We start from the raw sequence: 91,223 nt of genomic DNA, 5'->3' as shown, positions 1-91,223 counted from the left end.
ATGTCCATCGAGATGCGCGACACCGACGAGGACGTCTTCCGCGCGGCGGAGGAACTCGGTATCGATCTGTCCCGGCGTGAGCCGAGCAGCGTGGACGAGGTCTGACGGTCCCCTGCTCCACTGCGGCGCGCCGGGCCGGTGCAGGGTCCGGCGCGCCGCGGTGGAGCAGGACCGCAGGGGTCCGGCGGGGGCTCAGCCCGCGGCGCGCTGCACGAGGGCGGCGATGCGCGCCTCGGTGTCGGGGGTCAGCTCCTTCAGCGCGAAGGCGCTCGGCCACATGGCGCCGTCCTCCAGGGTCGCCCCGTCGTTGAAGTCGAGGGTGGCGAAGCGGGACTTGAACTTGGCCGCGGGCTTGAAGAAGCACACGACGCTGCCGTTCTTGGCGTAGGCCGGCATGCCGTACCAGGTCTTCGGCGTCAGGTCGGGCGCGGCGGCCCTGATGATGGCGTGCACCGCCTCGGCCAGCACCCGGTCGTCCTCGGCCATCTCGGCGATCTTCTCCAGCACGTCGCGCTCGCCGTCGGCGGCCGACGCCTTCCCGCCGCGCCGCGCGGCCTTCTTCAGCTCGCTGGCGTGCGCCTTCATCGCCGCGCGCTCGTCCTCGGTGAAGCCCTCGAAACCCTTGTCGGACCCGGCGGTGTTCTTGGTGGTGCTCATGGTGAATCTCCTTCTGTGTGGGGTGAATGCTAGTACTGACCGTTTTCTGGGTGGTGCCGCTCAGCCCCACGCGCCGGCGATCTGCCGGGTGGTGGCGTTGAGCCGGTTGAACAGGTTCGTCACGCCGATCATCAGCACGATCGCGGCGAGCTGCTTCTCGTCGTAGTAGGTGGCGGCCCGGTCCCAGATCTCGTCGCTGACCGCGTCGGGCCGGTCGGCCAGGCGGGTGGCGGCCTCGGCCAGCTCCAGCGCCGCCCGCTCCTCCTCGGTGAAGTACGGGGCCTCCCGCCAGGCGGCGACCGTGGCCAGCCGCTCCTCGCTCACCCCGGCCTTGCGGCCGCCCTTGACGCCGGCGTCCACGCAGGCGCTGCACCCGTTGATCTGACTGATCCGCAGGTGCACCAGCTCCAGCGTGCCGGCGTCCACGCCGCCGGAGTGCACCGCCTTGAACAGCTCCTGGATCGACTGCATCGCGCCGGGCAGAACGAAGGCCGGGTTCTTCATCCGGGACTGCATGGTGGTTTCTCCCTTTTCCCTGGTCGGCGCCCCGTCCCCCGGGGCGTGACCTAATCTCAGCGCAGCCGGCCCGCCGCGACGATGCCCGTGGGACACCGTGGGACAGCCGGAGCGCCGTTGGCCTGCGGCGATTCGTCCCGGTAAGTTTCTTTCGCGACGGGACAGAGAGGCAGGACGCGTGACTCGACAGCAGACGGCGGACCCCCAGGACGAGCTGGCCACCCGGCTACGCCTGCTCCAGGAGCTCTCCGGGCACGGCGTACGGGCGCTCGCCCGCGAGACGGGCCTCAGCTCGTCGTCGTTGTCCCGCTACCTCAGCGGCCAGTCGGTGCCGCCATGGGCCGCGGTGATCGAGCTGTGCCGCCTGGTCAAGCGCGACCCGCGCCCGCTGCGCCCGCTGTGGGACCGGGCGGCCAACCCCCTTCCGGCGCCGCCCAAGGCGAGCCGCCAGGTCCAGCCGCCCTCGGCGCCCGCCGGCGCTCCCCGTCCGCCGCGCAACGACCTGCCGCGCGACGTGCCGGACTTCACCGGGCGCGCGGCCCATCTCGACGCCGTGCTCGCCGCGGTCGCGCAGAGCCGGGTGGTCGCCGTGGACGGCATGGCGGGCGTCGGCAAGACGTGCCTGGCCGTGCACGCCGCGCACCGGCTCGCCGCCGACTACCCCGACGCCCAGCTCTACCTGGACCTGCACGGCTTCACCGACGGGCGGGAACCGCTCGACCCCGACCCCGCGCTGCGGTCGCTGCTGGCCGCGCTCGACGTGCCCTCGGAGAAGATCCCGCAGGAGGGCGGCATCGAGCCGCTGGCCGCCTGCTGGCGGGCCGAGCTGGCCGGACGGCGGGCCGTCGTGGTCCTCGACAACGCCGCCGGCGCCGACCAGGTCCGCATGCTGCTGCCCGGCGCGGGCGAGTCCGTCGCCCTGATCACCAGCCGCAACCGGCTGCTGGGCCTGGAGGAGGTGCCGCCCGTCTCGCTGGACGTGCTCACCCCGCAGGAGAGCGCCGAGCTGCTGGCCCGCGCCAGCGGCGACCCCAGCGGCCCCGACGGGCGGCTGGCCCAGGATCCGGAGGCGGCGGCCGAGGTGCTGCGGCTGTGCGGCCACCTGCCGCTGGCCCTGCGGCTGGCCGGGGCCCGGCTGCGCCACCGGCCCGGCTGGACCGTCGGCATCCTGGTCGAGCGCATGGCCGAGGGGCCGAGCGAGTTCGACACCGCCTTCGCCATGTCCGTACGGCAGCTCGACCGGGCCCAGCGCCGCCTGTTCCGGCTGCTCGGCCTGCTGTCCGGGTCCTCCTTCGACGACTACGTGGCCGCCGCCCTGGCCGGCGTGCCGCTGCGCGACGCGCGCACGATGCTGGAGGACCTGCTCGACGCCCACCTCGTCCAGCAGCCCGCGCCCGGCCGGTACACGCTGCACGACCTCGTCCACCAGCACGCGCGCCGGGCCGCCGAGGAGCAGGACTCGGCGGCCGAGCGGGAGCAGGCGCTGGGCCGGGTGCTCGACTACTACGTGCACGCGGCGGCCGCCGCCGACGCCGCGATGCCGTACGAGTCGGGCAGCCGGGCCGCGTCGGCGGGCAGCCCGCCGGCCGCGCTGCCGGCGTTCGGCGGCAAGCACGCGGCGCTGGGCTGGTTCGTCACGGAGTACACCAACCTCATGGGCGCCTTCGAGGTGGCGGTCGCCACCGGCGCCGACGCGCACGCGTGCGAGCTGCCCCGCTTCATGCGCGCGTTCTTCGCCCGGCGCTGCGGCACCACCCACCTCAACGTGCTCTTCGAACGCTCGCTGGCGGCGGCCGAACGCCTGGGCGACCCGTGGCAGCTCGCCGAGGCGCACAGCGACCTGGGCTTCGCCCGCTACAACGCGGGCCGCATGGCCGAGGCCGGGGCCGCGTACGAGGCGGCGGCCCCGCTGGTGTCCCAGACCGGCGACGCCCGCTCCGCGGCGGACCTGATGATGCGCCGCGGCTACCTGAGCTGGGACGAGGGCCACGTCGAGGAGCCGCTCGACCTCTTCCGGCAGGCGGCCCGGCTGTACGCCGACGCCGGCTGCCCGACGGGCGTGGCCCACGCCGGCGCCGACGAGGCGTGGGCGATGCTGCAACTGGGACGCCGGGAGGAGGCGGCCCGGCTGGCCCGCGACGTGCTGGCGCAGACGCACGGCGAGCCCGGCTGGCCGGCCACGCTGACCGCCCGGATCACCCTCGGCATGGCGATCGTCCACGAGGAGCCCGGCGAGGCCGCGCAGCACCTCAGCCAGGCCCTGGAGCTGGCCCGCGAGGACGGCCACAAGCACAACGAGGCGTGGTGCCTCAACTGCCTGGGCGTCGCGCTGCGCCAGATGGGCCGCCACGAGGAGGCGCTGGAGAGCCACCGGCAGGCGTTCGCCCTCCTGGACGAGCTGTTCGAGGAGCACTGGAAGGTGCATTTCCTCTACGGCTACGCCGAGACCTGCCGCCTGGCCGGCCTGCCGGAGGAGGCGCTGCGCCTGCACCGCCAGGCCCTCGACCTGGCGCCCAGGGTGGGCGCGCGGCACAAGGAGGCCCTGGCCCACGAGGGCATCGCGGCCGTGCTCGACGAGAGAGACCCGGCCGCGGCGGCCGAGCACCGCGCGGCGAGCCAGGCCATCCGCCGCGAACTCAACCCCGACGCCTGACCTCGTCCCCCTCGCCGGCGGGCCGGGCGGCGCTCGCGCGGGCCAGCTCGGTGCGGTTGGCGACCTGGAGCTTGGCGTAGACGTGCGCCAGGTGGGTCTTGACCGTGCCCCGGCTGACGAACAGCCGGGCGGCGATCTCGGGGTTGGACAGCCCTTCGGCGGCCAGCCCGGCCACCGACCGCTCGGCCGGGGTCAGGCTCTCCCAGCCGGACTCGGGCCGGCGGCGCGGCCCCCGCGCGCGGGTGGCGTGCGCGACCGCCGCGTCCAGGTCCATCGCGCGTCCCCGCTCGACGGCCGCGCGCAGTTCGCGGCCCTCCTCGCCGTCGGCGGCCGGGAGGGGGCGGGGCGCGGCCCCGAGTTCGGCGCGGGCCCGCGCGGCGGCCCCGGCCAGCACCCCGGCCGTCTTGACGGCGCCGCGCCGCAGGTCGAGCAGCGCCAGCGACTCCAGGCCGGCCACCAAGCCGAGCACGAGGCCGTGGTCGGCGTGGATGCGCAGCGCCTCGTGATGCAGTCGCAGCGCGCGTTCGGGGTCGCTGTCGTGGGACAGCAGCGCCAGCTCGTCCAGCACCCCGGCGCGCACGCGCGGCATCCGGCCGGTGACCGGTGACCGCGACAGGGCGTCCAGCAGCCGCGCCGCCGCCGCCTCCGCGTCCGACCGGCGCAGCGCCGCCGCCAGCACGAGCTGGGTGTCGGGCGCCAGCCAGGCGGCGTCCGGCTCCTCCTGCCAGCGGCCCTCCCGCCAGCACCACTCCACCGCCTCGCGCGGGCGGTCGTGCCCGAGCGCGAGCATCGCCTTGCAACGCTCCCACCCGGTGATGAACGGCAGCCGCCCGAGCCCGTCGATCAGCCGGTCCACGGGCTCCAGGGCGGCGGCGGCCTCGTCCAGGCGGCCCTGCAGGATGCGGATCTCCGCCAGGACGACCCGGGCCGAGCCGGTCCAGTGCAGGTCACGCAGCGGTTCCGCGGTCGCGACGGCCCGTCCGGCCAGCTCCGCGGCCCGCTTCAGCGCGCCCGATCGGGCGGCGGCCAGCGCCCACCAGCCCAGCGCGAAGGAGGCCACGCCGCGGTCGCCGCGCGCGACCAGCCGCTCCACGGCCCGTTCGAAGCACTCGATCGCCGGCCGGTAGTCGTCGCCGAGCACGTGCACCAGGCCGATGATCGCCTCGGCGCTGTCGGCGACGAACCCGTCCCCGGCCCGGACGGCCTCCTCCCGCACCGCGCGGGCCTCGGCCAGCGCCTCGGGCAGGCCCGTCGCCAGCAGGCCGAGCGCGATCAGCGGCCCGGCCGGCCGGGCGGCCTCCGGGGCGCCGGTCGCCTCGGCCAGCTCCCGCGCCGCCCGCGCCACCTCGAACGCCTCGATCCCCGGCTCGGCGGTGTTGAGCACGAGCGCCAGCGCCGCCAGGACCCGGGCCTGGAGCGGGCTGCGCTCGTCCGCGCCGAGCGCCGCGGCCCGGCGCAGCAGCGCGGCCCCCTCGGCGCCGCGCCCTTCCAGGTGCCACAACCACGCGCAGTCCGCGGCCAGGCGCCGCCCCAGCGCCGGGTCCGGACGGGACAACCCCCACTCGATCGCGGCCCGCACGTTGGGGTAGGCGGCGCACAGCCGCGCGCGCCAGGCGTCCTTGTCGGTCTCCAGCAGCGGCGCCAGCTCCGCCGGCAACGACGCGTGGACGTCCAGGTGCAGATCGCGCGCGGCGGTCTCCTCCCGCGCCGCGGCCAGGCGGTCCAGCGCGTACGCCCGCACCACCCCGAGCATCCGGTAGCGGGCCACCGGGCCGGTGGTGTCGGCCACGACCAGCGACTTGTCGATCAGCCCCCGCAGCGCCCTGAGCAGGCGTCCGTCGCTCGGCCCGCCGAGCTCGGCCAGGCGGGTGACGGCGTCGGCGGTGAAGCCCGGCTCGAACACCCCGGCGCGCCGGAACAGCACCCGCTCGTCGTCGTCCAGCAGGTCGTGGCTCCAGCTCATCGACGCCTGCAGGGTGCGCTGGCGGAAGGGGGTGGTGCGGGCGCCGCCGTCCAGGAGGGTGTAGGGGGCGCTCAGGGAGTCGGCGATCTGGGCCAGCGACAACGCGCCCGCCCAGCCGGCCGCCAGCTCCAGCGCGAGCGGCAGCCGGTCGAGCCGGTCACAGATCCGTCTGGCCTGCGACTCGGCAGCCCTGGCCGCGGCGGGGGCGGCCGCGTCAGGGGCGCCGGCGCGGACGCGTTCGAGGAACAGCTCCAGCGCGTCGGCCAGCCTCATCGGCGGCACCGGCCACACCCGCTCGCCGGGCACGCCGAGCCTGGACCGGCTGGTGGCGACCACCGCCACCCGCGGGCACTCGGCCAGGACGGCCGCGACGACGCCGGCCGCGTCGTCCAGCACGTGCTCGCAGTTGTCGACCACGACGAGTAGCTCGCGCTCGCGCAGCGCGGCGGCCAGCACCGGCACCGGGTCGCGGTCGGCGGGCAGCGGGACGTCCAGCGCGGCGGCCATCCGGCGGCCGACCTGGCCGCCGTCGGTCTCCTGCTCCAGGCCGACCCAGAACACGCCGTCCGGCCACGCCCCGGCGGCCGCCCGGCACAGGCGCATCGCCAGCCGGGTCTTGCCGCACCCGCCGGGCCCGGTCAGGGTCAGGACCCGCCCGGCCGCCACCGCCTCGCCGGCCGCCGCCAGTTCCTCGGCCCGGCCCACGAACGACGACAACTCTGCCGGAACATGACGGACATCAGACATCGCCCGAAGTATGCCAGCAAATAGGCCAGGGGTTCGGCGGCATCTCTGCCAGGTGGCCGATGTTCCCGGCCCGCCAGGACGGAAGACTTGAGCCCATCGGAACAAGCACCTCACCAGGAGACACGGACATGACGCAGAACGGCTTCCAGGGTCGCAGGATCGTCGGCAACATCTCGCTCTCCCTCGACGGCCGGGTCAACGGCCCGGGCGGCGAGTATGACATGAGCTGGATCGTCCCGCACGCGCTCAGCGACGGCGCCCGCGACCACATGATCCGGGTGACCGGCGCCGCCACCACCGTCCTGCTCGGCCGCAGGAACTACGAGGGCTTCGGCTCCTTCTGGCCGGCGGTCGCGAAGGACGAGGGCGCCGACCCCCGCGACCGGGCCTTCGCCCAGTGGCTCGACGACACCGAGAAGATCGTCTTCTCCTCGACCCTGACGGACGCGCCGTGGCAGAACTCCCGCCTGGCCGCGGCCGGCCCCGCCGAGGAGGTCGAGCGGCTCAGGAAGCAGGCCGGCGGGGACGTCGTCGTCCTGGCCAGCGGCAGCGTCATCAAGGCCCTGCTGGAGGCGGACGCGCTGGACCGGCTCAGCATCACGCTCTGCCCGGAGGTGGCCGGCGGCGGCGCCCGGCTGTTCGAGGACGGCCTGCCCGCCACGCACTGGTCGCTGACCGACCTGACGACCACCGGCTCGGGCGCGATCTGCCTGCTCTACGACCGCCTGCGCCAGGACTGAAGGGCCACCTTCCCAGGTCAGGCGGGGAGCGGGGCGGCGGTGGCGCGGTGGCGGGCGAAGGTGAGGGCGACGACCGTCCCGAGCAGCATGCCCGCGGCCGCGACGAGCACCGCCGTGCGCATCCCCGAGGCGAGCGCGGGCCCGGTGGCCTCGCCCACGCCGCCGGCCGCGACCAGCACCGCGAGCCCGAGCGCCGCGCCGACCTGGAGCGCGGTGGAGGCCATGCCGGAGGCGATCCCCTGCTCGCCCGCCGCCACGCCGGTGGCCGAGGCGATCCACATCCCGGTCCAGGTGAGGCCCTGGCTGACGCCCGCCACGACGATGCCGGGCAGCACACCCCAGTACGAGCCGTCGGCGCTGATCCCCATCGCCAGCAGCGCGGTGCCCGCCGCCCCGCCGACGGTTCCGAGGAGCAGCGTCACCCGCATCCCGATCCGCCCGGCCAGCCGCCCGCCGAGCTGGGTGCCCAGCGCGATCAGCAGGGACGGCACCAGGAACGCCAGCCCGGTCGCCACGGCGCCGTACCCGAGCACGGTCTGGAAGTAGACGGTCAGGAAGTACGGCAGCGCGTTGAACGTGGCGCCGAAGACCAGGATGACCGCGACGGCCGAGCTGAGGCTGCGGTTGCCGAACAGCCGCAGCGGCATGAGCGGGTCGGCGCCCGCCTTCTCGACCGCGACGAAGGCGGCCAGCAGCACCGCGGCCAGCACGAACCCGCCGGTGATCAGCGGTGAGCTCCACCCGGACTCGGGGCCCTGGATGAGCGCGTAGGCGAGCAGGCTGACGCCGCCGGTGGCCAGCACCGCGCCCGGGACGTCGAACCGGCGGCCCCGCGCGCCGGCCCCGTCGGCGGGCAGCAGCAGCCAGGCTCCGGCGATCGCGACGACGGTGAGCGGCACGTTGACGTAGAAGACCGCCTCCCAGCCCCAGGCGCCGGTGAGCAGGCCGCCGAGCAGGGACCCGAGCGCCAGCCCGCTGGCTCCGGCGCCGCTCCACACCGCCAGCGCCCTGTTGCGCGCCGTCCCCTCGGCGAAACCGGTGTTGACCAGCGCCAAGGTGGCCGGGAACAGCAGCGCGCCGCCCAGCCCCTGCGCGGCCCGCGCGGCGACCAGTGTCCCGGGGCTCTGCGCCAGGCCGCCGGCCAGGGAGGCGAGCGCGAACAGCGCCAGCGCGCCCACGAACATCCGGCGGTGTCCGAGCAGGTCGGCCGCCCGGCCGCCGAGCAGCAGGAAGCCGCCGTACGCGACGGCGTAGGCGCTGGCCACCCACTGCAGGGTCTGCGGGGAGAAGTCCAGGTCGGCGCCGATCCTGGGCAGCGCGACGAAGACGATGTTGAAGTCGAGGGAGGTGATGAGCTGGGAAAGGGCCAGCAGGGCGAGGATCAGGCCGGGTCGGCGTCTCATGTCCACCTTCATACGATTGTCCGGAAATAACGTACAGTTCGGGATCCTCGTACAGTTGTGGGACGCTCGTCAAATCACCGGCACGCGGCAATGAGAAGGGGCCTCTCGGAGCCGGCGTAGACGCCGCAGTGACCGGTGGGCGATGACAGAAGTCCGGCTCCCGCCGTGCCTTTCCCAAGGCCGGTCCAACCGGTCAGGATTCGAGAAGCGCCCGGCCGGGCGGGCTCCGTAGCGTGGCTCTCATCGTCGGAGAACGTTTGAAGCACCAAGGAGACACGGCATGAAAGCGCACGTCAGCTCTATCCTCCTCGCCGTCCGCGACATGGAGGCGGCCAAGCGGTTCTACACGGAGGGCCTGGGCTGGAAGATCCAGAACGACTACGGCATCTCGGTGTTCTTCGAGTCCGACGGCGCCTCGCCCGTCGGCTTCTACGGTCGCGAGGGCCTGGCCGACCAGGTCGGGCTGAGCCCGGAGGGCAGCGGGTTCAGCGGGGTCGTGCTCACGTACGTCGTCCGCAGCGAGGCTCGGGTGGACGAGATCATGGAGGAGGCCGAGAAGGCCGGCGCCACGATACTCAAGCCCGCCGGCGCCCTGCCGTGGGGCGGGTACGGCGGCACCTTCGCCGACCCCGACGGCTACGTCTGGAGCCTGGGCTACAGCGAGCAGGGCGAGGACCAGCCCTACGCCGAGTAGCCGCGGCGGGCGCCTCCACGGGAGGTGGTGAGGTCCGGCGCCGGCACATGATCGTGCCGACGCCGGACCACCGCGCACCGGCCGCGGAGGAACGTGGACGTCCTGTCGGCTTTGCGAAAAGTATCTTGATGAAGTAGCGTCACGCCCGTGACTGCCGGGTCGGCCTTGGGCCACGCACCAGAGAGCAGCCCGGCCCTGGCGTGACCGCCCGGCGGGCGCGCGGCCCGCCGCTTCCTCTTCTCCTCCTCAGCACGTCAGAGCAGAGACCATCACCCATGGAGAAGAGTGGATTTCAACAAGCAGGTCATCGACGAGTTCCGCGCCAACAACGGCCAGGTCGGCGGCTATTTCGAGGGAGCGAGACTGCTCCTGCTCACCACGACCGGCGCCCGTTCGGGCAAGCCGCACACGACCCCCCTCGGCTACCTGCCGGACGGCGGCGAGCGCATGCTGGTCATCGCCTCCGCCGGCGGGGCGCCGAGAAACCCCGCCTGGTACCACAACCTGCGCGCCGAGCCGCGTGCCACCGTCGAGAGCGGCGTCTTCGTCTTCGACGTCGAGGCGGAGGTCCTGGAGGGGGCCGAACGGGACGCCGCCTTCGCCCGCGCCGTGGAGAGCGACCCCGGCTGGGCCGACTACCAGGCCAAGACGACCCGGATCATCCCCGTCGTCGCGCTGAAGGTGGTGCCGGGGCCGCCCCGGTCGACCGCGCCCTCCGGCGGGGCGTACCTCAAGCTGGTGCACGACGGCTTCCGCCGCGAGCTCGCGCTGATCCGCAAGGAGCTGGCCGGCACCGGACGCCCCGGCCTGGGCGTGCAGCTGCGCGTCAACTGCCTGACCATGTGCCAGGGGCTGCACCACCATCACACCGGCGAGGACACGATGATGTTCCCGGCGCTGGCCGAGCGGCATCCCGCGCTCGCCCCCGTGATCGAGCGGCTGGCCGTGGAGCACGAGCGCGTGAGCGTGCTGGTGGCGGAGTTGAAGGAAGCCCTGTCGGGTGACGACCCGGCACGGGTGCGCGCGGAGATCGAGCGGCTGACCGACGAGCTCGAAGCGCATCTGGCGTACGAGGAGGAGCAGCTCGTGCCGATCCTCGACCTTCCCTGACCGTTCAGGCCGAGGCGGACGCGCGTGCCGCCGGCGCGGCGCCGAGCCGCCGGGTCGAGACGGCGACGACGAGCCCGAGCGCGGCGTAGGCCGCGCCGAGCAGGCAGGCGGCCGGCCATCCCGCGAGGCTGTAGGCCCAGGTGGTGGTGATCGCGCCGAGCGCGGAGCCGAGGGAGTAGCAGGCCATGTACGCGCCGATGACCCCGCTGCTCCGGTCGGGACGCGCGGTGGTGAGCAGGTGCTGGCTGCTGACGTGCACGGCCTGCACGGCGAAGTCGAGCACGACGACGCCGGCGATCAGCAGCCACAACGACCACCCCGCCTGTGCGGTCAGCAGCCACGAGCCGGCCAGCAGCGCCAGCGACCAGCCGGTGACCGAGGACGCCAGGCCCCGGTCGGCCCATCGGCCGGCCCGGGCCGCGCCCAGCGCGCCGGTGAGCCCGGCGAGCCCGAACAGCCCGATCCCGGTGGTGCCGAGGTGCCACGGCGCGGCGCCGAGCGGCAGCGCCAGCCCGCTCCACAACGTGCCGAAGGAGGCGAACAGGAAGAACGCGATCAGCCCCCGGCTGAGCAGGAGCCGGTCGCCGGCCACCAGCCGGCCCAGCGACGACAGCGACCGGCCGTACGAGCCCCGGGGGCGCCGGACGTCGGCGTCGAGGACGAGGCGGGCGGCGAGCGCGAGCAGCACGCACGACGCGGCGATGACCAGGTAGACCGCCCGCCAGTCGGCCAGCTCGCCCAGCAGGCCCGCGACCATCCGGACCCCGAGGATCCCGGCCACCACGCCCGAGGTGACCGTGCCGATGTTGCGGCCGCGCTCGCCGGGCGGCGAGACGGCGGCGACGTAGGCCACCGTGACCTGGACGACCACGGCGAACAGCCCGGCCAGGGCCAGGCCCGCGAGCGCCAGGCCGCCGCCCGGCGCGACGGCGGCCACCCCGGCGCCCACCGCCGTCAGCAGCAGGTGGGCCGTGATGAGCCGGCGCCGGTCGAACAGGTCGCCGAGCGGGACGAGCAGCACCAGCCCGGCCAGGTAGCCGATCTGGCCGGCGGCGACCAGGGAGCCCAGTGATCCGTCCGCCAGCCCGAGGTCCCGGCCCGCGGCCTGGAGGACCGGCTGGATGCCGTAGACGGGCGACACGGCCACCGCGCACACCAGGGCGAGCACGATCCGCTGCCTTCCGGTCAGTCCTGGCGACATGTCACTCCTCAATCAGTTTCAATATGCAACCGATCGGAGGCTAGGGCATAATGGTTTCGAATTGCAACTGATTGGAGGGGCCGGTGGACGTCACACTCGCTGCGGGAAGCGCCTGGACCGACCCGGCCTGCCCGGTCGCGCGCGCCGTCGACCTGGTCGGCGACCGGTGGAGCCTGCTGATCGTCCGGGACGCGATGGACGGCGCCACCACCTTCACCGACTTCCACCAGCGGCTGGGGATCGCCCGCAACATCCTCACCGACCGGCTCCGCAAGCTGGTCGAGCACGGCATCCTCGACAGGAGGGCCGCCGGGGACGGCAGGCGGCACGCCTACCGGCTCACCGGGGCCGGGCAGGACCTCTTCACGGCCGTCGTCGCCCTGCGCCAATGGGGCGAACGCCACGCCTTCGCCCCGGACGAGCCGCACTCGGTGCTGGTCGACGGCCAGGGTCGGGAGCTGCCCCGGCTGCACCCGCTCGGCCAGGACGGCACGCCCCTGTCCGCCGAGACCTCCCGCGTCCGGAAGACCGCCGCGTCCGGCTAGAGGTCGAGGATCAGGGCGCGGTGGTCGGAGACCTCGGGGGCGGCCGCCACCTCGAACTCCTTGACGGCGGCGGGGTCGGAGACGAGCAGGTAGCTCGCGTGCCGCACCGGTTTGCGGTAGCGGGAGGTCCTGGTGTCGGCGTCGCCGACCAGGTCGCGCAGCCCCAGCCCGGCCAGGATCCGGAACGTCTCGCTGCCGGGCAGGAGGTTGAGGTCGCCGCACACCACGGTCAGGTCGCCGTCCTCGCGCGCGCCGGCGACCAGGGCGGCGAGCCGTTCGGCCTGGGCGCGGCGGGCCGGGGTGTCGGCCTTGCCCCCCGCGTCCCGCAGGCCGTGGAGGTTCACGACGGTGACGAACCGCCGTGCCGGGCGGTCGAAGACGCGTACGGCCAGGGCGGCGCGCGGCCGGTCGCCGGCCGGCCACCCGTCGTGGTGCTCGGCGTAGCCGCCGTGCACGAACGCGGACCGTAGGCCGACGACGGGCAGCGTCTCGGCGACGAACGTGGCGACCCCGAAATCCTGCCGGTGCGCGCCGCCCTCCTCGTCCTGGACCGGGCCGGAGTCGCTGACGGCGAACAGCGGCTGGTGGCGGGGGAGGCGCGAGCCGACGTCGGCCAGCAGGTCGGCCCGCTGCGGCAGGGACCGCTCGGCGTCGTCGAACCTGGTCCAGCCGCGCAGACCGGGCGTGCGCGGCACCTCCTGCAGGCACAGCACGTCCGCGCCGCAACTCTCCACCCAGGGCGCCAGCTCGTCGAACATGGCCCCGCCCCAAGCGTTCACCGAAACAATCCGCACCCGCCCAAACCTAGACCAACCCACCCACCTGAACCGTCCAGAGTTTAGGAATGAACGTTCTTGACTGATCGTTCCTTTATTGTCTACCATCGAGGCATGGGACGACCAAGAGGATTCGACGAGGCCACCGTGGTACGGGCGGCGGCGGAGCTGTTCTCGACCCGGTCCTACGACGGCATCTCCATGGACGAGCTGGTGACCCACCTCGGCGTCCACCGCAACAGCCTGTACAAGACCTTCGGCAGCAAGCGCGGTCTCTACCAGGCCGCGCTGAGCTGGTCCCTGGAGCACGACGTCAACCCGCTGATCGACCGGATCGCCGCCGCCGGCGACCTGGCCGAGGCGTTGCGCGTGGCCGCCGCCGAGCCCGCCGCCGAGGTGGGCCTCAACCTGCTGCTGCTGGCCGCGGTCGAGCGCGCCCCGGTCGACCGCGAGGTCGCCGACCGGCTCGCCGCCGTGCTGGCCGCGTTCGACCGGGCCGCCGGGGCGGCGTCCGGGAGCGAGGGCGCCGAGGACGACCTGGCCTTCGCGCTCACCGCGGCCCTCCTGGGCCTGCGGATGCGGGCCAGGGCGGGCACCGCGAACACCGACATCGACCGGGCCGGCGCCGCTCTGGCCCGCCGGCTCGACCACCACCACCAAGGAGCATGACATGGCGAGGATCAGCATTGACGGACAGGCGCTGGTCGTGGAGATCGAGGGCCTGGACAAACTGTGGGCGCTGAAGAGCCGGCTGGTCATCCCGCTGGCCAACGTGCGCGGCGCCACCGCCGACCCGGGGATCGTCGGCGACCCCAAGGGGGTGCGCGCGCCCGGCGCCCACCTGCCCGGCGTCATCACGGCCGGAACGTTCCACCTCAACGGCGAGAAGGTCTTCTGGGACGTGCACGACGCCGCCAAGGCCGTGGTCATCGAGCTGGCCGACGAGCGGTACGCCCGGCTCGTGATCGAGGTCGCCGACCCGCGCGCCGCCGTGGCGCTCGTCGAGGAGGCCATCGCCGTCCGCTGACGCGCGCCCGCACCACAGGCCGGTGTGGGACGAATACAGGACAGGCGCCGTACGCCTCGACGGGCCGACAATGAGCCCGTGCGACGCCGGCCGTCCCGCGTCCACGCGGACGACCCCCGTACCGGCCCTGGAGTCCCCGATGGCGACGAAGTTCCCTCCCCTCACCCCGGACGACCCCACGTCGGTGGCCGGTTACCCGCTGCGCGCCCGGCTGGGGGAGGGCGGGATGGGCCGGGTCTACCTGTCCGTCTCGCCGGGCGGCCGCCTCCTGGCCCTGAAGGTCGTCAAGCCCGAGTACGCCGCCGACCCGGAGTTCCGCCGCCGGTTCCGCCAGGAGGTGCAGGCGGCCCAGCGGGTGCAGGGCGCCTTCACCGCCCCCGTGGTGGACGCCGACCCCGACGCGGCCGTTCCCTGGCTGGCCACGGCCTACATCTGCGGGCCCTCCCTGCACCAGGCCGTGGCCGAGCACGGTCCGCTGCCGCCGGACACCGTCCGGAGGCTGATCGCGGGGGTCGCCGAGGCGCTGATCGGCATCCACGCGGCCGGGCTGGTCCACCGGGACCTCAAGCCGTCGAACGTGCTGCTGGCCGAGGACCGGCCCAAGGTGATCGACTTCGGCATCGCCCGCGCCGTGGACGCCACCTGCCTCACCCACACGGGCATGCGCGTCGGCACCCCCGCGTTCATGACCCCCGAGCAGGTCAGGGGCCTGCCGGTGACCCCGGCCACGGACGTGTTCGCGCTGGGCCAGCTCGCCGTCTTCGCCCTGACCGGACGGCCCGCGTTCGGCGAGGGCCCGGCGGACGTGCTCTTCCACCGCATCGCCAACGAGGAGCCCGACCTGCGCGGCTGCCCGCCCGACCTGGCCGGGCCGCTGGCCCGCTGCCTCAGCCGGGACCCGGCCGACCGGCCCGCCCCGGCGGAGGTCGCCGCGCTCGCCGGGGGATCCGGGGGTGCGGCGGCCGGTCCCTGGCTGCCCGCGGCGGTGGCGTCCACGCTGCACACCTACGCGCCGCCGCGCGGCTCGCCGACGCGTCCCGCCCGCCCGCGCCGGGCCAGGACGGCCCTCGCCCTCTGGACGGGCGCCGCCGTCGCCCTGGCCGCGTCGGCCCTGGCGCTCGCCGGTCCCGGCGACCCGGCCCCCGTCACGACGACCCCGCCACCCGCCGTAACCGTCACGATCCCGGCCACAGCCCCCATCCGGACCGCCGCCGCCGTGCCCTCCCCGACCCTGCCGGAGTACGAGAAGGAGTACGAGAACGTGCGCTTCACCCTCCCCGGCGGCCCGCCCTGCACCGACTTCTCCCACTTCCAGGACGGCATCGACCTGACCCCCACCGGCCCGAAGGTCACCGTCGGCAGCAACGGCGACCTCGTCTACGACTGCTACGACGACCAGGTCGCCAAGCTCACCGTCTGGGACGTCACCGGCCAGGAGGCCCTGCTCGACGGCCCCGCGGACCCGGCCGCCTGCGTGGACGCGGTGAACCTGAACCCGCTCGGCTCCTCGCTCGCCTTCGCCCGCATGCGGACGGGGATGGGCCTGTGCGTCGTCACGGAGGACCACCAGGTCGTCCACCTCAGGCTGCTCCGCAAGTCCGCCGCCACGCACGCGCTCACCTGGTCGGCGACCGCCTGGGCACAGGGCTGACCCAGAAGCGCTACCGGTTTGCCTCCGCCAGCCGCCGCACGGCTCCGGCCAGCTCGGCGTGCCCGGCGGTCGCGGCGAAGCCGAGGCGCAGGCAGGCCGCCGGGAGCTCGGTGGCGAAGTAGCGGTTCCCGGCGCTGACGGCGACGCCCCGGCGACGGGCCGCGTCGGCGACCACGGCGTCGTCGGCGCCGCCGGGCAGGCGCACCCACAGGTGGAGGCCCCCGGCGGGCACGCGGTCGAGGGTCCAGCCGGGCAGCTCGGCCAGGACGGCGGCGGCCAGCGTCGCGCACCGCTCCCGCAGCGCCGCGCCCAGCGACCGGACGTGCCGCTCCCAGGCGGGGGAGGTGAGCAGGTCGAGCGCCGCCTCCTGCAGCGGGCGGCTGACGAAGAAGTCGTCGACCAGCCGCACGGCGCGCAGACGTTCCATGACCGGCCCCCGGGCGGTCAGGGCGCCGATGCGCAGGCTGGGCGCGGCCGGTTTGGTGAGGGAGGTCAGGTGCACGACCGTGCCGTCGCGGTCGTCGGCCAGCAGCGGCGGCGGCACCGGCGCGCCGTGGCCGAGGTGGCGCGCGAAGTCGTCCTCGATCACGAAGGCGCCGGCCGCGCGGGCCGTGTCGAGGACCTGGCGCCGGCGGCCAGGGGCCAGCACCGCCCCGGTCGGGTTGTGGTAGGTCGGCTGGCAGTAGAGCAGGCGGGCGCGGGTCAGGGCGAAGGCGTCGGCCAGCAGGTCGGGCTTGAGGCCGTCGGCGTCCGTCGGCACCGGCACCGGGCGCAGGCCGGCCGCGCGGGCGGCGGCGATCGCCCCGGGATAGGTGGGCGACTCCACCAGGACGGGGTCGCCCGGCCCGGCGATCGCCCGGAAGGCCATGGACAGGGCGCTCTGCCCGCCGGCCGTGACCAGGACGTCCTCGGCGCTCACGCCGCCGCCCGCCATCGTGGCGAACACGCCGCGCAGGGAGGCCAGGCCGGCGGCCGGGGCGCGGTCCCAGGCGTCGGGACGGCGGGCCGCGCGGGCCAGCGCGGCGGTCAGGGCGCGGGTGGGCTGGAGCGAGCGGTGCAGGTAGCCGCCGTCCAGCAGGATCGTGCCCTCGGGGAGCGCGCCGACCGCGCCGGTGAGGCTGCGGGTGTCCACGGCCCGGTCGGCGAGGGTGACGCTCTGCCACGCGGTGTCGGGGACGGCCTCGCGCCGCCGCGCCGGTGCCGCGACGTAGGTGCCGCTGCCGGGACGGGTGACCACCACGCCCTCGGCGGCCAGCGCGGCGATCGCCTGCGACACGGTGGCGGGGCCGACCTTGTAGCGCCGGATCAGCTCCCTGCTGCTCGGCAGCCGGTCGCCCGGGGCGAGCCGGTCGATCATCGTGCGCATCCTGGTCGCCAGCTCGGCCGAACTGCTACTGTCGGACATGAGGATCGATGATAGCGCTTCCAGCGCTTCGGCAGAATCGCTTCTGGACGTCGCGGCCCTGCGCGCCGACACCCCGGGCGCGGCGGAGGTCGTGCACTTCAACAACGCCGGGTGCGGCCTGCTGCCCGCTCCGGTGCTGGCCGCGATGGTCGACCACCTGCGGCTGGAGGCGCAGCTCGGCGGCTACGAGGCCGCCGCCGCCCGCGCGGCGCAGGTCGCCGAGTTCTACGCCGAGACCGCCGCCCTGATCAACTGCGCTCCCCGCAACATCGCCTTCGCCGGCAGCGCCACCCACGCCTTCTCCACCGCGCTGTCGGCGATCCCGTTCGCGGCCGGGGACGTCGTCCTGACCACCCGCAACGACTTCATCTCCAACCAGATCGCCCTCCTCTCCCTGGCCAAGAGGTTCGGCGTACGGGTCGTGCACGCGCCCGACCTGCCCGAGGGCGGCGTGGACGTGCCCGCCATGGCCGCGCTGATGCGCCGGCACCGCCCGCGCCTGGTGGCCGCCACCCACATCCCCACCAACTCCGGCCTGGTCCAGCCGGTCGCCGAGATCGGCCGGCACTGCCGCGAGCTGGACCTGCTCTACCTGGTGGACGCCTGCCAGTCGGTCGGCCAGTACCCGATCGACGTCGAGGAGATCGGCTGCGACCTGCTCACCGCCACGTGCCGCAAGTTCCTGCGCGGCCCGCGCGGCTCCGGCTTCCTGTACGTCGCCGACCGCGTCCTGGACGCCGGCTACGAGCCGCTGTTCATCGACATGCACGGCGCGCGCTGGACCGAGCCGGGCCGCTACGAGCCGGTCACGACGGCGGCCCGGTTCGAGGACTGGGAGTTCCCCTACTCCGTGGTGCTCGGCTGCGCGGCCGCCGCCCGCTACGCCCGCCGGGTGGGCGTGGACGCCGTCGCCCGGCGCACCCCGGCCCTGGCCGCCGGCCTGCGCGACGGGCTCGCCGCGCTGCCCGGGGTGCGCGTGCTCGACCGGGGACGGCGGCTGGGCGCCCTGGTCACCGTCGCCGTCGAGGGCTGGCAGGCGGAGCCGTTCAAGGCGGCGCTGGACGCGCGCGGCGTCAACTCGGCGCTCAGCTTCCGGCACTTCGCCCAGTTCGACTTCGGGGACAAGGACGTCGACTGGTGCCTGCGCCTGTCGCCGCACTACTACAACACCGAGCAGGAGGTGGACCTGGTCGTCGCGGCGGTCGCCGAACTGGCCGCCGCGCCCCGGTGACGGGTTCCGCGAGCGGCTGACGGCGGTTCCTTCCAGCCATGTCCCAACTTATGGCGAATTTCGCCAGAAGATCTAGACGTACGGCATTACGCGGGTGACAATCCGTTCGTCAATCGAAGATCGCCTGGTCCCGCGCGGACCTCTGGTCGACATGCGGAGGACCGATGCGGGTTGGGCGTGGTCTGGTCGCGGCTGTCTTGGCGTTCACGATCCCGGCGGTGCCGCCCGCCGGCGCGGAGCCGCCGGAGGCAGGCGCGCCTCCGGCGGCGAGCGCGCCCCCCGCGCGCTCGGCGCCCCTCGCGCCGGAGACGGCCGCGACCGCCACGGCCAGGCGCACCGGCCGGCCGGTCGAGATCGAGTCGATGCGCAGCGAGACCCGGCAGGTCTTCGCCCGCCCGGACGGCACCTTCACCCTCGAACAACACGCCCGCCCCGTCCGCGTCCGCCAGGCCGCCGGCTGGGTGCCCGTGGACACCACGCTCCGCCGGCGTCCCGACGGCGCGGTCGAGCCGGTGGCGACGGCGGCCGGGCTGACCTTCTCCGGCGGGGGCGGCGGCCCGCTCGCCCGCCTGTACCGCGGCGGCAAGGCCCTGGAACTGACCTGGCCGGGCACGCTGCCCACGCCCTCGCTCGACGGCGACACCGCCACCTACCCCGAGGTGCTGCCCGGCGTGGACCTGCGGGTCACCGCCGACGTGGACGGCTTCTCCCACGTCCTGGTGGTCAAGACGCGGGCCGCCGCGCGAGCCCTGCCCGACCTGGACTTCCCGCTGTCGGTCAGCGGCCTGTCGCTCACCGCCGACAAGGCGGGCAACCTGGAGGCGGTCGACCGCACCGGCGGCACGATCTTCATCGCGCCCACCCCCACGATGTGGGACTCGACCGGCGCCGGCGAGGCCGCGGTCAAGGAGGGCCGCGCGCCCGAGGCCCGCCAGGCCACCATGGGCGTCTCGCTCGAAGGCAGGAAGCTGCGGCTGCGGCCGGACCGCGCGATGATGAGCGACCCGAAGACGCGCTACCCGGTGTTCCTGGACCCGTACTTCTCGGCCGCCCGCGGCGCCTGGACCGCCGTGTGGAGCAACTGGCCCAGCTCCAACTACCTCAACTCCAGCGACGTCGCCCGCGTCGGGCACGTCAACTCGCAGACCAACCGCTCGTTCTTCCAGATGAACACCGGCTCCACGATCCACGGCAAGCAGATCATCAAGGGCACGCTGCGCACGTACGAGACGTGGTCGTACTCGTGCAGCGCCCGCGCGGTCGAGGCGTGGTCCACCAACACGATCAGCAAGAGCACCACCTGGAGCAACCAGCCCAAGTGGGTCAAGAAGCTGTCCACGGTGAACGTGGCCAAGGGCTGGGGCTCGGCGTGCCTGCCCGGCGGCGTCGAGTTCGACGTCACCTCCCAGGTCGCCGACGCCGCCGCCAACAAGTGGGCCAACATCACCGTCGGCCTCCGCGCCACCAGCGAGACCGACCAGTACGCCTGGAAGAAGTTCCGCAACAACCCGAGCCTGGTCATCGAGTACAACTCGCTGCCCGCCGACCCGGTGGCGGCCGACGCCTGGTCCGACCCGGGCGGCCCGTGCGTCTCGGGCGACGACCGGCCGGTCATCAGCACGCCGACGCCCAAGCTGTGGGCCCGGCTCAAGGACGCCGACAACTCCGTCAGGGGCCGCTTCGAGTGGTACCGGGCCGACGGGACCAAGGCCGGGGAGTACCTGACCCCCGTGGGCTCGACCGGCACGGCCTTCTCGGCCCTCGTCCCGCAGAGCCTGTACGCCGACGGCGCGCTGGTCCGCTGGCGGGTCCGCGCCGAGGACGGCAAGGCCAACAGCGCCTGGAGCCCCTGGTGCGAGGCCACCGTGGACGCCACCGCCCCCGGCCGGGAGCCCGAGGTGTCCTCCGACCGGTTCACCGAGAACGGCTGGAGCGACGGCGTCGGCCTGGCCGGCCGGTTCACCTTCGCCCCCAACGGCGTCACCGACGTCGCCGCCTACGTCTACGGCCTGGACACCACCCCCAAGACCGAGGTCCCGCCCGCCCAGGACGGCACGGCCGCGATCACCCTCACCCCGCGCCACGACGGCCCGAACGTCCTGTCGGTGCGCAGCAAGGACCGCGCCGGGCAACTCGGCCCGATCCGCACGTACGTCTTCAACGTCAACGCCGGACGGGCGCCGGCCGGCCACTGGCCCATGGACGAGGGCCAGGGCGGCACCGCCGCCGACGCCGCCGGCGCCCACCCGGCCACCCTGTACGGCGCCACCTGGACCTCGGGCCGGACCGGCGGCGCGCTGAGGCTGGCCAACGCCTACGCGCAGACCGGCGGCCCGGTCGCCGACACCGGCCGCAACTTCGCCGTCGCCGCCTGGGTCCGGCTGACCGGCACCGCCGCCTCCGCCACCGCCGTCACCCAGGAGGGCGGCCGGACCGGCGCGTTCTCCCTGCAGTACAGCAAGGCCGACAACCGCTGGGCGCTGGCCGTCACCGGCGCCGACGCCGACGCCGCCACGGCCGTGCGCGCGCTGTCGGCCGCGGCGCCCCGGCTGAACGAGTGGACCCACCTGACCGGCGTCTACGACTCGGCGGCCGGCCAGATCTCCCTTTATGTCAACGGCCGGCTGGAGTCCGCGGTCGCCGCCCCGGCGCCGTGGAACGCCACCGGCCCGCTGACCATCGGCCGCGGCAGAGCAGCCGGCGCGGCGGCCGACTTCTGGCCCGGCGACGTGGACGACGTGCGGGTCTACGGCCGCGCCATGTTCGCCGACGAGGTCGCCGACCTGGTCAACAGCGCCGCCACGCTGGTCGGCCACTGGAAGCTGGACGAGGACGGCGGCCTGTCGGCCGCCGACTCCTCCGGCCGGGCCACGCCCGCCGCGCTGTCCGGCGCCGCCGGCTGGACCGACGGCTGGCTGGACGGCGCCCTCGCGCTCGACGGCGCGACCGGCTACGCCCAGACCGCCGCGCCCGCCGTCGCCACCGGCTCCGGGTTCACCGTCGCCGTCTGGACCCAGCTCGACTACCTGCCCGCCAAGGACACCGCGGCCGTCGCCCAGCCGGGCGCCAGGGCGGCCGGGTTCCAGCTCGGCTTCGACAAGGAACAGGGGCGGTGGGCCCTCGGCATGGCCGCCGCCGACACCGACACCGCCGCCCTCGTCCGCACCCGTTCGGACGCCGTCCCCGCCCCCCTGGAATGGACGCACGTCGCCGGCGTGTACGACGCCCTGGCCGGCGAGCTGCGCGTCTACGTCAACGGCCGCCTGTCGGCCACCACCGTCACCCCCCACGTGAGCACCTGGACCGCCACCGGCCCCCTGCAACTGGGCCGGAGCAAGACCGCGGGCGTCTTCACCGGCTACTGGCCGGGGACCGTCGACGACGTCCGCACGTACGACGGCGTGCTCAGCGCCGAGCAGATAGCCCAGCTAGCAGCCCAGTAGGCCCCTCCCTGGGAGAATCCGTGGACAGTGAGTTAGACCTGCCAGAGCCCAACTGGAATCGTTTTCAGCAACCCGCCGCCGAACCCGACGCCCCCGACCCCCGCTGGAACCGCTTCGCGGGCGTCAAGCCCGAGACCGCCTGGCCGCGCAGGCTGGCGACCGTGCTCACGGTCGTGCTCCTGGCGCCCATGGCGTACGCGATGCCCGCCTCCGCCGCGCCCCGCAAGGCGCCCACGGTGCAGAAGGAGACGCCGGTCAAGGGCGGGAAGGTGCCCGTGCTGCCGCCGCTCGCCGATCCCGCCTCGAAGCAGGCGTGGAAGGCCCCGCCCAAGGTCACCTGGCCCGCCGCCGGCGCCGCCGAGCTGGGCGGCCCCGCGGAGAGCGCCGCCACGCTCTCCGCCGGGTTCCCGGTGCGGCTCGCCCCCGCCGCCAAGGGCGTGGCCGCGGCCGAGGCCGTCCCGGTCAAGGTCGAGCTGCTCGAGACCGACCTGCTCGGCGTCGCGATGCGCGTCTCGCCCGGCCAGGGCGTCACGGCCGCCAAGGCGTCCGGCAAGACCCGGCTGGAGATCGACTACTCCGGCTTCCGGTACGCCTTCGGCGGCGACTACGGCGCCCGGCTGCGCATGGTCAAGCTCGACGAGTGCGCGCTCGACGCCAAGCCCGCCGCCACCTGCGCCGCGCCGCGGCCGGTCAGGAGCGACAACGACGCCAAGGCGGGCAAGCTGACCGCCGAGGTCGAGACCACCGGCCTGTACGCCGTGACCGCCGCCGCCTCCGGCCCGTCCGGCGACCACGCCGCCACCTCGCTGGCCGCCTCGGCGAGCTGGAGCGTCGGCAACCAGTCCGGCGACTTCTCCTGGAGCTACGACCTGCGCACCCCGCCCGCCCTGGGCGGCGACGAGCCCGACCTGTCGCTCGACTACTCCTCCCAGAGCGTGGACGGCCGCACCGTCTCCACCAACAACCAGCCGTCCTGGGTGGGGGAGGGCTTCGAGCTCAACCCCAGCGGCTACGTCGAACGCCGCTACAAGTCGTGCATGATCGACGGCAAGAAGACCGGCGACCTGTGCTGGGACCAGGACAACGCCACCCTGTCGCTCGGCAACTCCGCCGTCGAGCTGGTCAAGGACGCCACCACCAAGCAGTGGCGGCCCAAGCACGACGACGGCACCCGCATCGAGTACCTCACCGGGGCCGCCAACGGCGACAACAACGGCGAGTACTGGCGGGTCACCACCGCCGACGGCACCCAGTACAGCTTCGGCCTGAACCGCCTGCCCGGCTGGGTCACCGGCAAGCCGGAGACCAAGTCGGTGCAGACCGTGCCGGTGTTCGGCAACAACAGCGGCGAGCCGTGCTACTCCAGCACCCCCGCAAACGCCTGGTGCCAGCAGGCCTACCGGTGGAACCTCGACTACGCGGTCGACACCCACGGCAACGCCACCACGTACTGGTACGAGAACGAGAAGAACTACTACGGCCGCAACATGAAGCCCGAGCTGGGCACCGTGTACGTGCGCGGCGCGTACCTCACCCGCGTCGACTACGGCTACCTGAGCAACGAGCTGTTCACCAAGGCCCCGGCCGCCCGGGTGGTCTTCGACGTGGCCGAGCGCTGCCTGCCCTCCGGCGCCGTCACCTGCGCCGCCGACCAGCTCAAGAAGGAGACCGCGGCGTCCTGGCCGGACGTGCCGTTCGACCAGATCTGCGACGCCGGCGTCAAGTGCACCGACCGGCTGTCGCCGACGTTCTTCTCGCGCAAGCGCCTGGCCAAGGTCACCACGCAGGTGCTCGGCGCCTCCGGCCAGTACAGCCCGGTGGACTCCTGGACGCTGACCCACCAGTTCCCCGCCACGGGCGACGGCCTCAGCCCGTCGTTGTGGCTGGCCTCGGTCCAGCAGAGCGGCCACGTGGGCGGCACCCTCACCATGCCGAAGATCACCTTCAGCGGCGTGCAGCTGCCCAACCGGGTGGACGCCAACGAAGGACGCGCGCCGCTGGTCAAGTGGCGGGTCCAGGCCGTGAACAACGAGACCGGCGGCGAGCTGCGGGTCAACTACGCCCCGGCCGACTGCAAGCCCGGCGACGTGCCCGCCGCGGCCGACAAGAACAACCGGCTGTGCTTCCCCCAGCGCTGGGCGCCGCCCGACGAGGGCGAGGTCACCGACTGGTTCCACAAGTACGTCGTCACTCAGACCGTCGAGGTAGACCGCGTCGCCGGCTCGCCGAACGTGGTCACCGACTACGAGTACCTCGACGGCGCGGCCTGGCACTACGCCGACAACATCCTCGTCAAGCCCGAACAGCGCACCTGGTCGGACTGGCGCGGGTTCGGCCGCGTCCGGGTGCGTGAGGGCGACGGGCAGGACACCCGGCGCACCCTCACCGAGTTCAGGTACTTCCGCGGCATGCACGGCGACAGGCAGGCCGACGGCTCCAAGCGCGTCGCGCAGGTCGTCGACACCGAGGGCGGCAAGCTGGACGACCTCGACCAGCTGTCCGGCTTCGAACGCGAGGAGATCCTCTACGACGGCGACAGCGCGACGGTGCTCACCGCGACCGCCGAGGAGCCGTGGTCGCTGAAGACCGCCGAGTCCACGCAGGGCGGCGTCACCAAGGCCGCCTACGTGGTCGAGCCCAAGTCGATGGTGACCCGCACGGCGCTGGCGGGCGGGGCGTGGCGGCGTACCGGCGAGGAGCGCTCGTACGACGCCAAGGGCCTGCTCACCCAGGTGGAGGAGAAGGGCGACCTGGCCACCGCCGACGACGACCAGTGCACCCGCTACACCTACGCGCGCAACGACACCGCCTGGATGCTCGACTACGCCAGCAGGATCCAGAAGGTCGCCGCGGGCTGCGGCACCGCCGTCTCCACGCTGGCCGCCGGCGAGGTGATCTCCGACGAACGGGTCCAGTACGACAACAAGGCCTACGGCCAGGCGCCCACCAAGGGCGACGTGACCACCGTCCAGCAGCTCGCCGCGGCCGACGGATCGACCGTCACCGACAGCACCCACACCTACGACGTCTACGGCCGCGAGACCAGCGAGACCGGCCCGGTCGGGACGAAGTCCACCATCACCTACAGCCCGGCCACCGGCGCCCCGGCCACCGAGATCGTCGAGACCAACCAGCTCGGCCACGTCGAGCGCACCCTCGTCGAGCCGGCCTGGGGCGAGCCGGTCGCCGAGGTCGACGCCAACGGCCGGCGCACCGACATGGAGCACGACGCGCTCGGCCGCCTGGTCAAGGTCTGGCAGCCGGACCGCAGCAAGGCCGCCGGCCAGTCGCCCAGCACCGAGTACGCCTACACCATGCGCACCGACGGCCCCAGCGTCGTCACCACCAAGACGCTGCGCGCCGACGGCGGCTACACCGTCAGCCACGAGCTGTACGACGGCCTGATGCGCGAGCGCCAGACGCAGGAACCCGCCCCCCGCGACGACCAGACGCAGGACCCGGCGCTGCGCGACGGGCGCACGATCACCGACACCTTCTACAACTCGCTCGGCGAGGTCAGCAAGTCCAACACCGGCTACTTCGCCACCGGCACGCCCGCCACCGAGCTGCTCGCGGTCGCCGACACCGACGTGCCCACGCAGGTCGTGTCGGTCTTCGACGGCGCCGGCGAGGTCAACGCCCAGATCCTCAAGGCCAAGGGCGTGGAGAAGTACCGCGTCTCGGCCACCCAGCAGGGCGACCGCGTCAACATCACGCCGCCGCCGGGCGGCACCGCGACGACCCGCATCGGCGACGCCGACGACCGGCTCATCGAGCTGCGCCAGTACAAGGGCGCCACCCCGACGGGCCCGTACGAGTCCACCAAGTACACCTACGACCCCGCCGGCCGCCTGTCCACGGTGACCGACGCCGCGGGCAACGTGTGGCGCCACCACTACGACGTGCGCGGCCGGGAGATCAAGACGGAGGACCCGGACAAGGGCGTCACCACGATGACGTACAACGACGCCGACGAGCTGGTGAGCACCACCGACGCCCGCGGCAAGACCCTCTGGTACGTCTACGACGAGCTCGGACGCAAGAAGGAGCTGCGCGACGGCTCGGCCACCGGCGCGCTGCTGGCCGAGTGGAAGTACGACGCGCTGGCCAAGGGCCACATGAACGCCAGCATCCGGTACGCGGGCGGGCAGGCGTACAAGGCGGAGATCAACGCCATCGACTCCGACTACCGGACCCTGCGCGAGACGGTGACCGTCCCCGAGCGGGAGGGCAAGCTCGCCGGTTCGTACGTGCTCAACACCCGCTACACCCTCGACGACCAGGTGCAGTCGGTCAGCTTCCCGGCCGGGGGCGGGCTGGAGGCCGAGTCGGTGGTCTACTCCTACGACGAGCTCAGCCAGCCGACCAAGGTCAGCGGGCTGTCGTCGTACGTGACCGCGACCCGCTACTCCAAGCTCGGCGAGACCCTGCAGTACGAGCTGGGCTCCGGCGGCAAGAAGACCTGGCTCACCTACACCCATGACGAGTCCACCCGCAGGCTGACCAGGATGCGGCTGGACCGGGAGGGCGCCGCCGCCACCGACCTCGACCTCAACTACGCCTACGACGCCGCCGGCAACATCACCAAGATCGCCGAACGGGCCGGCGGCCAGGACACGCAGTGCTTCACCTACGACCACCTGCGCCGGATGACCTCGGCGTGGACGGCCAACGACGACTGCGCGAGCGGCACGCCGACCTCGGACAAGATCGGCGGCGTGGCGCCGTACGCGGTCAGCTACGCCTACGACTCCACCGGCAACCGGGTCAAGGAGACCAAGCACGCCTGGGGCGGCGCGCCCGAGACCGTGCGCACCTCGGTCTACCCGGCGGCCGGCGGCAAGCAGCCGCACGCGGTGCAGAGCATCGGGGCCGACCTGTTCGCCTACGACGAGGCCGGCAACACCACCAGGCGCAAGGTCGGCACGTCCGACCAGACCCTCGTCTGGGACGCCGAGGGCAACCTGGAGTCGGTCACCGAGGCCGGCAAGACGACGTCGTTCGTCTACGACGCCGACGGCGACCGGCTGCTGCGCAAGACCGCCACGGACGCCACCCTGTACGTGGACGACATGGAGCTGCGCTTCGACTTCGCCAAGGACGCCGTCGAGCAGACCCGCTACTACACCATCAACGGCGAGCCGATCGCGGTCCGCACCCCCGACAACCAGGTCTACTTCCTGGCCGCCGACCACCAGGGCACCGCGCAGGCCGCGGTGAACGGCGGCACCGGGGAGCTGGCCGTCCGGCGGATGACGCCGTTCGGCGAGGACCGCGGGTCGCCGCCGCCATGGTGGCCCGGGCAGCGGTCCTTCGTCGGCGGCACCAAGGACCCGACGACCGGGCTCGTCCACCTGGGCGCCCGCGAGTACGACCCGAAGAACGGCCGCTTCCTGTCGGTCGACCCCATCATCGACGAGGAGGACCCGCAGCAGCTCAACGCCTACGCCTACGCCAACAACAGCCCCGTCAGCATGAGCGACCCCGACGGCCAGCTGTTCTGGATCGCCGTCGGCATCGCGGCGCGCATCGCGGCGCGGATCATCGCCAGGAAGCTGGCGCAGGCGGCGGCCCGGCGGGCGGCGCTCGCGGCGGCCCGTGCGGCGGCGCGGCGCGCGGCCATCGCGGCGGCCAAGCGGCGGGCGGCGGCGCTGGCCAGGAAGAAGGCGCTGGAGGCGGCCAAGAAGAAGGCCGCGGCGGCGGCCAAGCGCAGGGCGCTGGCCGCGGCCAGGAAGAAGGCGGCGGAGAAGGCCAGGAAGGCGGCCGCGGCGGCGGCCAAGAGACGGGCCGCCGCGGCGGCCAAGAGGGAGGCACGCAGGAAGGCCGCCGAGGCGGCGGCCAAGCGGCGGGCCACGCAGGCGGCGCGGGCGCGCAACCGCTACCGGGCCGCCCAGGCCCGGCGCGCCCAGGCGGCGCGGCGCCCGGCACAGCGTCCGACCAGTCATCGGGCGGTGCAACGGCAGTCGCCGCCGAAGGCCACCAGGCAGCCGGCGCAGCCGAGACCGAGCCAGGTCTACCGGAACGACGGCACCACGCAGCCGACCCAGTCCTACACCGTCTACCGTGACGGCAAGATGTACCCGGACGGGCCGCCGCCACCCAGCCTGACCAGGCCCCAGGGCTCCGGGCAGGCGGAGAAGCAGATCTTCAAGCCGGAGAAGATCGAGCCGGAGAACACCCGGACGGGCACGATCGCCGAGACCGGCGCCCGGGTCACCCGATGGATCGACCAGAGCGGCCTGGACGACTTCCTCGGCGGCTTCTTCTGATCCCCGGCCCCGGGCGCGAGGACCGACCCCGGTCCCCGCGCCCGGGGCTCCACCGGTTCCCGCGCCCGGGGCTGCACGTCCTCCAGCATGGGGGAGTGCCCGGTCCCGGGCAGCAGCTCGACGGTCGCGCCGGGGACCGTCCGGTAGCCGGTAGCCGGTAGCCGGTAGCCGGTAGCCGGCGGCCGAGGACGAACGCCATCCCCGGTCGTCCTGGCCGAAGATCACCAGCAGCGGGTCAGGCCACGTCCCGGCGCAGCGGACGCAGGACGGCGGCCGCGCTCGCCAGCGCCGCGTACGCCAGCAGGACCAGCGCCCCGGCGGCCGGTGACAGCAGCCGGACCGGCTCGCTCGCCAGCTGGGCGGCCAGGGCGTCGGCCACGGCGGTGAAGTCGGTCAGCGCCGAGGTCGCGCCGCCGGGCAGCCACGGGTACAGCTCCCGCACGCCGGGGATCATGATCAGCGCCAGCTCGCCGCCGTACAGGTAGCCGATCACCACGCACAGCGCCGCGACCTGGTTGCGGATCAGCGCCCCCATGCCCACGCCGAGCACCACGTAGACCGCCATCGCCACCCCCAGGCGGGCCAGCAGCGTCACGATCGTCCCGGCGGGCAGGCCCAGTTCGGTGCCGCGGGCCGCGGCCACGCCGAACAGCGCCGCCCCTGCCGCGCCGGCCAGCACCAGCCCGTACGCCAGTCCCGCCACGGCGTAGGCGACGAGCTTGGCCACCAGCACCCGCCACCGGTCCGGCGCGAACAGGAAGGTGAAGTTCACCGTGCGGTGCCGGTACTCCGACGTGACGGCGAGCGTCCCGACGGCGGCCGGCACGAACGCGGTGAACCCGAGGAACCCCAGGACGGCCCGCACCCCCGCCTCGGTGTCCAGCCCCGGCATCGGCGGCTCGAAGTTCTCCGGCCCGACCAGCGCCAGCAGCCCGATCAGACCGCCCCCGAGCAGCACGGCCGCCAGCGGCATGCCCCACCACATCCTGGTGGCCAGCAGCCGCCGGAACTCCGCCCGCACAAACCCCCTCATACCGCCGCCTCCCCACCCGCGCCCGCCCGTCCCCGCGCGCCGGCCGTCTCTTCCCGCGTGCCCGTCGTCTTCTCGTCCGTGCCCCCCAGCTCCCGCGTGCTCGCTGTTTCGTCGGTGAGCCTGAGGAAGAGTCGTTCCAGGGGCGCGCGTTCGGTGGTCAGGCCGTGGACCGGCAGTCCGCGGGCCGCGGCCAGGGCGGCGACCCGCGGCGGATCGAGGCCGCGGACCCGCAGGTCGTGCGGGCCGGTCACGTCCACCCCCGCGGCCTCGGCGGCCAGCGTCGCGCGCAGGGCGGCGGCGTCGGGGGTGCGCACCAGCACGTCCGGCTCAGCGCCGCACAGCTCGCGCAGCGGGCCGGCGGCCAGCAGCCGCCCCCGCCCGATGACCACCACGTCGTCGGCGACCTGCTCCACCTCGGCCAGCACGTGGCTGGAGACCAGCACCGCCCGCCCCTGCGCGGCCATCTCGCGCAGGAACGAGCGCAGCCACGCCGCCCCCTCGGGGTCCAGGCCGTTGCCCGGCTCGTCCAGCAGCAAGACCCGGGGGTCGCCGAGCAGCGCGGTGGCCAGGTTGAGCCGCTGCCGCATCCCGGTGGACAGGGCGCCGGTCGCCCGCCCGGCGGCTCCGGCCAGGCCCACCAGGCCCAGCAGGTCGCCGACCCGGCGATCGGGATGGCCGCCCATCGCGGCGTAGACGCGCAGATGGTCGCGGACCGAGTGCCGGGGGTGGAAGGAGGCGGCGTCGAAGGTCGCGCCCACCACGGTGGTCGGGCGCGGCAGGTCACGGTAGCGGCGGCCGCCGATCGTCACGCCGCCGCTGGTGGGGGTGACGTGGCCGACCATCATGCGCATCGTCGTGGTCTTCCCGGCGCCGTTGAGGCCGAGGAACGCGGTGACCGCCCCGGGCCGGACCGTGAAGCTGAGGTCCTCGACGGCGGTCAGCGCGCCGTACCGCTTGGTCAGGCCGCTGACCTCGACGCCGGTCACGCGACCGCCGCCCGCACCACTGCCCGCACCGCCGCCCGGACCGCGGCCCGGACCTCGACGCTGGTCACGCGGCCGCCGCTCGTACCGCTGCCCGGACTGCGGCGGCGACCCGGCCGGCGTCGGGGACGGAGACGACCGCCTCGTCGAACTCGCCGCCGGACGCGGCGCGGTCGAGCAGCAGGTGCACCGCCGGCGTGTCACCGGTCACGGACACGAGCTGCCGCCGCCCGCCGAACAGGCCCCACACCCCGATCTTGACGTGGCCCGCCACGCTCAGCCCCTTGCGCGCGCCGCGCGGCACGCGCAACGGGTCGTCCGCGACCCGCGCCTCCCGCACGGACGCGAGCGGGAGCGCGTACCGGCCGTGACCGGTGAGGAACCGCTCCCAGCGCCCGAACTCGATCATGACCATGCCCTCGCCGACCCATACCGTTGCCACAGTTCAGCCTTCCTTCAGGGGGAGCAGGACGGTCGCCAGCAGGCGCGGCGTACGTCCCTGTCCCGGCTCGTTCGCCACCAGGGGGCGCACCAGCTCGGCGAACCCCGTGGCGAAGGCGACGAACTCCTCGTCGTCCAGGTGCAGGACCACCTGCTGGTATCCGGCGCCGTCGGCGGCCAGATCGACCCGGTCCCGCTCGAGGTAGCGCGCGAACTCCGACAGCAGGCTGCCGGCGAACGCGGTGAAGTACCGCGCGTGGTCCTCCGCCGACGCGGCGGCCAGCGCCTCGGGGGACGGCGTCAGGCCGCCCTCGGGCACCGCGTAGACCCGTTCGGTCGCCCCGCCGACCTTGTGCTCCTCGACCACCTCCAGCATCCCGGCCCTGGCCAGCGTCGCGATCTGCCGGTAGAGCGTCGCCTGCGGCACGTCGGGCAGCAGGCCGGCCAGGTCGGAGGGCGTCCGGCGGCCCCCGGCGACGGCGCGCAGGATGCGGATGCGCACGGGATGCAGCGCCAGCTCGGCCCAGCGCTCTGTCGAGATCGTCACGTTCATACGTTATCACTATCGAGAATGAGAATGAGAACAACAGGGCATTTCCGCATGTCAGCGGCCTTAGGGGGGTATGTGGGGCCTGAGGGGGACCCGGTGATGGGAGCGACGGTCGGATACCAGGCGGCGTTCGAGGCGCTGCCGTGTCCCTGCATGCTGCTCACCCGGGACCAGGTCGTGCTGGCCGTCAACGACGCCTACCTGCGGATGACCGGCCAGGACCGGGCGGAGGTCGTCGGCCGCGCCCTGCTCGGCGCGCCCCCGGCGCTGACCGGCCTGAGCGGGTCGGGGGCGGCGAAGGTGCGCGCCTCGCTGGAGCGGGTGGCCGCCACCGGCGCCGGCGACGTCGTGCCGCTGCTGCGCGACGACTGGGAGCCGCCCGGCCGGCGCCATTGGCGGCTGGCGAACGCCCCGGTGCCCGGCCCGCCGGGCGAGGTGAAGGAGATCGTCGTCGTCTTCGGGGACGTCGCCGGCTCGCTCGAACCCCGGCTCGCCGCCCGTCCCGGCGAACGCGTCCCCGGCTCCCCGAAGCCCGACGCGCAGCTGCACCAGGCCTACCGCCAGGAGCAGCAGAAGGTCTCCATGCTGCACGAGACGATCGAGCACCAGCAGCGGTTCGTCTTCGACGCCGCCCACGACCTGCGCAACCCCATCACCGGCCTGCTGACCGAGCTGGAGGAGGCCCTGTCCGACCCCGGCGCCGACCTCCGCCGGACCCTGCGCAGCCTGCACCGGGACGCCGAGCGGCTCAACGACATCGTCGGTGACCTGCTCGCCCTGGCCCGCCTCTACACCGCCCCGCCGCCCGGCGCCGACCTCGTCGATCTGGGCCGCCTGGTGGTGGAGGAGCTGGACGCGCATCCGCCGAGCGCGTCCGTCCGCACCCGGCTGGAGGAGGGCGTGGTGGTCCGCGCCTCGCGGGTGCGGCTGGCCCGGCTGCTGTCCAACCTGGTGGCCAACGCCGAACGCCACACCACCGGCCAGATCGAGTTCGTGGTCGCCGCCGCGCCGCCGTACGCCGTCCTGGAGGTCATCGACGACGGGCCCGGCATCCCGCCGGAGGAGCGGGAGCGCATCTTCCACCGGCTGTACCGGCAGGACCAGGCGCGCTCGCTGGACGCGGGCGGCTCCGGCTTCGGCCTGCCGATCGCCCGCGAGATCGCCCACGCCTACGGAGGCGACCTCTTCGTGGCCGACCACCCGGGCGGCGCCCGCTTCGTCCTGAGGCTCCCGCTGGCGACGTGATCGCCCGCGGCATCGACGGGCTTATGTCGATGGTCAGCCATAAGTCGTGCCCCATTCGGCGAAGATAGACTTGGGCTCCTCTGAAGTGGCTGCCGTCATCGGCGGAGAGGCTGGTGTTGACTCTGGACACGCTCAACGGCGCGACGGCGGGGGCCGGCGCGCTGCTCTCCCTGCTGCGGGACGGGCCGCCGCGCACCCGGACCGAGCTGGTCCAGCTCACCGGCCTGGCCCGGTCCACCGTGTCCCTGCGCCTCGACGCGCTGCTCCGCCACCGCTGGGTGCTGCCCGCCGACGAGGCCATCTCCTCGGGCGGGCGGCCCGCGGCCATGTTCGCCTTCAACCGCACCGCCCGGCTCGTCCTGGCCGCCGACCTGGGCGTCACGCACGAGCGGGTGGCGATCACCGACCTCGGCGGCACGGTGCTGGCCGAGCGCACCGCCGACGCGCCGATCGGCGAGGGCCCCGAGGCGACGCTCGGGCGGCTCGCGCGCACGTTCGCCGACCTGCTCGACGAGAGCGGGCGCGACCTGGCCGACGTGTGCGGGGCGGGCATCGGCCTGCCGGGCCCGGTCGAGTACCCGACGGGTCGCCCGGTCAACCCGCCCCTCATGCCGGGCTGGGACCGGTTCCCGGTGCCCGAGTGGCTGGGGGAGCGGCTGGGCGTGCCGGTCTTCGTGGACAACGACGTCAACATCATGGCGCTCGGCGAGCAGCGCGCCGGGCGGCAGGCGACCGGCCAGCTCGTCTTCGTCAAGATCGGCACCGGCATCGGCTGCGGCGTGATCTCCGACGGCCGCCTCCACCGCGGTGCGCAGGGCGCGGCCGGCGACATCGGCCACATCCGGGTGGCCACCGCCGACGACGACGTGCTGTGCCACTGCGGCAACGTGGGCTGCCTGGAGGCCCTGGCCGGCGGGGCCGCGCTGGCCGCCCGCATCTCGGCCACCGGCGTGCCCGCCGCGGGCGGCCGGGACGTCGTCGCGCTGCTGCGCGCCGGCAACCGCGACGCCGCCCAGCTCGTCCGCCAGGCCGGGCGCGAGATCGGCGACGTGCTGGCCACGATCGTCAACTTCTTCAACCCGGCCGCGATCGTGATCGGCGGCGACCTGGCCGACGCCGGTGAACACCTGCTCGCGGGCGTGCGGGAGGCCATCTACAAGCGCTCGCTGCCGCTGGCCACCCAGCACCTGCGCATCCAGGTCAGCGAGCTGGGCGACCGGGCGGGCGTCATCGGGGCGGCCGTCATGGTGCTGGAGCACGTCCTGGCCCCGGAGGCGGTCGACAGCGCCCTGGCCGGCTGACCTCGTCCGCGAAGCGCCCCGCCTGCCCAGCGCAGGCGGGGCGCTTCGTCTTTCCGGCCACGGACCGAAACCGTTTCGTCTAGGACTTAACGGACTTTCGTTGACAATCATCAAAAGTCAGATCTACTGTCGCGATCTACGAAGGTTCTTCGATCGTCCGCCAATGGAACCCTCCTTCCCGGTCCACCCCCCACGGAAAGGGAACCTCCGCGATGCCTCCCAGCAGGCCCACCCGTGCCTTCCGATGGACGGCGCGGGTCAGCGCCGTCCTCCTGGCCATGTCGAGCGCGGTCGTGCTCACCGTGGCCGCCCCGCCCGCCCGCGCCCACGCCGCCATCGACCCCGCCGACTACCAGCGCGTCGAGCTGGCCAAGGGCGTCGCCGAGATGGGCGAGCCGATGACCATGGCCGTGCTGCCCGACCTGTCGGTGCTGCACACCGCGCGCGACGGGACGCTGCGCCGCACCGACGCCCAGGGACTGACCACCGTGGTCGGGGCGCTGCCCGTCTACACCCACGACGAGGAGGGCCTCCAGGGCGTCGCCGTGGACCCCGGCTTCGCCGCCAACCGGACCATCTACCTCTATTACGCCCCCCGCCTGAGCACGCCGGCCGGCGACGCGCCCGCGACCGGCGCCGACTGGTCGGCCTGGCAGGGCGTCAACCGCCTGGCCCGGTTCACCCTCAAGCCCGACTGGACGCTCGACCTGGCCTCGCAGCGGACCGTGCTCGACGTGGCCGCCGACCGCGGCATGTGCTGCCACGTGGGCGGCGACATGGACTTCGACGCCCAGGGCAACCTCTACCTGTCCACCGGCGACGACTCCAACCCCTTCGACTCGGCCGGCTACGCCCCCCTCGACGAGCGCCCCGACCGCAACCCCGTCTACGACGCCCAGCGCAGCGCCGGCAACACCAACGACCTGCGCGGCAAGATCCTGCGCATCAAGGTGAACCCCGCGGACGGCACCTACACCATCCCCGCGGGCAACCTCTTCCCGCCGGGCACCGCGCGGACCAGGCCCGAGATCTACGCCATGGGCTTCCGCAACCCGTTCAGGATGACCGTGGACAAGGCCACCGGCGTGGTCTACGTCGGCGACTACGGCCCCGACGCCGGCAGCACCGACCCGAACCGCGGGCCCGCCGGGCAGGTCGAGTTCGACCGCGTCACCGGCCCCGGCAACTACGGCTGGCCGTCCTGCACCGGCACCAACACCCTGACCGAGACCTACAACGACTACACCTTCCCCTCGGGCCCCTCCGGCCAGAAGTACGACTGCGCCGCGGGCGGCCCGGCCAACGACTCGCCGCGCAACACCGGCCTGGCCAAGCTCCCGCCCGCCAAGCCCGCCTGGATCAGGTACGGCGGCGACGCCGGCTCGCCGCCCGAGTTCGGCAGCGGCTCGGAGTCGCCGATGGGCGGCCCGATCTACCGCTACGACGCCGCCCTGAACTCCGCCGTCAAGTTCCCCCAGGACCTCGACGGGCACTTCTTCGCCGGCGAGTTCGGCCGCAAGTGGATCAAGGCGATCGACGTGGCCGCCGACGGCACGCGCGGCGAGATCGCCGCCTTCCCCTGGACCGGCACGCAGGTGATGGACCTGGCCTTCGGACCCGACGGCGCGCTCTACGTCCTCGACTACGGCTCGGGCTACTTCGGCGGCGACGCCAACTCCGCCCTCTACCGCGTCGAGTACATCAAGGACCGCAACCGCTCGCCGGTCGCGGTCGCCAAGGCCGACCGGACGTCCGGCAAGCTGCCGCTCACCGTGGCCTTCTCCAGCGCCGGCTCCGCCGACCCCGAGGGCGGCGCGCTCACCTACGCCTGGGACTTCGGCGACGGCACCACCTCCACCGCCCCGAACCCCACGAAGACCTACACCAGCGAGGGCTCGTTCACCGCCACGCTCACCGTGCGCGACCCCCAGGGCAACACCGGCACGGCCGGCGTGGTCATCACGGCCGGCAACACCGCCCCCGCCGTGACCATCGGCACACCCGCCCCCGGGACGCTGTTCACCTGGGGCGACACCGTGCCCTTCACCATCGGGGTGACCGACCCCGAGGACACGCAGATCGACTGCGCCAAGGTGCGGATGACGTACGTGCTCGGCCACGACAGCCACGGCCACCAGATCACCTCGAAGAACGGCTGCGCGGGCGAGCTGACGATCCCGGCCGACGGCGAGCACGACGACGCGGCCAACATCTTCGCCGTCTTCGACGCCGAGTACACCGACAAGGGCGGCCTGACCACCCACACCCAGCACGTCCTGCAACCACGCCACCGCCAGGCCGAGCACTACGCGACGATGTCCGGCGTCTCGCAGATCTCCAAGGCGGCCGCGCACGGCGGCAGGACGGTCGGCGACGTGCACAACGGCGACTGGATCGCCTTCACCCCCTACCGGCTCGACGACGCCAGGACGTTCCGGGCGCGCGTCTCCTCGGGCGGCGTCGGCGGCTCCATCGAGGTGCGCACGGGCTCGCCCACCGGGCCGCTGCTCGGCAAGGCCGCCGTCCCGGTGACGGGCGGCTGGGAGACCTTCACCGACGTGCAGGCCCCGCTGACCGGCGCGACCGCCGCGTCCACCACGCTCTACCTGGTCTTCACCGGCGGCGCCGGGGCGCTGTTCGACCTCGACGACTTCACCCTGGCCAAGGAGGCGACGGCGGTCGGCCCGATCCGCGCCGCCGACGGCAGGTGCGTTGACGTCGCGGGCGCCGGCACCGCCGACGGCACCAAGGTGCAGCTCTACTCCTGCAACGGTACGAACGCCCAGAACTGGGCCATCGACGGCCAGACCGTCAAGGCGCTCGGCAAGTGCCTGGACGTGGCCGGGGCGAACAGCGCCGACGGCACCAAGGTGCAGATCTGGACCTGCAACGGCACGGGCGCGCAGAAGTGGACCGCCGAGGGCGGCGCGCTCAAGGCCCTCGGCAAGTGCCTCGACGCCACCGACCCGGCCCAGCTCGTCATCAGGACGTGCGACGGCGGCACGGCCCAGAGGTTCACCACGGCGACCCCCTCCGCCGGCGGCCCCGCCGTCCTGGTCTTCTCCCGTACGGCGGGGTTCCGGCACGACTCGATCGCGGCGGGCGTCCAGGCGATCAGGGACCTCGGGTTCGGCGTGACCGCCACCGAGGACCCGGCCGCGTTCACCACGGCGAACCTGGCCGCCTACAAGGCGGTCGTCTTCCTCAACACCACCGGCGACGTGCTCGACGCCGCGCAGCAGGCCGCGTTCGAGGCGTACGTCAAGGCGGGCGGCGGCTATGCCGGCGTCCACGCGGCCGCCGACACCGAGTACGACTGGCCCTGGTACGGCGGCCTCGTCGGCGCCTGGTTCGCCGCCCACCCGGCGGTGCAGAAGGCGACGGTCAAGGTCGAGGACCGCGCCCACCCGGCGACCGCCCACCTCGACGCCACCTGGCCGCGGACCGACGAGTGGTACGACTACCGGACCAACGCCAGGACCGGCGCCCACGTGCTGGCCACCCTGGACGAGTCGACGTACTCGGGCGGCACGATGGGCGCCGACCACCCGATCGCCTGGTGCAAGCCGTACGACGGGGGGCGTTCCTTCTACACCGGCGGCGGGCACACCGCGGAGTCCTTCGCCGAGCCCGCCTTCCGGCAGCACCTGCGCGGCGGCCTGGCCTACGCCACCGGCCAGGCCAAGGCCGACTGCCGCCCCGAGACCGGCTACACCACCCTCTACAACGGCTCGACCACCGGCTGGGAGCAGGCGGGGCCGGGCGGCTTCGCCAACGCCGGCGGCACGCTGACCTCGCAGGGCGGCATGGGCCTGCTGTGGTACAAGGCCAAGGAGTACACCACCTCCTACTCGCTCAAGCTGGACTGGAAGCTGGCCGGTGACGACAACTCCGGCGTCTTCGTCGGCTTCCCGCCCTCGACCGACCCGTCCTCGGCGGTGAACAACGGCTACGAGATCCAGATCGACGCCACCGACGCGCCGGACCGGACCACCGGCTCGGTCTACGGCTTCAAGGCCGCCGACATCGCCGCCCGCGACGCCGCGCTGAACCCGCCGGGGGAGTGGAACACCTACGAGATCCGGGTCGAGGGCGAACGCCTCCAGGTGTTCCTCAACGGCGTGCGGATCAACGACTTCACCAACACCGACCCGGCCCGCTCACTGAGGAACGGGCACATCGGCATCCAGAACCACAGCGACGCCGACCACGCGTCCTTCCGCAACATCCGGATCAAGGAGCTCGGGCCGGCTGCCGGGGACTCCGTCGTCCAGGCCGAGACCTGGGCGCAGGCGTCCGGCGTGGCCACCTACCCGCACGCGCCCGCGCACGGCGGCACCGTGCTCGGCTACGTCAACCCGGGCGACTGGGCGGCCTACGACGTGGACCTCACCGGGGTCACCGCGTTCCGGGCGCGGGTGGCCTCGCCGGGGCCGTCGGGCGGCTTCGAGATCCGCGCCGGCTCGCCGGCCGGGCCGGTGCTCGGCGCCGTCACCGTGCCGAACACCGGAGGCTGGGAGTCCTACGCCGACGTCTCCACGGCGCTGACCGGCGTGCCCTCCGGCGCCGCCCGGCTGTACCTGGTGTTCACCGGCGCCGACTTCGACGTCGACGACTTCACCCTGGTCCGCGCCGCGCCCAGGACGCCGGCGAAACGAGCCCGGTAGCCGCCACGCGGACGGCCACCGGTAGCCGCCGGGCCGCCGCTCACGGCCACAGGTCCCGCGGGAAGCCGGTCCAGCGCAGGCCGGACGGGAGGTGGCTCAGGTCGTTGAACATCACCATCGTGGGCGGCAGGCCGGCGCGGTACTCGATGATCGTCAGGCCGGTGTTGGCGCTGTTCAGGCCGAGCCACCGGGGCGGCGGCGCGTCCAGCGCGTGCCGGACCAGCCAGGCGATCTGGTCGGCGTGCGTCACCAGCACCTCGTGCACGTCGGACGCGGGCTCGCCGGGGACCGTCGCGAACCGGGCGACCAGGGCGTCGGCGAGCGCGCGCCCCGAGGCTGCCTCGGCCTGGTCGAAGCCGTCGAAGTAACCGGCCCAGGACGCGGGCGTCTCGGCGGGGGCGGGCACGTACGGCACGTGGTCGACGAGCTCGGCGGCCTCGGCCACGGGCACGCCGGGCAGGTGCCGGGCGAGCTCGCCCGCGCTCTCGGCGGCACGCGGCAGCGGGGAGTGCCACACGGCGTCGATCGGCATGGCGGCCAGCCGTTCGCCCAGCAGGGCCGACTGCCGCCGCCCGTCGTCGGTGAGCTGCCCGAACGCGTCGGCCGCGCCGTGGCGGGCCAGGTAGAGGCGTCGCATTGACATGGGTGTTCGGGGAGCGGCGGGTCAGCGGCCGCTCCCCTCTCCTTTCCGGGGTCAGGTGGCGGTGACGGTGCCGGCGGTGCCGTCGACGGTGACGAGCGCGCCGTCCCGCAGCCTGCTGGTCACGTCAGGGACGCCGAGAACGGCGGGGATGGCGTGCTCGCGGGCCACGATCGCGGCGTGGGACAGCACGCCGCCGGTCTCGGTCACGACGCCGGCGGCGATGCGCAGCAGCGGCGTCCACGCCGGGTCGGTGAAGGGGCAGACCAGCACGTCGCCCGGGAGCACGCGGGCGAAGTCGCCCGGCCCGCGCACGATCCGCGCGGTGCCGGTGACGGCTCCGCGGCTGCCCGGCGTCCCGACGAGCGCCCCGGACGGCACGTCCGCGGCCGGGACGGGCGGGCCGGCGGGCGGGGGAGCGGCGGTGACCGGGCGGGCCTGCAGGATCCAGACGCGGCCGTCCGCGACGGCCCACTCGACGTCCTGCGGCCCGCCGCGCAGGGCCGCGATCCGCGCGCCCAGCCTGGCCAGCCGCACGGCGGTCGCGTCGTCGATCGCCGCCCGCCCCCGGACGCCGGCGGGCACGTTCCGCACGACGAGCCGCGCGCCCTCCCGGTCGAGCCGGGTGCGTTTGTCGGCCGGCGTGCGCACGACCGATCCGTCCGCGGCGACCCGGTAGGAGTCGGGGGTGACCGTGCCGCCCACGACGCTGGGCCCGAGCCCCCACGACGCCTCGATCCCGGTGGGCTCGCCCGGCCCGCCCGGGGTGAACATGACCCCGGACGCCTCGGCGTCCAGGTGGCGCTGGACGACCACGGCCATCGCCGGGCCGTCGCCCGACCTGTCGCCGGAGCCGTCGCCGGACTCACGGCCGGCGGCGGCGCGCGGCGAGAACAGCGAGGCCCAGCAGGCGCGCACGGCCTCGGCCACGCCGTCCGCGCCGCGCACGGCGAGGAAGCTCTCGTACCGGCCGGCCGCCGAGCTGCGGCCGGTGTCCTCGTCGGCCGCCGACGACCGCACGGCCACGGGCGGATCGCCGAGCGCGCCGAGCCCCCGCGCCAGCGCCGCGGCCAGCCCGGCGTCGACCGTGAGCGCCTCGATCGCGCGCCGCGCCGCGGCCGGGTCGTCGGGGCCCGCGGTGTGCCGGCCGAGGTCGAGGCCGCGGACCGCGGCGAGGTAGGCGGCGAACGGCACCACGAAACCGTCCGGGACCGGCAGCCCGGCCCGCAGCAGCGCGCCGAGCGCGCCGCCCTTGCCCCCGCAGGTGTCGGCCGCGGCCTCCTCGAGGGGTACGATCATCCGCCCGCCCTTCAACAAAATGTTGACGATGTTCCGCCGATTGTGAATCATGGCCCGCATGCAACGCAACCACGACCCCGTCCGCGCCGCGAACGCGGACCAGCTTCAGGCCCAGCGCGAGAAGGAGGGCCGCCGGCGGCTCATGGCCCTGGGCGCCGACCTGCTCGACCCGCGCCCGTGGCAGCCTCCGCCCGTGCCGCCGTCGGCGGTCGACCTGACGCGGTTCGCCGTCTGGCGCAACGCCGGCCTGGAGCCGGAGGACGTCCTGGGGGCGCTGGCCCTGCTGCCCGCCGCGCGCGCCGAGGTCGAGGCGATCGAGTCCGCCCTGCTGTTCACCGCCCGCAGCGCCGGGCTGACCTGGGCGCAGATGGCCGAGGCGATGGGGTTCAACTCGCCGCAGGCGTGCCAGCAGCACTACACCCGCCTGACCACCCGTCAGGAGGCCGGCTCATGACCCGGCAGTCCGCGCCCGGCCTGCTGGCGCTGCACGCCGTACGCGTCACCGGCTTCGCCGACACCCCCGTGCTCGCCAGCCGGTACGCCCTCGGGGTGGCCGAGACGGAGGAGGAGCTGCTCGACGCCGAGGCGCGCGGCTGGGTGAGCCGCTCCGAGTTCGCCGGCACCGGCGGCTGGTCGCTCACCGAGACGGGCCGGGCCGAGGACGAGCGGCGCCTGGCCGCCGAGCTCGACCAGGCCGGCTGCGCCGAGGAGGTGCACGACGTCTACCGCGAGTTCCTGCCGCTGAACGCCCTGCTGCTGAAGGCGTGCACCGACTGGCAGCTGCGCCCGGACGGCCGCGACCGGCTCGCCGTCAACGACCACTCCGACCCCGCCTGGGACGCCCGGATCCTGCACGAGCTGACCGTCGTCGGCCGGGCCCTCCAGCCGCTCGCCGACCGGCTGACCGGCGTCCTGGCCCGGTTCGGCGGGTACGACAGGCGCTTCGCCGCGGCCCTGGCCCGCGCCCGCAACGGGGAGGGCGCCTGGGTGGACCGCACCGACGTCGACTCCTGCCACCGCGTCTGGTTCGAGCTGCACGAGGACCTGATCTCCACCCTCGGCCTCGACCGCCACGCCCGCTCCTGACGCCGGGGCGCGCCGGGGCGCGGGGCGGTGTGGTGCGCGCGGCAGGTCGAGCCGCACGTCGCGGCGGCCCGGGACGCGCACGGCGGCGCGAACCGGCCGGGTCAGTCGCCGGTGATGGTCAGGCCCGCCTCGGCGGCCGCCGCGTAGGCGTCGTCGATGTGCACCACGCGGCGTCCGGCGCGGGCGAGCAGGCTGGTGGCGGCGGCCGCCCGGTAGCCGGAGCCGCAGTGTGTCCACACCGTGCCGGCCGGGACGTCGGCCAGGCGGTGCGGCAGGTCCGGCAGCGGGATGTGGGTGGCGCCCGCGACGTGGCCGGCCCGCCATTCGTTGGTCATGCGCACGTCCAGCACGACGTCCGGGGCGGGCAGGTGCGCGGGCGCGCGCCCGGCGCGGACGGCGGCCAGGTCGGCGAACGTGGCCACCGCCAGCTCGCCCAGCCGCTCGTCGTGGCCGCCGGCCCACTGGCCGGGGGCGCCGGTCGCGGCGGCGGCCGGCCGGTCGACGCCGATGCGGGCCAGTTCCCGCTGGGCGGCGGCGACCTGCGCGGCGTCCTCGCCCAGCAGGGTGATCGGCGCGCCCCAGGGAGCCATCCAGGCGAGCCAGGTGGACATCGGGCCGTCGAGGCCGAAGCTGAGCGTGCCGGTCAGGTGGCGGCTGGCGAACGCCTTGCGGGAGCGCAGGTCCACCACCCACTCCCCGGCCGCGATCCGCTTCCTGAGCTCCTCGGGGTCGGCGGTCCGTACGGGGGTGAGGTCGATCGGGCCGCCGCCTTCGGAGTTGCGCGGGCCCATGTGGGCGTAGTAGGCGGGGTAGGCGTCGAGACCGGCGAGGGTCTGGGCGACGAAGTCGTCGGCCTCCAGGCGCAGCGCCGGGTTGGCCTGCCGCTCGCGGCCGATCGTGGAGGCCGGGGCGTCGGCCTGCGTCGCCGAGCAGAAGCTGCCGAAGCCGTGGGTGGGCCACACGTGGGCGCCGTCGGGCAGCAGGTCGGCCAGGCGGTGCGCCGAGGTGTGCTGGCGGTGGGCCAGGTCGTGGGCGTGCTCGGCGCCGAGCAGGTCGGTGCGGCCGGTGGTGCCGAAGAGCAGGGAGCCGCCGGTGAAGACCCCTTCGGGGCCGTCCGGGCCGGTCAGGATGTAGGACAGGTGGTGGAAGGTGTGGCCGGGCGTGGCCACCGCCTGGACGCTCATGGCGCCGGACAGCGTGACCTCCTCGCCGTCGGCGATCGGCCGGCGGTCGAACTCCACGGTCTCGTCGGCGGCGACCAGGTAGGCGGCGCCGGTCACCCGGGCCAGCGCCAGGCCGCCCGAGACGTAGTCGTTGTGCAGGTGGGTCTCGGCCACGTGGGTGACGCGCACGCCGAGCCGTCCGGCCAGGGCGAGGATCCGGTCGATGTCCCGCTGCGGGTCGACGACCAGGGCGACCTGGCCGTCGTGGGCGAGATAGCTGCGGTCGCCCAGGGAAGAGGTCTCCACCACCTCGACGTGGATCGTGCTCATCGTCTTCGCCGCCTTCGTGTCGTCGCAGTCGCGGTCCGGTCAGGACCGTCCTACCCATTGATACCCTGGGGGGTATAGGGCAGGTAAAAAGACGGGCATGCTCGGGCGTACGGGTTCAGCCGCCGCCTTCGGATGCCCGTGGGGGAGATCGGTGCTGAGTCAGGACAGGGCCAGGAACAGCTTCTCCAGCCGCTCCGGCGTGATGGCGGGCTCCTCGCCGCGCTCGCGCGCCGCCTGGCACTGTTGCAGGCCGGTGGAGATGATCTTGAATCCGGCCCGGTCCAGGGCCTTGGACACCGCCGCGAGCTGGGTCAGCACCCGCTCGCAGTCGTCACCGTTCTCGATCATGGCGATCACCCCGCCGAGCTGGCCGTGGGCCCGCTTGAGCCGGGTGAGCGCCTCGGCCAGGACGGCCGCGTTCATGTCCATTCGCTCCACCTCCACCGCCAATATACCCCCCTAGGTATTGTGGCGCGCACGTCCGCGGGGGCGCGGTGGAGGCGGAGGCGGTCACGGGTTGGGCGTGAGCCCCTCGGCGATCTTCTTCAGCTCGGCGGACACGGCCCCGGCGTCGCGGAACTCCTTGGCGTACGTCGGGCTGAACATGATCTCGGCCCACTGCCGGTCGCCCATGCGGAGGAAGAGGGTGGGCGTGCCCTTCATGCCGTCCTCACCGACGTTCTGCACGACCAGGTAGCCGCCGCGGTCGCCGACGGTCACCTCCTCGCCGTCCCCCTCGTCGCGGTAGGCCGCGATCCGGTCGCCGACCTCCTGGACGGCCCCCTCCTCGTACATGTAGATCTGCACCCGGTAGGAGCCCGGGTCGTCGCCCTCGTAGAAGTAGGCGGTGGTGTACTTGTCGCCGAAGTCCACCGACCAGCCGGACCACTTCAGCCGCTCGGGCAGGTATCCCACCTTGACGTGCCCGAACGTCGTCCCGTCGCCCAGGTCGCCGAGGCTCGGCGGTTCCGACGGCGGGGGCGGGGTGTCGTCGATGGCGGGCGGCTCCGGCGTCACGGAGATCGTGACCTGGCCGCCCGTCGCGGTCACCGTGCTCGCGCCCAGGTACGCCACGGGCGCGGCCACGACCGCCACGGACGCCGACAACGCCGCGATGCGGCCTCTCGCCCGCCTGCGCCGGGACCCGCGCACCACCCGTTCCACCAGGTCGGGCGCGGCGTGCAGCCGGGCGGTCTCCTCCGTCATGAGCCGGAGGAGCTCCTCCTCAAGCGTGGGCATTCCTGATCACTCCTTCCACTGTCTCCCGTCCGAGGGCCGAACGGAGTTTGGCCGTCGCCTTCGACGCCTGGCTCTTGACCGTGCCGACCGAGCAGCCGAGCACCTCGGCCGTCTGCGCCTCGCTGAGGTCCTCCCAGTACCGCAGGACGATCACCGCCCGCTGCCGGGGCGGCAGGGCGCGCAGCGCGTCCATGAGCACCTGGCGCAGGTCGCTGTCCGTCGCCCGGTCCGGCGTGTCCGGCGGGCTGTGCATCGGGACGATCCTGAGGATCGCCCGGCGGCGGGCCCGGCTGATGGCGGCGTTGACGATGACGCGGCGCACGTACGGCTCGGGGCTGTCGTGGCGGACCCGGTCCCAGTTCCGGTAGGTGCGCTCCAGCGCGGTCTGCAGCAGGTCCTCGGCCTCCGCCTCGTCGCCGCAGGCGAGGTAGGCGACCCGTAGCAGGCTCGTGGCACGTGCGGCCACGAATGCGCCGAAGTCGTGTTCCGTGGCGCTCACGGCTGTCTGTCCGATTTCACGCTTCCTTATACGCCTGGGCGTCGGCGGCGGTTGCCCGCGAGAGCGCAGGAAGGCGGCGGGCAACCCTTCGGGCGGCTCAGGCGTATGGACGGTCATGACTTCGTATTCATGGACTGCGGCGGCGACGTTCCGCCGCCTGATCGCCATGGGCGCCGGGCTGGCGGTGGGCGCCGCCCTGGGCATGCCGGCGCCGGCCGCGGCGGCCCCGCCGGAGGGCGCCTACTGGCATGTCAAGGAACTGCTCACCATGCCGCAGGAGTGGCGGTTCGGCACCAGGGCGCACCCGTACTCGCTGGTCAAGAAGCAGATCATCGAACGGTGGACCACCCCCGACGGCAGGGCCTGGTACGCCTACCGCGAACTCGGGGCGACCCCGCCGACCCCGGCCGACAAGAAGGCCTGGCGACGGGACGGCTCACCCGCCAGGTGGAGCGAGTCGATCGACGGGAAGACCGTGCGGCTGTCCACCGAGCCGGCCAAGGGGCACGTGGGGGCCGTGCGGGAGTCCGTCAAGTTCGAGCTGGCCGGGCAGTTGCTGACCTACGACGAGGTCCAGCGCCTGCCCGCCGACCCCGCCCTGCTCAAGGACTGGCTCACCAGGGCCGGCCGGGTCGGCCGCATCCCCGACAGCGCCCTGCCCGGCTGGGTGGCCGGGACGCTGCCCCAGCTCCTGCACGTGCTGCCCGCCCCGAAGGAGGTGCGCAACGCCGCCTACCAGGCGATGCTCACCATGCCGGGCGTGCGCGCGGACGGCAACGCCGAGGACGAGCTGGGCAGGCCAGGCGCCGTCGTCCTGATCGACACGTTGAACGGGACGGGCGAGGCGGCGACGCGGACGAGAACCCGGCTGATCGTCGACACCGGCAGGATGGCGCTGCTGTCGCAGGAGTACAGCGCCGGGGGTGGCGGGAAGGGGCCCGCGAAGTCGTCCGTCACGACCCTGGCCGAGGTCGGCTGGACCGACGCCCGGCCCGCCGTACCGGCCCTGCCCTGACCTGGCCCCGGCCCGCCGCGCCGGCCCCGGCCCGCCGCGCCGGCCCCGGCCCGCCGCGCCGGCCCCGGCCCGCCGCGCCGGCCCCGGCCTGACGGTCCGGCGCTGCTCTGACGGCCCGGCGGGGGCGGCCGTCAGTCGCGGAGGACCTCCACCCGGTAGCGGCCCTCGGCGTCGCGGTGGGCGCCGTGGATGTCGGTGGCCAGGTCGGGGAAGGTGCGGTCGAAGTCCTCCAGGGCCCGCAGGTAGCTCAGCAGCGGGCCGTCGGCCGCGCCGGTCGCCTCGCCGGGCATCAGCATGGGGATCCCGGGCGGGGTGACCACCACGGTCGCCGCCACCACCCGCCCGGCCAGCCGGTCCAGCGGGACCCGCTCGGTACGGGAGCGGATCATGGCCTGGTAGACGTCGGCGGGCGTGGCGACCGGCTCGGGCAGCGCGGTGAAGACCTGGTCGAGCAGCGTGCCCACGCCCGAGTCGCGCAGCTTCGCGTGCACCCGGCCGCAGAACGCCCGCAACGACACCCCGGACGGCCCGAACCCGGGCAGCACGTCCGCCAGCGCCCGGTCGCCGTCGTAGGCGTTCTTGAAGTCGGTGAGGGCGTCGATCAGCGTGCCCCACTTGCCCTTGGTGATGCCCATCGAGAACAGCACCAGCAGCGTGTGGTCGCCGGTCTTCTCCACCACGATGCCGCGCCGCTGCAGGTAGGCGGCCACGACCTTGGCCGGGATGCCCCACTCCTGCGTGCCCTCGGCCGCGTCGGCGCCGGGGCAGGTGATCGTCACCTTGACCGGGTCGAGCAGGGCGTAGTCGTCGCGCATGCCGTCGAAGCCGTGCCAGGCGGCGCCGGGCTCCAGCACCCAGCAGCGCGGCTCCGAGCACAGCAGCGCCGGGTCGGCGTCGGCGAAGGGCACGGCCCGGCCGGTGTGCGGGTCGGGCACCGAGGGCGGCTGCCAGAGGCCGAAGAACCAGCCGGGCCGGCGGCCGTCCTCGCGGATGCGGGCGGCCAGCCGGGTCATCGCCTGCCGGAACCGGACCGCCTCGACGATCGCCTCGCCGGTCAGGAACGACCCGGAGGGGCCGTCCATCATCGCCGCGGCCACGTCGAGGGAGGCGATCATCGGGTACAGCGGCGAGGTCGAGGCGTGCATCAGGTACGTCTCGTTGAACGCGTCGTAGTCGACCGGCGCCCGCGGCGAGGGCCGGACGTGCAACATCGCGGCCTGGGAAAGTGCCGCCAGAAGCTTGTGCGTGGACTGCGTGGCGAACACGGTGGGACGCTCGGGGCCGGGCAGCGTGCGCTCGTCGACCGACATGGCGTAGCGGCGGGAGTAGAGCGGGTTGAACCGGCCGTAGGCGAACCACGCCTCGTCGAAGTGCAGCCGGGGCACGGTGGGGCCCAGCAGCTCGGCGACCCGGACCGCGTCGTAGCAGACGCCGTCGTAGGTGGAGTTGGTGACGACCGCGTACGCGGGGTCGCCCGCCGCGAGCGGATGGCCGGCCACCCGCGCCCGGACGGCGGACGCCTCCAGCGCGGCGGCCGGGATCGGCCCGGCCAGCCCCAGCCCGTTGCGCTCGGGAACCAGGTAGACCGGCCGGGCGCCGCTGATCGCCAGCGCGTGCTGGATCGACTTGTGGCAGTTGCGGTCGACCAGGACGGTGTCGCCGCGGGCGATCGCGTGGTGCCCGACGATGCGGTTGGCGGTGGAGTTGCCGTTGACCACGAAGAACGTGCGCTCGGCGCCGAAGACGCGGGCCGCGTTGTGCTCGGCCTCGCCGATCGGGCCGGTGTGGTCGAGCGGCGAGCCCAGCTCCCCGACGGAGATCGACAGGTCGGTGCGCAGCAGCCGTTCGCCGTAGAAGTCGAAGAAGGCCCGGCCCACGGGCGACTTCAGGAACGCCACGCCGCCCGCGTGCGCCGGGGTGTGCCAGGAGTAGGGGTGATGGTCCTCCAGGTGCAGCAGCGCGCGGAAGAACGGCGGGAGGATCTGGTCGGCGTACTGCTCGGCGGCGTGCGCGATGCGCCCGGCGATGAACTGCGGGGTGTCCTCCAGCGGGAAGACGTAGCCCTGGATGACCTCGTACACCCACAGCGGCAGCTCCTGGTCCTGGGTGATCAGGAAGACCGGCAGGCCCCGGAAGCGCTTGGCCACCGCGGCCAGCAGGTCTTCGGCGCCGGGCGCGTCCCAGGCCGCCAGGATCGCCGTGAGCGAGGCGTCGGACCCGACCACCGCCAGGGCGTCGGCCGTGCGGCGGGTCCAGCGCACCTGGAGGCCGAGCTCGCCCATCTCGGCGCACACCCGGCGGATCTGCTCGGCGAGCGCCGAGTCGGCGTCGGGGTGTTCGGTGACGGCGGCCAGAACCGTTCGCTCCATACGGCACTCCGTGATCGATCAGTGACGACAGGTTTCCCCGATCGTAACGCCAAGGAACGGCAAAGACACGGTAAGTGACGAAAGCCTGCCGGGCGCTCAGAAGCGCCACCCGAGCCCGAAGGTCCGGCCCGCGGCCGGCTCGGCTCCCACGTGGTCGAAGAGCTCCGGCTCTCGCTGGTCGGCGTCCGTGAGACGGGGGACGATCGAGGCGAACCGGCCCCGTGGGGCGGGACCTCGGGCCGTCCGTGGCGACGGCCGCCGATTCACCCGGGGCTGCTTCCGGCCGCGCCGGGGCCGGGCAGCAGGTCGACGTCGCCGGCGTGCATCGGCGTGCCGCAGTGGGCGCAGCGCAGCTCCGCGGCGCTGATCTCGCCGCAGGCGTGGTGGCGGTAGAGCACGGGCGGCCCGGCCTCGCCCGCGAGCCACCTGTCACCCCATCCGGCCATGACCATGAGCAGGTCGACCAGCTCGGCGCCCTTGGCCGTCAGGTGGTATTCGTGGCGCGGCCGCCGGTCGTAGGGGCGGCGTTCGAGCACGCCGTGGTCGACGAGGTGGGCGAGCCGTTCGGTCAGCACCTTGCGGGAGATGCCGAGATCGGCCTGGAGCTGGTCGAACCGCCGCACCCCGGCCCACACGTCCCGCAGGATCAGCGGCGACCACGGCTCGCCGATCACGTCGAGGGTGCGGGCGATGGAGCAGGCCATCTCCGCGAAGTTCGTGCGCTGCATGAGGCCACTCTACCTCTTGGGGTTCCCTGAAGGAACTCCGGGTGCTACGGTTACGGAGTCTCCTCAAGGAACTCAACAGACCCGGAGTGAACCATGAACCTCGACCCCGACGTGCGCGGCGTGCTCGACGGCACCCCCATCGCCCACCTCGCCACCGTCCTGCCCGACGGCGCTCCCCATTCCGTCCCGGTCTGGATCGGCACGCACGGCGACCAGGTCGCCATCCTCACCGGCCCGCGCTCCCGAAAGGCGCTCAACCTGCGGCGCGACCCGCGGGTCGCGCTCTCCCTGACGCCGCCCGGCGACCCGTTCCGGCCGGTGCTCGTCAGGGGCAGGGTCGTGGAGTGGGTCGAGGGAGAGGCGGGCTGGGAGATCGTCGACCGGATCGCCGCGAAGTACGTCGGCGGCCCCTACTCGCGCGCGGAGGAACGGGTCGTCCTGCTCATCGAGCCCGAGCGGCAGAGCGCGGGCTGACCCGCGCCGCCGGGTGCGGGCTCTCCCGGCGGCGCCGGTGGTAGCAGACGGCGGCGGTGGCCAGCGCGGCGCCCCACACCGGCCAGAAGCACTCCGGCAGCCAGGCTCCCCACTCCTCCAGGGCGAACCGGCCGGCCACGGTCCAGCGGATGTAGGTGAGCCCGGCCACGGTGATGATGATCGAGACGAACCCGGCCGGGACGACCGCCAGCAGCGGCGGCACCCGCCGGCCGCGCAGCCCCGGGATCCAGCGCGGGAACACCTCGCCCCACCGCTGCACCAGCCCGAGGGTCAGCACGCCGCCCAGCGCCCCGAACGTCGCCAGGTACGCCCCCGCCAGCCACAGCCCGTCCTCGCCCTCGGCCAGGAACTCCGCGCTCACGCCGAGCGGGATGCCCAGCGCCCAGGCCCACCGGGTGGCGCAGTAGACCAGCGGCACCGCGACCGCCACGTACACCGCGATCCGCCCGCGCGCCGGGGTGAACCAGTTCCCGCGCCCCCGCCCGTGGTCCCGCGCGGCGGCGGCCAGCAGCAGGCCGCCCAGCACGCACACGAGCTGGTTGAGCACCGGCCACGGCCAGGCGTCGGCGAACGTCGCGCCGCCCAGCCCCCAGCCGAACAGCGGCGCGACCAGGAGCAACGGCGTGTAGGCGACGCCCATCATCAGCCGCGAGTCCGGAACCACCAGCACCAGCAGCGCGGCGATCGGCCAGGCCAGAAGGACCGGCAGCCGCCCCCACGCCCCCTTCGCCGGGCGGACGCCGTTGCGTCGGGTCAGGGCCAGTGCGGTCGCGGCCGTCAGGGCTGAGAAGGCCGCGATCCACCCGCCGAACGGTGGCGCCGTGCCGGCCAGGATCGACAGCGCGCCGTCGGGGTCGGGGTCGTCGGCCCCCCAGGGGTAGCCGGGCGCCCCGAGCGCCCACGCCGTGCCGAGCAGGCCGTAGGCGACCGCCCACAGCGCCGCCGCGTACCCGTACCGGCCGGAAGTGAAGATCGTCATGCCTACGAGCCTTCCAGCGCGGGCGCACGGCGGGCAGATGCCGTTCGGCACCTTCCGCAGGCCGCGGCAGTGCCGTTCGGCACGTGGGGGCGCGCGGCGCGGGCGCATATCGTGTCCCGGGTGAACGTGCTGTGGATGGCCGCCGCCTGGCTGCCGGCGGCGGTCGCCGTCGCCGTGGCGGCGACCGGGTTGTTCCTGACCGGGAGCAGGGCCGGGTGGCTGGCGTGGCTGCTCCTGCCGGCCGCGGGCGCGTCCCTGGCGGTCACCGCCCTGTGGCGGGCGGCCGGGGGGCCGTCCACGCCGGGCGTCGGCGCGCTGGGCATGGCCGAGAGCGCGGCGCTGACGGTCGCGGCCGGGCTGGTCGTCAGGTACGCGCCGGTCCGCCGGGCCGTGCCCGCGGCGCTCCTGGCCGGGCTCGCCGCGGCCACCTGGCTGCCGCGGGTGTTCACGCCGGCCTCCGCGCTGGAGGCGGTGGGGGCATGCGCGTTCTGGGGGGCGGGCGTGCTGGCGGGCGCCGCCGTGGGCGCCTACCTGCGCCTGCTCGACGCGCGGCAGCGGCGGGCGGTGGCCGACGGCCGCACCGTCCTGCGGCTGCGGCTGGCCGGCGACCTGCACGACTTCCTCGCCCACGACATCAGCGAGATGGTCGCGCACGCCCAGGCGGGCACCGTCGCGGGCGATCCGCTGCGGGCGCTGGAACGCGTCGAGGCGGCCGGTCAACGGGCCCTGTCCACGCTCGACCGCACGCTCGACATGCTCCACCACGACCGGCCCCTCGGCCCGTCCGGCGACCTGGACGGCATCGCCGAGGCCGCCGCGCGCTTCTCCGCCGCCGGTCCGGCGCACGTCGGCGTGCGCATCGACCGCGCGGCGGACGTCCCGGCGGAGACGGCGGCGCTGGCCTACCGGATCGTGATCGAAGGGCTGACCAACATCCGGCGGCACGCGCCCCGGGCCGGCCGCGTCGAGCTGTCCGTCACGGCGCCGGGCGACGTCCTGGAGATCACGCTGACCAACGACGGGACGTCCGGCGCCGCGGGCCGCCGCCGCGGCGGCTCGGGCCTGCCCGGCCTGGCCGCGCTCGTCGCCGAACAAGGCGGCGAGCTGGTCGCCGGGGCCGTGCCGGACACGTGGGGGCCGGACACGTGGGGGCCGGACGGGCGGGCGCCGGGCGGGTGGTCGCTGACGGCGCGGCTGCCGCTGCGACAATCTCCCGGGTGAGCATCCGCATCCTCGTCGCCGACGACCAGGAGGGCATCCGCGACGCCTTCCGCCTGATCCTCGACGCCCAGCCCGACCTGAGCGTGGTGGCCGAGGCGGCCGACGGGCGCACCGCGATCGACACCGCCCTCGCCGTCCGGCCGGACGTGGTGCTCGCCGACGTCCGCATGCCCGGCGCCGACGGCATCGAGGTGACCCGCGCCCTGTCCGGCACCGGCATCCACGTGGTGGTCGTCACGACGTTCGGGCTGGAGGAGTACGTCCGGGCGGCGCTCGGGCACGGCGCGGCCGGGTTCGTGCTGAAACGTTCGGGCCCCGCGCTGCTCGTGGAGGCCGTCCGGGCGGCCGTGAACGGCGACATGCTCATCAGCCCCGAGCTCACCGTGAGGCTGCTGCGCGGCAGCGGCCCGCAGCGGGAGGTCTCGGACGTGGTGCTGACCGAGCGGGAGGACGAGATCGTGGCCCTGGTGGCTCAGGGACGGACCAACGCGGAGATCGCGGCCGAGCTCTTCCTGTCCCCGGGGACGGTGAAGAACCATGTCGCCGCGGTCCAGCGCAAGATCGGCGCGAGGAACCGGGTGATGATCGCGGGATGGGCGTGGGCGACCGGCAGGGCCCAGCCGTGACGGGGCGCGCCCGTCCGTGCCGTGCCGCCGGTCAGGGGAGGTGGCGGGCCAGGTAGAGGGCCGTCTCGACGTTCAGGACGACCTGATCGCCGAGCGTGTCGAGGAGCGTGCCGAACAGGTTCTCGCGCACGTCCTCGGCCAGGAGGCGGTAGGACGACTGGGTGGACAGCAGGGCGACGTAGTCAGCGGCCGAGACCGTCCGTCCCGACCGGTAGAGCCGGGTGCCGAGGTCGCCGAACTCGGACGGCAGCCCCACCTCCGCGGCCCACTCGCGGGCCCCGGCCTCCTCGCCGACCGGCCTGCCGATCGGGCCGGTGTTGGGCCTGATGTGCGGGGCGAACCGCTCGTGCGCGGCCAGCAGCCGCGCGGTCACCCCCTCGTCGGCGGGCCAGTCGGCGTTCCAGAACAGGGCGAGCCCGCCGCCCGGGGCCAGCGCCGCGGCGGCGCGCTGCCAGCGCACCTCCTTGTCGACCCAGTGCCAGGCCTGGGCGCAGTACAGCAGGCCGAACGCCCGCTCCGGGACGTACTCCTCGAACGTCGAGACGGTGACCGTCACGTTCGGCCGGTCGGCGGTCCGGCGGGCCAGCACGGCCGCCATGGCCGGATCCGGCTCGGTGGCCACGATCTCGACGCCGGTCGCCGCGAACAGCTCCGTCGCCTTCCCCGTGCCCGCGCCCACCTCCAGCGCGGGTCCTCCGGCGTAGGCCAGCACGTCCGCGGCCAGCTCCGCCGGGTAGCCGGGCCGGACCCTGTCGTACTCGTCGGCGACCTCGCCGAAGACCCTTCCCTGAATCCGTTGTGTTGTCATGTGCCCGATCCTCATTCATGATCGTCCAGGCGCACAACCCCGCCGGCGCACATTGAGTACGCGCTACTCAGGCCGTACGAGCCCCGCGGCCGCACGCTTGGGCGCATGAAGAGACACCTCCTTCGCCCGGCGGCCGTCGCCGCCCCGCTGCTCGTCCTCGCTCTCACCTGCGCCCCGGCGCCCGCCTCGGCCTCGTCCGTCTGGGCGGCGTCGAACGTCCAGCTCGTCAACCGGCAGACCGGCAAGTGCCTGACCATCGCCGGGGGCGTCAGCACGGAGAACAACGTGCACGCCGTCCAGTACGACTGCGACAGCCACCCCTCCCGCCGCTGGGACGTCTGGGGCTACTCCAGCGCGGCCCTGCAGGTCAGGAACCGCCAGACCGGCAAGTGCCTGACCATCGCCGGCGGCGTCAGCACCGAGAACAACGTCGTCGCCCTCCAGTACACCTGCGACACCCACCCCTCGCGCTACTGGGCGCTCGGCAACCGCGTCGGCCAGTACGTCGAGTTCCGCAACGTGCAGACCGCCAAGTGCCTGACCATCGCCGGCGGGGTGAGCACCGCCAACAACCTGGAGGCCGTCCAGTACACCTGTGACGGGCACCCGTCCAGGTTCTGGGAGATCCGCGACTACTACGGGAGCTGACCGGCTCGCCGTCACGGGGAGGCGGTCCCCTGGCGGCCGCTGGTCAGCCGGGGGGCGCGCCCAGCAGGGGCAGCCACACCTCGTCCACGATCTCGGCGATCGACTCCTCCGGCACCCGGCGCATCGTGACGAGCATGTCGTGCCGGAGCAGGTCCAGCGGCAGGTTCACCACCCTGGACGAACGCGGCACGTCGGGCAGCTCGCCGCGCTCGACCGCCCGGCCCACGATCGTCTCGAACGCGGTCGCCCGGCCGGGCGGCAGCAGCGTGTCGCGCAGCTCGGTGAGGCTGGTGCCGGCTTCCCGGAAGTAGTCGGCGAGCTGCACGCTCATCAGCGTCAGCATGCCCGCGCGGTCGTCGCCGGCGTTGCGCAGGAACCCGACGGCGTCCTCGCGCAGGCTGCCGGTGTCGGGCACGTCGATCAGCCGCCAGAACTTGGCGAGGGTGGCCAGCAGCAGGTCGTCGCGCCGGGGCCAGCGCCGGTAGAGCACCGGTCGGCTGGTGCCGGCGCGGGCGGCGACGGCCTCGAAGGTGAAGCCGTGGTAGCCGTGCTCGACCAGGACCTGCCAGGCGGCGTCGAGGATCGCCTCCTCCAGCGCGGGGCCGCGACGGCGGGACGCGCCGCCGGGGGCACGGTGCTTGAGATTCACTTGCGTATCTTAACTCGGGGCCCTACGGTGGCCGGAATTAGATACAGCCATGTACCCAAAGGACCGTCCATGATGTTCGACGTCATCGTCGTCGGCGCCGGGCCCGCCGGCCTCTTCCTCGCCTGCGAGCTGCGCCTGGCCGGCGTGCGGCCGCTGGTGCTGGAACGACGGCCGGAGCCCGACCTGTCGGACAAGGCCCACGGCCTGGCCGGCCAGGTCGTCCGGCTGCTGGACCACCGCGGCCTGTACGAACGCTGCGGCGGCCGGGGCGTCCCGGCGCCGGCGCCCGGCTACTTCTTCGGCGGGATGCCGTTGCCGCTGCACACGCTCGGCGCGGCCAACCCGATGTACCTGCTGCCCTGCGACCAGCGCGACCTCGAACGGGTGCTCGCCGCGCGCGCGGCCGAACTGGGCGCGGAGGTGCGGCGCGGCCAGGAGGTGATCTCCTTCGGCCAGGACGCCGACCGGGTCGAGGTCGTGACCCGCGGCCCCGGCGGCGCCGAGACCACCCTCACCGCCCGCTACCTGGTCGGCTGCGACGGCGGCCACAGCATGGTCAGGAAGGCGGCGGGCATCGGCTTCCCCGGCGTCAGCGACGACCACGTCGTGGACCGCTCGGCCCTCATCGGCCCGAGCGAGCACTTCCGGGTCCTGCCCGGCGGCCGCGTCCTGATCGAGGGGCTCGGCGAGATCCCCGCCCACTTCCACCGCACCGATCGCGGCGTCTTCACCCTCCTGGCCCACGACCCGCGGCGGCCGCTGATCAACACCGCCGAGTGGGAGGAGCATCCGGCGGGCGGCTTCCCGGGGCCGGGCGCGCCGATGACGCTGGCCGAGATGGAGAAGAGCGTCGAACGCGTCCTCGGGGTGCGCCTGCCGCTGAGCCCGCCGCCCGAGGGAGCGCCGATCATGCTGCGCCGGCTGTGCGGGCGCAACACCCGGCTCGCCGACCGCTACCGCGCCGGACGCGTCTTCATCGCCGGCGACGCCGCCCAGGTGAGCCACGGGCCCACCCTGAACCTGGCGCTCCAGGACGCCGCCAACCTGGCCTGGAAACTCGCCGCCACGCTCCGGGGGCAGGCCCCGGAAGGGCTCCTGGACAGCTACGAGACCGAGCGCCGCGCGTGCGCGGAACGCGTGGTCACCCAAACCCTGGCCGCGACCGCCCTGCTGGCGCCCGGCGCCGAGGTCACCGCGCTACGACGGCTGTTCGCCGAGCTCCTGGGCCGTACGGAGAACCTGCGCATGATCGCCGAGCTGATGGCGGGCGGCGACGTCCGCCACGACATGGGGGAGGAGCGGCCCGCCGGGCCCACCGGCTGGTTCGCGCCGTCCCTGGCGCTGACCACCGGCGACGGGCGGTCGTGGCGCCTGGCCGAGCTGATGCGCGACGCCCGCCCCCTGCTCCTGGACCTGACCGGCGGCGACGCCCTGGCCGCCGCCGCCGCGCCCTGGTTCGACCGGGTCCGGCACGTGGCCGCCACCGCCGCCGCCGACGCCCCCGCCCCGGCGCTGCTCGTCCGGCCGGACGGCTACGTCGCCTGGGCGGGCGCGGGCCCCGACGGCCTCAGGGCCGCCCTCGCCCGCTGGTTCGGCCCGAGCTGAGCCCGGCCGCCCGTCCGGAGGGGGAGGGGTCACTCCGGGCTGGTGACGCGGGCCAGCACGATGCCGCCGACGATGAGCGCCAGCGCCGCCATCCGGCCGATCGACAGCGGGTCCTTGTGCACGACGACGCCCAGGGCGATGGCGCCGACCGCCCCGATGCCGGTGAAGACGGCGTAAGCGGTGCCGACCGGGAGGGTCTTCATCGAGTACGACAGGAGCCAGACCGCGGCCACCATGAGGACGAAGCAGATCAGCGTGGGCAGCGGCCTGGTGAAGCCCTGGGTGGGCTTGATGCTCTGCGCCCAGGCGATCTCGACCAGCCCGGCCAGCCCGAGGATGAGCCAGTTCATCGTCAGAACTCCTTCCCCAGGTCGCGGGCGCCGCGCAGCGCGGCGGCGTACAGCTCGTCGTGCTGGGCGCGCAGGTGGAACAGGCCGGGGTCGATGCGGGAGTTGGCCAGCTCGGCGGCGACGACGGTGGTGTCCTCGACGGCGAAGTGGCCGGCGAAGAAGTCACGCAGGTAGCGCTCCTGGTAGTCGAACCTGGCCTTGGGGGCGCCGGGCGAGTAGGCCCCGCCGCGCGCGGTGGTGACCACGAAACGCCGCCCGGCCAGGGACATCTTGGGGAAGGTCACCTGGTCCAGCCACGCCTTGAGCGCCGACGGGATCGAGTAGTTGTACATCGGGGTGGCGATCAGCACCACGTCCGCGGCCACCAGCTGCGACAGCAGCGGCTCGACGATCGCCCACGCGGCCGCCTGCTCCGGGGTGCGGGCGGCCTCGTGGTAGCGGGAGATGTCGGTGATCTGGTTGGCCATGACGTAGTCGCACAGCTCGGTCCACGCCTCCCCGATGTGCGGCACCGGCTCGGCGGCCAGGTCGCGGTGGACGTAGGTGCCCTCGGGGTGGGCGGACCGCCACGCCTCGGCGAAGGCGTCGCCGAGCTCGCGGCTGATGGAACGGCGTCGGGCGCTGGCGTCCAGGTGCAGCAGAACGGCCATGAGGGGCTCCTCGAACTAAGCGGACATGACGTCCGGTTTGCGGTCGAGGTGACCGTAGCAACTAAGCGGGCACGTTGTCCACTTATCTCGGAGTGGGTTAGAGTCGCCGCCATGGAGTCCCGTACCGAGTTGCTGACCGGACGTCCCGTGGCGGAGGCGGGCCGCCCGCGCGAGCGCGCCGACGCCGCCCGCAACCGCGCCAAGGTGCTCGCCGCGGCGGCCGAGCTGTTCGCCACCCGCGACCCGCGCGGCGTGACCATGGACGACATCGCCAAGGCCGCGGGCGTCGGGCGGGGCACGCTCTACCGCCGCTATCCCGACACCGTCTCGATCGCGCAGGCCCTGCTCGACGAGCACGAGCGCGCGCTGCAGGAACGCCTGCTGCGCGGCGACCCGCCGCTCGGCCCCGGCGCGCCCCCCGCCGAGCGGCTCGCCGCCTTCTACGCCGCGATGGTCGGCCTGCTGGACGAGCACATCTCGCTCGTCCTGGGCGCCGAGCAGGGCGCCCTGCGCTACGCCACCGGCGCCTACGGGTTCTGGCGGGCGCACGTGCGGGTGCTGCTGACCGAGGCGGGCGTCCCGGAGACCGAGGCGCTGGCCGACATCCTGCTCGCCCCGCTGGGCCCCGACGTCTACGCAGAGCAGCGCAGGCGCGGGCTCACCCCCGGGCAGATCACCGCCGCCCTGACCCGGCTGGCGCACGGCGTCGTCGCCCGGGACGCCGTGCGCTGACCGCACCGGCGGCGGCTCACCCCCAGGCCGCCGCCTTGTCGTACGGGTCGACGTTCCTGAAGGCCATCCCGACGATCTCCTCGACGTCCTCGTCGCCGTAGGCGCCGGGCAGGGCCAGGCCGAGGCGTTCGAACAGCGCCCGGACCTCCTCGACCGTGGGCGAGAACGACAGCGTCACGTCCTCGGCGCCCCTGAGGTTCAGCGGGCGCGCCTGGCGGAGGCTGGCGTGCAGCTCGGTGGCCCAGCAGTCGAGGGCCAGGGCGTTCCCGGTGATGACGGTGGCGGGGAAGCCGGGCCCCCGCTGCGTGATGAACATGTGGCGGGAGGACAGCTCGTAGCGGAACGTCGAGGCGATCGAGGAGAACCCGATCTCGATGTCCAGGAGCTCGTAGCGCTGGTGATGCCAGCAGGCCGACAGCACGGTCGCGTAGAGCTCCCTGCGGGTGCCGTCGGCGGTCCAGGTCAGCTCCGGGCTGTCGTCGTCCAGCGCCAGGCTGCGGTGCAGGCGGACGAACCGCTCGCACAGCGCGAGGTCGTCCGGGTCCAGGATCTCCAGCCGGACCAGCAGCGCCCGCCGTCCCTGACGGGCCTTGGCCAGGCATTCGGGCAGCGTCACCGCGCGCACGTACGCGCCCGTCGAGCCCTTGAAGATCCACCGGTCGGTGTCCCCGCGCGCCTGCGCCAGCACCCGGTTGAACTCCTCGCCGCGCACCAGCCGGACCGCCGACTGCTCCTGGAGCAGGGACGGCAGCAGGTCGAGCTTGCGATCGGCGGCGAGCACGGCCCGCTCCACGGCGTTCTCCGCCGACTGCGCCCGCGTCCGGCTGCGCAGCATGACGAACGCGAGCACCGCCAGCGTGGCCACGGTGGCGTTGCTGACGGCCTCCGCGGTGGCGATGCCCGCGACGTCCAGAATGCTCACGACGACCGCCACCGCCAGGGCGATGAGGATGTCGACGTTGACGCCGACCCAGGCGAGGATGCGCTTCACTGACCGTCCCATCGCGAGGGGCCACGGGGTGACACTTCGAATCATGAAGCAGAACCCGGCGGCACGCGAGGGGGCGGCCCGTCCCCGCTCCGGTCGCGGGGTTACGCGGCGAGGGCGTCGCGGAGGAAGCGCAGGATGTCCGCCCGCGCGTCCTCGGCCTGGGGGGCCAGCGCCGGCATGCTGAGGAAGGCGTGCCCGGCCTCGGGGTACTCGGCCAGGCGGGTGGGGGTGCCGGCGGCCCGCAGCGCCTCGGCGTAGCGGCGGCCGTGGTCGGCGATCGGGTCGTGGGTCGGCACCGCCACGAGCGCCGGGGCCAGCCCGCCCAGGTCGTCGGCGTGCAGCGGGGAGAGCGCGCGGGCGTCCGTCCCCTCGGGCACGGCGAGCCGGTGGAACAGCCGCAGCACCGGCACGCTGAGCGTCGGGGTGTCGGCGTACCGGGCGATCGAGGGGTGGTCGAACATCGTCCCGGTCACGTCCACGGCCGGGTTGACCAGCACCTGCGCCTTCAGGGGCAGGCCGGCGTCGCGTGCCCTGATCGCCGCCAGGGCGCAGATCAGGCCGCCGCAGCTCTCGCCGAACAGGACGGTCCGCGCCGGGTCGACACCCCATTGCGCGGCGTGCTCCAGCACGTGGCGGAGCACGTCCCAGCCGTCGTCGGCGGCGTCGGCCAGCGGCGTGCGCCGGTCGAGGAGGCGGTGGTCCACCGAGGCGACGATGGCGGGCAGGCGGGCGGCGAGGTGGCTGTTGACCCAGTCGCTCTGCGGCGCCGTGCCGACGAAGCCGCCGCCGTGCACGTGCAGCACGAGCGGCAGGACGTCCCCCGGCTCTGCCGCGGCGCGCGGCCGGTGGACCCGGACGCGGATGTCGCGGCCGGGCAGCGCCACCGTCCGCCAGTCGATGGCGGCGCCGGGGTCCGGCCGGCCGGTGATCGCCTGGGCCTCGGCGGAGGCGCGCAGCCGGTTCTCCGCCTCGGCGTAGGCGGCCAGCTCGGCGGGGGTGACGGTGTCCCAGTCCGGCGTGACCGGACGGCCGGTGGAGGTCTGGCGCATGGTCGTCTCCTCAGCTTTTCGCTACTTGAAGTATCGATACCTAAGGTAGCGAAAACGGGGCGCGACCGGTCTGTGGCGTCGATCACACGCCCCGCCCGCGCGGCACGCGGAGAGGCGGCCCGGCCGGCCTCGCGACGGGCGGACGGATCGGAGCGCGGGTTCTTCGCAACACGAGATGTTGGGTGTGACTTTTTGATCCACCCTATATATGGTGTTCCCCGCAGCCGGTTCGGTCGCCCCGCCAGGGCGGCCGAGGCAAGAGGGAACCCGGTGGGAATCCGGGACTGCCCCGCAGCGGTGAGTGGGAACGAACGCCGTCACACGCACTGGGCCGACGGCCCGGGAAGCGACGGCCAGTAGGCAGCGACAGCATGCCCACGAGTCCGAAGACCTGCCGGCGCGCCGCGCGCGATCATGCGCGCGCGGCTGCTCCGAGACCGCGTGGGACGGTGGACGGCGCTGGCGAGAGGGCTGTGGCGCCTCGTCGTCCGCCTCCTGCGCGCGTTCTCGGCAGCTGACCGAGTTCACGAGGGGAGAGCGCAGTGACGGTCACAGGGGACCCGATGACGGACCTGGCCGAGCCGGCGCGGGCGGACGCCGACAGGTCCGCGCCGCGGCGCGTGCAGATGCAGGTGCGCAAGCGCAACGGCACCGCTGAGCCGGTCGACGTCAACAAGATCGTACGTGCGGTGGAGCACTGGGCGACCGATCTGACGGACATCGACCCGATGCGGGTGGCCACCAAGACGATCAGCGGCCTCTACGACGGGGCCACCACCGCCGAGCTGGACCGGCTGTCCATCCAGACGGCCGCCGAGATGATCGGCGAGGAGCCGCAGTACTCGCGCCTGGCCGCGCGGCTGCTGTCGGGCTACATCGACAAGGAGGTCCGCGGGCAGGGCGTGGCCTCCTTCAGCCAGGCGATCCGGCTGGGCCACGCCGAAGGGCTCATCGGCGACGAGACCGCCGAGTTCGTCAACGCCAACGCCCGCAAGCTGGACGACGCCATCGACGTCACCGCCGACCTGCGGTTCGAGTACTTCGGGCTGCGCACGGTCTACGACCGTTACCTGCTGCGCCACCCGTCCACCCGGCTGGTGGTGGAGACGCCGCAGTACTGGCTGCTGCGCGTGGCCTGCGGGCTGGCCGAGACGCCCGCCGAGGCCGTCGGCTTCTACCGGCTCATGTCGTCGCTGGCCTACCTGCCCAGCTCGCCGACGCTGTTCAACTCCGGCACCCGGCACACCCAGATGTCCTCCTGCTACCTGGTCGACTCGCCCCGTGACGAGATCGGCTCCATCTACGACCGGTACGCCCAGGTGGCGCAGCTGTCGAAGTTCGCCGGCGGGATCGGCATCTCCTGGTCGCGGGTGCGCTCCCGGGGCGCGCTGATCCGCGGCACGAACGGGCACTCCAACGGCATCGTCCCGTGGCTGCGCACGCTCGACGCGTCGGTGGCCGCCGTCAACCAGGGCGGCCGGCGCAAGGGCGCGGCCTGCGTCTACCTGGAGCCCTGGCACCCCGACGTCGAGGAGTTCCTGGAGCTGCGCGACAACACCGGCGAGGACGCCCGCCGCACCCACAACCTCAACCTGGCCAACTGGATCCCCGACGAGTTCATGCGCCGGGTCGAGGCCGACGGCACCTGGTCGCTGTTCGACCCCGACGAGGTCCCCGAGCTGCCCGACCTGTGGGGCGAGGCGTTCGAGGAGGCATACCGCGCCGCCGAGCGCGACGGCCGGTACGTCCGGCAGATCAAGGCCCGCGACCTGTACGCCAAGATGATGCGCACCCTGGCCCAGACCGGCAACGGCTGGATGACCTTCAAGGACGCCGCCAACCGCCTGTGCAACCAGGCGGCCGAGCCCGGCAACGTGGTGCACCTGTCCAACCTGTGCACCGAGATCGTCGAGGTGTCCAGCGACGCCGAGACCGCGGTCTGCAACCTCGGGTCGGTCAACCTCGCCGCACACCTGACCGGCGGCGACATCGACTGGGAGCGGCTGCGCGCCACCGTCCGCACCGCGGTCACCTTCCTCGACCGGGTGATCGACATCAACTACTACCCGAGCGAGCAGGCCGCGGCCAGCAACCCGCGCTGGCGTCCGGTCGGCCTCGGCGTGATGGGCCTGCAGGACGTCTTCTTCGCCCTGCGCCTGCCGTTCGACTCGGCCGAGGCCAAGGAGCTGTCCACCCGGATCGCCGAGGAGATCTACCTGTCGGCGCTGGAGACCTCCGCCGGCCTGGCCGAGCGTTTCGGCGCCCACCCCGCCTACGACCAGACGTGGGCGGCCCGCGGCCGGCTCCAGCACGACCTGTGGGGCCAGAGCGGCACCCAGGCCGGGCGCTGGGACGCGGTGCGCGAGCGCATCGCCGCGCACGGCCTGCGCAACTCGCTGCTGATCGCGATCGCGCCGACCGCCACCATCGCCTCGATCGTCGGCTGCTACGAGTGCATCGAGCCGCAGGTGTCCAACCTGTTCAAGCGCGAGACGCTGAGCGGGGAGTTCCTGCAGATCAACAACGCGCTGGTGGCCGAGCTGAAGTCGCGCGGCCTGTGGAACGAGCGCGTCCGGGCGGCCATCAAGCAGGCCGAGGGGTCGGTGCAGGGCATCGCCGAGCTGCCGGAGGACGTGCGCCGGCTGTTCCGCACCGCCTGGGAGCTGCCGCAGCGGGCGCTGATCGACATGGCCGCCGCGCGCTCGCCGTTCATCGACCAGAGCCAGTCGCTCAACCTGTTCATGAGCGCGCCGACGATCGACAAGCTCTCCTCGATGTACCTGTACGCCTGGAAGTCCGGCCTGAAGACCACCTACTACCTGCGCTCGCGCCCGGCCACCCGCATCCAGCAGGCCACCGTGCCCCTCGCGCCCTCCGCGCCCGCCGCGCCCCGCGCGAACAAGTCCGAGGAGGCCCTGGTGTGCTCCCTGGAGAACCCCGAGTCGTGCGAGGCCTGCCAGTGACCCCCGAGGAGAACCCGATGTTGCTCGACCCGGGCATGAGCCTGACCCTGCGGCCCATGCGCTACCCCCTGTTCTTCGACCGCTACCGCGACGCGATCAAGAACACCTGGACGGTCGAGGAGGTGGACCTGCACTCCGACCTGAACGACCTGCCCAAGCTGTCGGCGGCCGAGCGCCACCTGGTCAGCCGCCTGGTCGCCTTCTTCGCCACCGGCGACACGATCGTGGCCAACAACCTGGTGCTCAACCTCTACCAGCACGTCAACGCGCCCGAGGCGCGCCTGTACCTGAGCAGGCAGCTGTTCGAGGAGGCGGTGCACGTCCAGTTCTACCTGAACCTGCTGGACACCTACGTGCCGGACGAGGAGGAGCGGTTCGCGGCGTTCGCGGCGGTGGAGAACATCCCCTCCATCAGGCGCAAGGCCGAGTTCTGCTTCCGCTGGATCGACTCCATCGGCAGCCTCCAGCGGCTGGAGACCCGCGAGGACCGGCGGGCGTTCCTGCTCAACCTGATCTGCTTCGCCGCCTGCATCGAGGGCCTGTTCTTCTACGGCGCGTTCGCCTACGTCTACTTCCTGCGCTCGCGCGGCCTGCTGAACGGCCTGGCCTCGGGCACCAACTGGGTCTTCCGCGACGAGTCCATGCACATGGCCTTCGCCTTCGACGTGGTGGACGTCGTTCGGCAGGAGGAGCCGGGCCTCTTCGACGAGGAGATGGCCGGCCAGGTCAGGGAGATGCTGGCCGAGGCGGTCGACTGCGAGGCGCAGTTCGCCGAGGACCTGCTCGGGCAGGGCGTGCCGGGCATGTCGACCGCGGACATGCGCTCCTACCTGGAGCACGTGGCCGACCGGCGGCTGGCCCAGCTCGGCATCGAGCCGCTGTACGGGTCGAAGAACCCGTTCGCGTTCATGGAGCTGCAGGACGTGCAGGAGTTGTCGAACTTCTTCGAGCGGCGGGTGTCGGCGTACCAGGTGGGGGTGACCGGCTCGGTCAGCTTCGACGCCGACTTCTGACCCCTACAGATCTACAACGTAAAGCCGCCCGGCTGGAGATGAATCCCCGCCGGGCGGTCAGGCGGGGCCGGGACGGTTGTCCTTGCCGTCCAGCCAGAGGACGTCGGACTCGTCGCGGTGGGAACCGGTGCCGCCGACGTGCCTGGCGTCGATCTGCGGCCCCTTCTTGATCACGTGGACGAGGGCCATGGCGTGGCCGCGTCCGAGGTCGTAGTCCTGCTTGAGCCAGTCGATGATCGTCCCGGCCTTGGTGGACGGGGCGTCGAAGCCGCGTTCCTTCGCCAGGGCGATGAACTGGCGGGGGGTCGGTCCGGTCTTGCCTTCGATGTTGTCCAGGTAAGCCTGGAAGGACATGGTGTTCTCCGCTCCTCATGGGGTGTTGCGGCCATGATGCACCATTTCGGTGGGTGCGCCGTCTCAGTAGAATGCCGTTCCGCCGAGGGCCGAGGGGTGACGGTGATGGACGAGCGCGAACTGAGCCGCCCGTGGGAAGGCGTCCTGGTCACGCCGGGCCCGGCCGTCCGCACGGGCGTGCTCGTGCTGGCGGGGTCGAGCGGGCGGATCGAACGGGACAGGGCCCGCCTGCTGGCCGCGGAGGGGGTGACCGCGCTGTCGATCCGCTGGTTCGGCGGTCCGGGCCAGCCGCCGGGCATCTGCGAGATCCCGCTGGAGACGTTCGTGTCGGCCGTCGATCTGCTGGAGTCCACCGGCGTCCGGCGGGTCTGCGTGCTGGGCATGTCGAAGGGGGCCGAGGCCGCGCTGCTGACCGCCGTCCGGGATCGGCGGATCGGCGGGGTGGTGGCGCTGTCGCCGACCTCGGTCGTGTGGGGCAACGTCGGGCCGGGGGCGGACGGGGAGAAGCGTCCCTACCGGTCGTCCTGGACGTGGCGGGGGCGGCCGCTGCCGTTCGTCCCGTACGACGACGACTGGGCCGAGGCCGAGCCCGAGCACGGCCCGCTGGCCCTGCGCGAGCTGTACGAGCTCAGCGAGCGCACGTTCGCCGGCCTGGTGCCGGCCGCGGAGATCCCGATCGAGGCGGCGGCGGCCGACGTGCTGCTGGTGGCGGGCGGGGACGACGCCATGTGGCCGTCCCTGCCGTTCGCCGGGCGGCTGGCCGCCCGGCGTCGCGCCGACGGGCTCCCGGTGCGGGTGGTCAGCCGGGCCGAGGCCGGTCACCGTCCGCGCCTGCCGGGGGAGGGGCCCGCCCCCGAGTCTCCTGACTTCCTCTACGGGGGCGACCCGGTCGCCGACGCCGGGCTCGGAGCCGACGCCTGGCCGCACATCCTCGACCTGCTGCACGGCTGACGCCCGCGGGTCGCCTGCGATGATCGTCTTCTGCTAGTTTGTACCTTCCGGCCGGATGTTGCATCTGGCCGAGAGTGCTTGTATGAGCATTTCTGCGGTAAACGTGCGGCCCGTTGAGGCCGCGGACCACCCCACCGTCGAACGCCTCTGGCTCATGTTCCGCCACGACATGGCGGACTTCCAGGGTGGCCTGCCCGACCCCGACGGCACCTACCACGGCGACCGCCTGCGCACCGCCCTCGATGGTGACGACTGGACGGCCTACCTGTTCACCAGCGGCGACCGGCCGGTCGGGTTCGCGTTCGTGCGTGCGGCGGCCGGACCGGTCCGGGTGCTGAACAGCTTCTTCGTCGTGCGCGGGGCGCGCCGGTCCGGGATAGGGCTGCGGGTCGTCCGGGAGGTGATCTCCCGGCATCCCGGGCCGTGGCGGATCGCCTTCCAGGACGCCAACACGGCGGGCGTGGCGTTCTGGCGGCGCGTCGCGACCGAGTTCGCCGGCGAGGCGTGGACGGAGGAGCGCCGGCCCGTCCCGAACCGCCCGGACGTCCCGCCGGACGTGTGGATCTCCTTCACCGCAGCCGAAATCTGATGGTGTGGTACGTTTTCGCCACGCATTCGAACTGAGGGGGTGAGACCGATCAACGTTGTGACAGGTCGGGGCTCCCTCACGCGCATCGCCTAGGGAGCGCCCGCACAAGGCATCCCGAAAGGCTCAAGACGCGCATGCGTTTTCTCACCCGGACGTCGGCCGACGGCGTCATCGAACGATCCTTCACCCTCGGCGACGTCCCCGGCGTCCTGTGGACCCCACAGGACGCCGAGCCCCGCGGCCTGATCCTCATCGGGCACGGCGGCGGGCAGCACAAGCGGGCCCCAGGCGTCGTCGGACGCGCGCACCGGCTGGCGGCCGAACGCGGCCTCGCGGCGGCGGCCATCGACGCCCCGGCCCACGGCGACCGGCCTCCGGGCGCCGAGCACGAGCGACTCATCGCCGCGCTGCGGGAGCGGATGGCCGGCGCGGGCGACCCCACCCCGCTGCTGGCCGAGCTGCACGCGCTGCTGGCGGCCCGGACCGTGCCGGAGTGGCGGTCGGTCCTGGACGCGCTCGGCGACCAGGGGCCGGTGGGTTACTGGGGCGTGTCGCTGGGCTGTGCCCTGGGGATCCCGCTGGTGGCCGCCGAGCCGCGGATCGGCGCGGCGGTCCTGGGGCTGAGCGGCACCTCGCCGGCCTCGGCCCAGGCCGCCGCCGGGATCACCGTCCCGGTGCGGTTCCTGCTGCAGTGGGACGACGAACGGGTGCCGCGGGCCGAGGCCCTGGCCCTGTTCGACGCCCTGGCCTCGGCCGAGAAGACCCTGCACGCCAACCCCGGCGGGCACGCGGACGTGCCGGACTTCGAGATCGACAGCGCCCTGCGCTTCCTCGCCGACCGGCTGGCCTGAGGCCGCCGCCGGCCGGGAGGCCGTCCCGGCCGGCGGGCCGCCGATGAGTACGGGCGGGCGCGGCTGAGCACGTGCGTGCTCACGACAGGGGACCCGCGGCGCGGCCACCATCGTGGTGCAGGAAGACCACGGCATGGAGGTGGGCGATGCACGACGAGCAGAACGGCGACCGGGAGCCGTCCGTAGGCAGGAGAGGGCTGCTGCGGCTGACGGGGGCGGCCGCGGTGGCCACGACGGCGGCGATGGTCCTGCCGACCGGGCGGGCCGCGGCGACGCCGGCCGGAGAAGCGCGGACGCAGACGCAGCGGCAGGGGGCGGACGGCTCGGAGGCGCGGGACCGGGACTGGCGGTTGCGCACCGAGCAGCTGCGCGCCAACGGCGACAGCCTCCGGCGCAGCGCCGAGCTGACCAGGCAGAGCCTGGCCGGCCAGACGGCCCTGCGGATCCCCGCCGGACCACCCCGCTGACCACAGCCGACACAAGGAGGACGGACCATGACGTTTTTCGCAAGGGTCGGCTGGACGTGGGAGGCCGGCGGCGCGGTCCTGGGCGCCCCCACCGTCGCCCCCGCCGTGCACGACCTGGCCACCGGCCATCTGGCGCTGCGGATGGCGACCAACCGCGGCGCGCCTTCCACCGCGGACCAGATCACCTCGCTGGGCGCGTCGATCGGCGTCCCGCGCAATGAGAACGGGCGCATCGACGGGCCCTCGGTGGCCCAGGTCGGGGCGACGTTCCGGCTGGACCCCGACTCCCGCTTCCACGTCGAGAGGTCGTGGAACTCCTCCGAGCTGTCGGTGACCCTCGCCGTCAGCCTGGAGGACCTCACGGCGGGCACCGTCGTCACCGGGCCGGAGTTCGTCATCGCGCGGGACTCGGGGTTCAACGTGGGGGAGAACAAGCTGCTGTTCAGCAACCCGGCGCCGGGCGGGTCGGCGGCGGTCAGCGGCGACTTCGCCTGCGCCGCCCGCCACGACTACCGGGCGTGGATCGACCTGCACGCCCGCGTCAGCGGCGCGGGGTTCGGCGGGAGCGGCGGGTCGGGGGCCGACCTGATCGCCGGCGTCGTCGCGCCCACCCTCTCCTTCCTGTGGTACTTCACGCCGTTGCAGGGGGCCGCGCCGTCGTCGTGGACCCGCGAGGCGACCGCGCCACCCGCCCGCGCCGCCGACCGGGTCTGACGACCGGGCCTGGCGGCCGGGCCGGGCGGTGCGGTGGCGGCCGTCAGGGGCGCAGGACGTCGCGCAGCTCGCCGCGGCTGGTGACGCCGAGCTTGGCGTAGGCGCGGGCGACGTGGTTGTCGACGGTGCGTTTGGAGATGCCCAGCCGTTCGGCGATCTGCCGGTGGGTCAAACCGGTCAGCGCCAGCGTCGCCACCTCGCGCTCGCGGGCGGTCAGCTCAGCGGTCGAGGGCAGCCGTTCGGCCAGGGCCAGGCCGGGGCAGCGGCGCAGGTGCTCGGCCGACAGGCCCCAGCAGCGCCGGGCGGTGTGGGCACGGCCGCGCTCCTGGTGACGGCGCGCGGCGCGGCCGTACCCCTCGGCGGCCAGGGGGTGCAGGCCGAGGCGGGCGAAGTCCCCGGCCGCCGCCTCCAGCGCGGCGGGGTCGCCGGTACTGATCGCCGCCGCGTATCGCAGGTAGGGGGACTCGCCGCCGTCCGTGGTGGCGGCGGGCGGGGCGGTCCGTACGTCCGCGCCGAGCCGGACGGCGTCGGCCAGGGCGAGCGCGTGCACCGCCGCGGCGCCCATGGCCTGCGCCCGGACGGCGGTCGCGCGGGCCAGGCCGGCCGCGGCGCGGGCGTCGCCCCGGGCGGCGGCCACCCACGGCCGGGCCAGGTCGGCCCACAGCCCGAACATGGTCGCGGGCGGCCACTCCAGGCGGTCGGCGGTGCGCAGCGCGGCCTGCGCGGCGTCGGCCTCACCGGCCAGCGCCTCGGCGTGCGCGACCTCGCCGTAGAGCAGGCGGTGGAGCAGGCGGCCGGTGACGGTGTCGGGCCGATGGAGGACGACGGCCTCGCGCAGCCTGCGCCGGGCCTCCGCCACGTCGCCGGTGAACCGGGCGACCTGGGCCATCGCGATGGCCGCCACCATCAGCGCGTACTCCCAGCCGTGGGCGAGGGCGGCCTCCTGCTCGCGTCCGGCGAGCCGCGCGGCCAGGTCCGTACGGCAGGCCAGGAGCGCGCCCTGCACCTGGACCAGCGCGGTGGTCGGCGGCAGCCACGGCATGTTCTCCACCGCCTCGGCCAGCACGGGATCGCGCGCGTCGTGCGGCGGCGCGGGCGGCCGGCCGCCGTAGGCGCCGGCCAGCTCGTGCGCCAGGCGGGCCTTGACCTCGGCCTCCTTGTTGACCATCCCCGCCCGGAACAGCGGCGGCAGCTCCGACAGCGCCGGGCGCAGGTCGCCGGAGAACGCCGCGAACACCGAGCCCAGGGCCGCCCGCTCCTCGGCGTGCTCCGGGGTCAGGGCCGCGTCGCGGACGGGCAGCGCGCGATGGGCGGCGGGGTCGCCGAGCCCCCAGAACAGCGTCTCGGCCCGGCCGAACGCGATCTTGTCGTGGTGGTGGCCGGCGGTGGCGACGGCGTCCATGACGTCGAGCATGGCCATGAGCTCGCCGGTGCGCTCGCCCGAGATGAGCACCCGCCACAGGACCTGCGCCGCGCCGACGCCCTGCTCGACGTCGCCGTTCAGCAGGGCCGACTCGGTGGCGGCGCGGGCGAGCTGTTCGGCCAGCGGCAGGTCGAGCAGCGTCCAGGCGCGCCGGGTGGCGATCAGCAGCATGCCGGGCGGCGGCTGGACGCCGGCGTCGAGGCTCCAGCGGACGATGCGCAGCGCGTCGGAGCGGCGGCGGGCCCCCGTGGCGGCGATGGCCTCGGCCAGCACGCGCTTGGCCCTGCGGGTGCGCAGCTCCGGGCAGCCGTCGCGCAGCGCCTCGCCGTACAGGGGGTGGGCCAGGCGCAGAAGGGAGCGGCGGCCGTCGCGCTGGATCCACAGCAGGCCGCGCGCCTCCAGGCGGGTGAGCAGGTCTTCGGGGACGAGCCGGGTGACCACGCCGACCGAGACGGGCTCGGCCAGGGCGAGCAGTTCGAGCGCCCACCGTTCCTGGTCGGCGAGCGCGCCGAGCCGCCTGGCCACCAGCTCGGTCAGCCGGGGGGCGACCAGCCAGGGGCCCTCCCATCGCCACACGCCCTTGGTCTCGGCCAGCGTCCCGGCCTGCATGCCGGCCAGCACGACCTCGCGCAGCAGGAGCGGGTTGCCGGCGGTCAGCTCGTGCAGACGGCGTACGGTGAGCTCGGCCGCCTGGCCGCCGAGCACCTCGTGCAGCACCTGGCCCACCTCGGACGGCGACAGCGCGGCCGGCTCGATCCGCTCGGCCAGCCCTTCGGTCCACAACGCGGCCAGCCACTCGGAGAACGGCTCGCCGGCGCGCAGCACCACCAGCACGAACGCGGCCCGCGTCCGGGCCAGGTGGCGCAGCACGGCCGCCGACTCGTCGTCGAGCAGGTGGGCGTCGTCCACGACGACCACCGCGCGGCGCGACCCGGCCGTCAGGGCCGCGACCATGGCCCGCACCAGCACGCCGCGGCTGGCCACGCCCACGACGCCGTCGGGCACGAGCACGCCGAGCGGGCCGAGCGGCACGTCGGAGTTGCCCGAGGTGGCCGGCACCGAATGCACGACGAACCTGGACGGATCGAGCGTGGCGAGCGCCTCGTACACCAGCCGGCTCTTGCCGACGCCCGGCGGGCCGGTGATCGCCAGCGCGCCGGCCGCCGGATCGCGCAGGGCGGTGGTGACGCGGCCCAGATCGGACTCCCTGCCCACGAACGGCCACATGCCCGCCTCCCGCTGCGTCGTCTGCCGCAGTCTGACACGCCGGACGGGCACGAGTCAGCCGGAATGTCGCCTTCGCCGGCGTTCGCCTGGCGGATCAGGAGCCGCCGGCGATCTCGACGACGGCGTGGCGGTTGTGCTCGTCGGTGAGGTGGTCGAGCAGGTAGTGGGCCAGGTCGGCGCGGGAGATCGAGCCCGCCTTGGCCAGGGGCGCGTTCTCGGCGGTGCGGTAGCGGCCGGTCAGCGGGCCGTCGGTGAGCATCGGCGGGCGCACGATCGTCCAGTCGATGTCGTGGGCGGCGGTGACGGCGGCCTCCATGCGTCTCATGTCGGCGTAGCCGTGCCGGTAGAGGCGCTGGATCACGAAGCGGGTGACCAGGCGGCGGCCCAGCGGCGTGCCCGGCGGGATGTCCAGGCCCGCCGACGACAGGCACAGCAGGCGGCGCACCCCGCCGTCACGCATGGCGGCGATGACGTTGGCGGTGCCCTGGGAGTAGACGGTGGTGGGGTGGCCGCGGTCGGTGCTGCCCAGGCAGGACAGCACGGCCTCGTGCCCGGCGACGGCCTCCCGCCAGGGGCCGGGGGTGAGCACGTCGCCGCCGATCACGCTCACCCGCTCGCCCGCCGGGACGCGGGCGGGGTCGCGGGCCAGGACGGTGACGTCGTGCCCGGCGGCGACCGCCTGCTCGACCACCTGGCGTCCGGTGCCGCCGGTCGCGCCGAGGACCATCAGCCTCATGCCGCACCGGCCAGGGCCCGTATGACGGCCTCGGCGATCTCGCGCTGGCCCTCGATGCTCAGGTGCACGCCGTCGTCGAGGAAGTGGTGGTCCTCGCGGACGGCGAGCCTGGTGTCCACGGTCGGCTCGGGACGGCCCAGCAGGTGGTCGGCGGTGGCGTCGACGTCCTTGCCGGCCCAGGTGATGCCGGCGCGCCGGAAGTGCGGGTAGGCGGCGGCGCGCGGCTCGTCGAAGGGGCTGGGTGTGAGCCAGACCCAGCGGACGGCCCCCCGCTGCTGGGCCAGGTCGTGCAGCATGGCCAGGTTGCGCTCGGTCTCGGCGGCGCTGACCAGGGTCGGCGCGTCGGGGGCCAGGTGCTGGGCGTCGTTGGCGCCGATCATGCACAGCACCAGGTCGGGCCGCTGGAAGCCGAGGGCGGGGAGCTGGGTGATTGCCTGGGTGGTGGTGCTGCCGGTGATCGCCAGGTTGGTGAAGCGGACGGCGTCGCCGGGACGGCGCAGCGCGACCACCTGGCGCAGGATCTCGAACCAGGACAGGCGGTCGGCGGTGGTGCTCTCGCCGAGGGCGACGACGTGGAAGGCGTCGCGGGAGTCGCGGGCGTCTTCGGGGTGCAGGGGCAGCCGGTCGACGGCGTCGGCGAGGCCGGGCCGGGCCAGCAGCGTCTCGGCGGCCTGCCGGGTCTGGTGGTCGAAGGCGTCCAGCAGCGCGCGGTAGGCGCCCGCGTCGAGGCCGAACAGGGCGGCGAGGCGGGCCTCGTCCGCGCCGATCAGGTACGGCAGGGCGCCGGGCCGCTGGAACCGGACGAGCCGTTCGGTCATCGGGTCGGTCATGACTTGGCCTCCGTCTGGACGGTGGATGCGGGGGACGGGCGGAGCGCGGCGTAGATCACGAGACCCGTCCGCCGGTGAGGTCGAGGGTCGCCCCGGTCACCCAGGAGGCGGCGGGCGAGGCGAGGTAGAGGACGGCCTGGGCGACGTCGGCGGGACGGCCGACGCGCCCGAGCGGGAAGGCCGCGGCGAGCTGGGCGAGCCGCTCGGCGGGCAGCGCGGCGAGCTTGTCGTTGAGCACGGCCGAGGGCGCCAGGCAGTTGACCCGCACGCCGTCGCCGCCCACCTCGGCGGCCAGGTGCCGGGCGAACATGACCACGCCGGCCTTGGCGGCGGCGTAGGCGGCGTTGGCGCCTCCGGGCTGCCGGCCCGCGGTGGACGACATCAGGATGATCGACCCGTCGCGCCGCTCCAGCATGCCCGGCAGGAACTCGTGGACGGTGAGGAACACCGAGGTCAGGTCGGACTCCAGCACGGCGCGCCAGCGGCCGGGGTCGAGCCCCGCGGTCGGCGCGGGCACGCCCTGCCCGCCGGCGAACGGGGCCAGGATGTCCACCGGCCCGAGCGCGGCCTCCACCTCGGCGCGGATGCGGGCCAGGACGCCCGCGTCGGTCACGTCGCCGGGCGCGGCCAGCGCCCGGCCGCCCTCGGCGGCGATCGAGGCGACGACGCGGTCCACCGCCTCGGTGTCGCGGCCGGTGACCGCGACCCGGACGCCGTTGGCGGCCAGCGCGTGGCAGGTGGCCGCGCCGATGCCGCGGGAACCGCCGGTGACGAGGGCGACCTTGCCCTCCAGTCCGGGATGTCTGGGCCAGTCAGGCCGGTCGGTGGTCATCGCATTGCTTCTCTCTGGAGAAAGGTTCACTCTTATGAATGGTTCTGTGCGGAGTACAGTATGCGCTGTGTCCGCGTCCCGCAACCGCCCGATGGGCGTCGCCTTCCTGCTCGCGCAGCTCGGCGCGCACGCCGCCGGCCGGTTCGCCGCGCGGGTCGCCGAGCTCGGCCTGTCGCCGTCCGACGTCGGGCTGCTGCGGATGATCGCCCTCCAGCCCGGCCGCAGCCAGCAGTCGCTCGCCGCCGACCTCGGCGTCGTGCCCAGCCGGGTCACCGCGCTGCTCGACCCGCTCGACCGGGCCGGACTGGTGGAGCGGCGCCGCTCGGCCGGCGACCGCCGCAACCACGAGCTGCACCTGACCGAGCAGGGCGCGAAGGTGATGGAGGACATCAGGAAGACCGCGATGGCGCACGAGGCCGACCTGACCTCGTGCCTCAGCCCCGACCAGCGCGGCCAGCTGCTCGCCCTGCTGGAGCTGGTCGCCGCCGACCAGGGCCTGACACCGGGCGTGCATCCCGGCTACCGCCGCTTCTGAGGCCGCCCGCCGCCCGGCGGGCCGTAGGTCACCGCGCGGCGGGACCTACGGCTCTGGCAGCCGCATCCGCCCAGGCCAGAGGCTTGGGTCATCACCACCGGATGCGAAGAAGGTGTTCACGAATGAGGCACAGGCCCATCGCCCTTGACGCCGACGACGTGCAGGTCAGGATCCGCGGCGGCGGCGTGCGCGCGGCCGACGTGCGGCGTGCCCGCCACACCGTGGCCGACCTGACCCGGCTCGCCCACGAGCCGGTGCTCGGCGCGACGGTCAAGCTCGCCGCCACACCGCAGGTCGCGGGGGAGCGGCGGACGGCCGAGGCCGTGGTGGACGTCCAGGGCCGGCTCATCAGGGCCCGGGCCGGCGCCGGCTCCACCCGCGCTGCCATCCACCTGCTCGGCGACCGGCTGCGGGCGCGGCTGCTGGAGAGCACCCGCGACTGGGAGAACCGGCGCGGCCGCCACCCCCGGCCGTCCCACCCCGCCCCGCCCGCCGGGGAACGCCGCATCGTCCGGACGTACACGGCCGCCCGCGCCGTGCCCGACGAGGCGGCCGTGGACATGGACGACCTCGACTACGACTTCCTGCTGTTCACCGAGGCCGCGACCGGCCAGGACAGCGTGATCTACCGCACCGGCGACGGCTACCGCCTCGCCCAGCTCGACCCGCGTCCCGACCTGCCGGCGCCGACCTGCGCGGCGATCTCGGTCAGCCCGCTGCCCGCCCCCCGCCTCACCGCCGCGCAGGCCCTCGACCGGCTGGAGCTGACCGGTTTCCCGTTCGTCTTCTTCGCCGACTCCGCGACCGGAGCGGGCTGCCTCCTCTACCGCCGCGACGACGGCGACTACGGCCTGGTGACCACCGCGCACGAGGACTGAGAACCGGCGCCGCCCCCTGGACCGGGGGCGGCGCCGGCCGTTCAGGAACCCGTCACACGACGGCCGCGCGGGCGGGGGCGATGCGCCGGCCGGAGATCTGCTCGGCCTCGACCACGATGTAGTGGTCCCGCTCGCCCGGCGCCCACGTCGTCAGCGGCAGCCCGGCCAGGCGGGCCAGCTCGGCGGCGTCGGTCACCTCGCGCGCGTGCCCCACCGCCGTGACCGACCAGCCGGTACGCAGCCCGGCGTCGAAGTCGTCGGCCTCGAAGGCCACCACGGCCCGCCGGGTGGCCGCCGCCAGCTTCGACCCCGCCGCGGTGCGGATCACGACGGACCGCCCGTCGAGACAGAAGTTGACCGGCTGGACGGCGGGCAGGGCACGATCGGTGAACACGATCCGCCCGATGGGCATCGAGGACAGCAGCAGGAAGCACTCCTCCTCGGAGAGCACCTGCAGTCCGGACGAGTCGAGCTGCATGCTCTCCAGGATCCCGCACCCGCCGCCGCCCGCGGCAGGGACGAAAGTCCCATCTTCCCCGCCGACCGGCCCGCGGGCGGCCGGATGTCCCGTCCGGGACCTTCGGCCCTTCAAGTGCGGACGTTCGCCCCGGTCAGCGGCCGGGCCGCGCTCCCTAGCCTGAGAACCGGCCCGCGGTCGCGGGTCTCACCCCTGGGACTGTGGAGGTCACATGTTGTCCGCGGAATCCGCCGCCGTCGTCCGCGCCACGCTGCCCGTCGTGGGCGCCTCGCTCGACGCGATCACCGAGCGGTTCTACGCGACGATGTTCGCCGACCGGCCCGAGCTGCTGGACGGCCTGTTCAACCGCGGCAACCAGGCCAGCGGCGAGCAGCGCAAGGCGCTGGCGGCCTCCGTCGCGGCCTTCGCCACCACCCTCCTGGACCACCCCGACCAGCGGCCCGACCACCTGCTCGCGCGGATCGCGCACAAGCACACCGCGGTCGGCGTCACCGACGACCAGTACGTGATCGTGCACAAGTACCTGTTCGGCGCGATCGCCGAGGTGCTCGGCCAGGCCGTCACCCCGCAGGTCGCCGCCGCCTGGGACGAGGTCTACTGGCTGATGGCCGGCGCCCTGATCGCCATGGAGGCCCGCCTCTACGCCGAGGCAGGCGCCGTCGAGGGCCGCACGTGGCGGCGCTGGCGGGTGGCCGGCCGCCGCGAGGAGACGCCCGACGTCGCCTCCTTCCTGCTCACCCCGCTCGGCGAGGAGCCCCCGCCGCCCGCCCGCCCCGGCCAGTACGTCAGCGTCCAGGTCGAGATGCCCGACGGCGTGCGCCAGCTCCGCCAGTACACGCTGTCCAACGCCGGCGACGGCCTGCGCCGGATCACCGTCAAGCGCGTGGACGGCGACCCCGCCGGCGAGGTGTCCACCCTGCTGCACGCCACCGTGCGCCAGGGCGACGAGCTCACCCTGTCCGCCCCCTTCGGCGACGTCACCCTGGACGACTCCGAGGCGCCGCTGGTGCTGGTGAGCGCCGGCATCGGCGGCACCCCCATGGTGGCCATGCTCGACCACCTCGCCGCCACCGGCTCCCGCCGCCGCGTCCTGACCCTGCACGCCGACCGCTCGCCCGACCGGCACGCGCTGCGCGAGGACATGACCCGCCTGGCCCCCGAGCACGTCTTCTGGTACGAGCGCGGCGCCCAGGCCCCCGACCGCGACGGCCTGATGGACCTGGCCGGCGTGCCGATCCCGCAGGGCGCGGTCGCCTACCTGTGCGGGCCGCTGCCGTTCATGCGCGAGGCGCGCGCCGCGCTGCTGAAGGCCGGCGTGGCGGCCCGCGACGTGCACTACGAGGTCTTCGGGCCCGACCTGTGGCTCGCCGCCGGCTGACCGCCCGCCCCGGCGGCCCCCCGCCGGACCACCCGCCGGTCCACCGGCGATCCACGTGACCAGGAGGATGAGATGAGCGTTGTCCGAGGCGCGGCGAGGGCGCTTCTGGGCGCCGCCGGCGCCGCGATGGCGGCCGCCGGTCCCGTCATGGCCGCCCGAGGCGTCCAGGCGCGCGGCGAGATCCGCGACGAGCTGCGCCGGCAGGCCATCAGCTTCCCCGCCAAGGGGCTGCCCGCCGGGCTCGCCGCCCACCAGGGCCGCGCCGTCCTGACCGGCCCGCAGGCCAGGGCCTACGCCCAGGTGATCGGCCGCAACGTGCTGACCGCCACCGGCGGCCGGACGTACGCGCAGGTCAGCGCCGAGCTGTTCGCGGCGGGCGGCGCGGACGCCGAGCTGGAGGGCCTGCGGCAGACCGCCTTCACCGGCCAGATGCTGCGCGCCTCCCTGCTCAACGCCTACCAGGCCTGGCAGCTCGGCAACCTGGCCATCGGCCTGGGCGGGCTGCTGACGCTCACCGGCGCCGCCCTGCTGACCTGCGGCGCCACCCTCGCCGCCGACGCGTGACGGGGGACGGGAACCATGCGACCGGCGACGTCCGGAACCACCCAGCCGGAGGACCTCGTGCCGTCCACCGGCGTGTCTGAGGCCGGGCTCCCCGTCCTGATCCAGGGCGGCATGGGCGTCGCGGTGTCCGGATGGCGGCTGGCGCGCGCGGTCGCCCGTACCGGGCAGCTCGGCGTGGTGTCGGGCACCGCCCTGGACGTCGCCCTGGCCCGCCGCCTCCAGCGCGGCGACCCCGGCGGCGACCTGCGCCGGGCGCTGGCCTGCTTCCCGATCCCCGAGCTCGCCGAACGGGTGCTCGGACGCTGGTTCGTGCCCGGCGGGATCGCGCCCGGCACGCCGTACCGGCCGGTGCCCCGGCTCGGGCTGCGGCCCAGCCGGGCCCGCGACGAGCTGACCGTGGTCGCCAACTTCGCCGAGGTCTTCCTGGCCAAGCAGGGCCACGACGGGCCGGTCGGTGTCAACTACCTGGAGAAGATCCAGCTCGCCACCCCCGCCGCCGCCTACGGCGCGATGCTGGCCGGCGTGGACTACGTGCTGATGGGCGCCGGCATCCCGGCGGAGATCCCGGCGCTGCTCGACGCCTTCGCCGCCCATCGCCCGGCCGAGCTCACCGTCGCCGTGGCCGAGGCCGGCGACGCCCGCCACACGGTCGGCCTCGACCCGGCCGCCCTGTGGCCCGCGCACCGGCCCGCCCCGGCCGAGCCGCTGCGGCGTCCCAAGCTGCTGGCGATCGTCTCCTCGCACGTGCTGGCCGCCTACCTGGCCCGCTCGCCGGTGACCAGGCCCGACGGGTTCGTCCTGGAGACGCCGGTGGCCGGCGGGCACAGCGCGCCGCCGCGCGGCCGGCTGGTGCTCGACGAGCGCGGCGAACCCGTCTACGGGCCGCGCGACGAGGCCGACACCGCCAAGGTCGCCGCGATCGGCCTGCCGTTCTGGCTGGCCGGCGGCTACGCCACCCCCGGCGGCGCGGCCGGCGCGCGGGCCACCGGAGCCGCCGGCATCCAGGTCGGGACGGCGTTCGCGCTGTGCCGGGAGTCGGGCCTGGACGACGGCCTGCGGCGGCGCATGCTGAGCCGGGCCCGCCGGGGCGCGCTGGAGGTGCGCAACGACCCGCGCGCCTCGCCCACCGGCTTCCCGTTCAAGGTCGCGAGCCTGCCCGGCACCCTGTCGGAGCCCGGGGTGTTCGACCGGCGTCCCCGGCTGTGCGACCTGGGCTACCTGCGCACCCCGTACGTCAGGCCCGGCGGCGCGATCGGCTACCGCTGCCCCGCCGAACCCGTGGACGCCTACGTCCGCAAGGGCCGGCCCGCCGAGGAGGCCGAGGGCCGCCAGTGCCTGTGCAACGGGCTGACCGCCGCCATCGGCCTGGGCCAGCACCGCGCCGACGGCTACCACGAGCCCGCCCTGCTCACCCTGGGCCAGGACCTCGGCTTCCTGGACGGCCTGCCCGACGACCACTCGGCCGCCGACGTCGTGGACCACCTCCTGCGAGGAGCACCCGCATGACCGCACCACCCGGCGGACGGCCGCTGCGCCGCGTCCGGCGCGACGTCGCCGCGAGCCCGTTCATCGTGATCTGGGAGGCCACCCGCGCCTGCCCGCTGGCCTGCCTGCACTGCCGCGCCGAAGCCGTGCCCGACCGGCACCCGGAGGAGCTGACCACCAAGGAGGCGTGCCGGCTCATCGGCCAGGTGGCGGACTTCGGCACGCCCCCGCCGCTGTTCGTGATCACCGGCGGCGACCCGTTCGAGCGGCCCGACCTGCTCGACCTGGTCCGCCACGCCCGCGCCCGCGGCCTGGCCCCGGCCGTGTCCCCGTCGGCCACCCCCGCCCTCGGCCCGGCGAACCTTGCCCGGCTGCGCGAGGCCGGGGCCGCCGCCGTCTCGCTCAGCCTCGACGGCGCGACCGCGCCCGTCCACGACGCCTTCCGCGGCTACGACGGCGTGTTCGCCCGCACCCTGCGCGCCTGGCGGGCGGCCCGCGCGGCCGGGCTCAAGGTGCAGATCAACACCACCGTGACCCGCCACAACCTGGCGAGCCTGCCGGACATCGCCGCCCTGGTCCGCCAGGAGGGCGCGCTGCTGTGGAGCGTGTTCTTCCTCGTGCCCACCGGCCGGGGCCGCGACCTGGCCGCCCTGACCCCGCACGAGACCGAGGACGTGCTGCACTTCCTGCACGACGTCGGCACCGCGATCCCGGTCAAGACCACCGAGGCCCACCACTTCCGGCGGGTCGCCGTGCAGCGGCTCGTTCTGGCAGGGCAGGGCGTGGACCACGCCGGGGCGCTGCGGCTCGGCCCGCTCTACCGCACCCTGCGGCGACGCGCCGAGCAGGCCGGGCTGATCGAGGAGCGGCGCAGCCGCCGCCCGCCCGTCGACGTCAACGCCGGACGCGGGTTCGTCTTCGTCTCCCACACCGGGACCGTGCACCCCTCGGGCTTCCTCCCGCTGGACGCCGGGAACGTGCGCGACCGGCCCCTGACCGGGATCTACCGCTCCTCGCCGCTGTTCACCGCGCTGCGCGACCCCGATCGGCTGACCGGCCGGTGCGGCGCGTGCGAGTTCCGCACGATCTGCGGCGGCTCCCGGTCACGCGCCTACGCCTGCTCGGGAGACGTCCTCGGCGAGGAGCCGTGGTGCGCCTACGAGCCCGGCAGCTTCCCCTACCAGAAGGAACTGGCCGCCCATGTATGAGCGAAGAAGGCCCGGCGGGCTGGCCGCGCCCTACGACACGATGCTGGCCGCCTACGCCGCCGCGCTGGCCGGCTCGCCGCTGGCCGCCTCCAGCAAGGCCAGCTACCTGCGCCGCGTCGGCCGCTACCTGACCTGGGTCGCCGCCGCCGCCGACCGCGGCCTGCTGGCGGGCGAGCCGCTGGCCGACACGACTGTGGCCGTCCGCACCGCCCACGCCTACCACGGCGAGCTCGACGGCCGCTACGCCGCCAGCACGATCAACAGCACCCTGGCCGCGCTGGAGGACTTCTACGCCCGCCTCCACCTCGGCGCGACCGGCATCCCGCGCCGGACGGCGCCCGGCGACCGGGCGGGCGCGCGATGACCTGGTGGTCGGTGGTGCGCTTCCTGCACGTGCTGGGGGCCGCGCTGTGGGTCGGCGGCCAGCTCGCCGTCTCCCTCGTCCTGCTGCCGCTGGCCCGCCGCCTGCTGGACGACGAGCGCCGCGCCCTGGTGCTCGGCGCCGTCGGCCGCCGCTTCGGGCTGCTCACCGCCGCCCTGTTCCTGCCCCTCCAGCTAGCCACCGGCGTGGCAATCGCCTGGCACAAGGGCGTCACCTGGGCCTCGCTCGCCGAACCCGGCTACGGCCGCGTCCTGGCCGCCAAACTCCTGCTGTTCTGCGCCGTCATGGCCGCCGCCGCCCTGCACGGCTGGGCCGCCGCCCGCGCCCGCCCCCGCCTGGCCCGGACGATGGCCGTCAGTGCCCTGGTGGGGTCGATCGGCGTCGTGCTGCTGGCCGCCGCGCTGCCCGCCACCTGATCATGGCCGATCGGAGGCGCGGAAAGGGACTTTCGTCCCTGACGGGAGCACCGCCGGCCGCGCCATCGTGGAGACATGCCCGCAGCAACCGTCGTGCCGGGAGCCCCGCGATGACCGGCGTCGCCCGCCCCTGGGACGGCCCCTTCGCCTCACATGCCGGCGTGCGCCGGATCGTCGCCTCCGTCGTCGCGGCGCCCTCGGTGCACAACACCCAGCCCTGGCGCTTCCGCCGCCTCGACGACACCACCATGGAGCTGTACGCCGACCTCGACCGGCTGCTCGCCGTCACCGACCCCCTGGGGCGCGGGCTCGGCATCAGCTGCGGGGCCGCGCTGTTCAACCTGCGGCTGGCGGTCCGGATGACCGGGCACGACCCCGTCGTCCTGCCGCTGCCCGACCCGGGCGGCCGGCCCGAGCTGCTGGCGACCGTACGGGCGACTCCCGGCGGGCCGCCCACCACCGACGAGCGGCTGCTGCACGACATGATCCCGCACCGGCGCACCAACCGCTTCCCCTTCGAGCGCCACCCGCTGCCCAGGGACGTCCTGCTCGACCTGGTCAACGCCGCTCACGACGAGGACGCCACGCTGCTCCTCGTCAAGGGCGGGACGGCCAGGCGGGTGCTGGACATGGTCGCCCTGGCCGACGACACGCTGACCGCCGACGCCGCCTACCGGGCCGAGCTGGCCCGCTGGACCCGGCCCGAAGGCGGCTCCGACGGCGTCCCCGCCCACGCCTTCGGCCCGCGCCCGCGCTCCGGCGAACTGCCCATGCGCGGCTTCGGCGGCGGCCAGGTCGCCGACTTCGAGCCGGAGCCGCAGCTCGTCGCCCTGTTCACCCGGGGCGACGGCCCGCACGACTGGCTGCGCGCCGGGCAGGCCCTGCAACGCGTCCTGCTGACCGCCACCGCGCACGGCGTGGCGGCCTCGATGTTCAGCCAGCCGCTCGACCTGCGCCCGCCGCAGCACCGCGGCGACCGGCCCGGCCCGTTCGGGCACGTGCAGATGCTGATCAGGCTGGGGTACGGGCCGCCGGTCCCGCGCGTCCCCCGGCGCCCGGTGTACGAGGTCCTCGACCGGACGGGGGCGCGGCGTGCCTGAGCGGCGCCGCCCCCGATCCACCGGCCCTCGGCGGCCGCAGACAGGAAGGTGCCCGGACTGCCGGTCGACATCCGGATAGAGAGCGGCAGGCCGATCGACGCGACACGGTCTATAAGGAGGGCGCCTACCGGCTGCGCACCGAGGACGCGGGCGGCGCGCAGGCCCTCGACCTGGCCCCGGCGCAGGGCGGCTTCGCCGAACTGGTCTTCCCGGCGGCGGGCACGTACCCGATCGTGGACCACACGATGCGGCAGGCGGAGGCGGGCGCGCACGGCCTGTTCAAGGTCGGCGCCCCACCGCAGCACTGACCCGCCGCGGGACTGACCCGCCGGAGGACCGACCCGCCGCCGCGAGGACGCGTACGCTTCGGCAGGTGAGCCGGTGAGCCGGTGAGCCGGTGAGCCGGTGAGCCGGTGAGCCGGTGAGCCGGTGAGCCGGTCAGCTGGTCGTCGCCGGGGACTGGTCGGGCGTGATGCGGTCCCAGGCGGCCAGAGGCAGCATGATGACGGCCGCCGGGAACAGGCCGTGCTCCTCGTGGTCGATGTGCCAGTGGAGGCGGTCGAGGGCGTCCAGCACGGCGGGCCAGTCGGGCGCGGCCGGGTCGATCGCGCCGAGGATGCCGTGGATGTCGGCGTGCTCGGCGCACAGCCGCTCCACCTCCTCGGCCAGCGACCCCTCGGCGCGCAGCTCGGCGAACAGCCCGCGCTCCTCGGTGTCGGTGTGCGGGACGAGCCGGGCCATCAGGTCCGCCAGCAGCCTCACGGCGTCACCGTGGCGCAGCTCCCCGACGGCGCGGCGCAGCGCCCCCGCGCACTCCTGGATGTCCCAATGCTCCTCGGACAGGCGGCCGATCAGTGGGAACTCCCGGCAGCCGCAGTAATTGCACATGGTCACGTCCTCACAGCAGGGTCGCTTCGACGGCGGCCGGGGCGCGCGCACGCGCGTGCCGCTCCCCGGGCCGCCCCTCGCCTCCACCCTTCCCGGCGGGACGACGCGCCGGTCAGGGCCGAAAGTCCCCGATCGCCCCGCCCTCCGTCGGAAGAACCACATGACGGACGCCCGCGCCCTCGGGGACGATCCCGGTCATGGAGTACGGCGAACTGGTCGCGCGGGCGTCGGCGGCGGCGATCGAGGGCTGGGACTTCACCGCCCTGCGCGGCCGGGTCGTCGAGGAGCCGCCGCCCTGGAGCTACGAGCGCCTGCTGCGGGACCGGCTGCCCGGCGCGGCCTCGCTGCTGGACCTGGGAACCGGCGGCGGCGAGTTCCTGGCCGGGCTGGCCCCGCTGCCGCCGCGCACCCCGCCACGGAGGGCCACCCGCCCAACCTGCCGACCGCCCGCCGCCGCCTGGAGCCGCTCGGGGTCGAGGTGGCCGCGACCTCGAAGAGGTCAACCGGGACCTGGGCGCGCCGCCGCCCGCCTACCGCGGCTGGGACCTCGCCCGTGCCGCCGCCGGGCTGGCCGAGGCCGGGCTCACCGTGACGTGGAGCGCGCGGGCGCGGCTGCGGACGCCTCCGGTCAGGTGCTCCACGCCTCGTGGACGGTGGTGATGGCCGAGGAGACGGGCCGGCCGCCGGGCCACGTGACGGCCGGCCGGCCCGGCACGGGGACGCCGTCCACGGTGATCGAGGCGTGCTCGCAGGGGATGATCTGCATCGACAGCCCGTGGCTGACGCCCAGCAGCGGGAAGTCGGCCATCGAGAACGGCCTGGCGTCCAGCGGCCCGGTGATGCTGACCGCCAGGCCGGCCGCGTCGGCGTGCGTGCCCGTGGCGGGGTCCACGCGCAGGTCCACGGCGGCCCGCTCCACCCGCGCGGCGGGCCAGGACGGCAGCGCCGTGGCCTCGTCGAAGTGCCGGACGAAGTGCTCCTCGATCCACGTCCCGAGCTCCGGGTCGTCGCTCACGACGCGCAGCCCGGCGGGCGTCCACACCACCATCACCGCGCCGGCGCCGTGGGTGGACCAGTCGACCTGCCACAGGGAGGCGTACCCGGTGGGGACGTCGCCGTCGTAGAGGGTGACGTACGGGTTGGCGCCGGCGAGCAGCGGCCGGCGGGTCACGTAGGCGCTCGTCGGCGCGCCCTCACTGGTGCTGAGCATGAGTCGATCATGGACGCTCCCCCCCTCGATGGCCAGCCCGCCGCCGCGTCCGGCCCACTTGAGTAGGGCGGTACTCATGCCCTCCCGCCGCCGCGGGCGGCACCCTGCAAGGGACGGAACAGCGGAAAGGAGCATACGGTGCGCAAGGGCGTACATCTTCGACGGATCGGCCGCCGGGGGCTGCTGGCCGTGATCATGGTCGTGTCGGTCGCCGTGCCCCTGTGGTCGGCGGCGGCTCCGGCCTCCGGGGCCGTGGCGGCCCGCGAGCGCACGCTCGCCGAGCCCTGGTCCTATTTGTTCGAGATCCGCAGGCGCTTCCCCGCGCCGGAGAAATGCGTGGACGTCGACAACGGCTACACCTTCGACGGCGCCAACGTGAAGCAGTGGGAGTGCGTGAACGTCCCGCAGCAGCACTGGCAGTTCCAGCGGGTGGCCCCCGGCAGCGAGTGGTTCTTCCTGCGCGCCCAGCACAGCGGCAAGTGCCTGGACGTCGACAACGGCTACACCTTCGACGGCGCGAACGTCAAGCAGTGGGAGTGCGTGAACGTCCCGCAGCAGATGTGGCGCTGGAAGTACGCCTACACCGACGCGTGGTGGAACACCTTCTACTTCCTGGAGAACCAGAAGAGCGGCAAGTGCCTCGACGTCGACCACGGCTGGACGCACAACGGCGCCAACATCCAGCAGTGGACCTGCGACGAGTACGCGGGCCAGCAGTTGTGGTACTTCCGCCAGGTGTGACCGGGCCGGACGGCGCCGGCCCGGACCGCTCGGGCCGGCGCCGCCTCACGGCGCGGCCGGGGCGATGTTGTGGTTGACGCGGAACAGCCGGTCCGGGTCGTACCGGGCCTTGAGTGCGGACAGCCGCCGGTGGTCCGCCTCGGACCAGGCCCGCCTGACCCGGTCCGGGGCCGCGTCGTGGTCGAACAGGAAGCCCGGCAGCAGGGCGCCGGTGTCCCAGCGCCGCAGCCGGTCCAGCACCTCGTCGGCGGCCGCGCGCGCCGCCTCGGCCTGGCCGGGCGGGGCCGGCAGCCGCATCCACAGCAGGAAGGCCGCGCCCCGGGTGCCGGCCGCGTGCGGACGGGCGGGCGGCCGGTCCAGCGCCCCGCCCAGGTGACGCAGCTGGATCCCGGGGAACGGACCCTGCGTCCGGGCGGGGTCGATGAACGAGGCCAGCTCCGCGGCGGCGTCGTCGTCCAGCTCGCGCAGCAGCGCGCTGCGCAGGTGCGCCGCGACCGGGTGACGGGGGTCCTGGTAGATCTCGGTGATCCGGCTGTACGGCATGGCCGCGCAGGTGTCCTTCTCCGGGCCGAGCGCGCGCAACGGCCGCACCAGGCGGGCGCCCTGCTCCTCGTCCCCGACGTACACCGTCCGGACCTGCACCATCGAGCGGCCGCGGAACTCCGGCGGCAACTGCGGCGCGTCGGGGAAGCGCACCAGCGTCACGGAGGAGGACATCTCCTCCGGCTGCTCCCTCGCCCAGGCCAGGTAGGAGCGCAGGACGTGGGCGGTGTGCCCGGGATCCTCACCCGGGTAGTACAGCTCGCCGCCGTGGACCGTGCGCAGCGGCAGCAGCTCGATCTCGGCCGCGACGACGACGCCGAAGTTGCCCTTGCCGCCGCGTACCGCCCAGAACAGATCCGGCTCCGCGCCGGGCGAGACGGTCCGCAGCCGGCCGTCGGCGGTGACGACGTCGAGCGAGCGGACGCGGTCGGCGGCGAACCCGTACGTGCGGGCGGCCAGCGGAAGCCCGCCGCCGGTCAGGAAGCCCATCACCCCGACCTCGGCCGACGATCCGCACAGCGGCGCGAGCCCGTGGGGGGCCGCGGCGGCGACCACCTCGCCCCAGCGCAGGCCCGCGCCGATCCGCGCGGTGCGGGCGTCCGCGTCCACGGTCAGCTCGCGCAGCCCGCCGGTGGCGATGAGGACGGCTCCGTCGGCGGGCAGCGACTTGCCGTGCCCGGTCGACTGCACGGCCACCGCACGTCCCGTCCGGGCCGCGTAGGTGACGGCGGCGGCCACGTCGCCTGCGTCGGCGGCGACCACGACCACCGCGGGCCGGTGCTCGACCGTCAGCAGCCAGCCGGAGCAGGCGTCCGCGAAGCCGTCGTCGCCCGGCAGGAGCGTGCGGCCCCGGATCAGCGCGGCCAGGGCCGCCACGTCGTGCGTCGGGCCGGTCCGCAGCTCGATGTCGGACATGTTCCACCTCACTCAATAGTTGGACGGACCAACGTTGGTTCGACCAACAATATAGACGATCGTGGGTGGTGCCAACGACTTGTTAGATTGGCTTCGTGAACATCCCGGAGGGGAGGCCGCCGGAGCGGCTGCGCGCGCTGCCGAGCAGGCTGACCAACCACGCGGCGCTGACCGCCAACCGGATCGTGGACCAGGCGTTCGCCCAGGCCCAGGTCCGGCGCTACCACTACGCGCTGCTCGCCGCGCTGGAGGAGTACGGCCCGGCGAGCCAGGCGGCGCTCGGCCGGCGTACCGGAATCGACCGCAGCGACATGGTGGCGACCGTCAACGACCTGGCCGGGCGCGCGCTCGTCGAACGCGCGCCCGACCCGGAGGACCGCCGCCGCAACATCGTGACCATCACGGCGGAGGGCCGCCGCCGGCTGGCCGAGCTCGACCGCCTGCTGGCCCGCGCCCAGGACGAGTTCCTCGCCCCGCTGCCCCCTGCCGACCGCGAGCGCCTGGTCGACCTGCTCACCCGTCTCGCCGACCATCACGGCGCGCCGAGCGGAAGAAGGCCACCGGAACCAGGGTGACCAGGCACAGTCCGAAGGCCCACCAGAAGGCGGTGCCGTAGGCGTGCGCCGGGCCGCCGCCCTGGCGCAGCCCGGTGTCCAGGACGGTCGTGAGGACGGCGGTGCCCAGCGAGCCGCCGAGCCGGTTGACGACGTTCAGCGCGCCGGCGGCGCCCGGCGTCTGCCGCCTGTCGACCGAGGCGTACGCCGCGGCCATGGTGGGCGCGGAGACGCCGCCGATGCCCAGGCCGTACAGGACCAGGCAGATGGTCAGCAGCCAGGTGTCCGGACGGGCGGGGGCCTGGGTGAAGGCGAGCAGCCCGGCCAGCGAGAGCACGAGCCCGCCGGTCACGACGGCGCGCGGTCCGTGGCGGTCGGCCAGCCGCCCGGCGGCGAACGAGCCGACGGCGGCCCCGAGCGCCTGCGGGGTGAGCAGGAGGCCCGTCGAGAGCGTGTCGGCGTGCCGGTCGTGCTGGAAGAACAGCGGCAGCAGGATCATGGAGCTGTAGAGCGAGGCCCCGAGCAGGAACAGCGCCACGCAGGCCGCGGTGAACCCGCCCCTGGCGAACAGGCGTACGTCGATCAGCGGCTGGCGGCGGGTGCGCAGCGCGTGCACCAGGTAGCCGGCGACCAGCGCCAGCCCCGCACCGACCAGCACGGACGGCGTCCACGCCTCCTGGCCCCCGCCCGCCGTCGTCAGCCCGTAGACCACCGCCGCCAGGCCGGGGGAGAGCAGTGCCAGGCCCAGGAGGTCGAGCCTGGGCGCGGGCCCGTCCTCGTCGTTCTCGTCCCGGGCCAGGACGCGGGCGGCCGCCGGCAGGACGAGCAGGCAGACGGGCAGGTTGAGGTAGAAGATCCAGCGCCAGTCGAGCTGCTGGACGACCAGCCCGCCCACGATCGGCCCGAGCACCGGGGCGAACATGACGGGGATCGTCAGCACGCTCATGGCCCGGCCGATCCGGGACGGCCCGGCCGCCTGGGCCAGGATCGTCTGGCCGACGGGGTTCATCAGCCCGCCGCCCACGGCCTGCACGAGCCGGAACGCGATGAGGGTCGGCAGCGACCAGGCCAGGCCGCACAGGGCCGAACCGGCGGTGAAGACCGCCACGGCGGCCATCCACGTGCGCCTGGCCCCGAACCGCCGGCTCAGCCAGCCCGACAGGGGCATGACCACCGCGATCGCGAGCAGGTAGCCGGCCGCCACCCACTGCACGTCGGTCAGCGACGTGCGGAAGTGCGCCGCCATCGCGTCGGCCGCGATGCCCACGGCGGTGGCGTCGATGGTGGCCAGGATCGGGGCCGCGATCAGGACGATCCCCATGCGCAGCAGATGCGGATCGAGCCGGTCGCGCGCGGCCCCGGCGGCGGAGGTGCTGGTCATCGAACACCCTTAGGATCGATTGACTAGGACGACTCCAAACACTAGGTCCGACCTAATCGTTAGGTCAAACCTAATGGCTGTATGGAAGGCAGAGCGCGTGACCGAACGATCCAAGGGCTTGCGGGAGCGCCAGAAACACCAGACCCGGCAGCTCATCTCCGACGTCGCGACCGGCCTGTTCCTGGAACGCGGCTACGACGACGTCACCATCGCCGACGTCGCCGCCGCCGCCGGCGTGGCCAAGATGACCGTCACCAACCACTTCCCGCTGAAGGAGGACCTCATCCTCGACCGGCACGAGGAGGTGGTCGGCGGCCTGGCCAGGGCCGTGTCCGGGCGGCAGCCCGGCGAGTCGGCCCTGGAGGCCGCCCAGCGCGACTACGACGAACGGCTGCGCCGCCGCGACGGCGCGATCCCCGACGCGGGCGCCGACTGGCAGCGGATGGTGCGCGACACGCCGGTGCTGCGGGCCCGCCTGCGCCAGCTGCACGACCAGGCCGAGGCCAAACTCGCCGACCTCCTGGCCGAGGAGACCGGCGACAGCGGCGTCACGCCCCGCCTGGTGGCCGCCGCGCTGGCCGGGGTGGAGCGGCTGCTGTTCGACGAGGCCCAGCGCCGGGTCCTCGCGGGGGAGGAGTCCGAGCAGATCTTCGCGGCCCTCGCCCGCACCGCCCGGCAGGCGTACGACCTGCTGCGCCCCGCCATTGGCGACTACGCCCGCCGCGCCCCGGTCAGCGGTTGAGATAGGCCAGGACGGCCAGCACCCGGCGGTTGTCGTCCTCGGACTCGGGCAGCCGGAGCTTGCCGAAGATGCTGGAGATGTGCTTGTTGACCGCGCTGGCGGAGATCACGAGCTGGTGCGCGATCGCCGTGTTGGACCGCCCGGCGGCGATCAGGCTCAGCACCTCCCGCTCGCGCGGGCTCAGCTCGCCGGTGCGGCCACGCGCGTCGCCGCGGGTCAGCAGCTTGGCGATGACCTGCGCGTCCATCGCCGTGCCGCCCCGGCTCACCGAGGTGATCGCGTCGATGAACTGCCCGGTGTTGGCCACCCTGTCCTTCAGCAGGTAGCCGACCGCCCCCGCGCCGTCGGCCAGCAGCTCGCGGGCGTAGAGCTGCTCCACGTACTGCGACAGCACCAGCACCGGGAAGCCGGGCCGGTCGCGGCGCGCCTGGATCGCGGCCTGCAGCCCCTCGTCGGTGAACGACGGCGGCAGCCGCACGTCGACGACCGCCACGTCCGGCCGCTCCTCGGCCAGCGCCTTGCGCAGCGACGGCCCGTTGTCGACGGCGGCCACGACCGTGAAGCCGTGCTCGGTCAGCATGCGGACCAGCGCGTCCCGGATGAGGAACAGGTCCTCGGCGACGACTACTCGGACCTGATCGCGCACGGCACCTCCAGATGCACCCGGGTGGGCCCGCCGGGCGGGCTGTCGACGGCGATCGTCCCGTCGAAGACGGCCAGCCGGCTCTGGATGCCGCGCAGCCCGGTGCCGTCGGCCGGATCGACGCCGCCGCCGCCGTCGTCCACGACGTCGCAGCTCAGGATCCCGTGCCGGTGGGCGAGCGTGATCTGGACCGTCGCCGCCCCGGCGTGCTTGCTGGTGTTGGCGAGCAGCTCGTTGACGGCGAAGTAGACGGCCGACTCCACCGGCGGCGCGGGCCGTCCGGCCAGGTCGGTGGTGACCTCGACGTCGAGCAGGCAGTCCAGGGCCAGGGCCCGGATCGCGTCGGCGAGGCCGCGGTCGGCCAGGACCGGCGGATGCACGCCGCGTACCAGGTCGCGCAGCTCGTCCAGGGCCTTGGAGGAGGACTCGCGGGCCGTGGCCAGCAGGGCGCGGGCCGCCTCCGGGTCCTCGTCGAACAGCCGCTCGGCGTGGCCCAGCCCCATGCCCAGGGCGACCAGCCGGGCCTGCGCGCCGTCGTGCAGGTCGCGCTCGATCCTGCGCAGCTCGGCGGCCTGGGTGTCGACGCTGTCGGCGCGCGTCTCCACCAGCGTCTCGACCCGCTGCTCCAGCGCGGCCCTGCGCGACGGGCCGAGCAACGCGCCGGCCCACCGGGCGCGCAGGCGCAGCAGCGGGGGGCCGATGTACAGGCCGAGCGCGATCAGCGCCAGCCCGACCGGGATCGCCGCCAGCGCGGCGGCCGTCGAGGTGACGTGGATGACGCCGTAGGCGTTCGCGCCGCCGGCCCGCAGGTTGGCCCGCCACACGAATGGCTGCACCGCCACGCCGTACAGGCCGTAGAGCGGCATGCCCAGCGCCAGCGCGGACGCCCACGTGCCCATGAGCGGGTCGAGGACGCCCCAGAGCACGTCCCGCCAGGTCGCCGGGTCCTTCAGCAGCGCGGACGCGTCCATGCCAGGACCGTAGGGACGCTCGACGCGCACGCCGAGCCGGCCCGCCAGCCGCCGGGCCGTGTCGGCGACCGTGCGCAGCAGCGACACCGCCTGCCGGAACGCCCCCCGGCCCACGCCGGCCACCGCCGGCACCGCGCTGAGCACGACCAGGACGGCCGCGAGCACGCCCGCCACCGACAGCCCGATCATGGCCAGCGCGCGCAGCGGCGTCGCGAGTCTCGCCCGCACTCCTCGTCTCCCCGTCATCCGGGTCCTCCCGTTCCGCGCCCGTGGCATCATCGCACCTTCCTCCGGAAATCCCATGGTCAGCCCCGGTACGCGGCCCGCCGGGGCACGGCGAGCCCGGTCAGCCCCGCCAGGGCGGCGGCGCACAGCCCGGCGAACAGGTCGCCGACCAGGCCGTACAGCGTCCAGACGCCGCGGGTCGGGACGGAGACGACCATGCTCTGCTGCGCCGTGCCGAAGTAGTTCGCCCTGGCCAGAGGGGTGCCGTAGGCGTCGACGGTGATCGCCAGGCCGTTACTGGCCGGCCGGACGAGGCTGTAGCCGTTCTCCACCGCCCGGAACACCGCGTTCGCCGCGTGCGTGCGCTCGATGCCCTTCCAGTCGTTGGCCGGCACGAACATCACGTCGGCGCGGGTGCGCAGCGTGGCGGGGAAGTCGGCGTCGAAGCAGACGACGTGGGCCAGCCGCCCGTACGGCGTGCCGGTCACCGGCACGACCCCGTCGCCCGGCCGCAGGCTCTCCATGCCGGGCACCGGATGCGCCTTGTCGAAGACCGACGCCACCCGCCCCTCGGGGGTCACCAGCACGGCCAGGTCGCGGGAGCGCGGCTCCCCGTCGAGGACGACGGCCACCCCCATGTCGAGATAGACGCCCTTCTCCCTGGCCAGGTCCTGGGCCCTGCGCAGGAAGCCGGGGTAGTCCTCGCCGAGCACGACCGCGGCGGTCTCGGCCCAGGCCACGACCCGGGCGCCGCCGTCGGCCTCGATCCGGGTGCGGGCGAACAGGTCGTCGTCGATCACCGCGAACGCCCTGCGCAGCGTCGGCTTCTGCGCGGGCAGGACCCGCGGGGTGTGGACGTCGTCGATCTCCCGCATGCGCTGCTCGGCGGCCAGGGAGGCGCTGATCCCGGCGACGCGTACCAGCTCCGGCGCGGCCGGCGCGGTCGCCAGCCGCAGGCCGCCGCCGAGCAGCGCCGAGACCAGCACCGCGACGTACGTCAGCGTGACGCCCCGGATCGACGGCCAGGCCATCCGGCGTTCCAGCGCGAGGTTGACGACCGGCGCGGCCCAGGCCATCAGGAAGCTGATCCCGTAGACGCCGGTGACGGACGCCGTCTGGAGCAGCGGCAGGTTCGCCGACTGCGTCGCGGCCAGCGGCCCGAAGATCGTGCCCAGCGGGGTGAGCGTGGCGATCAGGAACTCGGCCGTCACCCGGGCGGCCGGGAAGACCAGCGTGCCGGTGAGCGGGCCGAGCCGCCGGACGAGCAGCCGGTCGGCCAGCAGGGGCAGGCTCAGGACCAGGCCGAGCAGCAGGCAGCCGAGCAGGATCGGCAGGACGGTGAGCCGGCCCGCCGCCGCGACGAAGACCACCGTCGTCGCGGCGGCCGACAGGCCGACGGCCGCGAGCCCGGCCGGCACGCCCGAGCTGCGGGTGAAGCGCATGAGGCCGACGGAGAACAGCCATCCGGCCAGCGGGATCGACCATTCGCTGTTCGTGCCGAACAGCCCGAGCACGATCCCCGCCGCCAGCCAGGCGTGTCTTCGCCGGCCGCCGGCCAGGTGGGGGATTGCCGTGGTTGCGGTGTTTGCCATGCTCAGCAGCCTCGCCGATCGC

81 protein-coding genes and 1 riboswitch are annotated in these 91,223 nt (G+C 74.4%); of the genes, 42 read left to right on the top strand and 39 right to left on the bottom strand.

The features are described from left to right. Positions 1–192 precede the first annotated feature (192 nt). Together AB0J76_RS45760 and AB0J76_RS45755 are read right to left on the bottom strand one after the other, a co-directional pair. The gene (locus tag AB0J76_RS45760) at positions 193–657 is read right to left on the bottom strand and encodes a DUF1801 domain-containing protein (RefSeq protein WP_352330113.1); all 465 of its coding nucleotides are present in this window, start codon (positions 655–657) and stop codon (positions 193–195) included. Positions 658–717: 60 nt separating this feature from the next. Beyond that, entirely contained in the window at positions 718–1,173 is a 456-nt protein-coding gene (locus AB0J76_RS45755; protein WP_352330112.1) for a carboxymuconolactone decarboxylase family protein, read from the bottom strand. Positions 1,174–1,351: 178 nt separating this feature from the next. Between AB0J76_RS45755 and AB0J76_RS45750 the strand changes: the two genes are divergently transcribed. Beyond that, positions 1,352–3,826, top strand: coding sequence for a tetratricopeptide repeat protein (locus AB0J76_RS45750; RefSeq protein ID WP_364393638.1), 2,475 nt, complete (start codon positions 1,352–1,354; stop codon positions 3,824–3,826). Here the strand turns inward: AB0J76_RS45750 and AB0J76_RS45745 are convergent. Further along, positions 3,810–6,536 (bottom strand): LuxR C-terminal-related transcriptional regulator, encoded by a 2,727-nt coding sequence (locus AB0J76_RS45745; RefSeq protein ID WP_352330020.1) that lies wholly within the window; start codon positions 6,534–6,536, stop codon positions 3,810–3,812. The genes AB0J76_RS45750 and AB0J76_RS45745 overlap by 17 nt on opposite strands. A 128-nt stretch (positions 6,537–6,664) precedes the next feature. On the opposite strand from AB0J76_RS45745, the gene AB0J76_RS45740 reads away from it, so the two are divergent. After that, positions 6,665–7,276, top strand: a complete 612-nt coding sequence (locus AB0J76_RS45740; protein ID WP_352330021.1) for a dihydrofolate reductase family protein — start codon at positions 6,665–6,667, stop codon at positions 7,274–7,276. Positions 7,277–7,293: 17 nt separating this feature from the next. Here the strand turns inward: AB0J76_RS45740 and AB0J76_RS45735 are convergent, their stop codons facing one another. Beyond that, positions 7,294–8,679, bottom strand: coding sequence for an MFS transporter (locus AB0J76_RS45735; protein ID WP_352330023.1), 1,386 nt, complete (start codon positions 8,677–8,679; stop codon positions 7,294–7,296). Between the two features lie 280 nt (positions 8,680–8,959). Between AB0J76_RS45735 and AB0J76_RS45730 the strand changes: the two genes are divergently transcribed. Then, the gene (locus AB0J76_RS45730; RefSeq protein WP_364393633.1) at positions 8,960–9,373 is read left to right on the top strand and encodes a VOC family protein; all 414 of its coding nucleotides are present in this window, start codon (positions 8,960–8,962) and stop codon (positions 9,371–9,373) included. Positions 9,374–9,658: 285 nt separating this feature from the next. Beyond that, positions 9,659–10,483 (top strand): nitroreductase/quinone reductase family protein, encoded by an 825-nt coding sequence (locus AB0J76_RS45725; RefSeq protein WP_352330489.1) that lies wholly within the window; start codon positions 9,659–9,661, stop codon positions 10,481–10,483. Between the two features lie 4 nt (positions 10,484–10,487). Here AB0J76_RS45725 and AB0J76_RS45720 read toward each other — a convergent pair whose 3' ends face one another. Further along, on the bottom strand, positions 10,488–11,684 hold the full coding sequence (locus tag AB0J76_RS45720) for an MFS transporter (RefSeq protein ID WP_352330487.1): 1,197 nt from the start codon (positions 11,682–11,684) through the stop codon (positions 10,488–10,490). A gap of 83 nt (positions 11,685–11,767) precedes the next feature. Between AB0J76_RS45720 and AB0J76_RS45715 the strand changes: the two genes are divergently transcribed. Then, positions 11,768–12,229 carry a helix-turn-helix domain-containing protein gene (locus tag AB0J76_RS45715; protein WP_352330485.1) on the top strand — a complete coding sequence of 154 codons (462 nt, stop codon included), beginning with the start codon at positions 11,768–11,770 and terminating at the stop codon, positions 12,227–12,229. On the opposite strand, the gene AB0J76_RS45710 is transcribed toward AB0J76_RS45715, so the two are convergent. Next, positions 12,226–13,113: an endonuclease/exonuclease/phosphatase family protein gene (locus AB0J76_RS45710; protein WP_352330483.1), complete on the bottom strand. Its 888-nt coding sequence runs from the start codon at positions 13,111–13,113 to the stop codon at positions 12,226–12,228. The genes AB0J76_RS45715 and AB0J76_RS45710 overlap by 4 nt on opposite strands. A gap of 6 nt (positions 13,114–13,119) precedes the next feature. Between AB0J76_RS45710 and AB0J76_RS45705 the strand changes: the two genes are divergently transcribed. The 3 genes from AB0J76_RS45705 (at position 13,120) to AB0J76_RS45695 (ending at position 15,683) form a co-directional block, all read left to right on the top strand. After that, entirely contained in the window at positions 13,120–13,674 is a 555-nt protein-coding gene (locus AB0J76_RS45705) for a helix-turn-helix domain-containing protein (protein ID WP_364393627.1), read from the top strand. Between the two features lies 1 nt (position 13,675). Beyond that, positions 13,676–14,032, top strand: a complete 357-nt coding sequence (locus AB0J76_RS45700; RefSeq protein ID WP_352366240.1) for a hypothetical protein — start codon at positions 13,676–13,678, stop codon at positions 14,030–14,032. A 139-nt stretch (positions 14,033–14,171) separates the two neighbouring features. Then, on the top strand, positions 14,172–15,683 hold the full coding sequence (locus AB0J76_RS45695) for a serine/threonine-protein kinase (RefSeq protein ID WP_352327506.1): 1,512 nt from the start codon (positions 14,172–14,174) through the stop codon (positions 15,681–15,683). A gap of 10 nt (positions 15,684–15,693) precedes the next feature. Here the strand turns inward: AB0J76_RS45695 and AB0J76_RS45690 are convergent, their stop codons facing one another. Further along, entirely contained in the window at positions 15,694–17,088 is a 1,395-nt protein-coding gene (locus AB0J76_RS45690) for a PLP-dependent aminotransferase family protein (RefSeq protein ID WP_352327505.1), read from the bottom strand. On the opposite strand from AB0J76_RS45690, the gene AB0J76_RS45685 reads away from it, so the two are divergent. From AB0J76_RS45685 to AB0J76_RS45675, 3 genes are all read left to right on the top strand, one after another. Next, entirely contained in the window at positions 17,087–18,319 is a 1,233-nt protein-coding gene (locus AB0J76_RS45685; RefSeq protein ID WP_352327504.1) for an aminotransferase class V-fold PLP-dependent enzyme, read from the top strand. The genes AB0J76_RS45690 and AB0J76_RS45685 overlap by 2 nt on opposite strands. Before the next feature lie 197 nt (positions 18,320–18,516). After that, positions 18,517–21,762, top strand: a complete 3,246-nt coding sequence (locus AB0J76_RS45680) for a LamG-like jellyroll fold domain-containing protein (protein ID WP_364393621.1) — start codon at positions 18,517–18,519, stop codon at positions 21,760–21,762. 20 nt (positions 21,763–21,782) lie between these two features. Beyond that, positions 21,783–28,031, top strand: a complete 6,249-nt coding sequence (locus AB0J76_RS45675) for an RHS repeat-associated core domain-containing protein (RefSeq protein ID WP_364393618.1) — start codon at positions 21,783–21,785, stop codon at positions 28,029–28,031. 235 nt (positions 28,032–28,266) lie between these two features. Here AB0J76_RS45675 and AB0J76_RS45670 read toward each other — a convergent pair whose 3' ends face one another. The 4 genes from AB0J76_RS45670 to AB0J76_RS45655 all read right to left on the bottom strand — a co-directional run bounded on the left by AB0J76_RS45670 (position 28,267) and on the right by AB0J76_RS45655 (position 31,041). Continuing rightward, positions 28,267–29,064: an ABC transporter permease gene (locus AB0J76_RS45670; RefSeq protein ID WP_352324739.1), complete on the bottom strand. Its 798-nt coding sequence runs from the start codon at positions 29,062–29,064 to the stop codon at positions 28,267–28,269. Next, entirely contained in the window at positions 29,061–30,050 is a 990-nt protein-coding gene (locus AB0J76_RS45665) for an ATP-binding cassette domain-containing protein (protein WP_352324740.1), read from the bottom strand. The genes AB0J76_RS45670 and AB0J76_RS45665 overlap by 4 nt, the downstream gene beginning before the upstream one ends. A 64-nt stretch (positions 30,051–30,114) precedes the next feature. Beyond that, the gene (locus tag AB0J76_RS45660; protein ID WP_352324741.1) at positions 30,115–30,489 is read right to left on the bottom strand and encodes a hypothetical protein; all 375 of its coding nucleotides are present in this window, start codon (positions 30,487–30,489) and stop codon (positions 30,115–30,117) included. A 3-nt stretch (positions 30,490–30,492) separates the two neighbouring features. Continuing rightward, positions 30,493–31,041, bottom strand: coding sequence for a helix-turn-helix domain-containing protein (locus AB0J76_RS45655; protein WP_364393613.1), 549 nt, complete (start codon positions 31,039–31,041; stop codon positions 30,493–30,495). Between the two features lie 96 nt (positions 31,042–31,137). Here AB0J76_RS45655 and AB0J76_RS45650 point away from each other — a divergent pair, with 96 nt between their 5' ends. From AB0J76_RS45650 to AB0J76_RS45640, 3 genes are all read left to right on the top strand, one after another. After that, positions 31,138–32,283 (top strand): ATP-binding protein, encoded by a 1,146-nt coding sequence (locus AB0J76_RS45650; RefSeq protein ID WP_352324743.1) that lies wholly within the window; start codon positions 31,138–31,140, stop codon positions 32,281–32,283. 113 nt (positions 32,284–32,396) lie between these two features. Next, positions 32,397–33,584 (top strand): ROK family transcriptional regulator, encoded by a 1,188-nt coding sequence (locus AB0J76_RS45645; protein ID WP_364393610.1) that lies wholly within the window; start codon positions 32,397–32,399, stop codon positions 33,582–33,584. 212 nt (positions 33,585–33,796) lie between these two features. Beyond that, complete coding sequence (locus tag AB0J76_RS45640; protein WP_364393607.1) at positions 33,797–38,251, top strand: ThuA domain-containing protein; 4,455 nt, start codon at positions 33,797–33,799, stop codon at positions 38,249–38,251. Between the two features lie 40 nt (positions 38,252–38,291). Here AB0J76_RS45640 and AB0J76_RS45635 read toward each other — a convergent pair whose 3' ends face one another. Together AB0J76_RS45635 and AB0J76_RS45630 are read right to left on the bottom strand one after the other, a co-directional pair. After that, positions 38,292–38,888, bottom strand: coding sequence for a histidine phosphatase family protein (locus AB0J76_RS45635; protein WP_352329000.1), 597 nt, complete (start codon positions 38,886–38,888; stop codon positions 38,292–38,294). A 57-nt stretch (positions 38,889–38,945) separates the two neighbouring features. Beyond that, complete coding sequence (locus AB0J76_RS45630; RefSeq protein WP_352328998.1) at positions 38,946–40,190, bottom strand: PEP/pyruvate-binding domain-containing protein; 1,245 nt, start codon at positions 40,188–40,190, stop codon at positions 38,946–38,948. A gap of 58 nt (positions 40,191–40,248) precedes the next feature. Between AB0J76_RS45630 and AB0J76_RS45625 the strand changes: the two genes are divergently transcribed. Further along, positions 40,249–40,644, top strand: a complete 396-nt coding sequence (locus tag AB0J76_RS45625) for a DNA-binding protein (protein WP_352328996.1) — start codon at positions 40,249–40,251, stop codon at positions 40,642–40,644. Next, positions 40,641–41,276, top strand: a complete 636-nt coding sequence (locus AB0J76_RS45620) for a transcriptional regulator (RefSeq protein ID WP_352328994.1) — start codon at positions 40,641–40,643, stop codon at positions 41,274–41,276. Before AB0J76_RS45625 ends, AB0J76_RS45620 begins: the two co-directional genes overlap by 4 nt. Before the next feature lie 101 nt (positions 41,277–41,377). Here the strand turns inward: AB0J76_RS45620 and AB0J76_RS45615 are convergent, their stop codons facing one another. The 4 genes from AB0J76_RS45615 to AB0J76_RS45600 form a co-directional block, all read right to left on the bottom strand. Beyond that, complete coding sequence (locus AB0J76_RS45615) at positions 41,378–42,769, bottom strand: MBL fold metallo-hydrolase (RefSeq protein ID WP_352328992.1); 1,392 nt, start codon at positions 42,767–42,769, stop codon at positions 41,378–41,380. Between the two features lie 159 nt (positions 42,770–42,928). After that, complete coding sequence (locus AB0J76_RS45610; RefSeq protein WP_352328991.1) at positions 42,929–43,198, bottom strand: metal-sensitive transcriptional regulator; 270 nt, start codon at positions 43,196–43,198, stop codon at positions 42,929–42,931. 81 nt (positions 43,199–43,279) lie between these two features. Continuing rightward, positions 43,280–44,008, bottom strand: a complete 729-nt coding sequence (locus AB0J76_RS45605; protein WP_352328989.1) for a hypothetical protein — start codon at positions 44,006–44,008, stop codon at positions 43,280–43,282. Next, positions 43,995–44,507 (bottom strand): SigE family RNA polymerase sigma factor, encoded by a 513-nt coding sequence (locus tag AB0J76_RS45600; protein ID WP_352328987.1) that lies wholly within the window; start codon positions 44,505–44,507, stop codon positions 43,995–43,997. Before AB0J76_RS45600 ends, AB0J76_RS45605 begins: the two co-directional genes overlap by 14 nt. Positions 44,508–44,622: 115 nt before the next feature. Between AB0J76_RS45600 and AB0J76_RS45595 the strand changes: the two genes are divergently transcribed. After that, positions 44,623–45,522, top strand: coding sequence for a hypothetical protein (locus AB0J76_RS45595; RefSeq protein WP_352328985.1), 900 nt, complete (start codon positions 44,623–44,625; stop codon positions 45,520–45,522). Positions 45,523–45,653: 131 nt separating this feature from the next. On the opposite strand, the gene AB0J76_RS45590 is transcribed toward AB0J76_RS45595, so the two are convergent. Next, positions 45,654–47,891: an Orn/Lys/Arg decarboxylase N-terminal domain-containing protein gene (locus tag AB0J76_RS45590; RefSeq protein WP_352331060.1), complete on the bottom strand. Its 2,238-nt coding sequence runs from the start codon at positions 47,889–47,891 to the stop codon at positions 45,654–45,656. Positions 47,892–48,154: 263 nt separating this feature from the next. Further along, positions 48,155–48,619, bottom strand: a complete 465-nt coding sequence (locus AB0J76_RS45585; RefSeq protein ID WP_352331151.1) for a helix-turn-helix domain-containing protein — start codon at positions 48,617–48,619, stop codon at positions 48,155–48,157. Between the two features lie 93 nt (positions 48,620–48,712). Here AB0J76_RS45585 and AB0J76_RS45580 point away from each other — a divergent pair, with 93 nt between their 5' ends. Then, positions 48,713–49,093 (top strand): PPOX class F420-dependent oxidoreductase, encoded by a 381-nt coding sequence (locus tag AB0J76_RS45580; RefSeq protein ID WP_352331153.1) that lies wholly within the window; start codon positions 48,713–48,715, stop codon positions 49,091–49,093. Here the strand turns inward: AB0J76_RS45580 and AB0J76_RS45575 are convergent. Further along, the gene (locus AB0J76_RS45575; protein ID WP_352331155.1) at positions 49,062–50,093 is read right to left on the bottom strand and encodes a hypothetical protein; all 1,032 of its coding nucleotides are present in this window, start codon (positions 50,091–50,093) and stop codon (positions 49,062–49,064) included. The two genes, AB0J76_RS45580 and AB0J76_RS45575, sit on opposite strands and share 32 nt — an antisense overlap. Positions 50,094–50,213: 120 nt before the next feature. On the opposite strand from AB0J76_RS45575, the gene AB0J76_RS45570 reads away from it, so the two are divergent. Further along, positions 50,214–51,314 carry a hypothetical protein gene (locus AB0J76_RS45570; protein WP_364393598.1) on the top strand — a complete coding sequence of 367 codons (1,101 nt, stop codon included), beginning with the start codon at positions 50,214–50,216 and terminating at the stop codon, positions 51,312–51,314. Next, positions 51,311–51,940, top strand: a complete 630-nt coding sequence (locus AB0J76_RS45565; protein ID WP_352330396.1) for a response regulator transcription factor — start codon at positions 51,311–51,313, stop codon at positions 51,938–51,940. Before AB0J76_RS45570 ends, AB0J76_RS45565 begins: the two co-directional genes overlap by 4 nt. Positions 51,941–51,971: 31 nt before the next feature. Here the strand turns inward: AB0J76_RS45565 and AB0J76_RS45560 are convergent, their stop codons facing one another. After that, positions 51,972–52,748 (bottom strand): methyltransferase domain-containing protein, encoded by a 777-nt coding sequence (locus tag AB0J76_RS45560; protein ID WP_352330394.1) that lies wholly within the window; start codon positions 52,746–52,748, stop codon positions 51,972–51,974. A 105-nt stretch (positions 52,749–52,853) separates the two neighbouring features. Between AB0J76_RS45560 and AB0J76_RS45555 the strand changes: the two genes are divergently transcribed. After that, positions 52,854–53,396 carry an RICIN domain-containing protein gene (locus AB0J76_RS45555; protein WP_352330392.1) on the top strand — a complete coding sequence of 181 codons (543 nt, stop codon included), beginning with the start codon at positions 52,854–52,856 and terminating at the stop codon, positions 53,394–53,396. A 43-nt stretch (positions 53,397–53,439) separates the two neighbouring features. Here the strand turns inward: AB0J76_RS45555 and AB0J76_RS45550 are convergent, their stop codons facing one another. Further along, complete coding sequence (locus tag AB0J76_RS45550) at positions 53,440–54,045, bottom strand: TetR/AcrR family transcriptional regulator (protein WP_352330390.1); 606 nt, start codon at positions 54,043–54,045, stop codon at positions 53,440–53,442. A 69-nt stretch (positions 54,046–54,114) separates the two neighbouring features. On the opposite strand from AB0J76_RS45550, the gene AB0J76_RS45545 reads away from it, so the two are divergent. Beyond that, the gene (locus tag AB0J76_RS45545) at positions 54,115–55,650 is read left to right on the top strand and encodes an FAD-dependent monooxygenase (RefSeq protein ID WP_364393593.1); all 1,536 of its coding nucleotides are present in this window, start codon (positions 54,115–54,117) and stop codon (positions 55,648–55,650) included. A 29-nt stretch (positions 55,651–55,679) separates the two neighbouring features. Here AB0J76_RS45545 and AB0J76_RS45540 read toward each other — a convergent pair whose 3' ends face one another. After that, the gene (locus tag AB0J76_RS45540) at positions 55,680–56,000 is read right to left on the bottom strand and encodes a multidrug efflux SMR transporter (RefSeq protein WP_352331556.1); all 321 of its coding nucleotides are present in this window, start codon (positions 55,998–56,000) and stop codon (positions 55,680–55,682) included. A gap of 2 nt (positions 56,001–56,002) precedes the next feature. Beyond that, on the bottom strand, positions 56,003–56,650 hold the full coding sequence (locus AB0J76_RS45535) for an NAD(P)H-dependent oxidoreductase (RefSeq protein WP_364393589.1): 648 nt from the start codon (positions 56,648–56,650) through the stop codon (positions 56,003–56,005). A gap of 111 nt (positions 56,651–56,761) precedes the next feature. Here AB0J76_RS45535 and AB0J76_RS45530 point away from each other — a divergent pair, with 111 nt between their 5' ends. After that, a complete protein-coding gene (locus AB0J76_RS45530) occupies positions 56,762–57,382 on the top strand; it encodes a helix-turn-helix domain-containing protein (RefSeq protein WP_364393586.1) in 621 nt (206 codons plus the stop codon). 16 nt (positions 57,383–57,398) lie between these two features. On the opposite strand, the gene AB0J76_RS45525 is transcribed toward AB0J76_RS45530, so the two are convergent. Together AB0J76_RS45525 and AB0J76_RS45520 are read right to left on the bottom strand one after the other, a co-directional pair. Beyond that, complete coding sequence (locus AB0J76_RS45525; RefSeq protein WP_352329606.1) at positions 57,399–58,373, bottom strand: hypothetical protein; 975 nt, start codon at positions 58,371–58,373, stop codon at positions 57,399–57,401. 101 nt (positions 58,374–58,474) lie between these two features. After that, the gene (locus AB0J76_RS45520) at positions 58,475–59,422 is read right to left on the bottom strand and encodes an alpha/beta hydrolase (RefSeq protein WP_352329605.1); all 948 of its coding nucleotides are present in this window, start codon (positions 59,420–59,422) and stop codon (positions 58,475–58,477) included. A 208-nt stretch (positions 59,423–59,630) separates the two neighbouring features. Then, positions 59,631–59,836: riboswitch (cobalamin riboswitch) on the top strand. A gap of 128 nt (positions 59,837–59,964) precedes the next feature. Here AB0J76_RS45520 and AB0J76_RS45515 point away from each other — a divergent pair. Together AB0J76_RS45515 and AB0J76_RS45510 are read left to right on the top strand one after the other, a co-directional pair. After that, on the top strand, positions 59,965–62,385 hold the full coding sequence (locus AB0J76_RS45515) for a ribonucleoside-diphosphate reductase subunit alpha (protein WP_352329603.1): 2,421 nt from the start codon (positions 59,965–59,967) through the stop codon (positions 62,383–62,385). 17 nt (positions 62,386–62,402) lie between these two features. Then, positions 62,403–63,398, top strand: coding sequence for a ribonucleotide-diphosphate reductase subunit beta (locus tag AB0J76_RS45510; protein WP_352329601.1), 996 nt, complete (start codon positions 62,403–62,405; stop codon positions 63,396–63,398). Between the two features lie 57 nt (positions 63,399–63,455). Here AB0J76_RS45510 and AB0J76_RS45505 read toward each other — a convergent pair whose 3' ends face one another. After that, complete coding sequence (locus AB0J76_RS45505) at positions 63,456–63,752, bottom strand: DUF4287 domain-containing protein (protein WP_364393581.1); 297 nt, start codon at positions 63,750–63,752, stop codon at positions 63,456–63,458. A gap of 105 nt (positions 63,753–63,857) precedes the next feature. Here AB0J76_RS45505 and AB0J76_RS45500 point away from each other — a divergent pair, with 105 nt between their 5' ends. The 5 genes from AB0J76_RS45500 (at position 63,858) to AB0J76_RS45480 (ending at position 67,324) form a co-directional block, all read left to right on the top strand. Next, positions 63,858–64,703 (top strand): acyl-CoA thioester hydrolase/BAAT C-terminal domain-containing protein, encoded by an 846-nt coding sequence (locus tag AB0J76_RS45500; RefSeq protein ID WP_364393578.1) that lies wholly within the window; start codon positions 63,858–63,860, stop codon positions 64,701–64,703. A gap of 82 nt (positions 64,704–64,785) precedes the next feature. After that, positions 64,786–65,292: a GNAT family N-acetyltransferase gene (locus AB0J76_RS45495; protein WP_364393575.1), complete on the top strand. Its 507-nt coding sequence runs from the start codon at positions 64,786–64,788 to the stop codon at positions 65,290–65,292. Positions 65,293–65,426: 134 nt separating this feature from the next. Next, on the top strand, positions 65,427–66,143 hold the full coding sequence (locus tag AB0J76_RS45490) for an alpha/beta hydrolase (RefSeq protein ID WP_352331337.1): 717 nt from the start codon (positions 65,427–65,429) through the stop codon (positions 66,141–66,143). Positions 66,144–66,289: 146 nt separating this feature from the next. Then, complete coding sequence (locus tag AB0J76_RS45485; RefSeq protein ID WP_352329363.1) at positions 66,290–66,610, top strand: hypothetical protein; 321 nt, start codon at positions 66,290–66,292, stop codon at positions 66,608–66,610. Positions 66,611–66,637: 27 nt separating this feature from the next. Then, positions 66,638–67,324 carry a hypothetical protein gene (locus AB0J76_RS45480; RefSeq protein ID WP_352329361.1) on the top strand — a complete coding sequence of 229 codons (687 nt, stop codon included), beginning with the start codon at positions 66,638–66,640 and terminating at the stop codon, positions 67,322–67,324. Between the two features lie 43 nt (positions 67,325–67,367). Here AB0J76_RS45480 and AB0J76_RS45475 read toward each other — a convergent pair whose 3' ends face one another. From AB0J76_RS45475 to AB0J76_RS45460, 4 genes are all read right to left on the bottom strand, one after another. Further along, positions 67,368–69,974: a LuxR C-terminal-related transcriptional regulator gene (locus AB0J76_RS45475; RefSeq protein ID WP_352329360.1), complete on the bottom strand. Its 2,607-nt coding sequence runs from the start codon at positions 69,972–69,974 to the stop codon at positions 67,368–67,370. A 94-nt stretch (positions 69,975–70,068) separates the two neighbouring features. After that, a complete protein-coding gene (locus AB0J76_RS45470; RefSeq protein WP_352329358.1) occupies positions 70,069–70,710 on the bottom strand; it encodes an SDR family oxidoreductase in 642 nt (213 codons plus the stop codon). Next, positions 70,707–71,540 (bottom strand): SGNH/GDSL hydrolase family protein, encoded by an 834-nt coding sequence (locus AB0J76_RS45465; RefSeq protein WP_352329356.1) that lies wholly within the window; start codon positions 71,538–71,540, stop codon positions 70,707–70,709. Before AB0J76_RS45465 ends, AB0J76_RS45470 begins: the two co-directional genes overlap by 4 nt. 55 nt (positions 71,541–71,595) lie before the next feature. After that, positions 71,596–72,372: an SDR family NAD(P)-dependent oxidoreductase gene (locus AB0J76_RS45460; protein WP_352329354.1), complete on the bottom strand. Its 777-nt coding sequence runs from the start codon at positions 72,370–72,372 to the stop codon at positions 71,596–71,598. Between the two features lie 67 nt (positions 72,373–72,439). Between AB0J76_RS45460 and AB0J76_RS45455 the strand changes: the two genes are divergently transcribed. Both AB0J76_RS45455 and AB0J76_RS45450 read left to right on the top strand, forming a co-directional pair. Further along, positions 72,440–72,907, top strand: coding sequence for a MarR family transcriptional regulator (locus AB0J76_RS45455; protein ID WP_364393568.1), 468 nt, complete (start codon positions 72,440–72,442; stop codon positions 72,905–72,907). Between the two features lie 122 nt (positions 72,908–73,029). Continuing rightward, positions 73,030–73,785, top strand: a complete 756-nt coding sequence (locus tag AB0J76_RS45450) for a sigma 54 modulation/S30EA ribosomal C-terminal domain-containing protein (protein WP_364393565.1) — start codon at positions 73,030–73,032, stop codon at positions 73,783–73,785. Between the two features lie 52 nt (positions 73,786–73,837). On the opposite strand, the gene AB0J76_RS45445 is transcribed toward AB0J76_RS45450, so the two are convergent. Further along, a complete protein-coding gene (locus tag AB0J76_RS45445; RefSeq protein WP_352331538.1) occupies positions 73,838–74,263 on the bottom strand; it encodes a pyridoxamine 5'-phosphate oxidase family protein in 426 nt (141 codons plus the stop codon). Between the two features lie 211 nt (positions 74,264–74,474). Between AB0J76_RS45445 and AB0J76_RS45440 the strand changes: the two genes are divergently transcribed. The 7 genes from AB0J76_RS45440 (at position 74,475) to AB0J76_RS45410 (ending at position 80,796) form a co-directional block, all read left to right on the top strand. Further along, positions 74,475–75,641, top strand: coding sequence for a globin domain-containing protein (locus tag AB0J76_RS45440; protein ID WP_364393562.1), 1,167 nt, complete (start codon positions 74,475–74,477; stop codon positions 75,639–75,641). A gap of 72 nt (positions 75,642–75,713) precedes the next feature. Continuing rightward, positions 75,714–76,205 (top strand): hypothetical protein, encoded by a 492-nt coding sequence (locus tag AB0J76_RS45435; protein ID WP_364393559.1) that lies wholly within the window; start codon positions 75,714–75,716, stop codon positions 76,203–76,205. Positions 76,206–76,220: 15 nt separating this feature from the next. Beyond that, on the top strand, positions 76,221–77,711 hold the full coding sequence (locus tag AB0J76_RS45430; protein ID WP_364393556.1) for a nitronate monooxygenase: 1,491 nt from the start codon (positions 76,221–76,223) through the stop codon (positions 77,709–77,711). After that, positions 77,708–78,898, top strand: a complete 1,191-nt coding sequence (locus AB0J76_RS45425; RefSeq protein ID WP_352328629.1) for a TIGR04053 family radical SAM/SPASM domain-containing protein — start codon at positions 77,708–77,710, stop codon at positions 78,896–78,898. The genes AB0J76_RS45430 and AB0J76_RS45425 overlap by 4 nt, the downstream gene beginning before the upstream one ends. Further along, positions 78,891–79,262 carry a hypothetical protein gene (locus AB0J76_RS45420; protein ID WP_352328627.1) on the top strand — a complete coding sequence of 124 codons (372 nt, stop codon included), beginning with the start codon at positions 78,891–78,893 and terminating at the stop codon, positions 79,260–79,262. Before AB0J76_RS45425 ends, AB0J76_RS45420 begins: the two co-directional genes overlap by 8 nt. Then, a complete protein-coding gene (locus tag AB0J76_RS45415) occupies positions 79,259–79,696 on the top strand; it encodes a hypothetical protein (protein ID WP_352328625.1) in 438 nt (145 codons plus the stop codon). Before AB0J76_RS45420 ends, AB0J76_RS45415 begins: the two co-directional genes overlap by 4 nt. 110 nt (positions 79,697–79,806) lie before the next feature. Next, entirely contained in the window at positions 79,807–80,796 is a 990-nt protein-coding gene (locus AB0J76_RS45410; RefSeq protein ID WP_352328623.1) for a hypothetical protein, read from the top strand. 438 nt (positions 80,797–81,234) lie between these two features. Here the strand turns inward: AB0J76_RS45410 and AB0J76_RS45405 are convergent, their stop codons facing one another. Both AB0J76_RS45405 and AB0J76_RS45400 read right to left on the bottom strand, forming a co-directional pair. Then, on the bottom strand, positions 81,235–81,684 hold the full coding sequence (locus AB0J76_RS45405) for a hemerythrin domain-containing protein (protein ID WP_352328621.1): 450 nt from the start codon (positions 81,682–81,684) through the stop codon (positions 81,235–81,237). Positions 81,685–82,312: 628 nt separating this feature from the next. Further along, entirely contained in the window at positions 82,313–82,894 is a 582-nt protein-coding gene (locus AB0J76_RS45400; RefSeq protein ID WP_352328619.1) for a hypothetical protein, read from the bottom strand. 138 nt (positions 82,895–83,032) lie between these two features. On the opposite strand from AB0J76_RS45400, the gene AB0J76_RS45395 reads away from it, so the two are divergent. Beyond that, complete coding sequence (locus tag AB0J76_RS45395; protein WP_352328617.1) at positions 83,033–83,635, top strand: RICIN domain-containing protein; 603 nt, start codon at positions 83,033–83,035, stop codon at positions 83,633–83,635. Positions 83,636–83,680: 45 nt separating this feature from the next. Here AB0J76_RS45395 and AB0J76_RS45390 read toward each other — a convergent pair whose 3' ends face one another. Beyond that, positions 83,681–85,093, bottom strand: a complete 1,413-nt coding sequence (locus AB0J76_RS45390; protein ID WP_352328616.1) for an FAD-binding oxidoreductase — start codon at positions 85,091–85,093, stop codon at positions 83,681–83,683. Between the two features lie 95 nt (positions 85,094–85,188). Here AB0J76_RS45390 and AB0J76_RS45385 point away from each other — a divergent pair, with 95 nt between their 5' ends. Further along, on the top strand, positions 85,189–85,668 hold the full coding sequence (locus AB0J76_RS45385) for a MarR family winged helix-turn-helix transcriptional regulator (protein ID WP_364393548.1): 480 nt from the start codon (positions 85,189–85,191) through the stop codon (positions 85,666–85,668). On the opposite strand, the gene AB0J76_RS45380 is transcribed toward AB0J76_RS45385, so the two are convergent. Next, on the bottom strand, positions 85,607–87,028 hold the full coding sequence (locus AB0J76_RS45380) for an MDR family MFS transporter (RefSeq protein ID WP_364393545.1): 1,422 nt from the start codon (positions 87,026–87,028) through the stop codon (positions 85,607–85,609). The genes AB0J76_RS45385 and AB0J76_RS45380 overlap by 62 nt on opposite strands. A gap of 97 nt (positions 87,029–87,125) precedes the next feature. Between AB0J76_RS45380 and AB0J76_RS45375 the strand changes: the two genes are divergently transcribed. Then, entirely contained in the window at positions 87,126–87,770 is a 645-nt protein-coding gene (locus AB0J76_RS45375) for a TetR/AcrR family transcriptional regulator (RefSeq protein WP_352326547.1), read from the top strand. On the opposite strand, the gene AB0J76_RS45370 is transcribed toward AB0J76_RS45375, so the two are convergent. The 3 genes from AB0J76_RS45370 to AB0J76_RS45360 all read right to left on the bottom strand — a co-directional run bounded on the left by AB0J76_RS45370 (position 87,760) and on the right by AB0J76_RS45360 (position 91,201). Next, complete coding sequence (locus AB0J76_RS45370; RefSeq protein WP_352326566.1) at positions 87,760–88,350, bottom strand: response regulator transcription factor; 591 nt, start codon at positions 88,348–88,350, stop codon at positions 87,760–87,762. The genes AB0J76_RS45375 and AB0J76_RS45370 overlap by 11 nt on opposite strands. A gap of 44 nt (positions 88,351–88,394) precedes the next feature. Then, complete coding sequence (locus AB0J76_RS45365; RefSeq protein ID WP_352326548.1) at positions 88,395–89,612, bottom strand: histidine kinase; 1,218 nt, start codon at positions 89,610–89,612, stop codon at positions 88,395–88,397. A 77-nt stretch (positions 89,613–89,689) separates the two neighbouring features. Next, complete coding sequence (locus AB0J76_RS45360; protein ID WP_352326549.1) at positions 89,690–91,201, bottom strand: nitrilase-related carbon-nitrogen hydrolase; 1,512 nt, start codon at positions 91,199–91,201, stop codon at positions 89,690–89,692. Positions 91,202–91,223: the final 22 nt, after the last annotated feature.

This window comes from Nonomuraea sp. NPDC049624 (assembly GCF_040675255.1).
Classification (GTDB): Bacteria; Actinomycetota; Actinomycetes; order Streptosporangiales; family Streptosporangiaceae; genus Nonomuraea.
Note: the sequence above shows the minus strand (reverse complement) of the source record. Positions and strands in the feature narration are given on the sequence as shown.

Coding starts and splice junctions, on each gene's coding strand:
- AB0J76_RS45760 (WP_352330113.1), bottom strand. CDS start 657: ATGAGCACCACCAAGAACACCGCCGGGTCCGACAAGGGTTTCGAGGGC.
- AB0J76_RS45755 (WP_352330112.1), bottom strand. CDS start 1,173: ATGCAGTCCCGGATGAAGAACCCGGCCTTCGTTCTGCCCGGCGCGATG.
- AB0J76_RS45745 (WP_352330020.1), bottom strand. CDS start 6,536: ATGTCTGATGTCCGTCATGTTCCGGCAGAGTTGTCGTCGTTCGTGGGC.
- AB0J76_RS45740 (WP_352330021.1), top strand. CDS start 6,665: ATGACGCAGAACGGCTTCCAGGGTCGCAGGATCGTCGGCAACATCTCG.
- AB0J76_RS45735 (WP_352330023.1), bottom strand. CDS start 8,679: ATGAGACGCCGACCCGGCCTGATCCTCGCCCTGCTGGCCCTTTCCCAG.
- AB0J76_RS45730 (WP_364393633.1), top strand. CDS start 8,960: ATGAAAGCGCACGTCAGCTCTATCCTCCTCGCCGTCCGCGACATGGAG.
- AB0J76_RS45720 (WP_352330487.1), bottom strand. CDS start 11,684: ATGTCGCCAGGACTGACCGGAAGGCAGCGGATCGTGCTCGCCCTGGTG.
- AB0J76_RS45710 (WP_352330483.1), bottom strand. CDS start 13,113: ATGGTAGACAATAAAGGAACGATCAGTCAAGAACGTTCATTCCTAAAC.
- AB0J76_RS45705 (WP_364393627.1), top strand. CDS start 13,120: ATGGGACGACCAAGAGGATTCGACGAGGCCACCGTGGTACGGGCGGCG.
- AB0J76_RS45700 (WP_352366240.1), top strand. CDS start 13,676: ATGGCGAGGATCAGCATTGACGGACAGGCGCTGGTCGTGGAGATCGAG.
- AB0J76_RS45695 (WP_352327506.1), top strand. CDS start 14,172: ATGGCGACGAAGTTCCCTCCCCTCACCCCGGACGACCCCACGTCGGTG.
- AB0J76_RS45685 (WP_352327504.1), top strand. CDS start 17,087: ATGAGGATCGATGATAGCGCTTCCAGCGCTTCGGCAGAATCGCTTCTG.
- AB0J76_RS45690 (WP_352327505.1), bottom strand. CDS start 17,088: ATGTCCGACAGTAGCAGTTCGGCCGAGCTGGCGACCAGGATGCGCACG.
- AB0J76_RS45670 (WP_352324739.1), bottom strand. CDS start 29,064: ATGAGGGGGTTTGTGCGGGCGGAGTTCCGGCGGCTGCTGGCCACCAGG.
- AB0J76_RS45655 (WP_364393613.1), bottom strand. CDS start 31,041: ATGAACGTGACGATCTCGACAGAGCGCTGGGCCGAGCTGGCGCTGCAT.
- AB0J76_RS45650 (WP_352324743.1), top strand. CDS start 31,138: ATGGGAGCGACGGTCGGATACCAGGCGGCGTTCGAGGCGCTGCCGTGT.
- AB0J76_RS45640 (WP_364393607.1), top strand. CDS start 33,797: ATGCCTCCCAGCAGGCCCACCCGTGCCTTCCGATGGACGGCGCGGGTC.
- AB0J76_RS45635 (WP_352329000.1), bottom strand. CDS start 38,888: ATGCGACGCCTCTACCTGGCCCGCCACGGCGCGGCCGACGCGTTCGGG.
- AB0J76_RS45630 (WP_352328998.1), bottom strand. CDS start 40,190: ATGATCGTACCCCTCGAGGAGGCCGCGGCCGACACCTGCGGGGGCAAG.
- AB0J76_RS45625 (WP_352328996.1), top strand. CDS start 40,249: ATGCAACGCAACCACGACCCCGTCCGCGCCGCGAACGCGGACCAGCTT.
- AB0J76_RS45620 (WP_352328994.1), top strand. CDS start 40,641: ATGACCCGGCAGTCCGCGCCCGGCCTGCTGGCGCTGCACGCCGTACGC.
- AB0J76_RS45615 (WP_352328992.1), bottom strand. CDS start 42,769: ATGAGCACGATCCACGTCGAGGTGGTGGAGACCTCTTCCCTGGGCGAC.
- AB0J76_RS45610 (WP_352328991.1), bottom strand. CDS start 43,198: ATGGACATGAACGCGGCCGTCCTGGCCGAGGCGCTCACCCGGCTCAAG.
- AB0J76_RS45605 (WP_352328989.1), bottom strand. CDS start 44,008: ATGCCCACGCTTGAGGAGGAGCTCCTCCGGCTCATGACGGAGGAGACC.
- AB0J76_RS45595 (WP_352328985.1), top strand. CDS start 44,623: ATGACTTCGTATTCATGGACTGCGGCGGCGACGTTCCGCCGCCTGATC.
- AB0J76_RS45590 (WP_352331060.1), bottom strand. CDS start 47,891: ATGGAGCGAACGGTTCTGGCCGCCGTCACCGAACACCCCGACGCCGAC.
- AB0J76_RS45585 (WP_352331151.1), bottom strand. CDS start 48,619: ATGCAGCGCACGAACTTCGCGGAGATGGCCTGCTCCATCGCCCGCACC.
- AB0J76_RS45580 (WP_352331153.1), top strand. CDS start 48,713: ATGAACCTCGACCCCGACGTGCGCGGCGTGCTCGACGGCACCCCCATC.
- AB0J76_RS45575 (WP_352331155.1), bottom strand. CDS start 50,093: ATGACGATCTTCACTTCCGGCCGGTACGGGTACGCGGCGGCGCTGTGG.
- AB0J76_RS45560 (WP_352330394.1), bottom strand. CDS start 52,748: ATGACAACACAACGGATTCAGGGAAGGGTCTTCGGCGAGGTCGCCGAC.
- AB0J76_RS45555 (WP_352330392.1), top strand. CDS start 52,854: ATGAAGAGACACCTCCTTCGCCCGGCGGCCGTCGCCGCCCCGCTGCTC.
- AB0J76_RS45545 (WP_364393593.1), top strand. CDS start 54,115: ATGATGTTCGACGTCATCGTCGTCGGCGCCGGGCCCGCCGGCCTCTTC.
- AB0J76_RS45540 (WP_352331556.1), bottom strand. CDS start 56,000: ATGAACTGGCTCATCCTCGGGCTGGCCGGGCTGGTCGAGATCGCCTGG.
- AB0J76_RS45535 (WP_364393589.1), bottom strand. CDS start 56,650: ATGGCCGTTCTGCTGCACCTGGACGCCAGCGCCCGACGCCGTTCCATC.
- AB0J76_RS45530 (WP_364393586.1), top strand. CDS start 56,762: ATGGAGTCCCGTACCGAGTTGCTGACCGGACGTCCCGTGGCGGAGGCG.
- AB0J76_RS45520 (WP_352329605.1), bottom strand. CDS start 59,422: ATGCGCCAGACCTCCACCGGCCGTCCGGTCACGCCGGACTGGGACACC.
- AB0J76_RS45510 (WP_352329601.1), top strand. CDS start 62,403: ATGTTGCTCGACCCGGGCATGAGCCTGACCCTGCGGCCCATGCGCTAC.
- AB0J76_RS45505 (WP_364393581.1), bottom strand. CDS start 63,752: ATGTCCTTCCAGGCTTACCTGGACAACATCGAAGGCAAGACCGGACCG.
- AB0J76_RS45500 (WP_364393578.1), top strand. CDS start 63,858: ATGGACGAGCGCGAACTGAGCCGCCCGTGGGAAGGCGTCCTGGTCACG.
- AB0J76_RS45495 (WP_364393575.1), top strand. CDS start 64,786: ATGAGCATTTCTGCGGTAAACGTGCGGCCCGTTGAGGCCGCGGACCAC.
- AB0J76_RS45490 (WP_352331337.1), top strand. CDS start 65,427: ATGCGTTTTCTCACCCGGACGTCGGCCGACGGCGTCATCGAACGATCC.
- AB0J76_RS45485 (WP_352329363.1), top strand. CDS start 66,290: ATGCACGACGAGCAGAACGGCGACCGGGAGCCGTCCGTAGGCAGGAGA.
- AB0J76_RS45480 (WP_352329361.1), top strand. CDS start 66,638: ATGACGTTTTTCGCAAGGGTCGGCTGGACGTGGGAGGCCGGCGGCGCG.
- AB0J76_RS45475 (WP_352329360.1), bottom strand. CDS start 69,974: ATGTGGCCGTTCGTGGGCAGGGAGTCCGATCTGGGCCGCGTCACCACC.
- AB0J76_RS45470 (WP_352329358.1), bottom strand. CDS start 70,710: ATGAGGCTGATGGTCCTCGGCGCGACCGGCGGCACCGGACGCCAGGTG.
- AB0J76_RS45465 (WP_352329356.1), bottom strand. CDS start 71,540: ATGACCGACCCGATGACCGAACGGCTCGTCCGGTTCCAGCGGCCCGGC.
- AB0J76_RS45460 (WP_352329354.1), bottom strand. CDS start 72,372: ATGACCACCGACCGGCCTGACTGGCCCAGACATCCCGGACTGGAGGGC.
- AB0J76_RS45450 (WP_364393565.1), top strand. CDS start 73,030: ATGAGGCACAGGCCCATCGCCCTTGACGCCGACGACGTGCAGGTCAGG.
- AB0J76_RS45445 (WP_352331538.1), bottom strand. CDS start 74,263: ATGCAGCTCGACTCGTCCGGACTGCAGGTGCTCTCCGAGGAGGAGTGC.
- AB0J76_RS45440 (WP_364393562.1), top strand. CDS start 74,475: ATGTTGTCCGCGGAATCCGCCGCCGTCGTCCGCGCCACGCTGCCCGTC.
- AB0J76_RS45435 (WP_364393559.1), top strand. CDS start 75,714: ATGAGCGTTGTCCGAGGCGCGGCGAGGGCGCTTCTGGGCGCCGCCGGC.
- AB0J76_RS45430 (WP_364393556.1), top strand. CDS start 76,221: ATGCGACCGGCGACGTCCGGAACCACCCAGCCGGAGGACCTCGTGCCG.
- AB0J76_RS45425 (WP_352328629.1), top strand. CDS start 77,708: ATGACCGCACCACCCGGCGGACGGCCGCTGCGCCGCGTCCGGCGCGAC.
- AB0J76_RS45420 (WP_352328627.1), top strand. CDS start 78,891: ATGTATGAGCGAAGAAGGCCCGGCGGGCTGGCCGCGCCCTACGACACG.
- AB0J76_RS45415 (WP_352328625.1), top strand. CDS start 79,259: ATGACCTGGTGGTCGGTGGTGCGCTTCCTGCACGTGCTGGGGGCCGCG.
- AB0J76_RS45410 (WP_352328623.1), top strand. CDS start 79,807: ATGACCGGCGTCGCCCGCCCCTGGGACGGCCCCTTCGCCTCACATGCC.
- AB0J76_RS45405 (WP_352328621.1), bottom strand. CDS start 81,684: ATGTGCAATTACTGCGGCTGCCGGGAGTTCCCACTGATCGGCCGCCTG.
- AB0J76_RS45400 (WP_352328619.1), bottom strand. CDS start 82,894: ATGCTCAGCACCAGTGAGGGCGCGCCGACGAGCGCCTACGTGACCCGC.
- AB0J76_RS45390 (WP_352328616.1), bottom strand. CDS start 85,093: ATGTCCGACATCGAGCTGCGGACCGGCCCGACGCACGACGTGGCGGCC.
- AB0J76_RS45380 (WP_364393545.1), bottom strand. CDS start 87,028: ATGACCAGCACCTCCGCCGCCGGGGCCGCGCGCGACCGGCTCGATCCG.
- AB0J76_RS45370 (WP_352326566.1), bottom strand. CDS start 88,350: ATGCTGACCGAGCACGGCTTCACGGTCGTGGCCGCCGTCGACAACGGG.
- AB0J76_RS45360 (WP_352326549.1), bottom strand. CDS start 91,201: ATGGCAAACACCGCAACCACGGCAATCCCCCACCTGGCCGGCGGCCGG.